We start from the raw sequence: 105,095 nt of genomic DNA, 5'->3' as shown, positions 1-105,095 counted from the left end.
CGTATTCTGCTTGTTTGGAGAAGCTGTCGGCGATTTGGTTCAGGGTGAAACCTTGTGCCATCCAGTAGGCCAGACCATTTGGGTCTGCAGGACGGTTGAAGTATGCGATGTAAAGCTTTTGGATATCAGCAGCTGTATTAGCCATTTAAGAACTCCTAATTAATTAATTTAAAAGATGCGAAGCTTGCTTTTTAGGCACTTACTCGCGTTACGGCAAGCAGATAATCGCAGAAGCACACGATCGAAGATGTGACTGAAATCACATTTTCAAAAAAAAGCAAAACTTAGCAACATTTGGCTGGTATTCCGAAATTTTTCATTTGCTCTGCAGAAACAGCTTTCAAATGAAAAGCCTAGATATGACTTTGCCAACCTACAATTATAAGGCCTGACTCGAAGTAAACCAAAATGAATATTTCGTTACATCAAATTACGAAATCATTTACAGACTTTAGTACTCGCTGTAAGTGCCAAACTAACCTGGCATGACACTGACATGACCAGATCTTTTTAGTTCAGACAGTATATATGGGCAATATTATTTATGCATTTCATCAGTTGATTTATAAATACAAAAGGGCTTCCGCAGAAGCCCTTTTGTATTTTTTTAATAATCTTAACTAAGCAGTATCAACTAATCAACATTAAGCAAACTTATTGCTTACCCCAATTCGTCACACCATACACCATACGGGTGCCATCTTCATTTAACTTGGACTGGAATATATAAGCAGCAGTACCACCTTTTTCATTGGTCACCACACCTTGTACCGACATGTTTGCAGCAGGCACATACTGATTAGCGCCATATAAGATACCTGTACTGGTGACAGAGCCCTCGCCTTTCAAGGCGAATTTCTCACTACCGGAAACAACATCAAATCCGGTAGTAAAGGTCGCCTTGGCAAAATCCAGTTGCAATTTGGCATTTTCCAGTTTTGCCGCGGACTCCAGGCTCTTGATATTATCGACGACAACGGCTTGGCTATCTTTCAAGGCAAAGCCCATGGTGCCAGTGGTAGGTACTTGCCACTCAGTATTTTTGGCTTGAAAAACAGCAAAATACGAATTAGTGCCGCGTGCCGACGCACCATTCTGATCTTGTTTGGTAATATCAAAATCGGCTTTCTTGCCAAAAAGCTCAAACCAGCGGCCCCAAATAATGGTATTCGTCAATGCTGCATTATTACCACTGCCTGCGCCAGTATTATTAGGCGTCTTATTGGTATTGGATGCCAGCGTTTGCTTCACATTACCAACCTTGTTAGGGTCGAGATTAGGATCCGTCGCAGCAGGAGCGATCAAAGCTGCACTACTATTATTAGCGGCAGTCTTACTTGCAGGCTCATCCGCCCTTGGTGGCGCAATGGCATCTGGTGTCAAACCGGGAGCCGATTGCAATAATTGCGGTTTGTTCTGACCTTTATTGATCTGCAACAAAACCCCTTGCTGACGGGCGAATAACTCGGCAGCGGCAACACCTTCACATGGACCAGCCCCTTGCGGTGAGCAAGAACCGCCGAAACCACTGACAACGATGCCACCATCCACCACGACTACCCGCGTTGTATCCTTGTCGGTGAAGACTGTGAAGTCAGTACCACGCACACCTATGGCAGCTACCGGCGTATTAAAGCGGAAATTCTGCCTTGCCTGTTTCACAGCATTACCCGACACACTCCGTGCAACGCCCGAGATCAACTCCAGCTTGACGCGGGTATTTGCGGGATTCTGTTGATCAATATGATAACTGACGATGCGCGCTTCACTATTAGGTCGCACAATCAACAAACCATCATCCACGGTTTTAAAATAAATATAACCATCAGCCCCGGTTTTGATACTGGCACCTTCTGCAACGGTGCTATCAATCATTGCCGGTTTGCCATTTATATCAACCTTACCCCAAACCTGGGACACCTTGACCGCGTCCTCTGCAAATGCCATCGCAGGAATCGCCAGCACGAATGCTAACGTCCACCGGACCAGCTGGCTGAGCACATTCTGTGTTTTATTCTTCATATTTCATCCTCGCTTGCCTTCACAACTGGCAAAGTCTTTCATCCCAGGCACACATTGCGCCGGCTGATACAGATTTACACCTGCACATATTTTTTGCATTATCCTCTGATATGCAAAAAATATTGTGATGACGGTCACAATTTACAAATTCAGGCTACTATAACAGTTTTTTGCTAAGCCATTGAAATCAGAAGGTTTATTATGGATGGGCAAAGAAATAACGGATAGGCAAGTATTCTCGCCAGGACCATCTCTTTGACTATTGCCGCCATGCAAAAAGATGTTCAAGTTTCAACACGCTTCGTTTAATCCGGCTTATGATGCTGCCAAAATCTTTTTGATTGATATGAACTTCCAGATCACCTCATTGCCCAGTGAATAATTCAACGGACCTTCTTACGCAATCATGAGGCCTGTGTCTGAGTTTTTTTTGCGTATTTCTGCCAAATCCTACTTATGGCTGCTGATAGCCATCATGGCTGTGGGCTTATGCGCGCTGAATGAATATTTGCCAGAAAATGGCAGACCGCTACCAGGTGATGAGTGGCTTAGGGATCAATTTGTGCAATTGCGCGCAAAAGACCAGGCAGAAGAGCGTCTGGCATTGATCGATATTGACGACCACAGCATTTCCGTCTTGGGAGCAGCCCCCTGGCCCAGAGAACGCATTGCCGATCTGATAGAAAAACTCATTACCGAATTTGATGTGCGTGGCGTTGCCCTGGATATTTACTTTGAAGAACATAAAGACACAGTAGGAGACCAGAGGCTGGCAGCATTGGCTGAACATGGTCCGGTGGTACTGGCACAGGCCTTTGATTTTGACAAAAACAAACAGACACCGGCGCGCAATGGCCAGTTGACGGGTGGCAAATCAATTGCGGCTTTTAGCCAACCTGAGCTTGCCAGTATGGCACGGGCGACCGGCTATATTGCCAATCACTCTGGCCTGAACAAAGCCCGCTATGTCAGTAATATTGGATTTGTACCTGATCTTGACGGAACTTTAAGGCGGATTCCGGTTCAGACTCGCTTCGAGGGAAAAGTTTATTCAGAATTGTCGCGTGCCTTACTCGAATGTTGCTCCAAATTAAACGCGAATCAATTGTTTGCGCATAAAAGCCGCTTTTCAGATGTAGATGAAAATGGATTTTCGCGCGTTGAATACAGCCGGACATTGTCTTCGTATGAAGTCGTACCCGCCTTGAGTGTATTGCAAGATACGACTCCGCTTGAGGCATTGCGCGGTAAATATATCATCATAGGCTCGTCCTCCCTGGCACTGGCAGACCGGGTACCGACTCCTTTATGGTATTCAACGAGTGGTTTCCTGGTGCATGCGCAAGCCCTGAGCACCATGCTTGATGAGCATGAAGGCAGAGCGTATGTGAAGTGGCCTGGGCGTTTGCTCGCTTTATTATTTACGGTGCTGACGGCAGGGATGGCGGTGTTCATGTTTCCTCGTTTTTCTGCCTGGTCAAATACCTTGATGCTGGGCCTGGCTTCAGCGGCCTGGGTAGCCCTGGCTTATCTGGTGGTAGATCACGACATGTGGTTCTCCCCGGCGGGCCCTCTGGCAGCAAACTTTTTTTTATTGGCAGTTGCGGTGCCTTTTGGCTGGCAAACTGCACAACGCAAGTCGAGAAGATTATTAGGAACCCTGCAACAATATGTCGCCAAAGCAGTTGTACAGGAATTATTACGTAGTGATTTAAAAGACCCGCTGGCCCCCCGGCAACTACATGTGACTACCCTGATTGCGGATATGGAAGGCTACACCAGCCAGGTAGAAAACTTGCCCATGGAAGGGGCTGCCAATCTGACGCGTGAATTTCTCGAATGCCTGACCGGCCCCGTGCTGGCCAAAGGCGGGACACTGGATAAATATACCGGCGATGGTCTGGTAGCATTTTGGGGTGCACCGCTGCCAGTCGACAACCATGCCGATCTGGCGGTTGATGCGGCAATAGAAATCGTCAGGAATGTCAGAAAATTGAGTGCCCAATACGAACAACAAGGGAGAAAAAAGATTAGAGTCAGAATCGGAATAGAAAGTGGCATTGCGATTGCAGGAGATTTTGGCAGTTCATTCCGCAGCATCTACACTGCCGTTGGCGATAGTGTCAATACAGCCTCACGTCTGGAGGACGCCGCACGTCATTACCCGCATGACATTATCATCGGCAAAGGTACGGTTGAAGGATCGACCAGACATCAATTCCAGGCGTTGGGCGAACGCCTGCTGAAAGGCAAGGAAAAGCCAACTACCATCTACACGGTAGAGGTTACTGCATGAGAATGATGCACAGAATAGCGCGTCAATTGCCATTGCTGATCCTATTGCTCATCTTTGGCAATACAGTCGCAAAAGCAGACAATGAAGCTGAAAGTGAAACCCTGTATCTGGAAGCATTAAAAGCCATCAGCGAAAAACGCAATGATGATGCTAAAACCATGCTCAATACCCTGATAGAGAAAAAGCCACTGCATGCTGGTGCCTGGCTAGACCTGGCCATGCTGCAATGCAAATTGGGCAACAAAGAGGAGGCCGATAAAGTGCTGCTCAAAATGCGGCAAAACCTGCCTTTATCAGAAGAGCAATTGTATAAACTGGAACTATGGCAACCCAAGAGCTGCATTCCTGCAGCACCAGAGAGGCGCATCGCGATTGCTGTCGAGGCCGGATATGACACCAATGTAAACCAGGGTGCGAGCAATCCCTTTTTCACTTTCGGTAGCGGCACTGAACAAATTACCTTGCAGCTTTTGCCAGAATATCAACCCAAAGCCGATCGGTTTGCCAGTTTGTCGGGCAATATATCCCAGGAAATCAGCAATAACGGCACGATAGGTTTTGCACAGGCACGCCTGCGCAGTTATGACAGTCTGAGCGCCTACAACACACTGGCACTTGCCCTTGGTGTGGAAAAACCATGGAAATGGGGAGATTACGGCATCCGGGGTACTGCACTGGTCAGCGCATTGAGCCTTGGGGGTACGCTGTATCAAAAGCAGGAAATTGTACAATTACGTTTGTCACCACCCGTCAGCCAAGGCAGTTCCTGGCGTTTCAGTACCATGGCGGGGTTCACCAATGTACAGTACCCGACCTTGGGAAATTTCGACGCACACACCTGGGAATTACGTGGTCTGCTGTCCTATGAAACCCAGAAATATCAGCTGCAAGCTGGCTTGGCAGTAATGGCAGACCGGGCTCATTCAGACAGACAGGGCGGTCACAGGACTGGCTATTACGGAAATGTGAATCTGAGACGGCAACTATTCCAGCAAATCGAACTGGAATTAGGCTGGAGCAAACAAATATGGCAAAGTGCTGAAATTTACTCGCCCAACCTGATAGACGTAGCAAGGCGCCAAGATTTACAACTTGTCAAAGCGGGGGTGAATTGGTATTTCACGGACAAACAGTCACTGCAACTGGAATTCCGTGCAATAAATAACAAGGAAAATATCTCCATCCTTCAATACAATAGCAAGTCGGTACAATTGAGCTGGCAATGGCAGAATTTTTAAAATTTGAATTTTCATGCCAGCATCACCATTTGTCATCTATGAATCAGGAAATATTGAAAACGAATGAAGGGCCATCACCATTGCAAGTCATGGGTTCTTCACAATTGGATTGACCAATGACAGTATCAAATAACGAAGTCGCTGTTATTCACAACAAGGCACCGGGCGGGGAGTCGCAAGCGCCCTTGCCTGGTCAATTGCAATTAAATATACCCATTCAGACCAAGGTACAGGTCAAAGTCAACCAGATCACCGTCAACTTGCGCAATATCCCCCTGCTAATGGGGCTGAGCGATGAAGACATGAACAAGGTCAAGGGTGACATGCGTGTTCGTCACTTCAACAAACGGGATGTGGTCTTGCAAAAAGGGGGGATCGGTGACAGCCTGTTATTTTTGCTGTCTGGTCAATTGCAAGTCGTTGATGTCACTGAAGATGGCCGCGCCATCGGCTTGCGCATGCTCAAGGAGGGTGATTTCTTTGGTGAAATCGCCATCATTAACGGCACCCCGCGTTCAGCCTCAGTAGTTGCTTTGAGCAATGTACTGGTCGGCTTTTTGCCCAGCGCCACGGCACTGCATTTGTTTTCGCACTCGCCAGCCATGGCAAACATGATGTTGCGCCATCTGGCTGAAAAAATCCAGCGCGATTCCGAATTCCGCGCCTTGCTCAGCATCGGCAATACTTCACGACGTATCTATGCCTTTATTGCGCTGTTCAAAAAAATCATGCCTGGCAATCTCGAAGTCATCGAAAACCTGCCTACCCATCAGGATATCGCCATGATGATCAACACCAGCCGCGAAACCGTTACCCGCGCGCTTTTGCATCTGGCCCAGCAAGGCATAGTCGAGAAGGACTTGCATCGCCTTATCATCCGCAAACCAGACGAACTGCAAAAACTGGCGCTGGGCGCTACCGTGTGACCACAGCCGCACACCTGATACAGTGCCAAGCTGCCCGCCATGCTATTTAATTCTTTTGGATTCTTGTTCCTCTTCCTGCCCATCACGCTGGCAGTATGGTGGCTATGCAAGCATCAATGGGGATTAAGACCCGCCCTGGGTTGGCTGGTGCTGGCCTCACTGGTATTCTATGCAGTCTGGGATGTGCGGTATCTGGCAGTACTGCTAAGCTCGATCAGCATCAATTTCTGGCTCGGTGGCCGCATCTTGAAGGCCAGACAGCACGCGCTTGAGCTGCATGCTGCAAGGTGGATGAAGACTGGTATAGTCTTCAACCTGCTGGTACTGGGCGGTTTCAAATACACCTATTTCTTGCTCGCCAATTTGTTTGCTGCATTCCATGCGGCACCGCCAATAGACCCCATCGTTCTGCCACTAGCCATTTCCTTTGTTACTTTCCAGAAAATCGCCTATCTGGTTGATTGCAGACGCGGTGACGTGCAAAGACATAATGCGCTCGACTACCTGTTTTTTGTTTCTTTTTTCCCGCAACTGATCGCTGGTCCCATCGTGCACCACAAGCCGCTGATTGCGCAAACCAGGGCAGATGACAATCCCCTGTTCGGGCAAAAAGAAGCGCTGATCACCGGTGCCTGTTTTCTGGCGCTGGGCCTGTTCAAAAAAACCATACTGGCTGACAGCATGGCGCGCTATGCCAGCCCGGTATTTGAATTGGCCAGACAGGCAACCCCCAGTGGCGAAGCGGCATGGCAAGCCATGCTGGCGTATACCCTGCAATTGTATTTTGATTTTTCTGCCTATTCCGACATGGCGATAGGCCTGGCACTGATGTTTGGCTTCAAGCTGCCCGTCAATTTTTTCTCACCATATAAAGCCACTTCCATCATCGATTTCTGGCGGCGCTGGCATATGACACTGTCCACTTTCTTGCGCGATTATCTGTACATACCCCTGGGTGGAAATCGCCACGGCCAATTCATGCGTTACCGTAATTTATGGCTGACGATGCTGCTGGCAGGCATCTGGCATGGCGCGGGCTGGAACTTCTTTTTATGGGGTGCTTTGCATGGCAGCATGTTGCTGATCAATCACTTCTGGCACCATGTACTGGAAAGCAGTTCAGCACTACGCAACCTCTGGGGCAAGCTACCGAAAATAATTGCGATTGTTGCGACGTTTATTCTGGTCGCTTTTGCCTGGGTATTGTTTCGTACGCCTGATATGACAAGTGCTGCGCACATGTATTGCGCTCTGTTGCAACCAGGCTCAGGTGTACATCTACCCGCCCTGCCCTGGCAAAATATCGCCCAGGTAGTTGAGGGCTTGTTAAGTGCAGCACCAGATGTAGGCTGGCTATGGATAAGCATAGGCATGGTTGTCGTCTGGCTCTTGCCAAGCACAACAGAATTACTGAATTACGATCCCAGCCCGAATGTCGCCGTCAAACCATTCAGCGAAACAAGACAAATCGCTATGGGTATCATTGCAGGCATCTGTTTGTGGTTTGCGCTGAAATGGATGGCAGTCCGGCCAGCCACAGAATTTTTGTATTTCAATTTTTAGCGAGCAAGGACATGAAGAAATTCTGGCTTGCTTTGACCGGCAGTTTCCTGGTTCTCAGCATCTTGTGGATAGTCGGCATCAAATACCAGCTTGGCTCACCGACAGCCAGTTCACGCTGGGTTTATGATGCTTACCAACATAAAATCCATGCAGCACAAGGGGTCAAAACGCCGCGTGTATTGATCGTGGCAGGTTCAAACGCCATGTTTGGTATAGATTCAGGCATGTTGGAGAATTACTGGCACAAACCTGTCATCAATCTTGCGGTGAATGCCGGACTGGGCCTGCCTTACATATTGGATGTATCGCGTCGTGTTGCTCGTCCCGGTGACACCGTACTCATGCCCATGGAATATGCACTTTACCTTGATGAAGGCAAAGCCAATTCGCAAATCATAGACTATGTCATGGCCAGGGATCTCGATTACTGGCGCAGCCTGTTGCGCATTACTCAACTGCAGTATGCCGCAGGTTTGGGAGCAGATCGCTGGCTGCATGGTCTGCGGCATTTGCCAGACGGACCAGTTACCATCGGCACTTATGGCGCCCATCACCTGGATGCAAGAGGCGATCAGACTCATACTAGTGCAGCAGAACGCAGCGCTGGCGATATCGCTGCAGTCAAAGCCACCAAGGCATGGGATTACGCACACAGGGCAGCCATAGAAACAGGTGGCTGGAAGCTCATGGAAAATTATGCGCAATGGGCAAAGGCCAACAACATCTGCCTGATCGCCATGCCCACGGTACTTTTGCATCATGCGAAATACGACACAGATGCAGAAGACCTGGCCTTTTACGCCGGACTGCCAGACCGTATGAATAAACTAGGCATAGAATATCTGGGGAAGCCAAAAGACTTCATGTATCCGGAGAGCTGGTTCTTTGATACTGACCACCACCTGCAAGACTGGGCCAGGCAAAAACATACGGCCAATTTGATAGCGCTATTGCAAACACGAGAACAAGCTGCTTGTGGCAAACAATAAAAAAACGGCGAATTACCTCGCCGTTTTTTTTGCCCGTTCAGATGCGACCGATATCTATATCCAATGCATTCGCAATACCATCAACTGTATTTAGAAAGCGTTGTGACAAGGCTGGCCATTGCCTGGTTGCAGTCCAGGCTTTCGCCTGTATTGTTTTCTCTTTCAGCCTTAGCCCATCATGCAAAATGGCAGTGATGCCTTCGGCAATGTCAGCAGGTTCGGTGCCAGGCAAGACATGCACGGCATCTTTCACATCATCAAAAATCGACAGCGGCGTCACTGCCACCGGACGGCCAGAAGCCAGCCCCATACGCACTGCTGCGCTCGAAGATTCCTGCGTTTGCTGATACGGATAAACAATCAGGTCTGCCTGTTGCAGCCATGACTGACTGATTTCATCAGTCAGATAATCCGATAGGAAAGTCACATGCGCATCCAGGCCAGATTCAAAAATCAAATGGCGGCATTGATGATATTCATTGTCGGACAAGCCAGATGGATAGAGTGAATTCACCAGCAACAAATGATAATTCCCATCCTGCCCGCGCAATTTTATAAATGCCTTGATCAATGCCTGCACACCTTTATGCGGCAACAAAAATCCGTAAGCAGCAATCACGGTCTTGCCTGCCAGACGCGTAGTATCTACTCTGGCTGCTGCATGTTCCAGCGTCGGCATCAGGCCTTGTGGGAAAAACACCAGATTATCGGCAACACCCAGGCCCTTGAGGCGGTTCATATCATCCAGGCCATGCACGAAGATGCGGTCAGCCAGCTTCAATTCAGCAGCAATCGTGGACAGACTGATCAAGCCTTCTTTTTTTTGTACATCGGCTGTCGAATGGAAAAATACATGGATGGCTTTGCCATCTTCTTTGACACGCCTGATCAGACGCGCCATGGCTGCCAGTGAAAAGAAACCGAAATTGTATTGGACAACAATCACATCCAGTTTCTGTTCCTGGATCATCAGCCAGGTATGTTCCAGATCCTCGTCCATACTGGCATCCCAGCTACGGATGACATTCTCAGCATCACGCGCCGTTCTTTCAGGGATATGGCTACTCAAATAAACCACCCTGTCCTGCGGCATGCCAGCAGTCAGGAAGGATGAATAAGAAGCGATACCACAACGCGCATTCCAGCTACTGATCCAGCCTATGCGCGGTTCCTTGCGTAACAAAGGCTGCTGTTCAAGCGAAGCGATCGCCTGGCGGGTCCTGCTGGCGACATCAGACCAGGCATAGTGAGTCGATATAAATGTATGGGCAGCGGTAGTTTTTTTGGCGACGACCCCTGCCGGACTGGCATGCACTTCCCGCATCAACACAGCCAGATGATTAACATCAGGATCAGCCCAGGCTGAATGCGTGGAACCGAAATGTGAGGTCGATTTGGCGAATTGATAGTCGCATAGCCAGACCCTGCTGTCGTCGCAAAAATCCATTTGCCCGCTCCATGCAGTAGCGATCACCGGCAGTTTCAGCCACATGGCTTCTGCAATCGGCAAACCATAACCTTCGCCACGGCTGGGGGCAACCAGCACATCACATGCCTCATAAAGACCACGCATTTGCGCCTGGCTATAATCATCCATAATGATCAATACATGCGGAAAATCCGGGTCAGCGGCCCGCAAGGCGGCCAATTGTGCAGCCACATCATTATGTGGATTGGGGAAGGTCTTGATGACAAGGCTGACATCATCACTTGCCCTGAAGGACTGGCCATAGGCAAGCAATAAGGCATCCGGCCCTTTGCGCGGAAAACAGGATGAAACATGCAGAAACCGGAAAGTCTTGATGCTATCCAACACAGTCTGCGGTACCGGCAGCGCGGCAACACGCATGACATGGTCAACTCCATTGCCGACAGCAGCAATCGGTACACGCACGCCATTGTCACGTAAAACCTTGCCGACAAAACGCGACACCACCAAAATCAAATCCAGCTTGCGGTTGAATTCATTGACAAACTCTTGCGGGAAACCGGTTTCTTCCCAGCCGTAAGAATTCACTACCCTGACGCGCGCCTGCATATCATCCAGCGTCGGTGGGTAACAATTACGCAGGACCAGGTCAGGCATATTTACTGCCTGTTGCGATACGGTTTGCAATTCAGCGATATCGGGATTGGCGGCCAGGAAATCTGCCGAGGCAGTGAAATCGCCATAACCTTCACGGCTGCGCAAACCCAGTTGCACAGCTTCATCCTTTTGGGACACTAAAGCACGCGCGAGCTCACGGTTGACGATAGCCAGGCTGTAGGTAGAATCGAAAGGTCCCTCTATCTGCCAAAGGGGTTTTTGCTGTTCATTGTTAGTTATTGCTTCTTGAGGAATTTTTGCACCCAGCTTTTGCAGGAATTGCTGCAAATCTGCCTGAATTTTTTGACGCGAGAAGCGCTGGATATTTTGTCGCTGGCCTGCAATGATGCGACGGCGCAAAGTCGGCTCAGTCAAGAGCATATGCACATGCGCAGCACAAGTGGCCGGAGTCACGTCAGCATCCAGCAAGATACCTGCCCCACCCATAGTGGAAGTGACGCCTTCAGTAGCACGCGCAATCACTGGCGCATCATGCAGCATAGCCTCGATCAGAGGCATGCCAAAACCTTCATGCTCGCTGAGGCTGACATAGGCATCAGCATTGCGATACAGGGCCAGCAAATCCTCATCGGGGATTTTTCCTGTCATCAGCACCTGTGCATCCAGCTTCATTTCAGCGATGCGGGCATGTACTGCCTGTTCATACGGCATGCTGGTGACACCGCCGGCCAATATCAGGCGCACTGGCTGGCGCGAGAAGTGACGCAATTCATCCAGCATGTCAAGTAATTGCAACTGATGCTTATGTTCGCACAGGCGGCCAACGAACAGGATATTGTGGGCACCACGCAAGCTGTTGACCAGCGCTGTGTTATAGCTGTGATGCTGCCATCGCGTCACATCGACCAGTAAGGGAATCGTCGTCACATCTGTATGACCAGCGGCACGCAACTCTGCACTGTTCAAATCAGAGTCACCAATCGCAGCCTGAAAATCCTGCGCCCACAAGGCCAGTTGCTGCCTGCCCAGTATACTTAATTCAGGCAGGCCATTGTCGGGTAAAAACTGCGGAGGCGTGATGTTGTGGTAGACCAGTACCTTGCGCGCTTTGATGTCTTTGAGCCAGCTGCAATTTTTATAGCCCAGGCTGTGATGCACCAGCAAAATGTCATCTTCTGCAAGCTGCAATTCGCTATAGTGCTGCACTTCATCACGCACTTCATCCTGCACCAGATCGCAATAAATGGCGGAAGTGAATCCCATCTCGCACAAGAGCTTGCGGGTAAAAAACATGCCATTGCTGACGCCGTCACCTCTTCCACAGGAAGGGCTGAATTGATGTATCTGCATCTTATTTACGACCTATGACTGCATAATCCTGGGCACCGAATAATTCCTTGTTGAGCAGTGCTTCAACCTCAGTACCGCCGTGCAGCAAGTGATCATCAGGGTAAGGATGCAAACGCAAAATTTCTGCATGGCTAAAACCACGCTGCCGCGCCATGAATTCAGCCACCTGCGGCACGATAGGATGCAAATGGGTAGGATCAAAATAAAAATTGCAGGCCCCCACCTTGAGGTTTTCTGGATTGGGCGTTTCAAAAATAATGACGCCTCCCGGGCACAGCGCATGACGTGCTGCATCAAACAGGGCAATTAATTGCTCAAACGGTAAATGCTCTATGATCTGGAAACCGGTCACTGCCCCTATGCTGCCTGCAGGCTGTTCGCGCAAATAGGCAATGGCGTCAGCATGGCGACACAGGAAGCCCTGATCCAGACAGGCGTTGACCATGGAGATATTCATATCCACGCCCATGGCAGGTATGCCCTGCTCGTCCAGCAATTCCAGCCATTCACCACGGCCACAACCAACGTCGATGACGAGCTTGCGGTCGTCTTTTGCCTGTTCGCTGATATGCGCCAGATACGGCAAATACACTTTCAATCTTTCCTTGATATCAGCGCGTGAACCACGGAACAGGGCTTCAAACTCCAGATAGAACTGATCCTGGTCAAAATCGCTGGCAACGTTAGCTACAGGCTGGCTGGTGCTGACGGAGGCAGCCTGACTTGCCTGTTCAGTCATTGCAACTCCAAGTTGATCGGCAGGCTGCGTCCCATTTTGCAAACCCGCACGCATCATCAGGTTCATGGAACGCAACTGGCGACCTATATGCAGGCGGTCCAGCTCCATTAATCTGCTGCCAATGTCAAGGGCATCGTATTTTTCAAGCCGCATGGCGAGTTTTTGCTCTTCCATGCGCAGAATTTTTTGCTCCTGGCTGCGCAATTGCAATTGCAGTCCATTAATTTGCTTTTGCACATTTGTCAGTGCAAGTTCAGTCTGGAAGCGGGTGCGCGGCAAGCGCAACAATGCCTGGCACCAGGCCAATGCATAACCCAGACCTGGTATGGAACGCAATTTCTGGCGCAAGCCTTGCGGTGGTCCCGGCATTTCAGCATTTTGTTGTGCAATATCTTGCTGATTCAACATGATTTCCCTTGCATCATCCTGCCCTGCCCCCATCTCATTCGAAGCAATGTTGACGGGTGTTGAATGCTTCCTGCTTTTCAATATCAAACTGGTCTTGTCAGCCAGTTGCTGTACTTCGCATTCAGATTTGTTCTGTGTTGCCATATTCGCCATATAATCCGGATGTTTTATTCATAATTGGCGGCAAATGATGAGTGTTTAGACCGCTAAAAGGCTAGAAAAAGGGGTAGAAGTATAAATGATGATGTAAACTGCGACGAAATTATCAGCGTCTGCAAATGTCCAGATTATTTCGGCTTCAGAATTTTGCCTGGCTATGGCTTACCCTTCAGCTCTTGCAAGTGTAGCCTATTCAGCAATTGCTCACATCTGACCCAGTCTAGCCCGAGGAAAATTGCCGTTGATTGCAGCTTATAGCAATATATTAAATATTTTATAATGATTTGCCTCAGGACATAAACCCAAAGGCATAAAGATTACGAAAGTTATCCATGTTATTACAGCCCGTCATTCTCTCCGGGGGATCTGGAACCCGGCTATGGCCGCTATCGCGTGAAAAGCATCCCAAGCAATTACTCGCCCTGATAGGCGAAGAAACCATGCTGCAGGCAACTGCAACGCGCGTCAGGGACTTTTCTGGTGCCATAGGCGTGGCCGAAAGAATGATCGTAGTCTGCAATGAGGAATACCGCTTCATTACGGCAGAACAGTTACGTGTGGCCGGTTTCAACAACTGTAGCCTGTTACTGGAACCCACTGGACGCAATACTGCCCCGGCATTAACGCTGGCAGCCCTGGCGGCCGTGGCAACAGACACTGATGCAGTCCTGCTGGTGATGCCAGCTGATCATGTCATCAATGATAAACAGGGCTTTCACCGGGCCATACAAGATGGCCTCCAACAAGCCATCGATGGTGCCATGGTGACCTTTGGTATCGTGCCTGACCGGCCGGAAACCGGTTATGGCTATATACAGACTGGTGACCTGCTGCCAGGTCAGGCCGTGCGCGAACTGCAAGCTTTTGTAGAAAAGCCGGTGCTGGAAGTGGCTCAGCAATATCTGGATGGTGGCCGCCATTTATGGAATAGCGGCATTTTCATGATGCGCGCCAGCACCTGGCTGAAGGCCATACAGCACTTCCATCCCGCCATGCATGAGGCCTGCAAACTGGCGATGGACAAAGCCAGCATCGACAGTGACTTTGTGCGCGTCGATAAAGAAGCCTTCCTGTCTTGCCCTTCTGACTCCATCGACTATGCTGTCATGGAAAAACTGGCCAAAGACCAGGATTTGCATATCCCTGGCTATGTCGTGCCTTTCAATGCAGGCTGGTCTGACGTTGGTGCCTGGGATGCAGTCTGGCAAGTGTCAGACAAGGATGAAAACGGCAACACCGTCCATGGTGATGTCTTGCTGGAAGATTCCCGCAATTGCCTGGTGATTTCTGACAGCCGCCTGGTGGCGTGCCTGGGTCTGGAAGATGTCATCGTGGTGGAAACGCCAGATGCGGTGCTGGTCACCAATAAAGCCAATACCCAAAACATCAAGCGTGTCGTAACCCGTCTGAAAGATGAAAACTATACCCAGACCGATAACCACCGCAAGGTGTATCGTCCGTGGGGACATTATGATTCTGTCGACAGTGGTGAACACTTCCAGGTGAAGCGCATCGTCGTCAAACCGGGTGGCCGCCTGTCCATGCAAATGCATCATCATCGCGCAGAACACTGGATCGTTGTCAGTGGCACGGCATTGGTCACGCGTGGCGAAGAAGTCATGACGCTGGTCGCCAATCAATCCACCTACATCCCGCTGGGTGTCAAGCACAGGTTGGAAAATCCTGGTGAAACCGATCTTGAACTGATAGAAGTGCAATCCGGTACTTACCTGGGTGAAGATGATATCGTCAGGTTCGATGATATCTATGGACGTGTTGCAGGCTAATACCTGCTAAGGAAAACCAAGCTTTGAAAGCTGTACTTATCTCATTGTGGCACTACCGCCACTTTATCCTGTCGTCCATCAAGGCCGAATTTGCAGGGCGCTTTGCGCGTAGCAAACTGGGTGCCCTGTGGATGATCTTGAATCCCCTGGCGCAAGCTACCATCTTCGCCATCGTCTTGTCTGAAGTGCTGGTTACCAAGATACCGAATATCGACAACAAATCGGCGTATGCGATTTACCTGATGGCAGGCATGTCAGCCTGGGGTCTGTTTGCGGAAATCATGACGCGCTGTACAACGGTGTTCATTGATTATTCAAACACCCTGAAAAAAATCGCCTTCCCCAGACTGTGCCTGCCCTTGATTGTGGGCGGCAGCGCCCTCATCAACCATTTGTTGTTGCTGGCAGCGATAGCCGTGGTGTTTTTATTCTTTGGCCACATGCCGACAGCAGCATGGCTGATACTGCCGCTGGGCATGCTGCTAATTATCCTATTTGCCTTTGGCCTTGGCATCATACTCGGCTTGCTGAATGTATTTTCGCGTGATGTTGGTCAGGTCATGGGCATTGTCCTTCAACTGTGGTTCTGGTTCACGCCTGTAGTCTACCTGATGGACAATATGCCCAAGCGCTTTATCTCGGTATTGAATCTGAACCCGATGACGCCGCTGGTCAAGATCTATCAGAATGCACTGTTATACGGTGCCGTACCAAACATGGCAGATTTGCTGGTTCCTGTGCTGATTTCATCGGGCATGTTTATTTTTTCATTCTGGATTTTCCGCCGTGCCAGCGCAGATCTGGTGGATGCATTATGAGTCAAATTGTATTGAGTGTCTCTGGCGTTGGAAAATGCTATTCAAAATTCAGCGGCCTGCTGTCACGCCTGATGTACTGGGCTGGCCTGCCGGTAAAACCTGCCTATGAATACTGGGCCAACCGCGATATCAGTTTCAATGTGCCTGCGGGTCAGGCGGTAGCCATCATAGGCCAGAACGGCGCGGGTAAAAGTACGCTATTGAAAATGATTACCGGTACGGTACGACCAACGACAGGCAGCATCGCTGTCAGTGGCCGCATCAGTGCCATGCTGGAACTCGGACTGGGTTTTAATCCCGAATTTTCTGGCAGGCAAAATGCCTATATGGCGGGCGGCCTGATGGGTCTGAGTGGCGAACAGTTGGACCAGCTCATGCCAGGCATAGAAAGCTTTGCTGAAATTGGAGCCTTCTTTGACCAGCCCTTGCGTGTGTATTCCAGCGGCATGCAGGCGCGCCTGGCCTTTGCCGTGGCCACTGCTGTGCGCCCTGATGTACTCATCGTCGATGAAATCCTGTCGGTCGGTGACAGCTATTTCCAGCACCGTAGTTTTGACCGCATACGTCAGTTCAAGGAACAAGGTACTTCCATCATCCTGGTCACCCATGGCATGGGTGATGTGCGCAGCCTGTGTGACCATGTCATCCTGATCGACAAAGGTTGTGTACTTAAGCAAGGTGCGGCAGACGAAGTGGTCGATTACTACAATGCCATGATCGCCCGTAAGGAAAACGAGAATTTCTCGGTCGAGCAGAACCGCAATGAACAGGGCTGGCTGCAAACACGTTCAGGCACAGGCATGGCGACAGTCAGCAAGCTCAGCCTGCGTGATCAGACCAGTGACCAGGTACTGGCTGCGGCGCATGTAGGGCAAAAAGTCAAGCTGGTGGCAGAAGTACAATTGCGCGCCGACATCCCCGAACTGGTACTGGGCCTGATGTTGCGCGACAAGCAGGGCAGCGTCATCTGGGGTAGCAATACCTGGTATTCGCGACAGGTGCAAAATGATTTGCGCAAAGGTGATTCACTGGAATTTGTGTTGCCCTTTGAATGTCCTCTGGGGCCAGGTTCTTATTCTGTCACCACCGCATTGACGAAGGCAAAAACCCATCTCGATGAAAACTATGAGTGGTCAGATAACCTATTGGTGTTTGATGTCATCAATGTGGATCACACTGAGTTCATCGGCAGCAACTGGTTGCGGGGTGACTTTGAGATCAGGAAATTGACGGCAAGCTAGGCGAGCTTACTTGTGCCTTATTTGAGCCTTATTTGTTTCTTACTTGCGCTTATGCTCGTCTATGACTTGCTGGTAAAGGCGGGCATAATTGCTCGCCATTTTATCGGCGGTGAATAAATCCAGATAACGCTGGCGCGCATTGATACCCATTTGCGCCGCCTCTTGCGGATGTGCCAGCAGATACTCCATGGCCAGCCTGAAAGCTGAAGGGTCACTCGGTGGCACCACCATGCCAGTCTGGCCCGCGACATTGATATACGTCGTCCCAGTGCCAATTTCGCTCGATATCATGGGCTTGCCATACATCGCACCTTCCAGCAATGAAATACCGAAAGCCTCCGAACGCAGATGCGAAGGAAATGCCAGCGCATAACACAGGGTCAGCAAGGCGACTTTGTCCGGTTCAGGCAAGGCACCAAGGAAATGTACGTTCTTCAATTGCAGGCTTTCTGCCTGGCGCTTGAGTTCGATTTCTTCCGGCCCATCACCAACGATGACGATGGGTATATCCGTTCCCGCCGCCGCTTCCAGCAAGATATGCAAGCCCTTGTAGTACCGCAGCATGCCAACAAACAGGAAAAAATTTTCTCCGACGATGGCACGCCATTTCGCCAGCAACTCTGTCGAGGGAACTGGGTAAATACTATTATCCAGACCATAGGTAATCACCTCGGTCTTGTCTTTATACAGCTCCAGCGTCGGGCTGGTTGCCAGGTAATTGGGCGAAGTCGCCACGATGCGGTCTACATCACGCAAGAACTGATGTTTGAGTGGCGAGTACAGCTTCAGCAAATATTTTTGCCTGACGATATCCGAGTGATAAGTGACGACACTGGGTTTCTTGATACGTCCCAGGAAATGGGCGATATCCATGAAAGGCCAGGGGAAGTGATAGTGAATCACATCGGCCTGCTTCGCCAGTTCAACAAAACGCGACAATGCCGACCAGGAAAAGCCAGTAGAAGCAATTTCAAAATTCAAATGGGCGCGGTGTACCTTGTGCCCTTCAAATTCTATCAATGGGCGGTCTGCGTCGCGTGTCAAGGTCAGCACTTCGTTGTCTACACCCAGACGTGTCGTACCCACCGCCATCTGGCGTATGACTTGCTCCACGCCACCGAAGGTGTCGGGATAATAGGTGCGGTAGAAGTGCAGGACTTTCACTGGGCGCTATCCTTAACCGGCTCTAAGCGTTTTAACTACCTGGTAGGCAGCCACTGTGTTCCGCACGCAGGCATCCCAGGTTAGCTCGGCAGCACGCTGCAAGCCACGCGCTTTGGCCGTATTGCGCCATTCTTCATCTTCCAGCGCCTGGCGCAAGCCATCGCGTATGGAATTCACATCTGCCGGATCTACCAGCATCGCAGCACCAGCAGCCACTTCTGGCATGGAAGAACAATTCGAGGTCAATACCGGCACACCACTGGCCATGGCTTCAGCGATAGGTAAGCCAAAACCTTCATACCAGGATGGATAAGTAAACAGGCGACAACCGGCATATAAAATCGGCAGCAATTGCTGATCCACGAAGCCCAGGTATTTGATCCAGCCTTCACGCTGGCCTTTTTCTATCTCATCATGAATAGCTTCACTTTGCCAGCCCTCCCCTCCCACCAGTACTAATGGCCAGCGTTGACGCATCGCATCCGGCAAGGCACGGTAGGCTGCCAGCAAATGCAACAGGTTCTTACGCGGTTCTATGGTCGAGACAAAGAAACTATAGCCATCCGGCTGCAAACCAAATTCATGCAAGATGGGTGCTGTTTCTTCTGCAGTGTATGGGTGAAACACTTCATCGACACCCAGCAAAACGGCACGTACCTGATCTGGGCCCAGGCTAAATTCCTGCATCACTTCTTCACGCGTCGCCATCGAGTCTGTCAATACCAGGCTGGCCCGCTTGACTGCCTCTGGAATAGCAATGCGCATACGGTCTATCCTGGCCTTAGGGTGCCATTGCGGATAACGGTATATCGATAAATCATGCACCGTCACCACACTGGGCAGACGGGTCTTGGGTACAAAGTAATTAGGGCCGTGAAAAATCCCGTCTGGCACACTGTTCAACTGACGGCCAGCAAGGATGGGTAGTAATTTGCCATACAGGCGTGCCACCATGGGCAACTGTCCCAGTTGACGGCGCAGGCGGCTTTTATAGCTGGTTCTGGCTGCGGCTGTCACAACAGGCGCAGACCCAAGCACTGGCCCAGTTGCATTTGCGCTTGCAGCCTGGTCTATGCGCGGCAAGTCGCGCCAGAAGCCATCTGACAAATAGCGTATCGATTCGATTTCTGCCTGCATGGGCAAGCGGGTGGCAAGTTCCCATGCGTATCTGCCTATGCCAGCCAGCGGTGGATGTATGGCTTCTATAGACAGGACAACATTCATGCTGTGTCCTTGTGTTGCAACATCCAGGCCAGCGTATCGCGCAAGCCAATGACAGGCAACTCACCTACACATGCTTGCAAGCGGTGGCCATCGCCCATGAGTTTATGCACCTCATTGGCACGCACAAATGCAGGGTTCACATGTACCTTGATTTCATAACCAGCAAGTTCACTAGCCATTTGCAATACAGAGCGCAGGGTATAGGCAGTGCCCGAACAAATATTGAAAGTCTGGCCTGCTGGTGCCTGCTCCAGCAAACGGGCATAGGCTTTGGCGACAGTACGAACATCAGAAAAGTCCCTGGCGACATCCAGATTGCCGAGTTCTATATCGCTGGCTTTGCGGCGGTAATGATGAATGATCTTGGGCAGCAGGAAATTTTCTGTCTGGCCAACACCAGTGTAATTGAAAGGACGAGTCACGATGATGGGTAGCTTGTCCATCCACAGACGTGCCACATGTTCCATCGCCAGTTTGCTGACGCCGTAATCATTGGCAGGCTGGGCTGGCTCGCTCTCGGCGATCACTTCTGTGCGGGTATTGCCATAGATATTGGCGCTGCTGGCGACCAGCACGGCTTTTGGCTTCTTATCCAGACTCGCCAGTGCTTCCAACAGATTGCGGGTACCGACCACATTGACGCGATAGATTTCTGCGGCATCGCCATGGGCAACAAATGAAATGGCGGCCAGATGGGCAACCACATCTGGCTGGATTTCTGCCACCAGTGCAGCCAGGCGCTGCTTGTCACCCAGGTCAACAGCAAAATTATCTTGCCCTGGTGCTTCTGCTCCGTGGGTAGTACCAAAAACCTGGTAGCCAGCCTCTTTCAATTCTTGCGCCAGATAACGACCCGTGAACCCCTTTATACCTGTTATCAAGGCGCGTGGCATCGCAGACATCAGAATGACGCGCCGTTCTGGTTACGGCGCAAATCTGCTTCTACCATCATCTGGCACAGCTCTTCCAATGTCGTCTTAGGTTCCCATCCCAGCACTTTTTGGGCTTTGGCAGGATCACCGATGAGCAATTCAACTTCGGCAGGACGATAGAATTTTGGATTCACGCGAACCAGCAATTTACCGCTTTTTGCGCACGTCGCTGTTTCGTGTTCGCCTTCGCCTGACCATTGCAATGGTATGTCTGCAGCCTTGAAAGCCATGGTGACAAAATCACGTACGGTTTCTGTGCGGTTAGTCGCCAATACAAAAGTATCTGGCTTGTCGGCTTGCAGCATGCGCCACATGCCTTCTACATATTCCTTGGCAAAGCCCCAGTCACGCTTGGCATCCATATTGCCGAGTTCCAGCACGTCGAGTTTGCCGAGCTTGATCTTGGCGACAGAATCAGTAATTTTGCGCGTCACGAATTCGCGGCCACGCAGCGGGGATTCATGATTGAACAGAATGCCGCTACAGCCAAAAATGCCATAGGACTCGCGATAATTGATGGTCATCCAGTGCGCATACAACTTGGCTACGCCATACGGGCTGCGCGGATAAAATGGAGTCGATTCGATTTGTGGCACGGCTTGTACCTTGCCAAACATTTCCGAAGTAGAAGCCTGATAGAAACGGATTTCAGTATTGACGATGCGAATTGCTTCAAGCAGATTTAAAGCACCGATACCGGTAATTTCTGTGGTAGTCAGTGGCTGTTCAAACGACACGCCCACAAAACTTTGCGCTGCCAGGTTATAGACTTCAGTAACGCCGGTAGTTTGCAACAGACGTATGCTGGCCGACAAATCGGTGAGATCATATTCAACCAGATGCAAGGCAGGGTGGGCATCTATGCCCAACTCTTCTATGCGCCAAAAATTGACTGAACTGGTACGGCGATAAGTGCCATAGACGGTATAGCCTTTTTCCAACAGCAACTGAGCCAGATAGGCTCCGTCCTGACCAGTAATACCAGTGATTAACGCTTTTTTACTCATTCAAGAAAACCTCTTCGCCACGGCGAACATTCAAAATTCTTCGTTCAAAATTCTTTTTGCTAAGCAGATAATGGACCGCTAGTTTGAATCCATCTGTGACAGTGATCACAATTTATCCACAGTTGCACAGTATACAATGACTGTTGCCGCACTGCGGAAAATTAATGCAAGCGCATGTAAGTGCATGTAAGTGCCACTACGCATAATGCAATCAAACCGGATAAACCCAATTATCTGAAATATTTCTATATTGTTAATACCAGTCAGCCCAGCGCGCCATAGCGTTTGCGGTAAGCAGCGACTGCTTCTTTATATTGAGACAACTGGGCGTCACCACCGGCAACCGACAGATAATCAAATAAATCATTCAGGTTAGCGATAGAAACGACTGGCATGTCATACGCCTGGCCAACTTCTTGCGCCGCAGAATGAACCGACAGGGCATCATCCTTGCCTGAACGTTCCATACGGTCCAGGGCGATCAGGACCGCACTGGGGGTCGCACCGGCATTACGGATCAGGTCTACCGATTCACGCACCGATGTACCCGCAGAAATGACGTCATCAATAATCACAACCTTGCCTGCCAGTTTGGCACCGACAATGCTACCGCCTTCACCATGGTCCTTGGCTTCTTTACGGTTATAGGCAAACGGCACGTTCCTGCCCATGCGCGCCAATGCCACTGCAGTGGCCGAGGCCAGGGTAATACCTTTATAAGCAGGGCCAAACAGCATGTCAAATTCCAGGCCGGAATCGAGCAGGGTGCGGGCATAAAAATCGGCGATGCGGCCAAGATTGGCACCATCATTGAACAAGCCGGCATTAAAAAAATAAGGTGAGGTGCGACCGGCTTTGGTGACGAATTCGCCAAAGCGTATCACACCAGCCTCGACCGAAAATTGTATAAAATCTTGTCTCAAAGTACTCAAAATAACCTCAATTCCTTTAATTTGTGCCGTTTTCTTTACGAGTCCACAGCATAACATGCGTACTTATCCGGATTTAGTCTGTTTCAGGCGGTAAAACCAGTAAAAATTCCGTCATCATTGCCTCTGCCGCTGACAAATCCACCATATTTTCCTGTATTTGAATGGAAATGGCGTGACAAGTGACGCCAAGTTGCCGTAATTGTATGGTCTGCATTTGCAAATCCTTACATCCGGATAAATCCAGATACAAATCTCCCGCACGGACCGCGACAAAATCGTCTGTTGGCGGTAAGCCAGGCAAGTGCAGTTGCTTGAAAGTCCAGGCTCTGGCATATCGGAAGTCTGGGCCGGTGTACCAGACTGGTTCAAAGCGCACATCCTGACGCTTAAGTACCAAGCTTTCCAGCGCCGCTGTCAAACCTGCAGGTACCGCCTCTTGCGAATGGCACCATGCACTGACATCCAGCATGATCATGCGTTTTCCCGGACGTGGCGTGCAATTGGCCAGATGACGTGCCAGTTCACGGACATCATCATTTGCTACTTCTGCCTGCAAGTGTGGATGTTGCGGCGACACGGGCGAGATCTCAGCGATAGCCGCCAGCGTACGGTGCATGCGCGCGGCTGGCTCGGTCCATGCAAATTCCTCTATCGCTTCGGCATACATGCGTGCAGCCAACGCAGGTGCATGATGCTCCTGCACGAATTGCCTTGCCCTTAGCCCCAAGAGCTGACGGGACGCGACGTCATCATGTAGCTGGCTGATGGCCTGCACTAATTCAGCTTGCGTAAAATTGTCCGGCATTGCCCTTACGGCATTCTCCGGCAATTCTGCCATGGCACCGTTGCGGTTCAAAATTACAGGCAAACCATACGCCATGCATTCAAGGATAGCGGCTGAGGTTTCGCCACGCGAGAGTGTACGCAACTGCACTGCGCCATCGGCAGCCTGCATGTATAAGGCAAATTCTTCTGCAGTAGTAAAACCGGTGATGCGTACACGTTCGCAATTGGCGACACGCTCTTGCAACTGCGCACCATATTCACCCGGATCATTCTTGCCAACAAACACCAGATGGCAAGCGTGGTTCTTGCTGAGTGCTGATTCCAGCCAGGCATCCAGCAAGGCATGATTGAGCTTGGTCGGCCCCAGCATGCCAAAGCTGCACAAGACAAAATCATGCTCGTCCATCCCCAGCTTATTCCGTGCGGAGTGTCTTTCAGATGCGGCAGGAATACGCCTTAACAAGGGCACTTGCTGCCACTGACAGGCTGGCCAACCTTTGACCCAGGTACTCGCCAGTTCTTGCGCATAGGCAGAATGTACGATCACGCCCTCTGCACGCTCAAGTATGCTGCTACTGCAAGGGTATTTTGCCATCACGGCAGTGTAATCAGCCGCATTGCGCCTATCCAGCAAAGCTGCATAGCCATGTGAAAGATACAGATGCTGCGCCCATATACCCGGCCTGGATGAACTCATCTCAAGATTGGCAAGCGAATCACTCAGAAAATAATCATGCAAGACCACGATGCCGGGATAGCTGGCAAATAGCGGGTACATATAAGCATGCACGGCAGAATTGCCAAAATGATAGAGAACACGGTCAAAACTGGCAGCATGCTCAACAAACCATTTACTATCATGTATGGCAAAATTGGCTGTCAGCCATGGCGCATCTAGCTGGCTTTGTTCGGCAATCAGGGTGATGTCGTAATAATCGGCCAGCTCAGGCAACAGGTCTGCGCTGTAGTTGGCGATGCCGGAAGCCACCGGAGGCAAAGGTGAAATATACGCCAGCCTTGGTTTGACAGGTGGCAGGCACACATGGACTTTGGCAGCGGCTGTTTGCTGCAAATGGGCATGGCTGACTTCAATCGCATGCAGCGCTTTTTTAGCTGAGGCATCCCAAGAAAATTTCTGGCATTGTTTCAAGCCGTGCTCGCGCAAACGGGCGGCAAATTCAGGCTGCTCAAGTGCCTGCAACATTTTGGCTGTGATCGCCTTTATGTCTCTGGGGTCAAACAAGGCGTCGGGACATTCAAGCACTTCAGGCAAGCTGCTGGTGTTGGCGGCAATCACCGGTGCGCCACAAGACATGGCTTCCAGCGCAGGAAGGCCAAAGCCCTCATGCCAGGAGGGGAAGACGAATAATTTGCAATCCTGGTACAGCAGCGGCAAGTCTTCATCCGGCACAAAACCAGTCAATATGATCTCATCATCTGCCAGTTGCAATTGTGTGACCAGAGCGGCGATACGTTCGCGATCTGCTTTTTGCACGCTGCAAACGATGGCCAGTTGGTGTTGCTGGCGGATTGCCAGCGGCAAACCAGCATATGCCTGGATCAGGCCATCGATATTCTTGCGTATATCGATACCGCCGGTATACATCACCATATCGCGGGTAATACCATAGCGCGCACGGAGAGCATGTATGACCTCATCGCTACAACTGCGCAACTGAAAATGCTCATCCACGGCAGAAGAAATGCTGACCACACGGTCTGGCGACAACTGCAACAAATCCATGCCTTCCTGCCGCGACGAATCAGAGATGGCCAGTAATAAATCAGCGCGCTTCAAACTGGCCAGCTTGCGGTAATACCAGGCCCTTTGTGCAGGGTCATCAAGGTACTGCTTGTCGTACATCAGAGGGATCAAGTCATACAGCGTTACCGCTGTCGGCAGGTGTTCACCCGATATGGCAACGCTGGACACTGCATCATCACCCGAACCTTCAAACAGGCTGGTGACATGGACAAAATCGGGGCGCAAGGCAGCCAGTGCCTGCTCCCTCAGTAATTCTGCCGCACGGCTGCGCCAATAGTTTTGAGGCACCAGTTCTGCCACCGGGCCAGCGGCGCCCCAGGTGACAATGCGCTCTTGCGGTACCATACCAGCAAAGGCGTCACGCAAAGGCTGTATGGTGTCTGGAAACAAGCTGCTCAGTAATAGCCAGATTTCATGCTGGCGAGCATTGCGTACCATGGCTTTGGCCAGTGCCAGTGAATAGCGGCCTATGCCACGGTGACGGCTACCCGTGGATTGACAGGCTTGTAAATCGATAACGATGCGCATGGTGGGTAGTCTGTTTTATTTTTGTCTGCTGCTGCGGCTGCGGTGCATGCGGCTCTGGAGCTCATTCAAAATTCGCAGGCCTTCATCATTGAGCCGGTCAGGCATGACTATTGTCGCCTCTGTCTTCTCAACTTTGGCTGGCATGAATTTTTTGAGCATAAGCTTGATATCACGCAGCAGCTTGGGCAAGCCACCGCTCTTCAACAATTCCACCGAATAACGCATAGGCGCGGTCAGTTTCCAGGAAGAACTGGCATAGACCGCCTTGAGTTCAGCACGCAATTGTTCTTCATTCATGATGGCGCAGGAGGGAAGCTACCCAGAGGGAAAAGTAGGCAAGTATAAACCATCTGCAGGCTTTTCCCTCCCAAGTACACGTATTGCTGCGCTATCTGGTATGCTTTCCATCTCATTTTTTAAGTCACTACCTACCAGCATGACTAAAATCATCTCTGCTAATCTGAATGGCATCCGTTCCGCAGCTAAAAAAGGCTTTTTTGAGTGGATGCAAAAGGAAAACCCTGACGTGGTCTGCGTGCAGGAGCTGAAAGCCCAGGAAGCGGACATGACGCCAGACTTCCTGAATCCGCACCAATTCCATGGACATTTCCACTATGCCGAGAAAAAAGGCTATTCCGGCGTTGGCGTATACAGCAAGAAAGAACCCGATGCGGTCTATATAGGCTTTGGCAGCCCGGAATTCGACGCTGAGGGCCGCTATGTGCGCTGTGATTTTGGCAAGTTATCGGTGATTTCGCTGTACTGTCCCTCTGGCTCTTCCTCGCCGGAAAGGCAGGAAGCCAAGTTCCGTTTCATGGAATTGTTTTACCCGCATCTGCAACAACTGATTGCCGAAGGCAGGGAAATCATCATCTGTGGTGACTGGAATATCGCCCACAAAGAGATTGATTTGAAAAACTGGAAGAGCAATCAAAAGAATTCCGGCTTCTTGCCAGAAGAACGTGCCTGGATGACGCGCCTGTTTGATGAACAGGGCTGGATGGACGTCTACCGTCATCTGCATCCTGAAACGACTGGTGATGCTTATACCTGGTGGAGCAACCGTGGTCAGGCATGGGCAAACAATGTGGGGTGGCGTATCGATTACCATGTTGCCACCAGCGGCATAGGTAAAAAAGCACATACAGCATCAATATACAAGGAAGCGCGTTTCTCTGATCACGCACCGCTGATCATAGAATACAAATAAGCTTTTAGCCTCTTAATAAAATATGGCCGGCAATCGAATTGACGGCCATATTTTTACTTCTGGTGCACTTGCAGATTAACCTGGCAAGCGCTTCACACGGTCACGTTTGACTTCATTCAATTTACCGCCCTGTTCACGCACGTAAGACTCGAACGCTTCCAGGTCGCGGCCTATCAACTCTTTGTCTTTCGCTTGCTTGAGAACGGCAAACCCATCACCACCATCGGCCATGAAGCTGTTCACCACCACGCTGTATTGCTGGTTCAGGTCGAGAGGTTTGCCCTTGATCTTGACATCCCTCACCCGCTCATTAATCCCGGCACGCGGGTCATAGCTGTAGCTTAGCGTGTGTGACACAAACAGTTTTTTAGGATCATTGACTTCACGGCCCAGCCATTGCTGCTGCAGCAGCGTCAGGATTTGCGTGCCTGTCAGCTTCATGCGCACCAGGTTATTGCCAAATGGCTGCACCGCATATAAATCACCATACGATACGGCCACCGGGCCAGTTGCCTTGCCTGAAGGCAGGTCACTGCGTATGCCACCGGCATTCATGAAAGCGACATCAGCACCACCTGCATGCTGCCCATAATGGAGTTGCGAGTCAGCGATGATATTGCCCAAGCTGCTGTCAAACACACCAGCTTCACTATTACGTGACAAAGGCGCACTCAAATTGACGATAGGACGCTGGCGCAAACTCGCTGTTTGTGATGCGACCTGATCGACCAGCTGTTTCGCCGCCGGGTCTGCCTGCAATGCTTGTTGGTCAATCAGATGATTGACAGCCACTGCATTGATCACTTGATTGGTCTTGCGGTCTATTGTCAGGGTTGATTCTGTCAGGAAGGAACCATAACTGCGCCCCTGCACCACCAGCCTGCCATCTATCTTGCAAGTGTAGCCCTGGTGCGAATGGCCAGAAACGACCAGGCTGATGGCCTTGTCGAGTTTTTTACTGATCTCGATAATCGGGCCTTGCAGGCCTTCACAACGGTAACTGGGGTCATTCTCTGATCCTTTATAGGTCGCTCCTTCATGTATTAACACAACGATGGCAGCAACGCCCTGTTTTTGCAGTTCTGGCACATAGCGGTTAATCGCGGTTGCTTCATCCTCAAAACTCAAATGCTTCACTGCATCGCCCGCCACCAGGTTGGGGACATCGGCTGTCACTGCACCGATGAAACCGACCTTGAAGTCACCAACCTGGCGTATCACATACGGTGTCAGCCATGGCTTGTCGCTGCCTAGTTCATGGATGTTGGCACCGAGGTAAGAAAAGCGCGCCCCTTTGAATTCTGCATAGGCGCAACCTGTTGCCGGACATTCCCCCTTGATTTTTCGCATCAGGTCGGCAGTGCCATGATCAAACTCATGATTGCCAACAGCTGTCACTGACAGATCCAGACGGTTCAGTGCTTCAATGACGGGTTCATCTTTCATCAGTGCTGAACCCATGGGGGAAGCGCCGATCAAGTCACCGGCACCGACAAATATGCTGGCACCCACAGCCTGGCGGCGTTCTTTGAGTTTGCTCGTCAGATAGGCATAGCCACCTGCAGGGATAGACATCTTTTGCCCCGGATTTGCCAGGCTATTTTTTGTGAATACATAGGGCACAGGCTGGTCGGCCTGCAAATTGCCATGAAAATCATTGATACTAAATATCGTGATATCCGTGGTTGCACCGGTTGCTGTGGCCACTTTATCGTTGCTGGCACAAGCAGCGAGCATTGCAGCAGCGATGGATATGCTGATTAATTTTAATTTTTGCATAGAAAATATTCTTAAATGAAAAGAATAAGGCCTGCAACAAATGTTCTTGTTGCAGGCCTGTATCAAGTCTGTGTGGTGAGATTTTGCTTCACCACGTCTTCCCTCAGATTAGAAATCTGCCTGGAAAGTTACCGAACTAAAGCGTGGTGCGCCCAAGTAGTAGAACACACCTTTGGCAGAAGCGCCTGGATAGGCGACTGCATTGGTGATGTTAAAACTGGATGGGTTACGATATTTTTCGTTCGTGATATTGCTGATGCTCAGACGAATTGTTGGTTTTTTGAACCAGCTGGTGTTCGGGAATTGATAACCAGCATCAAAACCCAGCAATGTGTATCCAGGTACGAATTCATCATTCGTCATGGTGGCAAACTGGCTGCCTGTATATTTCATTTTCAGACGTGTGTACCAGACTGCTGTTTCGTATTGCGCACTCAAACCAGCTTTCCATTCTGGCGTCAAGGTCATCGCCTTACCAGCTGTTGGAATGTAGACACCTTTTGCCACTTGCAGGTCGTCTTTGATTTCGCTCTTCGCATAGCCAACGGAACCATAGAAAGACCAACCATTGACTGGAGTGTTACCCATTTCAATTTCAAAGCCTTTGGTTTTTACTTTACCAACATTGGTAACCGAGCTTTGAGCAGAGACAGGATCAAAAGCAGTTGCCTGACGGTCAGTAAAGTCTACTGTGTAAACCGTTGCCGACGCTGTCAGCCTGTCACTTTGGAGACGATAACCCAAATCGAAGTTGTAAGAAGTTTCTGGTGGAACTTCTGCGAAGCCTACGCTACCATCAGGATTGATTTTCGCGTTATTTGTCGTTGAATAGACAAAGTTTGGCGGTACCTTCATGTTACGCGCCAGGCTGGCGAAGATCTGATTGTTATTATCGAGCTGATAGCGTGCACCCAACTGCGGCAAAGCTTTGGTGTAAGTACGTTCAATATTGTAAGTGACGCCTGAATTGGTGCCTTCATTCGCATAGTTAGTAAAGTCACGTTTCATGGTAGGAACGCGTACACCAATATTGATGCTCAGCTTGTCATTCAACAGGCTGATTGTATCTTGCAAGGAGAACTGGTAAGCAGTACTGATGGTTTTCCAGTCACGGCTTTGGAAAGGCGTGCCATCAGGACGAGTGATACGGCCATCCTTCAACCAGATGTCAGATGCATTGCCGTTGGCATCAACAGCAACCATAGGGCCGAACTGTTCATGCGTTGCACGTTCATACCAGACACCAGCCAGGATTTGGTGGTTGTCGATAGTGTGAACAACGGAAGCTGTTACACCAGGGCGGTTAGTGCGTGTCACGCTACTGTTGGCAACAATCACTTTATCCAATGTATCGCCATCACCGTTCAAATCGACACCAGCTGTCAACTTGCCTGTAGCAGGGTTCAGGAATGCAGATTCAGTTTGCAGACGTTGTTGTACGCCGCCCGTGCCATAACCATACCAGAAGTAAGGAATGACTTTGACATCGGTGTTTTCATTGATACGGAATTTGCCAGTGACAGAGAAAATCGCGTTTTCAAACGGATTTTTTGTCAGTTGGTAGTACGTGTCAGCATTGGCTACAGTAGGATCATTGTCAGCCTTGCCTTTGGTCGGTGTGACATGACCAGCAAATTTGGTTGAATAATCGTAGTAGTAACCATTTTTTGCCAGATCAGCCAGATTGAATGTACTGATGTTCTGGTTGATTGCACGGTTGTACAACAGAATTGCATTGATGGAATTGAATTTGTCGAAATCGATGCGATAACCAACATCTACGTGATTACGGTCAGCACCGCCTTCGCCTTTCCATTTGTCAGCTTGCGCATGGGAAGCAGAGATAAAGAAACGGGAACGGCCATCAGCCCACAAACCAGTATCGTAACGCAGGAAAGTTTTGGACAGTTTCAAACCACCCAGTGTTTGCATAACGCGGAAACGTTTTTCCTTGGTTGGATCACAAGTAACGATACCAAAGTTACCGCCTGTTGCGCCAATTTGTGGAGAGTCAACGTCAGTTGAACCTTGAGTCACGAATTGAGTACAGGTATTTTCCTGATCCACGAATTCTTGTGGGAACACAGAAAAGCTACCAGAGTCATTGACTGGTACACCATTGATCGTGGCACCGATCTGGTCACTGTTAAATCCGCGCAGTGTCAAACCGCCACCAAACAAACCAGTTGCATCATAGTTGAAACTATTGACCGCAGGCATCAGTTCCAGCGCTTCATAGGCATTGCCTGTAGGACGCTGTTTGGCCAATTCTTCTGCAGTGATCGTACTACGTGCTTTTGGTGCATTTTCTTGAACCATCAAGCCCATACCGACTTTTTTGCCGGTGATGGTGACGCGATTTGCATCAGGTTGCTCAGTGGATTCTGTCTGCTGCGCATAAGCAGTGGACATGCTCAGGCATACCAGTTGGCATGCGACTGCAACCATCGACAAGCGCGATGGAAATGCGGACGATTTGTTTGATTGTTTCATTGAAGCTCCCGAATCATTTTACAAATGGAAATAAAAAAATAGTGCAAAACCCCGTTTATCATCTCAAGCCACCGCAACTGCCTGATGACATCCCCTTCACCGCTCGTTTTTTTGCCAAATATGTTGGCTTTTTTTTGTAACTGGTTGTAATTCCACAACAAACACCTGCGATGACATGTCACATTAGAAAAAATCTCGGCCAATTTTTCCGCGCAAACGATTGCTATTTTTGAAAATTGAAAGTTTCAAATGACGCAAACGATTGCTATTTCTAAACAAAAAACAGACGGACCTTTTTACAGTGCGTCTATCTCCTAGTGACATCTTTAAACTTGAGCAATTTGCCGGGGCAAATGTCTGTCGATCAGATATTTTGATATGTGAAAATAGTCTATCACATAAAATTTTGAACTTGCAGAGTGTCCCATCCAATTATTAAAGGATGATGACAAAGTGGTCTTAGGGGCAAGTTTTTGTCACAATTGTGCGACAAATTGCCATTTGAATACTGTTTTTGTTTGAAAAATACTTACTTTCCCAAATATACGACGGGAGCAATGCCTTTGACATTGGTTTGATAGGGCGGCAAGGCGCTGATACTGACGCCTTTGGCATGCGCATATAAAGGCATGACTTCCGGGAAGTGGTTGCGGATTTCTGCAATACGGGTAGTACCTGCGGGGTGGGTAGACAGCCATTGTGGTGGAGCACCTTTACTGACCATGCCCATTTTTTGCCAGAGTGCAACACCAGCACGCGGGTCATAACCCGCCCTGGCGGCAATATCGAGGCCAACGATGTCAGCCTCCGTTTCGTCACCACGGGAAAATGCCAGCATGCCAAACTTGGCGACCCCACCAGCTACGCCGCCCGCAATGTTGGGGTCATAGCCCTTCGCACCAGCCCACAATTCGGCCAGTTTGATGCCGACATTTGCAACTGTCGCCTTGCCAGCACGTTCAGCGCCATGTTCACGCAGGGCATGGGCAATTTCATGGCCCATGACAATGGCAACTTCATCGTCAGTCAGTTTCAGGGTATCAAGGATGCCGGTGTAAAACGCGATCTTGCCGCCTGGCATGCAATACGCATTGACTTGCTTTGAGCCAATCAGATTGACTTCCCATTTCCATTGTTTCGCCCGTTCATTCCATTTCAGCGCATACGGTATCAGTTTTTGTGCAATTGCCCGCAAGCGTATCACCTGCGGGTGGCTGGCAGGTCCCAAAGCATGCTTTTGTTCAGCGACCTGCATGGTCTGCGCATACTGCGCCGCCGCCTGACTCTCCAGAGCACCAGTCGGGGCCAGTTTTCGCAAGATAGACATTTCGCCCACCTTGACGCCATCCTGCTGCGCATTGCTTTGCGTGTAACCGGGCGCAGCGAGGGCAAACAGGCTGGCAAATACGACGGCAGAGTGACTCAGTTTCATGATGGGTTGTAGAAAGAAGATACGCAAGATGATAAGCGCAAATGGGAGCTATCCGCGTTTTTTTAAAGACCTGTCCTCTTTAAAAATTTAACACAAGCCTCGTCATATCACCTGTTCATCCTTTATCCATCAGTTCACAAGAGATTGCGAACGCTCTCCAGATCGCCGATGCAAATAGCGTACATAGACATTTCTGATAAAAAAATAACTATTTCTGGAATAAAATACTTTCATATATGTTCTACTTATCATCTTTCGCCGTGGCAACGCATGCCTGAAAGCGAGAGGAATATTATAAATATGAAAAGAGCTCTATGAATACCCTAGCCAACAAGCCCCCAGGAGGGCGCTATCAGTACATCGATTTCCTGCGAGGTTTTGCAGCCCTGCTCGTGATTTACCAGCATACGATTGATTTTGCTTCGATGGCACAAGCAAATGTGCAGTTGAATGCCGTAGAAGTCGCCATCGCGCATTTTTTTTCCAAACAAATTGGCATAGGAGAAATAGGCGTCTGTATTTTTCTCATGGTTAGCGGCTTTGTCGTACCGTTCAGCTTGTCCACTTATCCAGTAGAACCAGTCAAAACCTTCGTGATACACCGTTTTTTCCGCCTGTATCCGGTCTACTGGCTATCAGTTGTCCTTGGCCTGATTTTTGTGTGGTGGCGTTTTGGCGTTAGCCAGGGGGGTAATAACATAGACTGGCTCATGTTTTTCACCAATCTGACCATGTTCCAGGCTTTTGTGGGTATCGACAACATCATCGGTTCTTACTGGACCCTGGCACTGGAACTCTTGTTTTATTTTTTCTGTATCTATCTGTTTTCGCGCGGAAAAATGACTTCTTTAAAGAACATAGTGCTCTTGATGCTGGCAGTCTTGCTGTTACCTAAATTGTTCCATCGCCTGATGACTGTATCGGCCTATTCCGCGAATGTCCTGTTTTATCTGCGTTACATAGGCTATATGTTCTTCGGGCTGTTGTACCGCGACTGGTTGCTGAACAAGGACAGTGCGTCTGGAATGAAAGCCTTGTTTGTGCTGGTCTGGACTTTTTTAATCTTTACCGGCCGGGACATCCTGCACTTCTGGACACTGGATACCGCACAATTGAGATCCCCGGCTGCACAACTGATTGCGATCACCATTTTCATTTTGACGACGACGGTATTCAAGATACAGGGAAAGCTGGGTAGCTTTTTAGGAAAAATCAGTTACTCCATGTACCTGTTTCATCCGGTGATTTTTTATCCTTTATACACCTACGTCTGGAGGAGCTTGCCTACTGACTGGCAATCGCACCCTAACCTGTTCTTTGTGATGTCTGCCTTGTTGACGATTGCCTTTTCCTACTGCACATACCGCTGGCTGGAAGAACCCTCCATCGCCCTGGGTAAAAAACTTACCCGGCAACGCCAGACAAGTTCGCTACCACCAATAAGCAACATGAAGGTTCACATGTGATTTTTAAGAATACCTGATGGAAAGGCAGCCTATTTTTTTCGCATACGGAAAACCGCCAGGCTGCCACGCAAATTCGGCAACCAGGTCACTGGCTTTCCTTCATGGAGAGCCACACATTCCAGTACGTCCAGGCCGACTTCTGTCGCGAGGTCAGAAAAATCCAGTATCGTTGCGCAGCGCACGTTCGGTGTGTCATACCACTCATACGGCAATGATGTTGAGACAGGCATCTTGCCACGCAATAAGGCAGTGCGGTGTGGCCAGTAGCCAAAATTGGGGAAAGAAACGATGGCCTCATTCCCCACCCTGGCGATGTCACGTAACAGTGGTTCTACATGCTTCATCATCTGCAATGAAGACAGGCACATGACAGTATCGAAGGCATTGTCTTCAAACATGCCCAGGCCATTTTCCATATCCTGTTGTATGACATTCACACCGCGCGTGGCGCAGGCGAGCACCTTGTCGTCAGCAATTTCTATGCCATAACCATTACATTGCTTGTCGCTTTGCAGGTAATCGAGCATGACGCCATCGCCGCAACCGACATCAAGTACTTGTGCCTGCGGTTTGATCCAGTGAGCAATAAAAGCCAGGTCTGGCCGCAAGACGTTTAACTCAGAAAAATTCATGCTGCGGCTCCCAACGATTCGGCTTGCAGTTCTGCCTGTATTTCAGCTTGCAATTCTGCATCTATGCGCTGGTAATACGCAGCGATCAGGTTCAGATAACGCGAGTCATCCAGCAGGAAGGCGTCATGGCCATGCGGTGCATCGATTTCTGCATAACTGACGGTGCGTTTGTTGCTGACCAGGGCTTTGACAATTTCACGGCTACGCTCTGGTGAAAAACGCCAGTCAGTAGTAAACGAAGCGAGCAGGAACTTGGCCCTGGTCTGCGCGAGTGCCTTGGCCAGATCACCACCGGTATGGCGGGCCGGATCAAAATAATCGAGCGCCTTGGTGATGAGCAGATACGTATTCGCATCGAAATAATCCGAGAATTTATCGCCCTGATAACGCAAATAAGATTCAATTTCAAAATCGACGCCATAACCAAACTGGTAGTCGCCACCTTTCAGGTCACGGCCAAATTTCTCGGCCATGTCGTCGTCTGACAAATAAGTAATATGCCCTATCATGCGTGCCACCCGCAAACCACGGCGAGGTACTACGCCATGTGCATAAAAGTCTCCGCCGTGAAAATCGGGATCAGTCAAAATCGCCTGGCGTGCCACATCATTAAAGGCAATGTTTTGCGCCGACAGTTTGGGCGTAGAAGCCACCACTACGCAATGACGCAGACGGTCTGGATACAAAATGCTCCAGGCCAGTGCCTGCATGCCACCGAGTGAGCCACCCATGACGGCGGCAAATTGTGTAATGCCAAGCCGGTCTGCCAGCCTGACCTGGGCATTGACCCAGTCTTCGACTGTCACTACAGGAAAATCTGCACCATACGGTTTGCCAGTCGCAGGATTGGTGTGCATGGGGCCGGTAGAACCGAAACACGAGCCCAGGTTATTAACGCCAATAACAAAAAAACGGTTGGTATCAACTGGTTTGCCAGGCCCGACCATATTGTCCCACCAGCCCACGTTCTTGGGCTCATCGGCGTACACACCGGCGACATGATGCGAAGCATTCAGGGCATGGCAAATCAGGACTGCATTGGATTTGTCGGCATTGAGCTGACCATAGGTTTCTACCATCAGGGTATAACCCGCAATTGAGGTACCGTTTTGTAAGGCCAAAGGCTCGTCGAACTGAAACGCCTGTGGCGCCACAACTCCGACTGATCCAGGTGAGGATGACATACACTCTTCCATCGGGATTGAACCCGTTATCAAAAAACTCAGGAAGGCTAAAAGGTGGGCTGAATGTGGAAAGGGGAAGCTGCATTCAAGCTCGCTTTAGCCGTATTTATCATTCGGGATATTTTCCGAAACGCGCCCGCAAGCTGATTTTCAAATCGGCGCAATAGGTGAAGGATAAACCAAGTCTGGCACCGAGGTCAAACCCCGCGCACCAGAGCATTACAATTTTAGTGCAGCCTTGTTAATGTATAGTCGGCAACTGCGCACCCATGGCCGCCAGAGTTTCCCTGATGGTGGCCGAGTCATAGCTGCGCAGGATTTTTTTAACGTGACCTTGCAGGGCATCGAGACGGGTATTCAATATCTCTTGCTTGATTTCTGGCAACAACGCTGCCGGCATCGACAATTCACGGAAACCCATGCCTGCCAGCAGACGGGTCAGGCGTATATCCCCCGCCATGCCACCACAGATGGAGACGGGAATCCCCGCTTTTTCACCTGCCGTAATGATCATTTGCAAGAGCTGCAAAATAGCCGGATGCAAATCATCATACAAATGGGCAACTTCATGGTCTGCCCTGTCGATTGCCAGCGTATATTGAATCAGGTCATTAGTACCAACTGACAGGAAGTCCAGTTTCTTGACAAACATGGGCAACGACAAGGCTGCCGCCGGGATTTCTATCATGGCACCGATGGCGATCTCTGTATCAAACTCCTTGCCTTCCTTGCGCAACTCAGTCTTGGCCTGTTCTATCATGGCCAGGCTCTGGTCTATTTCAAAACCATGGGCCATCATTGGTATCAGTATCTTGACCTTGCCAAAGGCCGACGCACGCAAGATAGCGCGCAATTGCGTCAGGAATAATTGTGGCTCTGCCAGGCAATAGCGAATCGCACGCAAGCCCAGCGCCGGATTAAGGATATTGTGCTCAGTCGTATCCAGCGGTTTGTCGGCACCGACATCCAGTGTACGTATCGTCACTGGCCTGCCTTTCATGGCTTGTACTGCCGTGCGGTAAGCGTCGAACTGTTCTTCTTCTGTCGGCAGCTTGTGTTGCTGGCCGCTGCTTTCCATGAACAAGAACTCTGAACGGAACAGGCCTACTCCACTGGCACCAGCCTCCAGCGCATGAGCGGCATCCTGCGGCAATTCTATATTCGCCAGCAAGGTGATCTCGACGCCGTCCTGAGTAATCGCCGGTGTCTTTTTAAGTTTGTGGAGTTTTTTCCTGGCTTTGGCCAGTATGGTCTGACGGTCGCGATATTGTTCGAGCACCAGAGAACTTGGGGCAACGATAACGACACCGGCATCACTATCGATGATGAGCCAGTCGTCCTGCTCTATCAGGCGTGATGCATTGCCCATGCCGACCACAGCAGGTATACCGAGGCTGCGCGAAACGATGGCGGTATGAGAATTGTGTCCGCCTTCATCCGTGACAAAACCGGTGAAAGCAACATCGCGGAACTGCATCATGTCTGCCGGAGAAATATCCCTGGCAACCACGATCATATTGGCATTGCGTTCATCAATACCTTCTGAGCGTATGGCGCTGCCAGCGGTGCCAGTCAATACCTTGAGTACCCGCTCTGCGACCTGTTGTATATCAGCCTTGCGTTCACGCAGATAGTCATCTTCAATTTCATCAAACTGGGCTGACAATTCATCGATCTGGCTAACCAGTGCCCATTCGGCATTGTAGTGTCGGGTGCGGATAATATCGAGTGGTGCTTCCGAGATCATGGGGTCAGACAGGATCAGCACATGAACGTCGATGAAAGCACCAAGTTCTGTCGGCGCATCTGCCGGTAAATCCGACCAGATAGCCTGTAATTCTTTATGTACCTGGGCAATGGCCAGTTGCAATCTCTGCACTTCGGATTCGATCTGCTCTTGCCCGACCAGGTAGTGTTGTACATCCAGCGCCGCAGGACGCAGCAAGTGGGCGCGCCCGATTGCTATACCGCGTGAAACGGGGATGCCTTGCAGTGTAAAAGATGCCATGCTGTGTCCCCCAAAATTCTTTATCTTCGGGCAGTATGCTGCTACTGCCCTGTCTTATTTCTAGTGTACAGATGTTCGCTAAGCATAAGACTTCATGCAACATTTATTGCAAGAGATTTTGCTGATTCAATCAAAGAAGGACAAGGTAAACGAATAGAGTTAAAACGACAATGAGAAATATGTTGCGATATGTTGCGATATGTTGCCGACCTGGTTGCCAACTCAGTTACCAGTTGTTTCGCTGGTGAACTGGACATGCAAAATCAGCCACACATGGTTGCTCATGCCTGGTCATTTTTCGTTTATTCACCCTCGCCAAACTTGTCATTGATCAGCGCTTGTATCGCATCAAAACAGGCTTGCTCATCAGCGCCATCGGTCTCTAACAACACTTTACTGCCCTTGCCCGCTGCCAGCATCATGACACCCATGATGGACTTGCCGTTGACACGGCGGTTATTGCGGGTCAGCCATACTTCAGCCTTGAATTTGCTGGCGGTTTGTGTAAACTTTGCCGATGCGCGGGCATGCAAACCCAGCTTGTTGATGATTTCGATTTCTTGTTGGATCATGCTTCACTTTCTTTCTTTTTTAACCGGGGGAAAGGCGGACTCTGTTGTCGAGTCTGATCGCGCCATTCTGGCCACCGGCCAGCGCCATCTCCACCACAACATCCAGTACATCACTACGATAAGTTATCGCCCGCAATAACATGGGCAGGCTGATACCGGCAATAATCGCTACCCTGTCAGGGTCACCCAGTTGCCGGCAGCAATTGGAAGGCGTGCCACCCATGACATCGGTAATCACCAGCACGCCGGAACCATCGTCCAGACGCAATACTGCTTGACGCGCCAGGCGATTGACTTCATCGATATTCTGGTCGGCAATCACGTCTATCGCCTCAAACCGCTCGGGCATGCCACGGAATACGTGTGCGGCAGCCTGCATAAAAGCAGTGCCCAGGGGTGCATGCGTCATTAAAAGTATGCCAACCATCGTTCTTTAACTCTCTTGTGGCGGCCAGCGCTGGCCGTCCTCTTTCATTTATTTAAACTACAAATTCAGTTGCAAATTAAGCTGCAATGGCGGCTTCCAGTGCATCAATGAACATGCCAGCAACATTGAAGCCTTTTTGCTGGGTGATTTCCTGGAAACAGGTGGGGCTGGTGACGTTGACTTCTGTCAAATTCGCGCCAATAACATCTAATCCTACCAGCAACAGGCCTCTTTGATAAAGTTCAGGTGCCAAAGTCTGTGCAATCTCAAGATCACGGGCAGACAAGTCTTGCGCCACACCCAGGCCACCAGCGGCCAGGTTGCCCCTGACTTCACCGTTTTGCGGAATACGCGCCAGGGAAAACGGCACGACCTTGCCACCGATGAGCAATATCCTTTTGTCACCATGGACAATTTCAGGGATATAGCGCTGCACCATGATGGTACGGCTGCCATTCACTGTCAAAGTTTCAATGACAGAACCCAGGTTCATGCCATCTTCACGGATGCGGAAAATACCGGTCCCGCCCATGCCATCGAGTGGCTTGAGAATAATGTCCTGGTGTTCTCTATGGAAAGCGCGGATGCGTTGCTCATCGCGCGTCACCAGTGTCGGTGCCGTAAACTGGCTGAACTGGGCAATGCTGAGCTTTTCATTATGATTGCGGATGGCTGCGGGTTTATTGAATACCTTAGCGCCCTGCTGCTCTGCGAGTTCCAGCAAATAAGTCGCGTAGATATATTCCATATCAAATGGCGGGTCTTTGCGCTGCAGTACCGCATCGAAAGTACTCAAGGGTAATGACGCAGGCTCAGACAACCTGAACCAGTCCTGGCTATCGCCGGTCAATGTAATACGGCTGATATTGGCTATCACTTTGCCGCTGTCCAGCGCAATATCGTCAGGACCAAAGGCGTAGATCGCGTAACCGCGCTTGTCTGCCTCCACCATCATGGCGTAAGTGGAATCTTTATACGTCTTGAATTGTGACAGCGGGTCGGTCAGGAAAGCAATTTTCATGAATGTACTCAATACTCTTGGCTAAATAATAATTTGGTTGCTGATTTGATATTCAATAAACCTCAGGATTTGGATCAGTTTTTTCCAGTTCCAGTGACGCTGCCAGCAAAGCCAGGCGCGCCACTACACCATACATGTAAAAACGATTTGGTGCTGCCGTGCCAGGTTTTGCTTTCATGTCCGGCACCGCATGTTGCTGGGCAAAAGCCAACGGCACGAAATGCATGCCAGGTGCGTTCAGGTTTTCATCCACACCTCGGTCTTCATGCACGCGGTAGAAACCACCGACGACATAACGGTCTATCATGTACACCACAGGCTCCGCCACGGATTCATTGATTTGCTCAAAGGAATATACGCCTTCCTGCACGATGACGTCCCTGACTTCCATGCCGTCCTTGATGACCGACATCTTGTTGCGTTGCTTGCGGTTGAGGTCACGCACTTCGCTGGAATCATGCACCGTCATGATGCCCATGCCATAAGTCCCAGCATCCGCCTTGACGATGACAAAAGGTTTTTCCTTGATGCCGTATTCCTTGTATTTCTTGCGTATCTTGGCGAGGATGGTATCGACTGCGGCCACCAGCGTATCTTCCCCAGTGCGGTCATGGAAATTAACATCTTTGCACTTGATAAAGAAAGGGTTCAGCATCCAGGGGTCGATGTCCACCATCTTGGCAAACTTCTTGACTACTTCATCATAGGCATGAAAGTGATTGCTCTTGCGGCGTAAAGCCCAGCCGGCATGCAGCGGGGGCAGCAAGGTTTGCTCGTTGATGTCTTCCAGTATTGCCGGTATGCCCGCTGACAAATCATTGTTCAGCAAGATCGTGCAAGGATCGAAATTCTTCAGGCCCAGGCGGCGGCCATTGGCAGAACGCTCCAATGGTTCAAGTATCAACTGGCTGCCATCTGGCAAATCTATAGGAGTTGGTTCGGTGATATCCGCTGACAGCGAACCCAGACGCACATTCAGGCCAGTCTGGCGGAAAATCTGCATCATGCGTGCAATGTTTTGTAAATAAAACACATTACGGGTATGGCTTTCAGGGATGACCAAAAGATTTTTAGCATCCGGGCAATACTTTTCTATCGCCGCCATCGCCGCTTGCACGGCCAGTGGCAACATCTCTGATGCCAGGTTATTAAAACCGCCAGGAAATAAATTGGTGTCAACCGGTGCCAGTTTGAAACCGGCATTGCGCAGATCAACTGAGCAATAAAATGGCGGCGTATGCTCCTGCCATTCAAGACGGAACCAGCGTTCTATCGCAGGTGTCGCTTCTAATATCTTTTTTTCAAGATCGAGCAGGGGGCCGTTGAGAGCGGTGACGAGATGCGGAACCATAATGACCTTTTGGAGAGCAAGCTATTGCCAAAAATGAACGCCGACCTCAGCGCCACAGGCAAATCATGACTTGATAAGCTTGGGATGAAATGCCCGTAATCAAGTCGGAATTATCCCAGGCCACACAAAAAATCACGCAGACTTGGCTAAAAGATCAAAATGTTCAACCACAGGGGCACTGGCAAAATAAGGACCGACGATAGCACGCCATTCTGCAAACGCCGCAGATTCACGAAAATCAACGGTATGATTTTCCAGCGTTGCCCAATAGATCATGAGCAGGTAACGTTCTGGCGACTCTATCCCTTTTTGTACCTTGAAACCGAGAAAACCCTGGGCATGACGTATCACTTCATCAAGACCACGTTGTATGGCGACATCAAACTCGGCTTGCTTGCCAGCTTGTATGCGTAAATCAGCTAACTCCAAAATCATATTGACCTCTTTGAAATGAAAAAATAGCTACTTTGCTTCTGCATCAACTTTTAAACCAAACCCCGGTCACTCAGCTCTTTCTTGATATAAGCATAAAACACCGGCGCCGCAACCACACCTGGGACACCGAACAAGGTTTCCATGACGAGGATGGCAGTCAGCAATTCCCAGGCCCTGGCATTCACCTGCGCGCCAATGATGCGTGCATTCAAAAAGTATTCTGCCTTATGGATCACAATCATGAATACCAGGGAGGCAATGGCCACATTCAGTGATTGCGATAAACCCACGATCACAATCACGGTATTGGAAATGATATTACCTGCGACAGGAATCAAACCTGCAAGGAAGGTAATGGCGATCATGGTCTTGGTCAGTGGCAGATGGACGCCAGCCATAGGCAGGATGGCAGCCAGGTAAATGGCCGTAAACACGGTATTGATAAGGGAAATCTGCACTTGGGCAAACACGATCTTGTGAAAGATCTGGCTCAGATTACTGATTCTGCTCAACATGGCGGCAGCAAAGGGTTTGTGGTTACTGTCACCAGTAACATCACGCAGGGCAACCATGCTGCCTATGATCATACCGAGCAACAGGTGTACGATAAGATGGCCTGCTTCCGGCACTATCTGCTTGGCCTCGCCAGCATGTTCGCGCAGCCAGTGCGTCATCATCTCTCTTAAGGATTCAACATCTTCCGGCAGGTTAGTACTTACCCACTCAGGCAGTTGATGGCGCGAAGCTTCAATGATATCTGCCAGCCTTTGCAGCAGGTTTTGCAGGTTCCCGGCATCACTGCGCAAGAAAGCATGGATGCCCCAGCCTATCAGGATCAGGCCAGTAATCAGGATAAAGGATAAAAACACCACAGCAATCATGCGCGGCTGCTTGTGCCTGAAACGCAGGGCGATGGCCGGTGCCAGCACATGGATAATGGAAAACACCAGCAAACCAGAAAACAGCGCCACCAGCAAACCTGCCTTTAATACCAGCAGCAAGGCGATACCCATCAGGATATATGAGGCATACGCGGACGGTGTGAGCGCTTGATGAGCTTGACCAGGCACATTGGCAGCACGGGCAGAACTGGAAAGAATTTTATCTTTCATTTCAACACTCCAATCAAACCAGCCACCGTGCCCAGCGACAGCGCAACTGCGGCCAGGCCAGAAATCAGAAAACCCGTGGAACGCTTGCCAGCCTCTTGCAGATAAGCCCGTGCATACATGATGCGCCCGACCAGCCATACCAGGCCCAGGGACGCTGCCAGTATGTCGCTAGCCCACATCGCGCATAACCACAGTGCCGGGAAGAAAAAAACCATTTGCTCTACCGTATTGCCCTGCACTCTTACCGCCCGCAAAAATTCTGGCGGGCCATCCATCACCGGTGCCTTGACCCCCAGCTTCATGCGCAAGCGCCCTACTGTCATCACATTCCAGACATACATGCAGAGTACTGCAAGCGTTAACCAGGATGTCCATTGCAAGTGCATAAATTCTCCAGTAGAGGGTATGTATAGGGGGAATGCAAGCAGCATAGATGAGGCCAATGGTGTAAAGTACAAGAATACAATACCAAAAGTACCTTGAAACAGACACTTACATTTTCATGTCTTCTATTTTTATGGTCAGGGCGTTATATACACACTAGCAAGAGACTATCACAGGACATACAGAGAATTACCAGAACCCAGCTGCCCGTTTTTGCCAGTTTGACAAATTCAGAGGCCAAGGCAATGTTGATCACATGATCCAAACCGAAAGAGGTAAAAAAATGACATTCACAAAATTCTCCATGGCTGCATCCATATTGGCATTTTCTGCCACTGCCCTGGTTCCTGCTGCCCATGCTGCCGACTTTGATGATTATGCCCGCGTTGTCAGCGTCACCCCGCAAGTTGAGCAAGTCAATGTGCCGCGCCAGGAATGCCGTACCGAATATGAAACCAGCCAGCGCAATTATCCACGCCAGCAACAGGCAGAACGCAGCAATGGCGGTGCCATCATCGGTGGTCTGGCCGGTGGTTTGCTGGGCAGCCAGGTAGGTGGCGGCAATGGCCGTATTGCTGCGGCTGCCGTTGGTGCAGTGACTGGTGCCATCGTCGGTGACCGTGTCGATAATAATGGCAATAACGGCAATAACTACAATAATAATCAGCCTGTCTATGAAAGCCGCCCTGTGCGCCAGTGCCGCAATATTGATAGCTGGGAAACCCGTACCAATGGCTATGCCGTGACCTATGAGTACCATAACCGTACTTATACTTCTGTCATGCCTTATGATCCAGGTTCACGCCTGCGTATCCATGTATCTTTGACGCCACGCCCTTAAAACCTGCTTACGATCTTACTGCGCGTGCGTGATCCGGGGCTCATGCGCTGCTCAAAATGCTCATGTACTCAAGTACATTCCGCTTTTTGCGCTGCGTTTTGTCACACTTACCCCGCTGACGCCCGCTCGCTACAGATCGCAAACAGGTTTAGCTCTGTCATTCTTACTGCATTAATGCCGCTAAATACCACTTTTAGCGGCATTTTTTATTTCCCGCCTGTGAATTAAATCACAACACTCCTTAAAAAACGCACACACTGCATGAAACATCATGCAATATCATCTGATTGTGCTCAAAACTACTGCAAGACACAGTCGTTTGCCTCGAAAATGACCAGAATCAGCATAGGTTTATAGTATTATCTTGCGGCAAACCTCACGCTCATGCTCCGTCTATCATTCATGCAAATAATGTTAAAAAAATACGGTCTGCTGGTATGGCTATCTCTGATCCTGATTGCAGGGTTTGTCTCCACGACCGTGGCATCTTTTGTGGTCTCCCGCGATGCCATACAACAAGGCATTTCCGAGCAAACCCTGCCCATTACTGGTGACAATGTCTATTCTGAAATCCAGAAAGATATATTACGCCCGGTTTTTGTGTCATCCCAAATGGCGCATGACACTTTTTTGCGTGACTGGATCATCAATGGTGAAGAAGACAAAGACCAGATCATCAAGTATCTGAAAGAAATCAAGCAAAAAAACCACGCGATTTCCAGCTTTCTGATATCTGACCATACCCGCAATTATTATCATGCTGACGGTGTGCTGAAAACCATCAGCGATACTGATCCGCGCGATCAGTGGTTCTTCCGGGTACGCGGCCTGAAAAGCGATTATGAAACCAATGTCGATATAGACATGGCCAATCGCGACACCATGACCATCTTCATCAATTACCGCATCCTAGATTATTCAGGCAAATTCATCGGTGTCACTGGCATAGGCATGACGCTGGACACCATGAAAAACCTGATAGACAGTTATCAGACCCGCTTTCGGAGGAATATCTTTTTCGTCGACCAGAAAGGCAATATTGCCCTGGCTGGCAATAACATGAAAAAGATACGCAGCAACCTGAGTGTCATGCCGGGCCTGGGCAACCTCGCACCGCAAATCCTGGCTAACCGCAAGAGTGAATCCCAGCATCTGGAATACAAGAGCGAGAATGAAACCATCCTCGTCAATGCCCGCTTCATCCCCGAGCTGGGCTGGTATTTGCTGGTAGAGCAGGAAATGGGTGGGGAGATCAAACCCCTGCAAAATATTTTCCTCATCAATATCGCGATCAGCGCTGGCATTACTCTGATCATTTTGGTGATCTTGCTGCTCACTGTAAGACGTTATCAAAAGCGCCTGGAAAAATCCGCTTCCACCGACACCCTGACTAATTTGCTGAACCGCCAGGCCTTTGACTTTGTCTTCCAGCAAGCCCTGCTAGATAGCGAACGCTCCCGCCAGCCTATGTGCGTGATCTTGCTGGATATCGATTTCTTCAAGAAAGTGAATGACAAACAAGGCCATCTGGTGGGCGACCATGTACTCAAGGAAATCTCTCAGATATCCAAACGCTCGCTACGCGAAAGCGACATCATCTGCCGTTGGGGTGGTGAAGAATTTTTGATCTTGCTGAAAAACTGTACGCTGGAAAAAGCTACTTCAATAGCCGAGAACCTGCGCAATACCATCGCCAACAATGACTTCTCGCGCACCACTGACCTGACACGTACCCGTCTGTCGATCACCGTCAGCATGGGTGTGGCTGAATGCAAGGATAAGGAAAGCGAAGCCAGCGTCTTTGAACGTGCAGACCTGGCGTTGTACCAAGCCAAGGAAAATGGCCGCAACAGCGTTTACTTCTCTGAATGAGAATTTCGTGCAGCCGCCAGGTCTATGGTCGGCTGCGTAAATGCCTGATACAAGTCGCCTGCCTGCTGATCCCAATTAATGAGCCTGCTTTGCTGTAAAGCGACTGTCTGCATATCACCTCGCGCAATAGGGCCAGTCAGCGCTGCCTGCGTGCCAAGGGCGAAGACGTTTTCCAGCGACTGCCTTGCCAATGGTGCCGCCATCTTTTGAGCGATCTCTGCTGGTATGCCCGCCGCCTGGTAAGTGCGCAAGGCGACGTCCATCAGTGTCACCAGATAATTGCTGGCAAACACAGAGCCTGCGTGATACAGCAATTTATTATCTGCCTGAATAATCACTGTCTCTGCACCTATGGCCTGCAAAACAGGCAGCAATACAGCCAGCGCAGCCTCGTCGCCTTCCAGGCTGCATATCGTACTGGCGAAATGTTCCGCCAGCAGATCGACATTGGCAAAACTGCGTACAGGATGGACGCTGGCGACTGCTGCACCTACCAGTCTGGCAGACTGTAACTCTGTCGATGCCTTGGCACCACTGCAATGGAAAATAACGCTACCTGCCTTTAGCAAACCGGCTTTCGCAAGTTGCTGGCAAACGCTGGCAATCTGGTCATCACTGACAGTCAGCATGGTGATATCCGCGGCTTGCAGTTGTGCGATATCATCCACAGCCTGCCCAGCACCCAACCAGCTTACTGCATTGCTGGCACTGCAAAGCGTGCGGTTCAACACCTGCTGTATGGCAAACTGTTGCTGGCGCTGGAAATTCCTGCCCAGCACCTTGCCGACTTTACCGGCACCAATGATATTCAGGGTCCTCATGCTTCATTCATCCGGGAAACGGCGCAGGCCTTCAAGATCAAGTATGGTGATGCCACCATAATCCACACTCAGCAATTTTTTCTTTTCCAGCAGTTGCAGTGCCTGGTTGGCACGCTGGCGCGAGACGCTGGAGATATAACCGATTTCTTCCTGCGATATCTGGATTTGCATACTGCTGCCATCCCTCAAACCAGGGTTAAGATAAGGGTGGAACATGGCTGCCAGGCAACGGGCGACGCGGGTGTCAGGATCAAGCATGCGGTCGTATTCAACCAGTGATATAAACAGTCCCAGACGCTCGTTCAACTGATGCAAGAGAAAACGGTTAAATGGGATGCTGTTATCCAGCAGGTGCGTAAAAGTAGTACGCGGCATATAGGCAACGCGGGTATCACGCAATGCCACCACATCATAACGGCGCAACTCAGTTTTCAATAACGAGCCTTCACCAAACCAGCCGCCCGCCAGCATGCAACTGAAAGTCACCGTCTTGCCATCCGGTGAAATGCTGCTCATCTTCAGGAAACCTTCAATCACACCCATCCAGTGCTCTACCGGATCGCCCTTGCGACAGACATAGCCGCCTGCCGGAATGAAGCGTTCAACGACTTCGTCTTCCACTTTTTGCATGTGTTCTGGCGACAGCATGCTGGCCCACAAGGACTTGGCAAACCGCTCTTTCGGGTCGCTGATTTTTTTTGTCATATTTGTGCAACGCACCACAGATAATTGGGTCAAATTTTCAGATTGTCGGTCGAATGACAACCGCCGGCGCATGAAGGGTCTACTATTCCCATCAACAAAAAGAATTACGGAGACATTGTAAGCGACTTGCCCATTACAGCGAAGACTGTAGGCATTCCAAGGCAATTCATTGCAGCATGCCACTACAATACCTACCGTAAAAAGTCCCTCTGCGCAGACATCGTAAGTAAGCAGTAAGGACGCATCAGGACACTCACAATAGAATAAGCCCCATAAATGACAGGCTAGTGGTGGAGACATGAATCAAAAAGAAGCAGCGAATTCGACTTTTCCCAGGTTGCTATTGCAGCATGGGAAAACACGGCCGCAACATCCGGCCTTCCGCGAAAAAGACCTTGGTATCTGGCAAACCTGGAACTGGCAGCAAGTCAATGCAGAAGTGCGCGCCCTGGCCTGCGGCCTGGCGGCGCAAGGCTTTAAACGTGGCATGAACCTCGCCATCATCGGTGACAACCGCCCACGCCTGTACTGGGCCATGGCTGCCGCACAATGCCTGGGTGGCATACCTGTGCCCTTGTATCAGGATGCGCCAGCTGCCGACATGGCCTATGTATTGGAAAATGCAGAAATCGTCTTCGCTATCGTCGAAGATCAGGAACAAGTTGATAAGCTGCTCGACATCAAACAACAGTATGCAGGTATACAACATATCGCCTTTGATGATGATCGTGGCATGCGCCATTATCGCCAGCCAGAGTTGACATCCTATGCTGCCCTGCAGGAGCTGGGGCGTGCTTTTGATATCACCCATCCTGATTTTTTCATGAAAGAAGTAGAGCTTGGCCAGCCAGATGACACGGCTGTCATGCTGTACACCTCAGGCACCACAGGCAAGCCCAAGGGCGTCTGCCAGTCACACCGTTCCTTCATGACTGCGGCAATGGGCGGCATGGAATTTGACCAGCTCACGGCAAAGGAAGATATCCTGTCTTACCTGCCCATGGCATGGGTGGGTGACCACCTGTTTTCCTTCGCCCAGGCGATGGCTGTGGGTTTTACAGTGAATTGCCCTGAGTCCAGCGAAACTGTCATGACGGACTTGCGCGAAGTCGGCCCCACTTATTATTTCGCCCCACCACGCGTGTTTGAAAATATGCTGACCACAGTCATGATACGCATGGAAGATGCAGGCAGCATCAAGCGCAAACTGTTTGCCCATTTCATGGACCTGGCACGTCGTGTCGGTTCTGACATTCTTGATGGCAAAACCGTCAGCGGCATGGACCGTTTGCAATATGCACTAGGCAATCTGTTGATTTATGGCCCGCTGAAAAATGTACTTGGTTTGTCACGCGTACGCGTCGCCTACACTGCCGGTGCCGCCATCGGCCCTGACCTGTTCCGTTTCTATCGTTCCATCGGTGTCAACCTCAAGCAGTTATATGGTTCTACTGAAACCTGTGCCTATGTCTGCCTGCAGCCGGACGGCAAGATCAAGTTTGATAGCGTAGGTGCCGCCGCGCCTGGTGTTGAAGTAAAACTGGCAGAGAATGGTGAAGTACTGGTCAGGTCAGATGCCATGCTGACAGGCTACTACAAACGCCCCGATGCAACAGCAGAAGTCATGGACGAACAGGGTTATTTCCACACTGGTGACGCGGGCGTCTTTGACCAGGATGGACATCTGAGAATCATCGACCGCGCAGCCGATGTAGGCAAGATGAACCAGGGCGATATCTTCGCGCCCAACTACATAGAAAACAAACTCAAGTTCTTCCCCTTCATCAAGGAAGCCGTGGCCTTTGGTCATGAACGCGATACCGTCTGTGCCTTCATCAATATCGATATGGAAGCAGTCGGCAACTGGTCAGAAAGACGCGGCATTGCTTATTCTGGCTACACCGATCTGGCAGCCAAGGCAGAGACGTACCAACTGATACTGTCGTGCATCGAAAAAGTCAATGCTGATCTCGCCAGCGAAGACTTGATGGCAGGCACACAGATACATCGCTTCCTGGTGCTGCACAAAGAACTCGATCCCGATGATGATGAGCTGACCCGTACCCGCAAGGTCAGACGCAAATTCATCGCTGAAAAATATGCCGTATTGATAGAAGCCCTGTATTCAGACAAGCGTACACAATTCATAGAAACCCTGGTCAAGTTTGAAGATGGCCGCCAGGGCAAGGTCAGTGCCGATTTGCATATCAGCGATGTCAAAACATTTTCTGCCTAAAAGCTGGCTGCATAAGAAGGACTAAGAAAAAATGGCAGATAACAGAAAAATCGGTGAAGTCATCCTGGACTTGCAAAACATCTCCTTGGCCTTTGGCGGTGTCAAGGCTTTGACGAATATTTCCTTCAACGTCAGGGAACATGAAATACGCGCCATCATAGGCCCCAACGGCGCTGGCAAAAGCTCGATGCTGAATGTCATCAATGGCGTATATCGCCCACAACAAGGTGATATCACTTATCGCGGCCAGCATCGCAAGGACATGAATACCTATGCGGCAGCAAAAAGCGGTATCGCCCGTACCTTCCAAAACATCGCTTTGTTCAAAGGCATGAGCGTGCTTGACAACATCATGACGGGCCGCAACCTGAAAATGAAAAGCAATTTCCTCATGCAGGCCTTGTACTGGGGCCCTGCGCAAAAAGAAGAAATTGCCCACCGTGAAAAGGTGGAAGAGATTATCGATTTCCTGGAAATCCAGCATATACGCAAGATACCGGTAGGCCGTCTTTCTTATGGTTTGCAAAAACGTGTGGAACTGGGGCGTGCGCTGGCAGCTGAACCAGAAATTTTGTTGCTCGATGAACCCATGGCTGGCATGAACGTAGAAGAAAAACAGGACATGAGCCGCTTCATTCTCGATGTCAATGATCAACTGGGCACCACCATCGTTTTGATCGAACATGATATGGGTGTGGTGATGGATATCTCAGACCGCGTGGTCGTACTCGATTACGGCAAGAAAATCGGTGACGGCACACCTGCGGAAGTGTTGGCTAATCAGGAAGTGATCAATGCCTATCTTGGTGTGGCGCATTGAAGATCGAAATCTTTAAAACCATTAACCACAGAGACACGGAGACACAGAGAAAAGCATTGAGAAAATCAAAGACTGAATGTGAGAGGCATTTCTCATGTTTTTCCTCTGTGTCTCTGTGCCTCTGTGTTGAGAGGTCTTCTTTGATCACCCCAGTCATTCGCGCAAGTTGATGTGAACAAGAGGTTGAAATGAATATTAGTTTTTTCTTTGAAGTGTTTATCGGTGGCTTGTTGTCCGGTGTCATGTATGCGCTGGTGGCGCTGGGTTTTGTGTTGATTTACAAAGCTTCTGGCGTCTTCAATTTCGCGCAGGGTGCAATGGTGTTTTTTGCCGCCCTGACGTGCGTAGGCCTGACCGAGAAATTTGAGATGTCACTGTGGCTGGCGATACCGCTGACTATGCTGGTGATGGTGGCACTGGGCCTGGCAATCGAACGGGTAGTATTGCGTCCATTGGTCAATCAACCTGAGATTACCCTGTTCATGGCGACCATAGGCCTAACCTTTTTTATTGAAGGCCTGGCGCAATTATTGTGGGGTTCACAACCGCACAAACTGACATTGCCTATCGACGATGTACCCATAGAATATTTTATGGAGAAGTTCAATATCCTGGTGTCGCAATTTGATGTCATTGCGGCCTTGATCTGTGCGCTGTTGGTGACTGGCCTGGCGCTGCTGTTTTCCAAAACCAAGATAGGCCGCGCCCTGCGTGCAGTGGCAGATGATCATCAGGCGGCACTGGCAGTTGGTATTCCCTTACAACAGATCTGGGGCATAGTCTGGGCGGTTGCCGGCTTTGTCGCACTGGTAGCAGGTCTGCTGTGGGGTGCGCGTAATGGTGTGCAGTTTGCACTGACCTTTGTCGCCTTGAAAGCCTTGCCGGTGTTGATACTGGGCGGCTTCACTTCTGTGCCCGGCGCAATTGTCGGTGGCCTGATTATCGGCGCATCTGAAAAACTGGCTGAAGTATATATTGGCCCGCTGGTCGGTGGTGGCATAGAGGGCTGGTTCCCTTATGTACTGGCATTGTTGTTCCTGCTGGTCAGGCCCGAAGGTTTGTTTGGTGAAAAAATCATACGCAGGATTTAATGTCCTGTAGTTCAACATAATCAAGCATCATTAGCAGCGTAGAGGAACACCATGTTCTACCGTGAAGCAGGACAATTTAAAACAAGCTATCAGGCAGATAACCAGATATTTCCGATACGGCAAGACCGTATCGGTATCGCCATTGTCCTGATAGCGGCATTCATCGCCGTACCCAATCTGGCAACGAATTACGCATTTTCCGCCATCTTCATTCCCTTCCTGATTTTCTCCCTGGCAGCACTGGGCTTGAATATCCTGACTGGCTATGCGGGGCAATTGTCACTAGGCTCTGCAGCTTTCATGGCAGTAGGTGCTTTCGCGTCTTATAACTTTGTCTTGCGCATACCCGGCATCCCGGTCTTGCTGGCTTTTGTACTGGGCGGTTTGTCAGCAGCTTTGGTGGGTATTGCCTTTGGTTTACCCTCGCTGCGCATACGGGGGTTTTACCTGGCGGCGGCGACGTTGGCAACGCAATTCTTTGTGGTCTGGTGCCTGACCAAGATACAGTGGTTTACCAATTACAGTTCCTCCGGCGTGATCACGGCACAGGAAATGGTCATACTCGGTACAGCGATCAATACCCCAGTCAAAAAATACCTGCTGACGCTGACAGTAGTCTGTGTCATGGCTATGCTGGCCAAGAATATGGTGAGATCCAACGTAGGCCGCTCATGGATGGCGGTGCGTGACATGGACGTGGCGGCAGAGGTCATAGGCTTTCGCCTCATGCGCACCAAATTGCTGGCCTTTGCAGTGTCCTCGTTTTACTGCGGCATCGCCGGTGCCCTGTATGCCTATGCCTATCTGGGTACGGTGGAACCAGAGGCCTATAACCTCGACCTGTCTTTCCGCATCCTGTTCATGATCATCATCGGTGGTGTCGGCTCCATACTTGGTTCTTTCCTGGGTTCGGCTTTCATTATCCTGCTCCCCATCGTGCTGAACCTGATTGCACACGGTTTATCTTTGCCAACCAATGTGGCATCGAATCTTGAATTGATGGTATTTGGCGCGCTGATTATTTTCTTCCTCATCGTCGAACCGCATGGTCTGGCGAGGTTGTGGCAAATCACGAAAGAAAAGCTGCGCCTCTGGCCCTTTCCGCATTGATGACAGATAAGACTAGTCAGGACAAAAAAATTAAGTTCATAATAAAGACGCTTCGCCTTCGAAGAATTTGGTAGAAAAGCGTCACGCAATACCCATCCAACCACAAGGAGACAATATGAAATTTCTGAAATCCCTGCTCATGGCCTCGGCAATTCTGGGTGCTGTCAATGCAGTCCAGGCGAATGATCAATTCATTCCCATGCTGTCGTATCGCGTCGGTCCATACGCGGCCGGCGGTTCTGGTTTTTATGGTGGTGCCATCGATTATTTCAATCTGGTCAATGCCAAAGGTGGTTTGAATGGGATCAAGATTTCCTGGGAAGAATGTGAGACTGAATACAATGCTTCGCGCGGCATCGAATGCTACGAGCGTCTGAAGAAAAACCAAGGCGGTGCATCACTGGTAGAACCACTTTCCACTGGCATCGCCTACGGCATCCTCGACCGTGTTGCAGAAGATAAAATCCCTTTGACTACGCTGGGCTATGGCCGTTCTGATGCGGCCAATGGCAAGGTCTTCCCTTACGTATTCCCGCTCATCACCAGCTACTGGAACCAGGCTGCGGCCATGACCAAATACCTGGGCGACAAGTCTGGCGGCATGGACAAACTCAAGGGCAAGAAAATCGTCCATCTGTACCATGATTCTGCTTTTGGTAAAGAACCTATCCCGGTACTGGAAGCGCAAGCCAAGCAATATGGGTTCGAGCTCATCAAGATCCCGGTTGCCCATCCCGGCAATGAACAGCAATCGCAATGGCTGCAAATCCGCCAGGCCAATCCTGATTACGTGATCCTGTGGGGCTGGGGTGTCATGAATGCAGTGGCGATCAAGACTGCGCAACGCAACGGCTATTCGCGTGAAAAGATGCTGGGCGTCTGGTGGGCGGGTTCAGAAGAAGACGCAATCCCGGCTGGTGATGCGGCAAAAGGCTATACCTCGATGACTTTCAATACACCGGGCAATTACCCAGTGCTGGATGAAATTCGCAGCAAGGTGTATGCGGCTGGCAAGGGTAATCTGGGTGACAAATCCCGCATCGGTTCTGTTTACCACATGCGCGGTGTGACTGCTGCCATCTTGTGGACAGAAGCTATCCTGAAAGCGCAGGAAAAATACGGCAAGGGCAAACTTATGACATCCGAGCAAATCCGCTGGGGCTTTGAAAACCTGAACGTGGATGAAGCACGCCAAAAAGCTTTGGGGGCGATGGGCATGTTCCCGCCGGTGAAAACTTCCTGCGAAGATCATGAAGGTTCCGGCGCTGTCAAGGTACAACAATGGACAGGTGATAAGTGGAAAGCCATCACGCCTAACTGGGTCACCGGTGACAAGGCTTTGACACGCGCCATGCTGGAAGAGTCCTCCAACAAATATGCAGCTGAGAAAAAAATTACGCCTGCCTGTTTGAAATAAAACGGAGTAAGCGAAAGTACGCCACAGCAAGCGGCGGAGGTAAAAATCCGTCGCATTGGCAATACCAATTTATTGCAAGACAAGATCATGAGCATACACAGCATTACCGCAGAAATGGCAAAAACGGAACAAGCGGCAGCTACCGATATCGCCTATCTCAGCGTCAATAATATCGAAGTTATCTACGATCATGTGATCCTGGTATTGAAAGGTATTTCCCTGCAAGTACCGCAAGGAAAAATCGTTGCCTTGCTGGGTGCCAATGGCGCAGGTAAATCAACCACGCTGAAGGCAATATCGACGCTGCTGAGAAATGAGCGTGGCGATATCACCAAGGGCGATATTACTTTCCGCGGTCAGAGGGTTGATCACCTGACGCCGAATGAACTGGTCAAGCGTGGCCTGTCGCAAGTCATGGAAGGCCGCCATTGTTTTGCGCACTTGACGGTGGAAGAAAACCTGTTGACGGGTGCCTACACGCGCAGCCTGTCACGTAGTGAACTCAAGGCCGAGCTGGAGAAGGTGTACCACTACTTTCCACGTCTGCGTGAACGCCGTCATTCCCAGGCTGGTTATACCTCGGGTGGTGAGCAGCAAATGTGTGCGATAGGACGTGCGCTGATGGCCAAGCCTTCGATGATTTTGCTCGATGAACCATCAATGGGGATCGCACCACAACTGGTGGAAGAGATTTTTGAAATCGTCAAAAGTCTGAATGTAAAAGAAAAAGTATCTTTTTTGCTGGCCGAACAAAACACCAATGTCGCCCTGCGCTATGCCGACTTTGGCTACATCCTGGAAAACGGCAGAGTCGTCATGGAAGGTGAGGCAAAAGACCTCAGCAGCAATGAAGACGTCAAGGAATTTTACCTCGGCGTCTCAGGCGCAGGCCGCAAGAGCTTCAAGGACATGAAGTTTTATAGAAGACGCAAACGCTGGCTGGCATGAGAACCTGCTTACGATCTTAAGCGCGAGCGCGGTTGTTGCTTATGTGGGGCTCATGTGCGGCTCAAAATGCTCATGTACTTAAGTACATTCCGCTTTTTGCGCTGCTCTTCACCCCGCTGACACTCGCTCGCTACAGATCGTAAACAGGTTCAAAAAAGTCTAAAAAAATGCAACAAAAAATAAATCAACCACTATAGAGCATGCTCATGAGTGACTATCTGGACGCCCTGGAAACCCGCAATCCACAAAGCCGCGAACAAGCGCTGATGAACAAGCTGCCGCAATTGATTGCCCACGCCCAGACTGCAGAAGGCTGGGGCAGGATATTGCAGGGTGTGGATGCGCACGACATCAAGAGCCGCAGCGCACTGGCGCAATTGCCGGTGACACGCAAATCGGACCTCAAGGATTTGCAAAAGGCCCTGCCGCCGTTTGGTGGCCTGAATACCACACCAGTGCGCCAGTTGGGCCATATCTTCATGTCGCCCGGCCCTATCTTTGATCCTGAAGGACGCGGCCAGGACTGGTGGCGCTTTGCCCGCCCCATGCATGCCATAGGCTTGCGGGCAGGTCATCTCTTGCAAAACTGCTTTTCCTATCATTTCACGCCTGCTGCCTTCATGGTGGAAAGTGCCGCTGCCCGCATAGGTTGCGCCGTCATCCCGGCTGGTATAGGCCAGACGGAAATGCAGGTACAGGCCATGGCTGAATTGCGGCCTGATGCCTATATAGGTACGCCCAGTTTTTTGAAGATCATCCTGGAAAAAGCGCTGGACATGGGCGCGGATATTTCCAGCGTACAGCGCGCCATTGTCGGTGCAGAAGCCCTGCCACCCTCCCTGCGCAAATGGCTGCAGGAACATGGCGTAGCCCATGTATTGCAAATCTATGCCTCTGCCGATATCGGCAATATTGCCTATGAAAGCATGACCGATGGCCAGGTTAATCCCGGCATGATACTGGATGAGGATTTGATACTCGAAATCGTGCGCCCCGGCACGGGTGATTTGGTGGCGGAAGGTGAGGTCGGTGAAGTCGTCATCACTTCCTTTAATCCTGACTACCCCCTGATACGTTTTGGTACTGGTGACATGTCGGCGATATTGCCGGACATTTCACCTTGTGGCCGTACCAACCAGCGTATCAAGGGCTGGATGGGACGAGCTGACCAGACGACCAAGGTCAAGGGCATGTTCGTCCATCCTTCGCAAGTTGCGGAGGTCGTCAAGCGTCACCAGGAAATCATCAAGGCCAGATTAGTTGTGACGGGTGAAATGGCAAACGATGTCATGCGTCTGCATTGTGAAACTGTGGCGCCTAGCCCTGTATTGCAAGCTGCGATTGTCGACAGCCTGCGTGAAGTCACCAAGTTGCGCGGCGATGTACAGTTTGTGGCGGTTGGCAGTCTGGCGAATGATGGCAAGGTCATAGACGATGCTAGAAAATATGAATAAAGCGCGCTTAGCGGGCGCTTAAGCAGACATTATTGCAAATAAAACCACGGAAAGCACCGCTTTTTCGTGGTTTTTTCGTCTCTTGCACCCAAACGCCAAAAATATTCTATAGTAGTTAAGTAAACCGAATATAGATGAACCTGCCAGCCAGATGTGCCTTCCTGTTTCCCCCGATTTTTTCCTGTTTTGACCTGCAACCACCTCACCCGATGGAGATTCGTTCCATGACTGCACTGAATATCAATAGTAAAGATCATCAGGTTGATGTTGATCCGTCCACGCCCGTGCTATGGGCCCTGCGTGACTCCCTGGGCCTGACCGGTACCAAGTTTGGCTGCGGCGCAGCATTATGCGGCGCCTGTACCGTGCACCTGAATGGCCAGGCAATACGCTCTTGCATCACGCCCATATCTTCTGTCGCTGGGCAAAAAATCACGACAATAGAAGCTATGAGCCAGGACAAGGTCGGCAAAGCCGTGCAAGCGGCCTGGATCAAGCATGATGTTGCGCAATGCGGTTACTGTCAAAGCGGCCAGATCATGAGCGCCACGGCATTGTTGAAAACCAACAAGAAACCCAGCGATGCCGACATTGACGGTGCCATGGCTGGCAATATCTGCCGATGTGGCACCTATGTACGCATCCGTGCTGCCATCCATGATGCTGCATCCACTTTGGCCTGAGGAGAATAAACATGCATTTTGAAGCCCGCCTCGATGAGATGCCACGCCATTTGCAATCCCTATTGCAATCCACGCCAGAATCAACATCTGCCGGTCTGAGCCGCCGCAGCTTTTTGAAGATGGCAACAGCCAGTGGTTTTGCCCTGGGTTGCTACCCCATGCTGGCAACAGCGCAGGATGCCGCCGCCAAAGCACCTGCGGGTCTGAAGCCGACTGAACAACCCGGTGCATTCGTACAAATAGCCAAAGATGGCACGGTTACCGTCACCTTCAACCGCCTGGAATTTGGCCAGGGTGTGCAAACCAGCCTGCCTCTGATACTGGCAGAAGAACTCGATGCCGACTGGTCCAAGGTTCAAAGCGCGAATGGTAATAATCACCCAGCCTATGTTGACCCCGCATTTGGCATGCATTTGACGGGTGGTTCAAACTCCATCGCCCACTCGTATACCCAATACCGCGAACTCGGTGCCCGCACCCGTGCGATGCTGGTGCAAGCTGCAGCCAACCAGTGGCAAGTCGATCCTGCCAGCCTGCGTACCGAAAATGGCAATGTCATCGGCCCCGGTGGCAAAAAGCTTGGCTATGGCGAGCTGGCAGACGCCGCCATGAAATTGCCAGTACCAGAAAAAGTCACACTGAAAGACCCGAAAAACTTCCGCCTCATAGGCAAACCCACAGGCCGTCTGGATGCCAAAGCCAAATCCACTGGCACCCAGGATTTTGGTATTGATACCCATTTGCCCGGCATGTTGACTGCGGTAGTAGCACGACCACCGGTATTCGGTGCCAAGATCAAGACTATTGATGACACTGCCGCCAAAGCCATCAAGGGTGTCAAGGCGGTCTTGCGCGTGCCGACAGACCGTGGTGGCGAAGGCGTGGCAATTATCGCTACCGGTTATTGGCCAGCCAAGCAGGCCCGCGATGTCCTGAAGCTGGAATGGGATACTGATGGCGTGGAAAAAGTTGACTCCATCAAAATGCTGGCTACCTATAAAGAACTGGCCAAGAAGCAAGGCGCACTGAAGTTCAATGATGATGTCTCAAAAATAGCGACAGCACCGCATAAGCTGAATGCTGAATTTGTCTTCCCCTACCTTGCCCATACACCGATGGAGCCTTTAAACTGCACGGTTGCCATGAAGGGCGACAAGGCAGATTTGTGGATGGGTACACAAATGCCTGGCCTGGATGGTTTCGCAGCAGCCAAGACCCTGGGTTTGAAACCGGAAAATATCGCAGTCCACACCCAGTATGCAGGTGGCGGTTTCGGTCGCCGCGCGATAGCCACCAGTGATTATGTGGTCGAAGCCTGCAATGTCGCCAAGGCCGCGCAAACTGCGGAGCTGGATGCCCCTATACGCACACTGTGGAGCCGTGAGGACGATGTCAAGGGTGGTTATTACCGTCCCATGCATGTGCACAAGGCAGAAATCGGTTTTGATGCGCAGGGTAATATCCTGGGTTGGGACCATGTGATCGTCGGCCAATCCATCGTCGGTGGTACGCCGTTTGAATCCATGATGGTCAAGGATGGGGTAGATATCACCGCTGTAGAAGGCATGAAAGAACCGTATGAAATGCCGATGCGTCTGTCTGTCCATCATCCCAAGATCAATGTCCCGGTTCTGTGGTGGCGCAGCGTGGGTTCTACCCATACTGCCTTTGTCATGGAAACCCTGCTCGATGAAATTGCCCAGACTACCAAGCAAGACCCAGTGGCTTACCGCCTGAAACTCATGGGTGACAAACATCCACGACATAAAGCGGCATTGCAACTGGCCGTGGAAAGGTCTGGCTATGGCAAGAAGAAATTGCCTGCTGGTCGTGCCTATGGCGTGGCTGTGCATGAATCATTCTCGTCTGTCGTCGCTTACGTGGTTGAAGCTTCCATGAAGAATGGCCAGCCCAAACTGCACAAGGTCACTGCCGGTGTTCACTGTAATCTTGCCGTCAACCCAAAAAGCGTAGAGGCGCAGGTGCAGGGTGCCGCGCTGATGGGCTTGTCCATGTGCTTGCCAGGTGCTGCCATTACGCTCAAGGATGGTGTGGTTGAGCAAAGCAACTTCAGTGATTTTGTCGTGCCACGCATTACCGATATGCCACAGATTGCCGTGCATATCGTCCCTAGTGCGGATGCACCTACCGGCATGGGTGAGCCTGGCTTGCCAGCGCTGGCTCCGGCTTTTGCGAATGCCATCGCCAGGGTCAGTGGCAAGCGTTGGCGTGAACTGCCGTACAAGCAAAGCTAACTTTTGTTACTTGTTTGCAATGCGTGTAGTAATCAGACGTAGATAGTTGTATGTTGAGGGATATCAGATTCCAGGAGTTTGATGAACTGCTGAAATTTGGTATCCCACAATAAAGGAGACTTATCATGCGTAGTTTCATTAAATTCCTGACACTGACTTTATTCAGCATTTTTGTCAGCCAAAGTGTATTCGCTGCAGACCATGGTACGGCGCAAGAAGCTGAGGCCATGGTAAAAAAAGCGATTGCCCATATCAAATCCAAGGGCGCGGATGCAGCCTACCCTGAGTTTAATAATCCCAAAGGCAGCTTCAGTGACCGTGACCTGTATATTTTTGTACTCGACATGAGTGGCAAAACCTTGGCCCATGGTGCCAATCCCAAGCTTCTGGGAAAAAATATCAGTACGCTGAGAGATGTCGATAACAAAGCCTTTATTGAAGAACTCCTGGCAACCGCGAAGAGCAAAGGCAAAGGCTGGATAGATTATAAATGGCCAAATCCGACTACCAAGGCCATAGAATTAAAATCCACCTATTTTGAGAAATATGATGATGTCGTCGTTGGCTGTGGCATTTATAAGTAAATGCTGTTCAAGCTCATCTGATTGATGTTAAGCAGTGTCTGAAAGGATGCTGCTTTTTAATTTTTGTTTACGATCAACCCGACATCTACTGGCTATTCAGGTACACCACTGACAAAAAAAACTTGGCATACAGCCTGACAGCCATGTTTGCGCCAGACATGCGCCTGAAAACTATCTGGATTGCTGTCTGACTTGCCAGGTACTGTCGTATTTGACAAGAAGACGACACCTGTGACAGATATCCTCCATTTGTTCACTGACGAAAAAGCTGTCCTCGTCAAAGAATTGCTGACCTGTAAAGAAAGCTTGAGAAGTGATGCCGCAATCTGGGTATCCTGGCCCAAGAAAGCCTCGAAAGTGCCTACCGATATCACGGAAGATACGATAAGAGAGGTGGCCCTGCCGATGGCTTACGTCGATATCAAGGTCTGTGCTGTCAGTGATATATGGTCAGGTTTAAAGCGGGTGGTTCGCAAAGAATTAAGGCCGGACTAGCCGGCCTCATCACATCATTATAGTGACAACAGCTTAATTTGATTCCTTGATCAAACGCCCTGAATTTTTTTGTATAGGCCGTGCATTCATGGGGTACAGGCGGCTGAATATCGTCAACTGGTCTGGTGAAATTTCTACCGGCTCTTTCATGACCAGCCACAACACACCTTCGCTGCAAGGTGGTGTCGTCAGCGAACCCATATAGGTATAGTAATCACGCTTGACGGGGAGGATGTCATTCATGTCCATGGTCGTCAAAGCCTGCACCGGATCATTCTTTTCCAGCGGCAAATTATTCCAGACGTGCTGCACCAGGCTATGCGACTTGCCACGTTCCAGCAAGACCGCAACTACTGCCAGTTTGCCATCGGTGTCCTTGTGCACCAGATGGGCGACCATTTCAAAGCTCTTGCCATTCACCCGTTCTTCGGATGGTTTATGGAAATGGAATTGCACCAGCTCATAATTATGGCCCAGCACATTGATATAGTTACCCGCGCCGATATTGACTTGTATGGTGTGTCCATTGTCTATGACAGAGAAACGGCTGGGTTTGTAGTCAAAGGCAATCGGGTCCAGGTCCACCTTGATACCATCGCGGATATCGATAGGCGACTGTCTTTCGCCGACATCACATTTGGCATTGGCAGTATTGAGTTTGCCCCAGTTCAAAGGGCCGCCCTCGCCCTGGTAACTCCAGTGTATGTCGGCATGGCTGGCAGCCAGGCCACCGGCGGCGGCCGCACTATTGGTGCCATGCTCACTCTTTGCTTTAGCCGTTTCAGGTCTGCGTATCGGCGGCGCATAAGAAGGCCGCATGACGGGCTTGGGTGCACTGCGCGCTGCTGCTTCATCTTTGTCCTTGCGGATGACACTCAGGCGCTCGGCTATGCGGGCGGCAAGTTCATCGGCGGCCAGTGCCTCCTTGGCGCGGATCGCTGTTTCTTTCGCGGACTCTTTGCTTTCCTTGCTCTCCTTGGAAGAAGGCTTGCGTTCTTCCTTGACCGGGGCAGAGGCTGAAGCTGAAGCTGAAGCTGAACCGGATGCTTCTTCTTTGGCTGATGCCGGTTTAATAGGTTTGGATGGCGGTGGATCGTTCGCCTGAGCGGACAAAACCAACAGCAAGGGAAGCAGCAGGGCGAGAGAGCGGCGCATAGTGGATTATGTTTGGGATGCAGTTTGCAGAGAGATACCTTAGTTACGGCAAGTCTCTTTGCAAACTTGAATCCTGCGGGCAATTTGTGGTTTTTTCGCCCTCAAGCCACAACTATCTCAGCTTACACACCTTCAACGATAAACAGGCGCCCTATGGAATTGGCCTGCCGAATTGCCTTGGCCTTGTCATATTCGACCGAGTTGTACCAAACCTGAGCCTGGGCTAGGGAAGGAAATTCGACAATCACGGTGCGCGAGCCTTCATGATGCTGATCATCTCCGCCTTCTTTTTGCAGGCGTGTACCGCCACGCACCAAAAACTGGCCGCCGTACTGGTCTACGCTGGCGGTAGACAGTACCCGATACTCAGCATAAGGTTCTGGATTGGTAACGTGGATTTCGGCAACGACATAAGCTTTACTCATGATATTCCTATGATATTTCTGATATGTAAATAATTAATGAGGTCATTGAAAATTTTTATCATGACAATAGCCGTGCCTTGGCAGCGGCGTATTCAATCTTCAAGCGTGCTACCACTTCTGCTACGGTCAGTACATCATCCATCAAGCCTACCCCCTGACCAGCTCCCCAGATATCTCGCCAGGCCTTGGCCTTGCTACCGCCACCAGAGCCAAAGTTCATCTGGCTCTTGTCAGCTACTGGCAAATTGTCTGGATCAAGGCCAGCAGCGATGATGGATTTCTTGAGGTAATTGCCATGTACACCGGTGAACAGATTGGTGTAGACGATATCAGCCGCTGCCGAATCAAGGATAGCCTGGCGATAGGCTTCATCGACATTTGATTCAACTGTGGCCAGCCAGCGCGAGCCGATGTAGGCGAAGTCCGCTCCCATGGCTTGTGCTGCCAGCACTGCATCTCCAGTCGCAATAGAGCCTGACAGGGCAATCGGGCCGTTAAAGAAGCGCCGTACTTCACCGACCAGGGCAAACGGCGACAGGCCGCCAGCATGACCGCCAGCACCGGCGGCAACCAGGATCAGGCCGTCGACCCCGGCTTCCAGCGCTTTTTGCGCATGGCGTATTGAAATCACATCATGCATGACAATACCGCCATAGCTGTGTATCGCGTCCAGCATTTCTGGTGGCGGTGCACGTAGCGAAGAAATGATGATGGGTATTTGATGCTTGACGCAGACTTCTACATCATGCGCGAGCCTGTCATTTGACTGATGAACGATCTGGTTCACGGCAATAGGTCCTATCAATGCATCTGGATGGGCTTCCTGATGCGCTGCCAGCTCAGCCTGCAATTCGGTCAGCCAGACATCCAGCAGCTCGGCCGGCCTGGCATTCAGGGCAGGGAAAGAGCCTACTATGCCAGCCTTGCATTGCGCCGCCACCAGTTTGGGGCCACTGGCAATGAACAGGGGTGAACCAATGACGGGCAGGCTAAGATGTTGCAAAGCTGATGGCAGGCGTGAAATTGAATTTGATGCGGGTGAATCGAGAGCCATAGTCAATATCCTCTAACGGTGAGCATAGAATGCTTGATGGACGTACATATCCGGTATGATTTTACCGTGCTAATAAAAATCCTGTGGAGACACCATGACTTATCAATGCTTTGACTTCAGTATCAGCAATAAAATCGCCCACCTGCGCCTGAACCGCCCTGCCGCATTGAACACCATGCAGCCCGTGTTTTTTCGTGAGCTGACAGAGCTTTTGCAAAACCTGCAAAACCAGGCGAATGCCCGCGTACTCATCATTTCTTCTACGGGCAAGCATTTCACCGCTGGCATGGCGCTGGATGTATTTGCCGGTGGCGGCATCACGCTCGATGATGCCAGCGCCGTTGGCCGCGCCAATATTGCCCTGGCATTGAAAGACATGCACCATGCCTTCAACCTTATCGAATCATTGCGCATGCCTGTCATCACTGCTATCCACGGTGGCTGCATAGGTGGAGGAGTAGACATGATCTGCGCCAGCGACATACGCCTGGCCAGCAGCGATGCCTTTTTCTGCATACAGGAAATCAACATAGGCATGACCGCCGACCTGGGTACTTTACAACGCCTGCCAAAACTGATTCCCGAAGGCATAGTCCACGAAATGGCCTATACCGGTCGCCGCCTGCCTTCACAACGCGCGCTAGCAGTTGGCCTGCTCAATGAGCTGTTCGATACCCAGGAAAACATGCTGGCAGCCGCCCTGCAAATGGCCACAGAAATCGCCGAAAAACCCCCAGTCGCCATCTGGGGCAGCAAGCAAGCCATCCACTACGCCCGCGACCACAGCACCCACGACGCTCTGCAACAAATGGGCTGGTTGCAATCAGGTATCTGGCAAAGCAGTAATTTGATGGAAGCTTTCATGGCGAAACAGCAGGGCAGGACTACGGAGTATGCGGATCTGGCACCGGTTAGTTCGTTTTCTGAGGCGGCTTATCGTTTGAAATAGGTGGCAGTTGAAGAACGCCTAAGTCACTCTATGAATTTCAATAAATATTTACGTTAATTTAAGGCTCAGTGTTGTGCTGATGAAGCGTAGCGAGGCCCGGCCCAACCTACGCGAAAGGCCGTATTGGTGTTGCTTTTGACGTTGGGGTTACTTTTGACTTTTGCAGTTCCCATGTGTAGCCGCCATTTGTGCAGAAAATGGAAACAGAAGGACCGCTGTTTGAGCGAAGCGAGTTTCGGGCCTTCCCATTTTTTGTACCGCACAAATGGACCCCTTTAGGGGCGGCTACGCGTGGGTCGCCTTTCTTTGAATTCTTTCTTTGCGTCAAAGAAAGAATTTCGGCTGCCGGGTCGAGACCCGGCTTGTGTCGACGAAGGGCAATTTATTTGGTCAAAGTACGACATGTAACAAACGACGCGGCAAACTACGAACGCCTCTGGATTCCAGCCAAAAGCACGCTGGAATGACGTGAATGAGATTAGTCACGAATCAAAGATCATTAACTCGGTTGCGTGTCGCCGACAAGCCAGCAAGTCCCTCACCCTACCCTGATCTCCCGTATCCCCTTCCCCAACTTCCTCCTCAACAAAGTCCGCAAAGTCACTCCATCCGCATACCCCACCAGCCCCGCAATCTGCTCCACACTTTGATTTGAAGTCTTCAACAAATGCACCGCTTTTTCTATACGCAAATCCTGCACATACGACACGGGCGTCTTGCCCAATACCTCATGAATACGTCGCGCCAGAGTACGCTTGCTGGTTGCTAGTGCAGCGGCTGCCTCATCCAGATTAAAACCTTGCTCCAGATGACTGCGCGCCCAGCGGTCGAAACGCTCTACCGTGGGATCAGCATGCGACAGATGATCAGAAATGATGTAGGCCGTTTGTGATGGACGGCTATCAACCACCAAGTAACTGGCCACCAGATTTGCCAGCTCAGGGCTGCTCTGGCGTATCAGCCACAGCATCATGTCCATATGGCTGAAGGCTGCACCGGCGGTCAGGAACTGGCCGGATTGCACGATCATGTGGCTGGTATTCAGGCGTACAGATGGATAACGCTGGCGGAACAGAGGATTGAGCCACCAGGTAGTCGTCGCATCCCGCTCGTCAAGGACACCGCTTTCTGCGAGTACGAAGGTGCCTATGCAGGCCGCAGCGATACGCACACCATCATCAGCCCAGTCGCGCAAGGCAACACTCGCGTCTTGCACATCAGGCCGCGCCAGTGCCTTCATCAGGGTATCCGGCATTTTGTAACCCAGCGCAGGGACGATGACCAGATCAGGCCCAGGCACTTCATCCGCCCGCGCTACCGTCACACTCATGCCTTGTGCAGTTTGTACACGCCGTCGCGTACCTACCAATGAGACCTTGAAGGGCGGTGCAGGATACTCCTGCAAAGACGATAATTCATTGGCTGTCGTCAGTGCATCAAGGACGATGGAAAGGCCTGTATCGAAAACGCCATCAAGGGCGAGGACGTTGATGTTCATGAAAGGCTCATGGCAATATTCATACCAAAGATGTCAATCGCGCCAGTATCATGCAAGTCCTTTGATCTGTAAAGTCTCCCTTCATCGCAATCCTGCGATGCAAGTATAGATTCAAGCACATGGAGATAAATCATGATCAAGCACGCCCTGTTCGCCCGTTTTGAAGCCAAACCCGGCAAAGCCGCCGATGTCGCCGCCTTTTTGGAAATGGCCCTGGCCCTGGCCAATCAGGAAAGCACGACGCCCATCTGGTTTGCCCTGCAATTATCTGAAAGCGTATTTGGTGTCTTCGATGCGTTTGAAACTGAAGCAGGCCGACAGGCGCATTTGCAAGGGCCTATTGCACAAGCATTGATGGCAAAGGCAGAAGAGTTATTTACCGGCCCGCCCAGCATAGAAAAAATCGAGGTATTGGGTTTGAAAAATAGAGGTCTTGACTAGCGGCCAAGTTGCTTGCAGAGCACACGATTTTCATGTGCCTCGCTATCCATTAGAAAACTGGTGCTGCCTCTACCCGCATAAGCCTGCCTGGCATAAAACTGCAATGCCCTGGCGTTATGCGCCCATGGTGTCAGCCACATCACGTCGGCACCATGCCGGGCAGCGCTGGTTTCCGCCGCACGTAAAAGCTGGCTGCCCTGCCCTATGCGGGTAAAAAACTCTTGCACGTAAAGTCTGTCGAGTTCGGCAGGAAATTTGGCGCTGACCAGCTCTTGGGTGCGCCCTATGGTGATCTGGGAAAATCCCAGTAATGTCCATCACGTTCGGCGACATGAAAGAAAGTAGCATGTTGATCCAGCAGACTGGAGATGGCAGATACTGAGAATGATTGCCGTACCTCTCTCTTGCTATTGCAGGCCGTATGTGTACAGTGGGCTTCATGCTCTATTCGGTGACCTTGGTCACTGCTTCTATGCGATGACCATCCGGGTCAATCAAAAAAGCAGCATAGTAATACTCTCCATAATCAGGACGCAAACCCGGTGCGCCATTATCACTGCCAGCGATGGCCAGTGCCGCCGCATGGAAATGATCAACTACCTTGCGGGTGCTGGCAGTAAACGCCAGGTGAAAACCTGGGCCCGGCGGGCTTGCATCTGGTCTCAATTTCAGACACAGGATATCTTTATCATCGTGCAGGCCATAGCCTATCGCGGTGTCGTCTTCAAATACGCGGCGGTAACCGAGGGCAGCGAGGGCGGCATCATAAAATGCGCCAGCCAGCGTCAAATCGCGGACACCCAGAGAGATGTGATGCAGCATGGTATTTCCAGTCTAGATTAATTGAATGGACTATCGTGCGCTGATCAGCATATCGCCTTCCAGCCTTGCGGCCCCTGCCCTGACCAGTTCATCAGCCATTTGCGGTATCAGCGCATGCGGCTCTATGCCCAGCAGGCTGGCAGAAGATGTTATGGTACGTGTGCCGCCGAGTTGTGTGATGGCGGTAGCGAGACTCATTTGCTGTGATTCGAGCAAGATGAAAGCCAGCATGACCTTGACTGCATTGCGGGCATTGCGGCGCGGGTCGGTACGCAGATAATCGAGCCGTGATTCTGCCCTTTGCAAGGCTGCCGTCACATTGTCAAAGACCGGGCCATGGCCGGGGATGACGATGCGTGGATTGAGTTCACGTATGACTTGCAATATCGCCGTCTGTTCGGCAAAACCGGATTCACCTTCAAGCTCGGGAAAGATCACGCCAAAGCCGTTTTCCCACAAGGCGTCGGCAGAAATCAGTATGCCTTCCTGTGCGCAGTACAGGATCATGGAATGCGGATCATGGCCGGGAGCACCCATTACCTGCCAGTCCATGCCACCTAGTTGCAATTCATCGCCATGCTGTATTGCTGCATCAAAACTGAAGCGCTCGCAGCGCTGGCCAGTAGCAGCATAAGTCAAAGCTTCTTCATCCCAGATTGCGACAGCGGGCGTATCGGCAACCGGGATCAGGGTGCGGCAGCCATAGTGACGTTGCAGGCTGGCATTACCACCACAATGATCAGAATGCAGATGGGTATTGACCAGCAAATCCAGCTTGCGGCCATTCAGGGCATGTTGTATCAGCGCCATGGTCTGAGCAGCGTGGCTGAAGTAGCCACTATCAACCAGAGCGGTCTGCTGCTCATCGATGAACAGGATATTATTCGAGGACAACCAGCCCCGTTCAAACACTTGCATACAGTCAGGCAGTTGCATCATGTTTTGCCTGCTATCTTGCGTTGCTGGCCATAAGGCATGGTTTGGGCAGCCGCCAATTCTGCCGATGCAAAGAAGGCATCGCCTTGCAGATAAGCCTGCAACATGTCTGTACCATCGAGCCCCCAGAAACAGCGGCCATCAACGATGGCGGTCGGAACGCCAAATACGCGGGCAGCAATGGCCAGCTCGCCATTGCGTTTTAAGGCGTCCTTGACGGCGGCATCATCGAGCATGGCGGGTGTTACTTGCGATTCATCCAGCAGGGCTTGCCAATGATCTGACTGCGCCGGTATATAACCATCGCGCCAGACAAAACGGAATAACCGCTGTACCACGACTTGCGTGCTGCCCAGAGCCAGGCACAGGCGCAACAAAGGCAGGGGATTAAAGGGATGTTCAGGCAACATGCGCAAAGGGATGCCATGCTTGTGTGCCAGCCAGACGCAATGCTCAAAGGTCCATTGACGCTTTGGCGCGATTTCTGCCGGGCCTTTATTGTCCCAGTGATTAAGCAAACCAGCGAATAAAACTGGCCGGTAATTGATCTGCTTCACACCTTGTAGTTGGTGCAGCATTTCACTCTGCAAATAAGCGAAAGGAGAAATAAAATCGAAATACCAGTCCAGTTGTTTCACTCGCTATCCTTTCGTGATGGCATGTGCGCTGTAAGTACGACTTAAGTACGACCCAAGTACGGCATAAGCGCGCCTTGAGCAATATTCAGGGCAGCATTCTTTGCTGCACCAAATCCCAGATTTCCAGCTTCTTGTGATTGTCTGCCTTGCTCCAGCAAATGATTTCATCGATGTTGCGATAGCAGCCTGTGCACAAGCCTGTCTTCTCATCCATGCGGCAGATATTCACACAGGGTGAAGGTACGGTCGCACCAGGCTTCATGACAAACTGGGCCGGGTCAAATTCATACAGGATATTCATGCGCGCAAAGCCACATCAGCGACAGGTGCGCCTGTCATACTTTTCAATTGCTCGGGTGTCAGTCTGAAGACTGCATGTGGATGACCAGCAGCAGCCCAGACATGCGGGTATTGCAGCAAGTCTTCATCGATGAGCATGACAGTTTTTTCTACGTGGCCGATAGGGCAGACGCCGCCTATGGCATAGCCGATTTTTTCCTTGACGAAGCGGGCATCAGCCTTGCCCAGCGGGCCAACGATGGCCGCGACCTTGTGTTCATCGACGCGGTTGATGCCGCTGGCAACAACCATCACGGCAGCGTCATCAGCGAGACGGCGGAAGACGATGGATTTGGCGATTTCTGCAACCTGGCAACCCAGGCCTGCTGCTGCCTCGGCAGAAGTCTTGCCGGTTTCCGGCAACATGACCACAGCCTGGTCATGCCCGAGGCTGTGGAGTAACTGAGCAACGCGCTGGGCGGTTTCGGGTAAAACAGTATCTTTGGACATGATGCGCAGGCAAATAAATCAAAGCCTGTTTATATCATAAGCAAAGTCAGTCTGCTCATCATGCGGGTATGTCTGGACCTCAATCAAGCCTCAGCCATGCCAGTGGGCCAGCAGAGCAGTATGCTGTTCAGGCACTTCAAAATATTTCATGGCGGCGCGATATTCATTGCCGCTCAAGATGGAATAAATGCAGGTAGCCTTGCACACGACCTGGGTGCGTTGCGAAGCGTCACCCGGTTTGGGGACTTCCATCATCATCTGGTAAGTCTGCTTTTCTTTGAGGGCAGCACTGCACTGCATTTGTATGCTGGCAGAAGTAAAGCTGACTATCTTAGCTGGTACGATCTTGCCAGGAACTACCTGTATAGCACCGCGCCACGTAACGTTGGCGCGCGCAGTGTTATGGGAATCACTCATACGGACAAATACCTGAAATGCAAATTCATGAACAGAATCAAATGATGCAGCGCGGAAACTATTATTGTACCGATTTCTGCGCTTGCCAGTAGAAACTATTTCAGGATATCAAGATTGTTTTCCAGCCAGTTGGCTGCGCCTGTTGCAGCTTGTCTGGCTGTCGCGAAGCAGGCTGTCAGCAAGTAACCGCCAGTGGGTGCTTCCCAGTCCAGCATTTCTCCGGCAAAAAACAGGCCGGGATGCAGTACCGCCATGAGGTTTTCATTGAGGGCTTCAAAGCGCAGGCCACCGGCGCTGCTGATGGCTTCATCGATGGGGCGGGTAGCCTTAAGCACGACCGGCAGGGCCTTGATGGCCTGCGCCAATAGCTGTGCCTGGCTAAACTCTGTTTTATCCAGGCATTCATGCAGCAAGGCCGTTTTTAATGCGTCAAGACCCAGGCGGCTTTTCAAATGACTGGAAAGCGAACGTGAACCACGCGGATGCTCAAGCTCTGTCAGCACTTTTCCCAGCGGCGTATCTGGCAATAAATCCAGTTCCAGCACTGCCTGGCCCTGGTTATGCAATTGCTGACGCAGCGCAGCAGAGAGCGCATAAATCAGGCTGCCTTCTACGCCCGTAGAAGTGATGACGAATTGCCCCTTGCGCATGGGTTGAGTACTGTCTTTTACTCTGGCTGCCACTGTCAACAGGGGCTGGCCGGCAAACCTGTCCTTGAAAAATGTTGTCCAGTCCAGATCAAAGCCACAGTTGGCGGGCTGCAAATCTGCGACATCCATGCCACGGTGCCTGAGCAGGCTTACCCAGGCACCGTCCGATCCCAGCCTGGCCCAGCTGCCACCACCAAGTGCAAATACCTGTGACCTTGCAGGCAGGCAGATTTCCCCATCCGGAGTGACAAAGCGTAATTGGCCTTGCGCATTCCAGCCCAGCCAGCGATGCCGCATATGAAAACGCACACCTTGCTGACGCAGGCGGTGCAGCCAGGCACGCAACAGCGGTGCCGCCTTCATATCCACCGGGAACACCCGGCCAGAACTGCCTACATAAGTTTCTATGCCCAGGTCCTTGACCCAGGCACGCAGGGCTGCTGCATCGAACTGGCCTATCATGGGGGCCAGTTGTGCCTCCCGTTCAGCATACCGTGTCATGAAAGAGACAGAATTTTCAGAATGTGTGAGATTCATGCCCCCTTTACCTGCCATTAAAAACTTGCGTCCTGCTGAAGGCATGGCATCATAGACATCGACAGCGATGCCCCGCAGGGCCAGAGTCTCGGCAGCCATCAGTCCCGCTGGCCCGGCACCGATAACGGCAACGCTGCTGGCTTGCGGATGATGATAATTACTCACTTTTGTTTGCATAAGTTTGCGTCATAATATGGTTTTGCAGGTCCTGCTTTCCGGCACCAGTTCCTGCAAGCAAAGCTGATGTGTATCTGCCTGAATTCACCAGAAGTTACAACCAGGTCTCCCTATGGTCAATCTGGATCGTGCTACGCTAGATTTAGTAGTTGCCTGCATCAGCGTGATTTCCATGCTGGTCATGCTGGCGGTTTGGCATATCAACCGCGACATACCCGGCACCGGCGTCTGGGCTGCAGCGGCATCGATGGTCGCACCGGCTTTTTTGCTGATACGTCTGATCCCCCTCATCGACATCCCCATGTCTTTGATCGTTGCCTTTAACAATTCCCTGACCCTGACCACTACCCTGCTGATGCTGGAAGGCACACTGCGTTTTCGCGGCTATCCATCCCACATACGCTGGCGCTGGGGTCTGGTACTGATACCGGCATTTGTCCTGCTGGCCTTCATCAACCGGGACGATATGATACGCCGTTATTTGTTCCATGACGTCATCGCTGCCAGCCTGATGCTGAGTACGGCATTTATTCTGATCTGGAAAACCCGCGACCTTGACTTGCTGGCAGCCTGCATAGGCGCGATTTCTTTAAGCATCATGGCGATAGGTTTTATCATGCGCTGGCATCTGGCATTCATTTCCAACAACAATGCTGAACTGGCCAAACATCCCCTATTGAATTTTATCTATCTTATCGTGGTGCTGTGTCTGCTGGGCTGGACTTATGGCGTCAGCGTCTGCTGCAATCTGCGGGCACAGAAAAGCATACTGGAAATGGCCAGGGAAGATGCACTCACTGGCTTGCCTAACCGCCGTCATGTGGATGAAGTGCTGGACAAGGCGATTGCCCAGAGCGGGCGCAACCAGCAAGGCTTTGGCTTTATCCTGATAGACCTGAATCATTTCAAATCAGTCAATGACCGCTTTGGCCATCAGGCCGGGGATTTACTACTCAAGGAAGTGGCCAAGCGCCTCAAAAGCTTTTGCCGCCACGCCGACTTCGTAGGCCGCATAGGCGGCGATGAATTCGTCGCCCTGACCTTTGGTGTCAACCAGGAATCCCAGCTAGACAGCACCCTGCTACGCCTCAAAAAAATACTCGAAGGCCCTTGCACCATACAGGGACACACCATAGAAATCGAAGCCGCCCTCGGCAGCGCCCTGTTCCCCACCGACGGTCACAGCGCCGACAAACTCATGCAAACCGCCGACCAACGCATGTACATCGACAAATCAGTGCCAGAAAACATCCTCGCTGCAGTAACCCAAAGAGCATAAAAAAACAAAAGCCGGCAATCCGGCATTTACATTCAGCAGCAGTCAAAGAGGCTTGAGTAAGCGTAGCGAGCGGCCTTAATTTGAGTTAAGAAGCGCAGTCGTACTTTAGTACGTCGAGCATCGCAGGCTCAAAATAAGGTCGCGCAGTAGCTTAATCAGGCCTATTTGGACCAGAACTTTTGATAGTGAGTCCGGAAATCATTAGCCGGCTCAAACATATTCTTTTGTCCGCCATCATACGCAATATTCTGCGCTGTCACCAAATGCAGGGCACTCACATAATTACTATGCTCGGCATTTGAAAAAGCACGGTTCAGTTCATCCACGATTTGCCAGGCATGCATGCCCAGAGGTTCAGGCACGGTCGCGGTTTGCAGGCTGTTGGCACGTATGCGTTTGTAGGCTGTGGGCGAGCCATCGCCGGCAGCGACAGCGACTAGCTTGTTGCTGGCAACCAGGCTGGCTGTGGTTGGCACTTCCAGCAAGTCAAAATAGAAATCATTGACGCCAATGACATGGGTCCACTTCGCGCCATGGCGTTTGACCAGGCTTTCAACGACCGCCTTCATCTTGATATGCGACTCTGCCAGCGGCACGTCTTCCAGGCTCAGCAATTTGCAGCCCTCGCATTGACGTATGGTTTCTACGATGGCAGTGGATTTGGCCAACAGATAGGGATTGGTGGAGTCAGTGAAGACCACGATGCCAGCCTTGTTATTCGAATCGACCACGGTATACAAGGCAGCCAGTTGCCCAACCTCTTTGGGATTGGTGGCGATATTAGTGAACAAGCCGTCAGTCGGACCACTTTTCACCGAGGCATGCCAGCCAACCACGGGGATCTTGGCCTTGACTGCTGCGGCCATGCCCTTGCTTTGGCTGGTAACGTCCACCCCTGCCAGGACAATACCATCGGCTTTCATGTCCAGCGCCTGGCTGATGATGGATGCGCCCTGGTTGCAACGGCCACGGCAGTTGATGGGCAAAACTTCCCAACCTGCAGCGGTGCTGGCTTCGCGCACGCCATTAAACACACTGCTGATGCCCGCATCACCCAAGTCTGCTGCGATGAAAACGATTTTCTTTTTCTTGTGTAGTGCAGGTCCATCAACCGGGCCTTCCCAGCGGTTTTTTAAAGACGCGGCTCTGGCCACTTTGGCATTGGCACGACTTAGAAACTGCATGGGATTTTCTTGTGCAGCGGCAGCACTAATAAAGCTGAACACAACAAATAACGCGGTCAGGCACTTACTTTTGGTAGCAGTCATGATTCTTGGCAGGTCAGGTTGGTCAGAAAAATTTGCATATGCACATAGCACACACACAAACTTTAATTTTTTCGATTGAAACAAATACTTACAACTGCGCAATGATTATTGCAGAAAAAAGCATCAAGTAAATAGAGTTTCCGTACCAGGGACTCAGCGTCGAATATTAAGCATAAAAATGAATGATATAAAGAATAAAATTCTCCACAAGTAAAAATTTCCTGTAGAAAATTTCATTCTTTTTAACAACACCTACTAAGGCGAACCAATTAACAACAGTTCAAACTGCACCAATTTGGGTTTATCCGGTATTAAAACACCTGATAATCATGTGATTGACGTGCGATAAGCTGCTTACTCCCAATGCACATCTGCTGAACCATGGCGCTCTACACTACGTTTTGCCGGGTTGCCAGACACATGCACATCACCACTGCCAGTGACTTTGAGCTTGATTTCCTGGCTGGCAAATACTTTGCTGCTGGATGAGCCCATGGAATTCAGGTTGACCACAGCACTCTTCAATGTAGATGCTTTCAAATCGCCGGAACCTGACAATCTGGCATTGAAGCTTTTGACCTGTCCTTTGAGGATACTGTCACCAGAGCCGTTGGAAGTAAGCTCCAGCAACTCACTGTTACCCAGACCAAGATTCATGTCGCCGCTGCCATTCAGGCTGGCAAATACCTGCTGGTAGTCGCCATCAAGATTGATATTGCCTGAGCCCTGCAGGCTTACTTCGAGCTTGTTTCCCTTGAATCCTTTGATGACGGCGTCACCGCTACCAGAAGTTTGCAGTTTTTCCAGGCCGGGCAAACTCAGTTCTATCCTGGTTTGTTCAGTCTTGCCAACGGAGATATAGATCCCGCGGGTACCGACAAACAGGGTATTGCCCTCCAGCCTCGTGGTCACCCGCGACACCAGTTTGGCATCGCCCTTGACCAGCAATTCCGGCGTTGCAGCTTGTTTCAGCGCCAGGTCTATAGGGCCGCTGAGTACAATATTGACGATGGATGCCGTCACGGGACGGACTTCACTGGCTGCCGAGCCGCTACTGACGACATTGCTGGCATGCGCCCTCATGAATACCACGCTGGATGCGGTCAACACGACGGCCAGACCCAACATGCCTATGCCTGTGCGTATGATATTTTTCATTTTTTCCTCCTGAAGCTAAATGAAACTACAAAACCAAGTAAAACTAAAAATCGAAAACTGCGAACTCATCAGGCTGCATGACCCAGCTGTAATTGCGACAAGTTCCAGCGTAAATAATGCTTGAAGCCGATGAAGGTGTATTTGGTCATGAACATGCTCAACATCATCAGGGCAATCGAAGCCAGCAGCAAACCCAGGCCTGAGAATAACTTGGTGCCGGAAAAGTGATTACCAAGCTCTACATGCAGTTTTTCTGTCTGGCTTTCTGTGCTGACTGTGCGTGTGACCACCGTTGCGGAGGCGGCTGAGGCTGTTGCTGTTGCAGCCGATGCAACTGAGGCAGCTGATGTAGCCGAAGCGGCTACCGGTGCGGCAGGTACTGAAGCTGCCGCCTGGCCATGTTCATCCTGTTTTTCACCATCAATGAGGATACCTGTTTCTGTCACATCCACCCTGACATTGTGATTGCGGATACGATGATTATCGTTGTGATTATGCACATGGTGCCTGCCAACGGGGATATCAAAGTTGAACTGTTCAACACCAGAGATACTGGCAGCAGTGATGCCTATGCCCGCCACATACATCACCATGGCCACTATATAGGCTGAGCACAGCAGACTGAAGTAGGCCACAGCCGGGACCAGCATGAACAGATTGAAAATCATCAGACCTATCAGGGCAACCAGCAAACCTGCCACATTGCCGATGCTGAAATTTGTTTTTAATGCCTGATAACGTATGCTGGTTTTCTTTTGTGCCGCCAGCAGTTCAGGCTTGGGCAGGCCCGCAGCGATTTCTTCTTCAGACTTGCCAGCCACCATGGCATCGACGAACTTGCGCTCATATTCCCACATGGTGTCTTCAATGACGCTGGCGGGCAAGCCATCCAGCGCCTGACGCAGCGCGTTCATATATGCAGTCTTGTTCATGGCCATCTCCCGTTTTTTGATTTGGTATGATCAGAATAAGCAAAGCCGGGAAAGCTAGCCACAGACTTGCGACAGTGCGCAAATTTCTGGGGATAAACTGCGAAACTCGGGGATAGTCAGCAGCCGTATGCGGCACCAGGAAACGAGGATGATAGTAGTTTGCTATGACATCGGCATGTCAGGCTGAATGTCAGGCTGATGCGGGCTAGAGAGCGGGTAACTGGATTGGTGCAGTATGGAGGTCCAGCCATTCCTGCAGATGGATAGTGTCTTCACCCAGCAAATGCAGGCCCAGGCGGCTGCGGCGCCAGAGTACGTCATCAACCGTGCGTGCCCACTCATGCTTGACCAGATAGGCGGCTTCAGCTGCATATAGACCCGGCACCAGCATCTCGCCCATGTCGGCCAGTGAATATTTATCTTTAAGCAAGACGTGGATGCGGCTGCCGTAGGCATGGGCATAGCGTTCTGCCAGATGCGGTGGCAGCCATGCATATTGCTGCTGGCATTGTTGTATGAATAAATGAAATTCACTGACGGCGCGGTTTTCTGGCGATTCGCCATAAATATCACCGCCGGGCAGGCAGGCATGTTCCGTCCAGGCAGAGTTGGCATTATTCAGCAAGGGTGCCAGCATGGCCAGTGCCTCCTCGGCCAGTTTGCGGTAAGTGGTGATCTTGCCACCAAATACGTTCAGCACTGGTGCACCAGCAGTATCAAGTTCGAGCCGGTAATCGCGGGTCAGGGCGGCTGCTTTTTCCTTACCCGCTTCCACGGTTTCTTCCACCAGCGGGCGTACACCTGAATATGACCACAACACATCAGCGGGGCTGATGGCCTGGGTGAAGTAATGGCTGGCCAGCTCACACAGATAGGCGACTTCCGCTTCACTGATCGCTACTTCATCAAGCGAGCCCTGGTAATCCAGGTCCGTGGTACCTATCAGGGTAAAATCTTGCTCATAGGGAATGGCAAACACGATACGGCCATCGGGATGCTGGAAGATATACGCATAAGGGTGATGGAAAAGGCGCTGCACGACGATATGGCTGCCCTTGATGAGACGCAAATGCTGGACCGCCCCCTGATGCAGGACCTGCTGCAAGGTGTTGATGGCCCAGGGGCCGCTGGCATTCACCAGGCTGCGGCTTTGCACCATCATCATGCTGCCATCGGTCTGTTGCAATTGCACCAGCCAGTGTTCCGCCTGCCTTCTGGCCGAGATGCAACGGGTGCGCGTCATGATGGTGGCGCCTTTTTCTGCCGCCTGTATGGCATTCAAGACAACCAGACGAGCATCATTGACCCAGCCATCGGAATAGGCAAAACCACGGCGAAAGTCTGCCAGCAGGGGTTGACCGGCGATATGTTTTTGCAGATTGATGGATTCTGCACCGGGCAGCAATTCACGCTTTGCCAGATGATCGTACAAGAACAAACCCGCCCGTATCATCCAGGCCGGACGCTGCCCTTTGTCGTGCGGCATGACAAAGCGTAAAGGGCTGATGATATGCGGCGCAGAACGCATGAGCACTTCACGTTCTTGCAAGGCCTTGCGCACCAGGCCAAATTCATAATATTCAAGGTAACGCAAACCACCATGAATGAGCTTGGTGGATGCCGATGAAGTATGCGAGGCCAGATCATCTTTCTCACATAACAGCACACTCAAGCCACGCCCGGCTGCATCGCGGGCGATGCCAGTGCCATTGATACCGCCACCGATGACGAGTACATCGACCTCAGGAATGGCGGGCATGCTTTTCATTTCTTGACCAGGTGGTTCGGTAACCAGCCTATGCCATGCGCATGCAGGCTCTGGATATACAGGCGGTCTTCGGTCTCGGTGACACCGGTAGTTTCTGGATAATGCCCGGTCGGGTCTTGCAAATCAGCGACGATTTTGCCTGCTTCATTAAATGCCAGCACATGACCATAAGCGGGTGGCACTGGCCACAATACGCGCGGCAGACGCAGGGTAATACTGCGCAGCCAGGGTTTCTCTGCCATGTTATCAATTGCCGCACCGCGTGGCTTGGCCAGCCCCAGCCAGATGCGGCCATCACGGCCACGCATGAGATTGTCGGGGTAACCGGGCAAATCACGCAGCAGGATAGTGGCCAGTTTTTTATCCGGCTTGTTTTTGATATGCAGGGAGTCGGCAGCGACCGCTATTTTCCAGATACGGTATTCACCGGTTTCGGCGACGATGAGGCTTTGTTCATCAGCGCTGAGTGCCAGACCATTGGCAAAGCACAGCCCATCTGCAATCAGGCGCGTCTGTCTGGTGGCGGGATCATATTCCAATACCCGCCCGGTCGCTGAATGTTCGAGGATATCGAGTACGCTGGCGTGGAAAGTGCCGCCAGATTCCTTGGCACCAAAGCGCTGACTGGCATCCGTGAAATAAATCTTGCCCGATTTGGCAACGACGACGGCATCGGCATACAGGATAGGGCTGTCGCCTATCTTGTCGACGAGTATAGTAATTTGCCTGTCAGGCGCAATCGAGAGTATGCCGCGAAACGCATCTGCCGCAATCATATTGCCTGACGCATCAAACATGAAGCCCAGCACCCTGCCCTCAGTATTGACCCAGACTTCACGCTGGCTGCCATCTGGCTGCATGCGCAAAATCGCACCGGAGGTGACAGCGGCATACAGTTTGCCATCCGGGCCCATGGCGATATGCTCAGGGCCGGTTTCTTCACCTATGTCTATGGTTTTCAGCGCAGCCAGTTTTTCATTACGTGCATGTGGCGGTGAATAACCGGCAAAAGGCGTCGCCTGCCAGGCAACCGGATTGATAGGCACAGGTGCCAGCAAAAGATAGGCGACCAGGATCGCGATCAGGGCAATGACCAACAATAACAGGCGTATGATCCATTTTTTCAACACTCATCTCCTCGCATTTCCTGACAACGCAACAGGATTTCCGGCAGGAAAATCCAAGCAAGCGTGTATTTTGCACTGCCTGAATATTATTTTGATATTTATTTTAAGGAATGTTGCGAGAAGACAAACAAAGGTAGATCAAGTTTCTCAGCCGTGACAGCGCACGGCATCATAGGTACGCAACCAGGTCATCTGTAAAATCCGTGCGTCATTGCTGGCCCGGTGCCGCGAAATATTCAAGTCTTCCTGCACCTGGTCCTTGGTTGCATGCCACAGGCTTTCCTGCTGCGGACTGATGATCTCGCGCAAATCGGCCAGGCGAAAATTCGGCACCCTGTCGGCAGCATCATATAAGAGTGCCATCCAGACATAATCCTGGGTCCAGCCATCGGTATACACCGTCATGCCAGCCAGTTCGGTATTCAGTTGCTCGGTCACCAGACTGGCTGATTTGCCTCTTTCCACCAGGATTTCGCGGGGAATGCAGTGTATGCGGGCGGCATGGATATCCCAATGCTGCCAGTCCGATTCTGGCCTGATGAGGGTACACCAGCCTTCACCATGACGGCGCGAGTAACCTACCTCGATAGGGTAGCTACCTTTGCCAAAGCCTGAGGCTTCGAAGTCAATCACGATGGGCACGGTCATCATTGCAGATGTTCCAAAGTCTGGGCTAATCTGGGCTAAAGCGGTGATTGCTGCTGGGCTAATATCTCTTCCGTAACTCCGGTCAGGAGCGGGGAATACGGTTTCATTTTTCTACGAATACCGGCGTCATGCAAGTTTTTGCGCAAGATTTTGGCAGTTTGTACTGCTATTTAAAGATATTTCATGAATATGTCGCAATTTATAGTCTCTCTGTATTAATACTCCCTGCATATTCGTGTTCAATATCCGTGAACAATTCGGCCAACTGCATGTCCAACAGCAGACCTTAACCATTGATGTGCTGAAACGCTGCCAAATTATCAAAATACTGGTAAGCTCAGCGCCTTGTTTTGCTACCTGATTTTTGCTACCTGATTAAAGGAAATCCATGCGCTTCTTACGCTTATTACTTGTCACCCTGGGCTTTGTCTCTGCGACAGCGCTCGCCTCGCCTGCTACACCAAAAGAAGGCGCCGATTTCATTACCCTGAAAAACCCGCAAACCACCCAGGCTACGGGAAAGAAAATTGAAATCATAGAATTCTTCATGTATCACTGCCCGGCTTGTAATGCGCTGGAGCCGACCATTAATGCATGGGTGAAAAAACAGGGCGATAGTATTGTTTTCCGCCGTATTCATTTACCGCTGACAGGTGCCAAAGACCCGGAAGCACATCTGTTCCTGACACTCGAAGCAATGAATCTGGAAGCCAACCTGCATGCTAAGGTACTGGCTAGCTGGCATGTGGAAAGAAACCGCTTGTCCAGCGATGATGACAATATTGCATGGGCAGTCAAGAATGGTATAGACAAGGCCAAGTTCGTGAGCTTTTATAATTCTTTCTCTGTCCTTGGCAAACTGCAAGGGCTGGGCAAGCTGGTTTCCAACTACCAGGTCGATAGCACCCCAACCTTTGTTGTCGATGGCCGTTTCCTGACCAATCCTTCAATGATAGGTGGGGCCAATGCCAATATCTCACGGGACCAGTTGGGCGAGGCAACCATGCAGGTGCTGGAAGGCCTGATGGCGAAGAGCAAGAAATAATCAGCTGCACCAAAACAAAAAAAGCTCAGGACTAAAAATCCTGAGCTTTTTTTTCGCAATTTTTTTATCTGCTGGTTTTATTTATCTACCACCATCTTGCCTATGGGTGCGACAGCAATTGCTGCCAGCTTCAGATGTTGTAGGCCAAAAGGTATGCCTATGATGGTGATAAAGCAAAACAGGGCAGACATCAGATGGGCCAGCGCCAGCCAGATACCGGCAACGATGAACCAGATGATATTACCTATCATGCCCAGTGCCCCGGTACCTATATCTTCCTGCCCGCTGACATCGGCACGGTTGACGACTTCTTTACCAAAAGGCATAAAACTCAACTGACCTATGACAAAACAGGCTCTGCCCCAGGGTATGCCTATGATGCTGATAAACGCAATCAAGCCTGCAAACCACCAAGCCAGGCCAGTGAAAAATCCACCCAGTATCAGCCACAGAATATTTCCTAATAAACTCATCGCTCTCGACTCCTTATTTTTTTCTCATTTGCTGGTGGTGGATATGTGAATCAGGAACCGGCTCTTACATCACTCATAGCGCAAACAATCAACGGGTAATAAACGTGAAGCGCGCCGTGCCGGATAAAAGCCAAAAAAGATGCCGACAAAACTGGCAAAGCCACAGGCTACCACCATGGCTTGCAAACCTATAACGACTTCGAGTTTGCCGGTAGAAGTAATCGCCGCCGCACCCGCCATCGCCAGCAAGATACCTATGATGCCACCGACCAGGCAGATCACCACAGCCTCGGTCAGGAACTGCAACAACACATCACGCGGCTTGGCACCTATCGCCATGCGTATGCCTATCTCGCGGGTACGTTCAGTAACTGACACCAACATGATATTCATGATACCTATGCCACCCACGATGAGTGAGATGGCACCAATGGCACCCAGCATTGCGGCCAGACCGGCACTGATCTTGGCACCAGTCTCGGCTATCGAGGCCAGATTGTCGATGCGGAAATCGTCTTCCTGCCCGGCCTTGATATGGTGGCGGTCACGCAGCATGTCCTTGATGTCTTCTTCTGCTTCCTTCAATTGTTTGTCGCTCTTGCCCTGCACCACGACATAATGCACATTGCGCGGGAAAGGGCTGCGCATCAGGGTCGCGCGGGCAGAAGTAATCGGGATCAGCACCATCTCACCGAGGTCACCACCATCAAACATGCGGCCCTCCCCCTGCAAGACACCAACCACCTGGAAGGGCACATTGTCGATGCGCACAAATTGCCCTATCGGGTTGTCCTTGTAAAAGAACTGGTCCGCCAGCTTCTTGCCTATGATGACCATGCGGGCCGCACCACGGATGTCGGAATCACTGAATTCATTGCCCTGATCAACTTTCCAGTTACGCACCTTGAACATTTCTGGCGTGACACCAAGCACGGCATTATTAGAATTATCATTACCCACCGTCAACTGGAAGAAGCCCTGCAAGGCAGGTGCAGCGCCATTCAAGCTGCTTAAATCATTCAATGCCAATGCGTCTTCTACCGACAATGAAGGTGCAGTACCAGTACGTGCGCGCACGCCCTGGGTGCGGTTGGCACCTGGTGAAATAATCATCAGATTGCTGCCCAATACTTCCAGCTCTTTGGAGATGAATTTTTTCGCACTTTCACCAACGGCCAGCATCATGACGACCGAGGTAATGCCGATGATAATGCCCAACATAGTCAAGGCAGTACGCAAGCGGTTGGCATTCATGGAACGGAATGCCTCTATAAAAACCTGGAGGAAATTCATTTTGCCTCCTCTTGTGCTTCTGAGTATTCGGCATGTGATGCTGCCAACTGGCGCAAACCTTCTGCCGCCGGGCCATCATATAAAACATGGCCATCCTTGAGCCGTACCAGGCGTTTGCTATAGGCCGCAATATCCGGCTCATGCGTGACCAGCAAGATCGTGATGCCACGGTCGGCATTCAATTGCTGTAGCGAGCGCATGATGTCTTCACTGGTCTGGGTATCCAGGTTGCCAGTGGGTTCATCTGCCAAAATCAGGGGCGGATCAGCCACCAGGGCACGGGCGATGGCAACACGCTGTTGCTGGCCACCAGACAATTGATTTGGCAGACGTTTGGCATACTCCTTGAGACCCACTCTTTCGAGCTCCACCAGCGCTTTCTTGTGTGCCTTGTCGCGCCCCGCACCTGCATAGATCAATGGCAAGGCGACGTTCTCTGCCACACTCATGCGCTTGATAAGGTTGAAACTCTGAAATACAAAACCAATGGTGCGGTTGCGTATTGTGGCCAGTTCAGCACGCGACAGACTCAGGGTATCGACACCATTGAGCAGGTAAGAACCGCTGGTCGCCTGATCGAGGCAACCAAGTATATTCATGAGCGTCGATTTACCGGAGCCAGACTGGCCCATGACGGCCAGAAAATCGCCGCGCGGCACCTGCACATCTATGCCATGCAAGACCTTGGTTTCTACGCCACCCGAGAAATAACTCTTGCTGACCTGGCGTATCGCTATCAGGGTATCGATCATCAGCGTGCTCCGGCTTTATCCAGTGCGCGGGTAATGACTTTGTCACCAGGTTTCAAATCACCGGAAATGACTTCTGTATATTTGAAATTCGACAAACCAATTTTGACATCCACGGTCTTGGCCTGGTTCTTGTCATCGAGTTTATAAAGTTTGAAAGTGCGGGTCAGATCTTTTTTGGTACGGAAGGCCACGTCATCATCAACGTCAGGCGCTGGCAGATTGGCACTGGCGGCAGCTGAGGCTGTGGCTGATCCACTGGAATTTTTTTCCTTGTCCTTGAGTGCCTTGGCCTCTTTGGCCTGCTCTTCTTCGCTGGGCTTGTAACGCAGCGCAGCGGTAGGAATGCGCACGACGTTTTCACGGCTGCCAACGACCAGGCGTACTTGTGCTGTCATGCCGGGCTTCAGCAATTCATCTTTGTTATCGACATCCAGCACCACGTTATAGGTCACCACATTCTGCTGCACATTCGCCGCGAGGCGGAACTGGCGCAACTTGGCTTCAAATTCACGGTCAGGATAGGCATCGACGACAAAACGCGCTGGCAGGCCATCTTTAAGCAAGCCGACATCGGCTTCCGAGACGCTGGTATCGATCTGCATCTTGGTCAGGTCACGCGCAATCTGGAACAGGTTAGGCGTCTGGAAAGAGGCTGCCACAGTCTGCCCCATGTCGATGGTGCGCTTGATGATGACGCCATCTATGGGTGAACGTATCACGCTGTTGTTGAGGTCAGCATTGACACGGTCAAGTTGCGCACGCGCCAGTTTGATATTGGCATCTGCCACTTCGACTTCGCGTTTGGCCTGGTCCATGGCAGTGCCAGAGATATAGTTTTGCGAAACCAGTTTCTGGTTACGTTCCAGCGTGGCTTGCGCCAGACGCTTTGATGCCTCGGCAGATGCCAGGCTGGCTTCACTCTGCTTGATCTGGGCATTGAAGATGGTAGGGTCTAGCTTGAGCAAGACCTGGCCTTGCTTGACGCGGTCATTGAAGTCGGCCTTTAATTCCACCACGGTGCCAGATACCTGCGAGCCGACATTGATCAGTGCCACCGGATTGAGCGTGCCGCTGGCCGTGACAGTCTGGGTAATATTGCCCTTGTCAGCGGCAGCAGTTTTGTACTTGGGTTCTTCTTCCTTGGCCTTGCTGTTTTCCTTTTGATAGTACATGGCGGCAGCACCGCCGGCCAGCAATACGGCGATTGCTACAAAAACGCGTTTCTTGGTCAACAGAAGCATGGCTATCACTATCCCGGGTGGTTGTAGTTCAATGCATCAATAGGGGCAATACTCAAATAAATTTACGGCAAATAGGCAAATAAACCACGCAGATAGACCTGCCCTCAACGATTTCGTTCAATTCTAAAAAACCAGGCTATTACCAGAGCCAGCATGGCGGCCGCGACAGACACCAATACCCACCAGCCATATAATTTGCCGACATACACACAGGAAGCCCAGGCGAAACTGCTCAAGGTCTCCAGCAAACCCGCCATTATTTGCGTATGTCCACGCTTCCTGAACTGGTCCCGGCTAGCTGGCTTGGATTGCCACAGGTGTATCAATGCTGAACTCAACATGGCAGCCAGGACGCAAAGTACAACCGCAAAACCCAGCACAAATTGCTGCATGAGCAACCACAGCAATACAGGTGCAATCAGGATCAGTATGGGTAAAATCGCTGCCAGCAATTTGCTGGTCAGGATGATATGGCCTTTGACCGGCGCGGCGCGCAGCAAGTCGGGCGCATCTTCGGCAGCAATAATGACCCAGATCAGTGAACCAGCCAGCGAAGCTGCCAGAAAAACCAGGCCCGAGGCTACACCAGGGACAAGGGACTTGGACTTGAAGATCAAAAAGAACAGAGGGGCGATATACAGTAACTGCAGTAGTACCTGCGATATCAGATTAGGGTCACGGGCAATCAAACGCCATTCTTTGAAAATAATGGTGGCACGCAAGCTGCGGCCAAAGTGGGCAGCATGCTGTGCGCTGCCCTGGTTTGCCAGCGTCGTCTTGCGCACCTGGCCAACTGCTTGCTGCACACCCGTGATAAAAAAGCGATGCGTGGATTGCGCCGTCAACCAGTAGATCACGCCGCTAAAAATCAGGAAGCCGCTGATTGCCGCGGGAGATCCAAACACGGCCCTGGCTGGTACCCATGCGAGGCTATCGGCATCGAGCATGCCGCCAGGCTGGAACCAAGGCAAGATATGTTGCAGCACACCCTCGCGCATTTCCTTGCCGAGATTGCCAAATAGCTGAGTAATGATAAACATGCTGGCACCCGTAAGTGCGCCAAGGATTTGCGCCACGGTCTTGGTCTTGCGTACACCCACGCTTTTAACCAGGGTCAGCGTCAATAACATGGACAGGGCCGCGGCCAGTACAGCCATGGCAAACAAGGCAGGATAAATACCCAGCCAGCGCCATTGGCCCAGTAGAAGACCTACATTTGCCACCGGTGTCAGCAAGGCGAAAAACCAGAAGCCGACAGAAAAAATAATGCCCGTCAACCTGACTTGGAAAATAGTTTTCGATGACAAGGGTGAAGACAGCAGCAAATCCAGATCGCCACGCTCAAACAGGGCCCGCACACTGCGCGTCAAACCCAGCGATAGCATGAAGCTCATTAACACCAGCATGGCCATGCCAGCGCCCATCAGCAAAGGGCCAGGTATCGCATCTTGCAGAGGCGGCATCTTGCGCATGAGCAGCCAGACGCCGACATGGGAAAAAATATACATCAGGCTGATCACCCACATGCCAAACGCTGACATGCCACGCGCCGCCTTGCGGCCAGGCTTGTTCTCGCCCATGTCGTAGTAAGCCAGACGACACTCGTGCGCCAGCAACCAGGCGGCACTGCCTGGTTTGAATTGCAAAACACGCGCCATTATGCGGGCTCCGTCAATTGTAGGAAAACTTCTTCCAGCGTGCCCGCAGTCTGGCTGGTCTGGTTGCGCAATTCTTCCAGCGTGCCTTCCGCAATAAGCTTGCCGTTTTGTATGATGCCTATGCGTTCTGCCAGGCGCTCGGCCACGTCGAGAATATGAGTGGTCAGGATAACGGTGCCGCCCTGTTTGACATGGTTCAACAAGACATCTTTGACCTGTCTGGCAGCGGCAGCGTCCAGACCCGTTAGTGGTTCATCAAGGATGATCAGTTCAGGCTGGTGTATGAGGGCACCGGCCAGCGCGAGCTTTTGCTTCATGCCGCGCGAGAAACCTTCGGTCAACTCGTCTGCATGCTTCAATAAATCCAGCCAGTCCAGCAATTCACGCGCCTTGGGTTCGGCGACTTCTGCTGCGACACCCCACAGGCCTGCGACAAATTCCAGATACTCAAAAGGTTTGAGTTTGTTATATAACATGGGGTCATCGGGCAAATAAGCCAGCCTGCTCTTGGCCAGTGCGGGGTCGGCCGCCAGTTCATGCCCCAGTATGCGTATGCTGCCACTGTCTGCAGAGATCAGCCCTGCCACCATTCGCAATGTCGTGGTCTTGCCTGCCCCGTTAGGCCCCAGCAAGGCATATAGTTCACCACGGCGCACGGTGAGGTTCAGGTTCTCAACGGCGGGGCGGCCAAAATTCTTGCAAAGCGCGTGCAACTCCAGGGCAGTGGCGGTCATGTTCGGCAATGTTGTCTAAAAACCAGTCATTGTATGCCGAATTGGCGCTTATGCAAGCAAGTCGTTTTGGAGAAATAATGATGCCGCACCCTGGCCGTTGATGACGAAGTGCGGACAAGGTGCGCGCATGCAGAAAGCTTCAGTTAACTGAACACCGGCACATGTGGATCAACCCCACCAAAGCGGATTTCAGGGTGGCGATTACTGACGAGCTGCTGAATTTCTGTTATCCGCTTGAAGGGTACATCTACCATCAGCAAGACTTTGCCGCTTTCTATGTCGTCCATGAAAGGCTGGAGGCTGGAACTGGGTATGGACCTGGCTGCCTTGCCAGATGCCCAGGAGCCAAACAGCGAGCCACCTATCGCAGAGACCAGTACCGCCAGTATGCGCATTTCCATGCCTTCAGGCGGGAAGATCATCCATAGTCCACCTGCCAGCAAGCCTGCGATACCGCCAATGAGCATGCCAACCTCAGCACCATGTATGAGATCCGTTTTCTGGAAGGAATTGGCTTCCGGCATATCGGCTGGCAGCATGCCTTCCCTGGCACAAAAATGCATATGTCGCTCATCTATGCGTGCAAGTAAAAGTTCATCCAACATGGCCCTCGCGCTGGCCAAATCAGGCAACATGAAATACACTCTGCGTCTCATGACTATCTCCATCAAGGTAAGAAAGTACTGAGGCAGTTGCGAGAATATCGCGGTGACCACCATGGTCAGGGGACGAGACAGCAAGCATCGTATGCTCTGCCGGGTTGCTTGCAAGATCAGCCTGGCCCGTTGTTCAAGCTTGTCTGGCCATCTTGGTTTTGCAACAATCTCCAGCAGAAAAAACGACAGGATGTGCAACTGCCTTAATCATTGTTATAGACAATTCCAGGCAAAATAAAAATGGCAAATTACTCTCGTTCTGAACACTTATTTGGCAGAAAAATCAGACTACGTGATAAAAATTCGCTTGACCTGACCGGCCATAGCCTGAATACTGGAATTTCTCTGGGAACATGATTTTTACCCAGACTTGCACGCTTGGTAAAACGACCAAAAAATGGCTACATCAAGCTATATTGGGCTACATTTTGGCTACATTTGCAGTATGGGACTAAGATGAGAAAATTCATTTTCCTGCTTGCTTTGCTATTCAACCTGCCCAGTCAGGCGCAACCCGCTGCCGATGGGCAAATCAAATGGGTCTCTGCCGAACTCCCCCCTTATCTATGGCTGCAGAATAATACTCCGCAAGGCTATGTGCATGAATTGATTACGGCCATGTCAGCACAATTGGGGCGCAAACCCGACCTGAGTGTTTATCCCTGGGCCAGGGCAGTCAAGATGACCAAAGACGGCCAGACCTATGGCGTTTTCCCTCTGGACAGAACGGCAGAGCGGGAAGCCAGCTTCAAGTGGCTGATCCATTTGACCTCGACACCCAACCGTTTTTTTGGCAAACGTACGAGAGCCACTGGCAGTGTCAATATTGAAATTGCCTCGCTGGAGCAATTGCGCGGTTTGCGCGTGGGCATCGTGCGCGGCTCTTCGCTGGAACAAGAACTACACGCGCAAAATTTTCGTAATATTCGCTTTGAAAAAGATTATCAAAGCCTGCTGAAGTTATTGCAACTGGGCGGGCTTGATGCGATTTATTCAGGCTATCCGGTGATGGTCTCTGCAATAGAAGAATTTGGTTATCGTCTTGAGGACTTTGCAACCGGGCTGACCATGGGTGGTGCCGAGCTGTATATGGCGAGTTCTTTAGGCGTTAGCGAAGACGAAGAGCGTGCCTGGCGCAGGGCTTATGAAAACTTGCAAAAAGATGGCACTGTACAAAAACTGCAAAAGAAATATTTTTCATGGGAATAAAAATCCCGCTGATGAGCTTCGGCTCATTATCAAGCGGGATTTTCTCATCATCGTTTTGAATTGTACTAGCCACCCATGGACGTGCACAATTCCACCAGGCTGCCATCAGGGCAACGCAAATAAGATACTACCTGGCCCCAGGGTTTTTCAGCCGGGGCAGACAATTCCTGGGCACCCGCAGCAATCGCCTGCGCATGGGCGGCAGCTACATCGGCGGTGGTAAACGCGACTTCCATTCCCAATGGTTTTTCTGAACTGTGTGCAGCCACATGGCCACAGGAATAATTCATATCGCCCATCGCATGCGCAGCAAAAGCCAGCGTCGTGGCACCGGTATCGAGTTCACCATACATGCCTGATTCATGCAAAAAACGGGTAGCAAATCCAAAGGCTTTCTCAAAGAAAGCCAGCGATGCGGCAACGTCAGGGACGTAGATAATGGTGTAAGCGAAGTTCATGTCTCATGCCTTATTTTTTCAACAGAATGAAGCTGGTCTCATCATGAAGGACGAGACCAGTTTAATAACAAACCAATTATTCCTTGATACCCCATTGCGACAGCATCCAGGCCATATTGAATGCATTTTCGCGCAGGGCATCGTAACGACCTGATGCACCACCATGCCCTGCCGCCATATTGGTTTTCAACAGCAGAGGATTTTTATCGGTTTTAAAATCACGCAATTTAGCCACGTATTTGGCTGGCTCCCAGTACATGACCTGGCTGTCATTCAAACCCGTGGTCACCAGCATGGCGGGATAAGCCTTGCGCGCGATATTGTCGTAGGGTGAATAGCTGCGCATATAGTCGTACGCCGGTTTTTCATTCGGGTTACCCCACTCCAGGTATTCACCCGTGGTCAAAGGCAGGCTGGCATCCATCATGGTATTCATGACATCGACAAAAGGCACGGCAGCATGCACGGCATGGAACAAGTCAGGACGCATGTTCACGACTGCACCCATCAGCAAACCACCTGCACTGCCGCCCTGTATGATCAGCCTGTCTGCACTGGTCCATTTCTGTTTGATGAGGTAGTCAGCACTGTCGATGAAATCATAGAAAGTGTTTTTCTTTTTCATCAGCATACCATCTTCATGCCAGTGTTCACCCATGTCACGGCCACCGCGTATATGTGCCTGCACATAAATAACGCCACGGTCCAGCAGGCTAAGGCGGCTGGAGGTAAAGGTCGCTTCGGTGGAATACCCATAGCTGCCATACGAATACAACAGCAAAGGTGCAGAACCATCGAGTTTCACACCCTTTTTATACACCGCCCACAAGGGTACCTTGACACCATCCCTGGCCGTCATCCACAGGCGGCGGCTCTCATATTTGCTGGCATCGTAGCCGCCGACGACTTCCTGCTGCTTGAGTACATAGCGCTGACCTGTTGCCATGTCCACATCCAGCGTGGTCACTGGTGTTACCGGTGACTGATACGACATGCGGAAGCGGGTGGCAGAAAACTCAGGAGTACCTGCGCCGGTGGCGAGATACACAGGGTCATCAAACTTCACTGTCTTCCATTGCTTGTTATTGAAGTCATAGATGCGCACCCGGTTCAGGGCCTGGGTCTTTTCAGTGACAACCATATAATCCTTGAACAGGTCGGCACCAAAGACCAGTACCTCAGAATCATGCTTGACCACTTCCTGCCAGTGCTTGCTGTCAGGCGTTGCCAGCGGTGCGCGCACAACCCGGAAATTCTTGGCGTCTTTATTGGTGACAATATACAAATCGCCATTGCGATGTTCCAGAAGATAACGATGGCCTTTCTCACGACCCAGTACGCTGTGGAATTTTTCTTGCGGTTTATCTGCCGCCAATAGCATGACTTCACTGGTATCAGTGGCGTGGATATTGACAACGATGAACTTCCTGTCGCGGGTAGTGCTGACCTGCAGGTCAAACTGCTCAACGGCTTCATGCAGGACTTCTACTGGAGGCTTGCCTATCTCCATGCGGAACAGGCGGTCAGAGCGTTTAGTGGTGGCATCTTCCTGCACATAGAACAGGGTCTTGTTGTCAGCGGCCCAGGCCATTGAGGTGATACGCGGCTGGCTGTCGCTGAGTATGTCGCCGGTACGCAGATTCTTGATTTGCAACTGGTACTGACGATAACCCACCGTGTCTGTGGTATAAGCCAGGAATTGCTCATCCGGACTGATGGAGCTGCCGCCAACGGCAAAGAACTTTTGCCCCTTGGCCATTTCGTTCTGGTCCAGCAGGATTTCTTCTGCGACCTTGTCGTCATATGCCATGTCAGAGCCTGCGCGGCGACGGCAATACAGTTGATATTGCTTGCCCGCCTCGGTACGCGAGTAATAATAGTAATTGCCACGGCGCACAGGTACAGACAAATCCACCTCTTTCATCCTGCCCTTGATTTCTGCATACAGTTTTTCCGACAGAGGCTTGATGTCTGCGGTCAGTGCTTCGGTATAAGCATTTTCTGCATTCAGATAGGCGATGACTTCAGGACTTTCTTTTTTTTGCAGCCAGCGATAATCATCCGTGACAACTTCGCCATGCCGGGTTTCCTGCCATTTGACCTTTGCTGCCACGGGTGGCACGGGAGAAGAGCCCGGGGTGGGCTCAGCGGCCAGCACCAGACCGGAAGTTGCCAGACCAAGTACACTGGCTGACACGAGTACAGACATCTTTTTGATAGACACTTCAACTCCTGTATGAAATTAATTAGGACATTCTAAAGCGATGCCAACAAAACAAGGAAACTTTTCTCGCATTGCTGCGATGCGGGATTGATTGGACTTCATTGACCTTGAAACCGGCTAGTCATGAGACTGTTATAAACTAAAAAAGTTTTCATATTTGAAATTTGAGCGCTGTCGTATGCCATTTTCATTTTTCGGCTATGCTTGCTCGATATTTTTTGCAAATCTGATTGCAAAGACAACAAAATCTTGAAGGAAGACACCGTGAGCACTCTGTTAAACCGACGCCTGGCGCTACTAGATAGTGATGCAAACCGTCCTTTGCTTGCTGGTGGCCTGCGTGGCATAGAACGCGAAACCTTGCGCGTGCATGCGGATGGCAAGCTGGCTTTGACGCCACATTCACCGGCTCTGGGTTCGGCCTTGACCAATCCACAGATCACGACGGATTATTCTGAATCCCTGCTGGAGTTTATCACCCCGGCTGAGCCTGATATCGCCACCGCGTTGGAGGAACTCGACAATATCCACCGCTTTACCTATACCGTCATGGGCAATGAAATGCTGTGGCATCAATCCATGCCTTGCAGCCTGCCGGAAGAAAAAGATATCCCTATCGCCTGGTACGGCAATTCACATATAGGCATGATCAAGCATGTGTATCGCCGCGGCCTGGCGCTGCGCTATGGCAAGAGCATGCAATGCATTGCTGGCATCCATTACAATTATTCGCTGTCTGAAGATTTATGGAAAGTCTTGCAGCAGGCAGAACATAGCAGCGGCAGTGCCATGCATGTGCAGTCTGAAAGTTACATCGCCTTGATACGCAATTTCAATCGCTATAGCTGGCTGCTGATGTACCTGTTCGGTGCCTCGCCTGCACTATCGACGCCTTTCCTGCGTGGCCGCCCGCATCAACTGGAAACTTTGTCAGACGATACCCTGTACCTGCCGTATGCGACCAGCCTGCGCATGAGTGACCTGGGTTACCAGAACAATGCCCAGTCTGGCCTGGTGCCACCATATAACACCCTGCTGGAATACATGCGCAGCCTGTCGCTGGCAGTGCGCCAGCCCTATCCTGAGTATGAAAAGATAGGCACGCGGCAAAACGGTGAATGGGTGCAGATCAATACCAATGTACTGCAGATAGAAAACGAATTTTATGCCACGATAAGGCCAAAGCGCGTCATCAAAACTGGCGAGCGCCCGGTAGAAGCACTGTGCGCGCGTGGCGTGCAATACATAGAAGTGCGCTGCATGGATGTCAATCCTTTCGACCCGCTGGGTATCAGCCTGGAGACTTCACGTTTCCTCGATGCCTTCCTGCTGTTTTGTGCTCTCGAAGAAAGTGCACCGACCAATCAGGCTGAAGGTGATGAAAATGCAGAGAATTTTTCCCTGACCGTCAAACAGGGCCGTCGTCCAGGACTGATGTTGTCCCGCCATGGCGAGCCCATTTCATTGCAAGACTGGGGCAAGGAATTACTGGAACGTATCGCCCCGGTAGCAGCCCTGCTTGATGCCCAGCGTGGCGACAACTGTCACGCGCAGGCAATGCAGGTACAGACCGAAAAACTGCATCACCCTGAACTGACACCATCAGCCAAGGTAATGGATGCGATACGCGCAGCAAATAATTCGTTCACACAATTTGCCCTGCAACAAAGTACGCTGCTGGCAAATGAATTCCGCGCCCGCCCGCTGGCCCCTGAACAACTGGCTTTGTATACCAACATGGCAGAAAAATCGCGGGTAGAACAAGCTGAAATGGAAAGCACACAAAGCGGTAGCTTTGATGAGTTTATTTCGCATTACGGCTCGCGCACTTCCAGCGAAATATGCTGCGATTCCTTTAATGAGGCATCCTTGCTGCAAAATATCGAAACGCAAGCTGCAAATTAACTTCAGCTTCTTTTTCTACTGATTTCTACTGATTTCTACTCATTTCCACTCATTTCCTCTCTATTATCAGGGGCTGGTGCGCACCTTGCCAGTTGCCACCAGCCCCTGCCTCATTTCTTTTCAGTCCCCTTGTTGCGCAAGTCTTCGCGCTGTTTTTCATATTGCTCGTAAGTCGTCTTGTTTTGTTGCAGGCAAGTCTTGCGCTCATTCCAGTCCTGGAGTTTTTCACATTGACGCTGGTTGGAATCCTGCCCAATGTCATAGACAACGGCACAGCCTGTCATGGCTAGTTGGCTGGAAAGTATAAAGGACAGGGCGAGTAATTTTTTAAACATGGTAACTTGGGTAAATTTGCTGAATCAAAGTAGTAATCCGCTATAAGCTCGAAGATAGACAGGAGTAAGCCGAATTTAGTTCCGGCAAAGATTCTTTATCCAGTCAAAAAATAAAAGCCCGCTTATGCAGAACATAAGCGGGCTGGTCTCACAAAGAAAACGGTTTATTCTTTTTCAAACAAATTGCCAAGACCACCGAGTACCGAGCCTTGCTCACCGCCATGGCTGCCGCCGACTTTTGATGCACCAACAATACGGTTAGCCAGACGTGCCAAAGGCAGAGATTGCAGCCAGACTTTGCCAGGGCCGCGCAGGTGGGCAAAGAATATGCCTTCACCGCCGAACAAGGCTGTTTTAACGCCGCCGACAAACTTGATGTCGAAATCCACTTCCTGGGTAAAAGCCACGACGCAGCCACTATCAACGCGCAGGGTCTGGCCGGGATGCAGGGTCTTTTCTATGATGGCGCCACCTGCGTGCACAAATGCCAGGCCATCGCCTTCGAGTTTTTGCAGGATAAAGCCTTCGCCGCCAAAGAAGCCGGCGCCCAGGCGTTTTTGAAAGGCGATGCCCAGTGACACGCCTTTGGCGGCACAAAGGAAGGCATCTTTCTGGCACAGCAGGGTGCCACCGAGTTGATCCAGATGCATGGGGATGATCTTGCCAGGATATGCTGCACCGAAGGCGACTTTTCTCTTACCTGCGCCACCGTTCATGAAGACCGTGGTGAACAGGGATTCACCCGTCACGAGGCGTTTGCCAGCACCCAGCAATTTGCCGAAGATGCCTGTCTGACCAGCAGAACCATCACCAAAGATGGTTTCCATCTGTATGTCGTCTTCCATGTAGAACATGGTCCCGGCTTCACCTATGGCGGCTTCGCCTGGGTCAAGTTCAACTTCGACGAATTGCATATCGTCGCCAAAAATTTCGTAATCTATGACATCCATCGCCATGATAGTTCCCATACTGTAAATTAATCCGCAGACCCATGCGGCAGTGCTGGGCATTTTATGAAATTTTTAGCTACAGGGGTAGAGCTAAGCAGCGGTAATCTTTGATGGAAATTACCGCTGCAAATACCGAAGATAGCAAGATCGTATTTAGTGCAGCAACTCAGCAGTATCAAGCACGGTGGCATATTCCCCCTGCAAATTGCTCAGTGCATTGATGTGCACTTCTTCTGCCGTCTGCGGCTTGCCACGCAAATCCAATCGGTCAAAACTGAAGCAGGCATCGGCCACTACCGTGGTGTTAAACCCGAGGTTACCAGCACTGCGGGCTGTTGCCTCGACTGAATTATTGGTGCTGACACCGACGATGACCAGGTCTTTGATGGCACGCACATGCAGCCAGCGCTCTAGCCCTGTATGAGCGAAGGCATCTGTCACATTTTTTTCGACTACATGTTCACTGGCAAGTGGCAGCAAATTCTCTTGAAACTCATTACCTGGCTGACCCGGCCAGAATAATGAACCTGGTGAACGCGACATGTGTCTGACAAATACCACGGACCTGCCAGCTTCACGCCAGGCCAGCAGCAACTGACGTATATTTTCTTCAGCGCCGGGGTTATTTCTAGGGCCAGCTTCTGGGGTAGCCATGCCACGCTGCATGTCGATGATGATGAGTGCCGTATTTTGATTTTTCATAAGTATTTTTGAGACTGACCTACTGGATGACTGAGTGACTGACTTGATTCACGTAACCACTTTGCAAGGCACTGACCCAGTCTTCACGCCCACGCAAGGCCGCAAGTTCTGCCATGTGTTGCCAGGCATACGGAACATTGATCAGGCTTTCTGTCCAGCCATGCTGCCTCTTTTCCAGGATGGCATAACGCGCATCGGGTGAGCCTGACTCTATCTTGTGCGGGTAAGGGTAATCATATTCATAGGCAGGGTGACCAACGCTGCCAGGATTGACAATAAGCTGACCAGTGGCTGTACGCACACTGCGGGCGACGTGGCTATGGCCACAGGCGATGACAGTTGAGGTCTGCTGTCCAAGCCTGTCTTCAATTTCTTGCGCAGTGGCGTTCCTGTCTGCCACCTGCAGCAAGGTCGTGGTGTCACTGGCTGGTGTGCCATGACAGAGCAAGACTTCTGCATTCAATTGCAGTACTGGCTTCAAACCCGCCATCCATGCTTTTTGTTCTGTCGTGGTTTGCTGGTGCGCATACTTATCGCCAGAGCCCGAATGCTCATTCAATTCCAGTATCTGGCGTTCATGATTTCCAGCCAGATGTACCCAACCATCTTGCGCCATCAGGAAATCCGCTGTCTCTTTTGGCAGCAAGGGGCCGGACAGGCTATCGCCCAGATTGACGACCTGATCAGCACCACGCAAGCGCAGATCAACAGCTACTGCCTCAAGTGCGGCCAGATTACCGTGTATATCTGAAATCACTGCGATGCGCATTTGCTTTACTCCGCTCTATCTGCTGAATCTGCTAAATCTGCTTGTGAAAAAAAGTCGTCCCGCAAAATTCGCCATCCGGCATCAGGGCATAATTGGGTACCACGCCTACCTTTTGCCAGCCTGCACGTTCATACAGGCGTTCGGCATCACCGCCAGTGACTGTATCAAGCACCAACACGGTCTTGCCTTCTGTTTTGGCAGCTTGCTCAACTGCCGCCATGAGTGCCTGTGCAATGCCCTTGCGACGCGCCCTCCTGTGTACCAGCATCTTGGCGACATCGGCGCGGTGCGGCTGGTTGTCTGGCATGGCGGTAATTAATTGTACCGTGCCCAAGATATCACCACTGTCATCCCTGGCAACCAGCAAGACCCGCTCCTTGCACGCCACGCCTTCAGCCACGCCCTGCCAGAATTGCAGCGCACGTTCGCGTGGCAAAGGCCACATGAAACTGACAGATGCACCACCGGCTACACAGTCCGTCAATACCTCGGTCAATGCAGCTATATTCGCCTGCGCTGCTGCGGCATCGAGAATCTGGATGTGGACTTGCTCGGACATGATGTACTCCATGAGTTGAAAACTGAAAGAGGCCGCTACTTGCACAGCGCCACGAGATAACGGGCCGTAATTTTTCCAGGATTATGGAAGGTGATAGGTTTATCCAGGCCCATGGAAAGACAATCGCCAGTCTGCAAGTCCCAGACCTGCTCTCCAACGGAGAGACGCATCTGGCCCGCCATTATCCAGACTTGCTGCTGTATATCGACATCACGGTGGAAACTGTCATAGCGCACGGTTTGCTCCGCCGGGAATTCAACTTCGACCAGTTGCAGGGGCGAAGGCACGCCAGGGGAGAGATTGCGACGCCTGTAGCCGGAATCAGGATCAGTCCAACATACCTGCTCGGCCAGACGCGAGACTGGCAAAGCTGCGGCAGCAGGCGTGCTGTCCTCAAAAAGGGACGCCAGCGTCACCCCCAGGCCCACAGCCAGCTTGTCTAACGCGGCAGCAGTGGGGCTACTCTCGCCCCTCTCTATGAGCGAAATATTCGAACGGCTGACGCCGCTGCGCTTGGCCAGCGCATCGAGCGAGAGTTTTTGCTGATCGCGCAAGTTTCGCACCCTGCGGGCAATAATCGTATTGATATCCATAATTTCCATTATATAGGATAATTAAATCCTGTAAAATGGAAATTATTTCGTTACTCCCTTGCGACTACATCCAGCCGTGATCAGGCTTGCGTCAGCTGTTTGATCGCTACCACCAGCTTGTCGAGGTCTTCCAGACTAGTATACAGATGCGGCGTCACCCTGACGATGTCATGCCCATCCAGATCGCGCGTGACAGTGAATATCTTGTGCTCGCGCATGAGGTAATCGACAATCGCATGTCCAGAATTGCCAGCGATACCAAACCCTGCAATCGCGCAAGAGCGTTGCGGGTCCGTCGGTGTCATGATGCGCACATCGGGCAAGCCACGTACCTGATTGACCCAGTATTGCGTCAGGTAGCGCAGGCGCGCCTCCTTGTTGGCCGAACCTATGGATGCATGAAATTGCAGCGCATCCAGCACCGTCAGGATATTTGCTGGCGGCACCGTACCAACTTGCGTGAATTTGAAAATTTCATTGTCGGCAAATTTGGCATTGCCAAACAACGGCGCAATATCCACGACCCGGTTCTTGCGTATATACAGCATGCCCACGCCCAGCGGCACACCCAGCCATTTGTGCAAATTCACGGCGACAAAATCAGCCCCCAACTCAGTCATGCGATAGTTCAGATGAGCAAAGGAATGCGCCGCATCAACCATGACATCAACACCGTGACGTTTCGCCATGGCAGTGATTTTGGCAACTGGCATGATCTGCCCTGTCCTGTGCACGATATGGGTGACCAGCATCAGCTTGGTTTTGGGTGTAATTGCCTGCTCATACTGGGCCACGATTCCTTCATCACTGACAGGGTCGAAAGGTAATTGCAAATGCCGCAGTTGTATCTGCTTGCGCTGTTCCAGCATCAGCAAAGTATCAATGACGAGATCGTAATCATGGGTAGCGAGGATGACTTCATCCCCCGCCTGCAAGGGATAACCTTGCAACAGAATATTCATGCCCTCAATCAGATTGCGGGTCAGTACCAGCTCGCCCTCATCCACGCCACAAAAATCCTTGAGAGCCTGCATGACTTGCACAAACATCGGCGCATAACGCACCCGCAAGAAATACGAAGTCTCGGCATTCACCTGCGCCTGGTAACGCTGGAAAGCTTCAAATACAGGCTGCGCCTGCACGCCGAAATAGCCGTTTTCCAAGTTAATAAAATCTGGTGAGACTGTGTACTGGTCACGGATATCTGACCAGTAGGCCTCATCATCAGCAGCGATAGTTTTCAATTGACTCGACAAAAGCAACTCCTTCAATTCGTTTGATTTGTGTAAATCCTGTGCGCCATTCTATATGCAGAAGCCGGGATGCATGAAAAGTTCCCCCGTGCGCCTAAATGCTGTCATGTGTTGGTCATAATTGCCGAGTTTGATGTCTACGGCGCTTGTTTCTTGCATTCTGTCTATAGCTCCTCTAGCATGGCGTGGTTAACTTTTAAGCGCGCGCCATGTCTGCATTGCCTGAACTGAATGAACTGGAACGCATTATCGCCCTTGGCCGCGGACAACTGGAGGTGGATGTCTTGTGCGAGGTCGCCGTCAAGAGCAGGCAATTCCCGGTCTATAAACTGGCGCTCGGCAATCCTGATCCCAGCTTGCCCGCCATCGGTTTTTTTGGTGGTATCCATGGGCTGGAACGCATAGGCACGCAAGTCTTGCTGACTTTCCTGCGCGGCCTGCTGACACGGTTGTCCTGGGACAAGAGCCTGCAACACATGTTGCAGGATGTGCGCCTGGTGTTCATGCCGCTGATTAATCCGGGTGGCATGTGGCAGGCGACGCGTTGCAACCCCAGCGGCGTCGATCTGATGCGCAATGCGCCGGTCGAAGCGCAAGACAAGGTGCCTTTCCTGCTCGGTGGACATCGCTATAGCCCGCGCCTGCCCTGGTACCGCGGTGCCGCCGGTGCAGAGATGGAAGCAGAGAACCTTGCGCTATGTCGCACTGTGCAACAGGAATTGCTGGCCCGCCCTTTCAGCATGGCGATAGATTGCCACTCTGGCTTTGGCTTGCGTGACCGCGTCTGGTTCCCGCATGCACACAGCGTGCATCCCATCGACCATCTGGCCGACATCCTGGCGCTGGAAGAATTATTTGAACAAACCCATCCCAATCATTCTTATCTGTTCGAGCCGCAAAGCCTGCAATACCGCACCCATGGGGATGTCTGGGATTACCTGTATTTACAGGCTCAGCAGGACAGCAGTAAAACCTTTTTACCACTGACGCTGGAAATGGGGTCATGGCTATGGGTCAAGAAAAACCCGCGCCAGTTATTTTCGCGGCATGGCATGTTCAACCCGGTAGCACAGCACAGGCTGAGCCGCGTGTTGCGCAGGCATAGTTCCTGGCTGGATTTCCTGATGCGGGCAACTTGCGGCCATGCGCAATGGCTGGCGCAAGGTCCTACCCGCTTGCGTTTGCAAGAGCGCGCCGTGGCTCGCTGGTACAGGCCATGACAACCTGGATATTATTGCGTGGCCTGATGCGCGAAAGCCGGCATTGGGGAGATTTTCCTGCGCGCTTCCAGCAGGCGGTGGAAGCTGAACGTTTGCTGTGCCTGGATTTTCCTGGCAACGGGCAATTACATGCGGAGCATAGTCTGACCATGGTAGACGCAATGGCAGATCATTGCCACCTGCAATTGCAGGTAGAAGGGATAGCAGAACCTGTGCATGTACTGGCAGTTTCACTAGGGGCGATGGTAGCACTGGCCTGGGCCGATAAATACCCGAATGATATGCAGCGCATGGTGCTGATCAATACCAGCGTGGCACCGCATAATCCTTTTTACCATAGGCTGAGGCCGTCAAATTATCCTGCGCTGATTACGACCATGTTATTTGGTTCGAACATGCAACGCGAAAATCTGATTCTGCATATCACCAGCAATTTACAAACTGCAGAGCAGGCCAAAGAGATCATCACGCGCTGGACAGCATATGCGCAGGAAATGCCTATTAGCGTTGGCAACATCCTGCGACAATTGCTGGCCGCCATGCGCTTTCGTGCGCCACCCTATTCGGGCAAAGTTCCGCTGCTCTTGCTGGCGGGAGAGCAGGACAAACTCGTCAATGCAGCTTGCTCACGCAAACTGGCAAGTTTATGGCATTGCCCTCTGTACTTGCATCCCACGGCAGGCCATGACTTGCCGCTCGATGATGCGGACTGGGTCATGCAACAAGTTTTGAACTGGCAGGTGGATGTCAATTTTGCGCCAGCTCTGCCACCAGAAAATCAATGAACACCCTGACGCGCAAGGGCAGGTGCCGGTCACGCGGATAGAGTAACGAAAATGGTCGGGTGCGCCCTTCGAATTCTTGCAGCACTTCGACCATGCGACCCGTACGCAAATCATCTTCGACCATGAAGCGGGAAGCCTGCAACAGGCCAGCGCCATTTTTTGCGAGGGTGATGATGCCCAGCAAATCTTCTGAACAGGTCAGGCCACCTTTGGTCGGCCAATCGACATCCTGATCATCGCGCCTGAATATCCAGACGATGTTTTGCCCGGCACTGGGCAAGACAAATTGCAGGCATTCATGCCTGTCCAGGTCTTCCAGCCTGGTCGGTACACCAAAACGCTGCAGGTATTCTGGCGTGGCACAGACGACAATTTCAGTATCTTCAAGGCGGCGCGCAATCATGCCTGAATCCGGCGGGTTACGGCCTCGTATGACCAGATCAAAGCCATCGGCGGTCAGATCGACATTGCGGTTGCTGAGTTGCAAATCCAGTTTGACCAGCGGGTATAGTTGGCGAAACTTTGCCAGCAGAGGCAGCACCCGGTAATGTCCATAAGGTGTGGGCATGCTGATGCGCACCAGGCCAGCGGGTTGCATCTGCTGACCAGACACCTCGCGCTCGGCCTCCACCAACTGGTTCAGCGCCTGCCGGCACTGTACAAAATAGGCACGCCCGGCCTCGGTCAACCGCAATTGCCGCGTGGTGCGCACAAACAGGCGGACACCTATACGCTCTTCCAGCCGGGCGATCGAACGGCTGACCGCCGCTGGCGTCAGGCCTGCCGCATTAGCCGCATCCTTGAAGCTTTCCAGCTCTGCTGCCAGGCAAAACAATTCTATGCTGCCTAGCAATACATCCGCAAAATGTCGATTCACATTACACCATGTAATTTATAAAGTAACTTTCGCCTAGTTTATCAACTATTTCGTTTGGCATAGTATGCCGTCACGCCTTGTTGATCAAGGCAGTGCCGCCAGTCAAACCCCTTTATCGAAAGCCCAAACCATGAAACTCTATTTCTCCCCCGGTGCCTGCTCTTTGTCTCCACATATCATCCTGCGTGAAGCTGGCCTGGATTTCACTTTGCAAAAAGTTGATACCTATGTTCACAAAACTGCCGATGGAGTGGATTTCTACACCATCAATCCCAAAGGCCAGGTGCCCACGGTAGAACTTGATAATGACGAAATACTGACTGAAGGTTCCATCATTGCCCAGTACATTGCTGAAAACGCAGAAAACCGCGATCTGTTGCCAGCATCCGGCCTCGCACGTTACCGCGTGCTTGAGTGGCAAAACTACATCAGCTCAGAATTGCACAAGTCCTTCGCACCACTGTTTGATGCTGACATGCCTGCCGAAGGCAAGACGCGTGTCGCAGAACTTTTGCGCAAAAAATTCGCCTGGATCGACAGCCGCCTCGAAGGCCGCACTTACCTGACCGGTGACACCTTTACCGTCGCCGACGCTTATCTGTTCACCGTCAGCGGCTGGAGCAAACATGTGAACCTTGATATCAGTGACTTTACCCACCTGCAAAAATTTCTCGCCAGCGTCAAGGCCAGGCCGCATGTACAAGCTGCACTGAAAGCAGAAGGCTTGCCTGCCTGAATCTGAAACGAAAGCCACATCGGCAAAAAATCCCGAAACAGCAGACAATACGGTAGCTCATGGATGACGCTACCGTATTCACATTGAGAAAGGCAACAATGGAAACTGCATACCCCGACATTATCGCCATGCTGAACCGCTACTTCGATGGTCTGTACCACAGCGACACCAGCATACTCGCCCAGGTATTCCACCCCGAAGCCCATTACTACTGCGCCACCGAAGGCCACCTACTGCACCTGGACATGCAGCAATACTTCCCCGTCGTCGATAAACGCCCCGCCCCCGCCAGCAAAAATGAAACCCGCCGCGACCGCATCGTCTCCCTGGAAATGGCAGGCCCGGTCACCGCCTTCGCCCGCGTCGAATGCGCAATTGCCAACAAGTTTTTTACTGATTTTTTAACGCTGGTAAAACTGGATGGCAGGTGGCAGATTGTGAGTAAGGTGTTTCATTTTGAGTTGATGGATGCCTGAATAAAATCAATTGGTTTTCAAAAATATGGACTCAGGTCGTGTTGACGTTGCTTTTGGCCTTGGTGTTGCTTTTGACCTTGACGTTGTTTTTGACATTGCCTTTGATTTTTTGCAGTTCCCATGTGTAGCCGCCGTTTGTGCAGTACAGAAAATGGATCAAGAAGAGCCGCTGTCTGAGGTGTAGCAGGGGTTTCGTGGTGCATGCACCACGCCTGCGTAACGGCAATCGCTTGCAAGCGATTGTGCGCCCTGCAAGGGAAGCGAGTTTCGGATCTTCCCATTTTTTGTACTGCACAAACGGAAACCCCTTTAGGGGCGGCTATGCCTGGGTCGCCTTTTTGGCACACCTTTTTGGCGAAGTAAAAAGGTGTGTAGCTGCCGGTCTACCACCGGCCTGCACTCGCAAATAACTTGTGAAGGTATTTGATAGCGAAGACTTGAGCAATACGAATCTGATATTAAAAGCTGCACCAGTATGCAAGAACGTCGCTGGATTCCAGCCAAAAACACGCTGGAATGACGCTAACTGAGGTTTCACTAATCTAAGGGCTCGCAGCCAGGTCAGATTCTAGCTCAATCTGCATTACGAGCTACTCTGGCAAACTGCTGAAAGGCATACGCATAAACTACGTTATTGAGATTACCCCACTTTGTAGGAAAATCACCCGAAAAAACACCGTCCCAAGATTTTTCAAACAATAAGTTGTACACTGTGCCACACCAGAGTCCACAACAAGACTCACAGGCAAGCTCCGCATAATGCGGGCCGAAAGCAAGGCCGTATTAAGTATCAAGCACAGACCAAAACCTGTTGGCCTGCCGATTGAATTTCTTAGCCCCAACACCATGCCCGAATCCAATAGCCTGGCTAACACGGCCAACAGCTTCTCTAGTGCACGCACCACAGCACCCCATATTATCCGCGAGCTGGAAAACGGCCTGCTTGCAGACGCCGCCCATACCTCACCCAAGTATTTTTATGATGCGGTAGGCTCAGTCCTTTTTGAAGCCATTTGCGTATTGCCGGAATATTATCCCACCCGCACTGAAGCAGAAATTTTTACGCAACACATGGGCGATATGGCACGGGTCATTGGTCTGGGTGGCAGCCTGATTGATCTGGGTGCAGGTAATTGCGCCAAGGCAGCGCGGCTGTTCCAAGTGCTGCATCCTGACCAATATGTGCCGATTGATATTTCTGTCCATCATTTGCAGGATGCGGTGCGCCGCCTGCAACAGCGCTTCCCGCATATTGAGATGACGGCGCTGGGGCTGGATCTGGCACAGGACTGGAAACTGCCTGCAGAAGTAAGGCGTGACAAACGCCTGTTCTTTTATCCCGGGTCATCCATAGGTAATTTTGAACCGGAAGAGGCACTGGCATTTCTGTGCCATTTGCGTGCGGCGTGTGACAATGATGCGGGCATACTGATAGGTGTAGATCTGATCAAGGACAAAGCCCTGCTGGATGCCGCCTATGCCGACAGCCTGGGTGTTACCTCGGCCTTTAACCTGAATTTGTTACGCCACATCAATCATTTGCTGCATTCTGATTTTGATGTCAATCAATGGCAGCATGAGGCTTTTTTCAATACAGAAAAATCCCGCATAGAAATGCATTTGCGCGCCAGGGAAAATATCCAGGTCAACTGGCCGGGTGGGCAAAGAAATTTTATCAAGGGTGAACACATACACACGGAAAACAGCTATAAATACAGCATACAGGGCTTTAATGCCTTGCTGGCCGATGCTGGTTTTTCCCATAGCTGTCACTGGACGGACAAAAATGAATGGTTCGCCGTTATCCATGCCAAAGCTGCTTGATCCTCTCACAGACCTTGGGCAAAACCTGCAACAGGCAGGTACAGTTGAACGCTGGCAAGCAATCCGCCTGCGCTCAGTCGCGATTGCTGCGCCTCTTTCTGCCGAGGATTGCATTGCGCAATCCATGCCCGACGCCAGCCCCATTAAATGGCATCTGGCGCATACGACATGGTTTTTCGAGACCTTTATCCTTGAACAGTTTGAAGACGACTTCCAGGCTTTTCACACTGACTTCCGGGTACTCTTTAATTCCTATTACAACGGTGTCGGTGACAAACACCCGCGTGCGCAACGTGGCTTGCTGACACGGCCATCGCTGGACACTGTGCTGGCCTACAGGCGCAATGTCGATGAACGCATGCTGCGTTGCCAGGACAAGCTCAACGATGCCCGCTTTGCCTCGCTGCTGGAGCTGGGCATGCAACATGAACAGCAGCACCAGGAACTGATGCTGACGGACATCAAGCATCTGCTGTCATGCAATCCTTTATTCCCGGCTTTGTATCCAGCAGCAGACATGCGCAAACCCATGCCCGCCTCCAGCACCCTGAGCTGGCAAGACTATGATGCCTGCCTGTGCGAAATTGGGCATGAGGGCAAGGGCTTTTCCTTTGATAATGAAGGGCCGCGCCATCGTCAGTTTCTGGAGCCTTTCCAGCTCGCGACGCGCTTGACCAGCAATGCTGAATACCTGGAGTTCATAGAAGATGGCGGCTACCAGAATCCCGCCCTGTGGCTGGCAGAAGGTTGGGACTGGGTGCAGCAACAGGACCTGCGTCACCCACTGTACTGGCGTTATGATTTCCAGCAAAACTGGCAGGAATTTGGCCTGCATGGCTTGCTACCGCTGAATCCACAGCAGGCGCTGGGCCACATCTCTTATTTCGAAGCCAGCGCCTTTGCGACCTGGGCAGGAGCACGCCTGCCTACCGAAGCAGAGT

At 51.1% G+C, this 105,095-nt stretch carries 96 protein-coding genes (1 of these 96 only partly in view); 36 read left to right on the top strand and 60 right to left on the bottom strand.

What is annotated here, in order from left to right:
- Window positions 1–654 precede the first annotated feature (654 nt).
- Entirely contained in the window at window positions 655–2,022 is a 1,368-nt protein-coding gene (locus ACO0LG_RS25815; RefSeq protein ID WP_423030853.1) for a FecR family protein, read from the bottom strand.
- 415 nt (window positions 2,023–2,437) lie between these two features.
- Between ACO0LG_RS25815 and ACO0LG_RS25810 the strand changes: the two genes are divergently transcribed.
- From ACO0LG_RS25810 to ACO0LG_RS25790, 5 genes are all read left to right on the top strand, one after another.
- Entirely contained in the window at window positions 2,438–4,318 is a 1,881-nt protein-coding gene (locus ACO0LG_RS25810) for a CHASE2 domain-containing protein (RefSeq protein ID WP_423030851.1), read from the top strand.
- Entirely contained in the window at window positions 4,315–5,556 is a 1,242-nt protein-coding gene (locus tag ACO0LG_RS25805; protein WP_423030849.1) for a tetratricopeptide repeat protein, read from the top strand. The genes ACO0LG_RS25810 and ACO0LG_RS25805 overlap by 4 nt, the downstream gene beginning before the upstream one ends.
- A 116-nt stretch (window positions 5,557–5,672) precedes the next feature.
- On the top strand, window positions 5,673–6,482 hold the full coding sequence (locus tag ACO0LG_RS25800) for a Crp/Fnr family transcriptional regulator (RefSeq protein ID WP_423030847.1): 810 nt from the start codon (window positions 5,673–5,675) through the stop codon (window positions 6,480–6,482).
- 39 nt (window positions 6,483–6,521) lie between these two features.
- On the top strand, window positions 6,522–8,045 hold the full coding sequence (locus ACO0LG_RS25795) for an MBOAT family O-acyltransferase (protein WP_423030845.1): 1,524 nt from the start codon (window positions 6,522–6,524) through the stop codon (window positions 8,043–8,045).
- A gap of 11 nt (window positions 8,046–8,056) precedes the next feature.
- Window positions 8,057–9,034, top strand: coding sequence for a hypothetical protein (locus ACO0LG_RS25790; protein WP_423030843.1), 978 nt, complete (start codon window positions 8,057–8,059; stop codon window positions 9,032–9,034).
- A gap of 37 nt (window positions 9,035–9,071) precedes the next feature.
- Here the strand turns inward: ACO0LG_RS25790 and ACO0LG_RS25785 are convergent, their stop codons facing one another.
- Together ACO0LG_RS25785 and ACO0LG_RS25780 are read right to left on the bottom strand one after the other, a co-directional pair.
- Complete coding sequence (locus ACO0LG_RS25785) at window positions 9,072–12,431, bottom strand: glycosyltransferase (protein ID WP_423030841.1); 3,360 nt, start codon at window positions 12,429–12,431, stop codon at window positions 9,072–9,074.
- Window position 12,432: 1 nt separating this feature from the next.
- Window positions 12,433–13,722 (bottom strand): class I SAM-dependent methyltransferase, encoded by a 1,290-nt coding sequence (locus ACO0LG_RS25780; protein ID WP_423030839.1) that lies wholly within the window; start codon window positions 13,720–13,722, stop codon window positions 12,433–12,435.
- Between the two features lie 347 nt (window positions 13,723–14,069).
- Between ACO0LG_RS25780 and ACO0LG_RS25775 the strand changes: the two genes are divergently transcribed.
- From ACO0LG_RS25775 to ACO0LG_RS25765, 3 genes are read left to right on the top strand one after another with little or no spacing between them, the layout of a single operon-like run.
- Window positions 14,070–15,524 carry a mannose-1-phosphate guanylyltransferase/mannose-6-phosphate isomerase gene (locus ACO0LG_RS25775; RefSeq protein WP_423030837.1) on the top strand — a complete coding sequence of 485 codons (1,455 nt, stop codon included), beginning with the start codon at window positions 14,070–14,072 and terminating at the stop codon, window positions 15,522–15,524.
- A 23-nt stretch (window positions 15,525–15,547) separates the two neighbouring features.
- On the top strand, window positions 15,548–16,342 hold the full coding sequence (locus tag ACO0LG_RS25770; RefSeq protein ID WP_423030835.1) for an ABC transporter permease: 795 nt from the start codon (window positions 15,548–15,550) through the stop codon (window positions 16,340–16,342).
- The gene (locus ACO0LG_RS25765; RefSeq protein ID WP_423030833.1) at window positions 16,339–17,583 is read left to right on the top strand and encodes an ABC transporter ATP-binding protein; all 1,245 of its coding nucleotides are present in this window, start codon (window positions 16,339–16,341) and stop codon (window positions 17,581–17,583) included. Before ACO0LG_RS25770 ends, ACO0LG_RS25765 begins: the two co-directional genes overlap by 4 nt.
- A gap of 39 nt (window positions 17,584–17,622) precedes the next feature.
- Here ACO0LG_RS25765 and ACO0LG_RS25760 read toward each other — a convergent pair whose 3' ends face one another.
- From ACO0LG_RS25760 to ACO0LG_RS25730, 7 genes are all read right to left on the bottom strand, one after another.
- Window positions 17,623–18,747, bottom strand: a complete 1,125-nt coding sequence (locus ACO0LG_RS25760) for a glycosyltransferase family 4 protein (RefSeq protein ID WP_423030831.1) — start codon at window positions 18,745–18,747, stop codon at window positions 17,623–17,625.
- 12 nt (window positions 18,748–18,759) lie between these two features.
- The gene (locus ACO0LG_RS25755; RefSeq protein WP_423030829.1) at window positions 18,760–19,971 is read right to left on the bottom strand and encodes a glycosyltransferase family 4 protein; all 1,212 of its coding nucleotides are present in this window, start codon (window positions 19,969–19,971) and stop codon (window positions 18,760–18,762) included.
- The gene (locus ACO0LG_RS25750; RefSeq protein ID WP_423030861.1) at window positions 19,968–20,864 is read right to left on the bottom strand and encodes a GDP-mannose 4,6-dehydratase; all 897 of its coding nucleotides are present in this window, start codon (window positions 20,862–20,864) and stop codon (window positions 19,968–19,970) included. The genes ACO0LG_RS25755 and ACO0LG_RS25750 overlap by 4 nt, the downstream gene beginning before the upstream one ends.
- An 8-nt stretch (window positions 20,865–20,872) precedes the next feature.
- Window positions 20,873–21,910 (bottom strand): GDP-mannose 4,6-dehydratase, encoded by a 1,038-nt coding sequence (gene gmd / locus ACO0LG_RS25745; protein ID WP_423030827.1) that lies wholly within the window; start codon window positions 21,908–21,910, stop codon window positions 20,873–20,875.
- 263 nt (window positions 21,911–22,173) lie between these two features.
- A complete protein-coding gene (pyrE, locus tag ACO0LG_RS25740; RefSeq protein WP_423030825.1) occupies window positions 22,174–22,842 on the bottom strand; it encodes an orotate phosphoribosyltransferase in 669 nt (222 codons plus the stop codon).
- 73 nt (window positions 22,843–22,915) lie between these two features.
- Complete coding sequence (locus ACO0LG_RS25735; RefSeq protein ID WP_423030823.1) at window positions 22,916–25,921, bottom strand: glycosyltransferase; 3,006 nt, start codon at window positions 25,919–25,921, stop codon at window positions 22,916–22,918.
- A 15-nt stretch (window positions 25,922–25,936) separates the two neighbouring features.
- The gene (locus ACO0LG_RS25730) at window positions 25,937–26,218 is read right to left on the bottom strand and encodes a hypothetical protein (protein WP_423030821.1); all 282 of its coding nucleotides are present in this window, start codon (window positions 26,216–26,218) and stop codon (window positions 25,937–25,939) included.
- Between the two features lie 139 nt (window positions 26,219–26,357).
- Here ACO0LG_RS25730 and ACO0LG_RS25725 point away from each other — a divergent pair, with 139 nt between their 5' ends.
- Window positions 26,358–27,131, top strand: a complete 774-nt coding sequence (locus ACO0LG_RS25725) for an exodeoxyribonuclease III (protein ID WP_423030819.1) — start codon at window positions 26,358–26,360, stop codon at window positions 27,129–27,131.
- Window positions 27,132–27,206: 75 nt separating this feature from the next.
- Here ACO0LG_RS25725 and ACO0LG_RS25720 read toward each other — a convergent pair whose 3' ends face one another.
- From ACO0LG_RS25720 to ACO0LG_RS25710, 3 genes are all read right to left on the bottom strand, one after another.
- Entirely contained in the window at window positions 27,207–28,910 is a 1,704-nt protein-coding gene (locus ACO0LG_RS25720) for a bifunctional metallophosphatase/5'-nucleotidase (protein ID WP_423030817.1), read from the bottom strand.
- A gap of 108 nt (window positions 28,911–29,018) precedes the next feature.
- Window positions 29,019–31,403 (bottom strand): TonB-dependent receptor, encoded by a 2,385-nt coding sequence (locus ACO0LG_RS25715; protein WP_423030815.1) that lies wholly within the window; start codon window positions 31,401–31,403, stop codon window positions 29,019–29,021.
- A 529-nt stretch (window positions 31,404–31,932) separates the two neighbouring features.
- Window positions 31,933–32,835, bottom strand: coding sequence for a M48 family metallopeptidase (locus tag ACO0LG_RS25710; RefSeq protein WP_423030813.1), 903 nt, complete (start codon window positions 32,833–32,835; stop codon window positions 31,933–31,935).
- Between the two features lie 314 nt (window positions 32,836–33,149).
- On the opposite strand from ACO0LG_RS25710, the gene ACO0LG_RS25705 reads away from it, so the two are divergent.
- Window positions 33,150–34,301: an acyltransferase family protein gene (locus ACO0LG_RS25705; protein ID WP_423030811.1), complete on the top strand. Its 1,152-nt coding sequence runs from the start codon at window positions 33,150–33,152 to the stop codon at window positions 34,299–34,301.
- Between the two features lie 29 nt (window positions 34,302–34,330).
- Here the strand turns inward: ACO0LG_RS25705 and metW are convergent, their stop codons facing one another.
- The 10 genes from metW to ACO0LG_RS25655 all read right to left on the bottom strand — a co-directional run bounded on the left by metW (window position 34,331) and on the right by ACO0LG_RS25655 (window position 43,429).
- Window positions 34,331–34,933, bottom strand: a complete 603-nt coding sequence (metW, locus tag ACO0LG_RS25700) for a methionine biosynthesis protein MetW (RefSeq protein ID WP_423030809.1) — start codon at window positions 34,931–34,933, stop codon at window positions 34,331–34,333.
- Complete coding sequence (gene metX / locus ACO0LG_RS25695; protein WP_423030807.1) at window positions 34,930–36,117, bottom strand: homoserine O-succinyltransferase MetX; 1,188 nt, start codon at window positions 36,115–36,117, stop codon at window positions 34,930–34,932. Before metX ends, metW begins: the two co-directional genes overlap by 4 nt.
- A gap of 241 nt (window positions 36,118–36,358) precedes the next feature.
- Entirely contained in the window at window positions 36,359–38,125 is a 1,767-nt protein-coding gene (gene ptsP, locus ACO0LG_RS25690; protein WP_423030805.1) for a phosphoenolpyruvate--protein phosphotransferase, read from the bottom strand.
- Window positions 38,126–38,427: 302 nt separating this feature from the next.
- On the bottom strand, window positions 38,428–38,697 hold the full coding sequence (locus ACO0LG_RS25685; RefSeq protein ID WP_423030803.1) for an HPr family phosphocarrier protein: 270 nt from the start codon (window positions 38,695–38,697) through the stop codon (window positions 38,428–38,430).
- A 19-nt stretch (window positions 38,698–38,716) separates the two neighbouring features.
- On the bottom strand, window positions 38,717–39,124 hold the full coding sequence (locus ACO0LG_RS25680) for a PTS sugar transporter subunit IIA (protein ID WP_423030801.1): 408 nt from the start codon (window positions 39,122–39,124) through the stop codon (window positions 38,717–38,719).
- 76 nt (window positions 39,125–39,200) lie between these two features.
- A complete protein-coding gene (gene gshB / locus ACO0LG_RS25675; protein WP_423030799.1) occupies window positions 39,201–40,145 on the bottom strand; it encodes a glutathione synthase in 945 nt (314 codons plus the stop codon).
- Window positions 40,146–40,197: 52 nt separating this feature from the next.
- Window positions 40,198–41,496 (bottom strand): glutamate--cysteine ligase, encoded by a 1,299-nt coding sequence (gene gshA, locus ACO0LG_RS25670; protein WP_423030797.1) that lies wholly within the window; start codon window positions 41,494–41,496, stop codon window positions 40,198–40,200.
- A gap of 132 nt (window positions 41,497–41,628) precedes the next feature.
- The gene (locus ACO0LG_RS25665; protein WP_423030795.1) at window positions 41,629–41,931 is read right to left on the bottom strand and encodes an antibiotic biosynthesis monooxygenase family protein; all 303 of its coding nucleotides are present in this window, start codon (window positions 41,929–41,931) and stop codon (window positions 41,629–41,631) included.
- A gap of 50 nt (window positions 41,932–41,981) precedes the next feature.
- Window positions 41,982–43,043: an AI-2E family transporter gene (locus ACO0LG_RS25660; RefSeq protein ID WP_423030793.1), complete on the bottom strand. Its 1,062-nt coding sequence runs from the start codon at window positions 43,041–43,043 to the stop codon at window positions 41,982–41,984.
- Window positions 43,040–43,429 carry an MAPEG family protein gene (locus tag ACO0LG_RS25655; RefSeq protein ID WP_423030791.1) on the bottom strand — a complete coding sequence of 130 codons (390 nt, stop codon included), beginning with the start codon at window positions 43,427–43,429 and terminating at the stop codon, window positions 43,040–43,042. The genes ACO0LG_RS25660 and ACO0LG_RS25655 overlap by 4 nt, the downstream gene beginning before the upstream one ends.
- Before the next feature lie 281 nt (window positions 43,430–43,710).
- Here ACO0LG_RS25655 and ACO0LG_RS25650 point away from each other — a divergent pair, with 281 nt between their 5' ends.
- Both ACO0LG_RS25650 and ACO0LG_RS25645 read left to right on the top strand, forming a co-directional pair.
- Window positions 43,711–44,268 (top strand): glycine zipper 2TM domain-containing protein, encoded by a 558-nt coding sequence (locus tag ACO0LG_RS25650; RefSeq protein WP_423030789.1) that lies wholly within the window; start codon window positions 43,711–43,713, stop codon window positions 44,266–44,268.
- Between the two features lie 411 nt (window positions 44,269–44,679).
- Window positions 44,680–46,140 carry a sensor domain-containing diguanylate cyclase gene (locus ACO0LG_RS25645; protein ID WP_423030787.1) on the top strand — a complete coding sequence of 487 codons (1,461 nt, stop codon included), beginning with the start codon at window positions 44,680–44,682 and terminating at the stop codon, window positions 46,138–46,140.
- Here ACO0LG_RS25645 and ACO0LG_RS25640 read toward each other — a convergent pair.
- Window positions 46,125–46,961, bottom strand: a complete 837-nt coding sequence (locus tag ACO0LG_RS25640) for a Rossmann-like and DUF2520 domain-containing protein (RefSeq protein WP_423030785.1) — start codon at window positions 46,959–46,961, stop codon at window positions 46,125–46,127. The two genes, ACO0LG_RS25645 and ACO0LG_RS25640, sit on opposite strands and share 16 nt — an antisense overlap.
- Before the next feature lie 3 nt (window positions 46,962–46,964).
- Window positions 46,965–47,666 carry a Crp/Fnr family transcriptional regulator gene (locus ACO0LG_RS25635; RefSeq protein ID WP_423030783.1) on the bottom strand — a complete coding sequence of 234 codons (702 nt, stop codon included), beginning with the start codon at window positions 47,664–47,666 and terminating at the stop codon, window positions 46,965–46,967.
- Between the two features lie 298 nt (window positions 47,667–47,964).
- Between ACO0LG_RS25635 and ACO0LG_RS25630 the strand changes: the two genes are divergently transcribed.
- The 11 genes from ACO0LG_RS25630 to ACO0LG_RS25580 all read left to right on the top strand — a co-directional run bounded on the left by ACO0LG_RS25630 (window position 47,965) and on the right by ACO0LG_RS25580 (window position 60,759).
- Window positions 47,965–49,902 carry an AMP-dependent synthetase/ligase gene (locus tag ACO0LG_RS25630; RefSeq protein ID WP_423030781.1) on the top strand — a complete coding sequence of 646 codons (1,938 nt, stop codon included), beginning with the start codon at window positions 47,965–47,967 and terminating at the stop codon, window positions 49,900–49,902.
- Between the two features lie 31 nt (window positions 49,903–49,933).
- Window positions 49,934–50,722 (top strand): ABC transporter ATP-binding protein, encoded by a 789-nt coding sequence (locus ACO0LG_RS25625; protein WP_186955877.1) that lies wholly within the window; start codon window positions 49,934–49,936, stop codon window positions 50,720–50,722.
- A gap of 194 nt (window positions 50,723–50,916) precedes the next feature.
- Window positions 50,917–51,813: a branched-chain amino acid ABC transporter permease gene (locus ACO0LG_RS25620; protein WP_211324411.1), complete on the top strand. Its 897-nt coding sequence runs from the start codon at window positions 50,917–50,919 to the stop codon at window positions 51,811–51,813.
- Between the two features lie 51 nt (window positions 51,814–51,864).
- Window positions 51,865–52,923: a branched-chain amino acid ABC transporter permease gene (locus ACO0LG_RS25615; RefSeq protein ID WP_423030778.1), complete on the top strand. Its 1,059-nt coding sequence runs from the start codon at window positions 51,865–51,867 to the stop codon at window positions 52,921–52,923.
- A gap of 115 nt (window positions 52,924–53,038) precedes the next feature.
- Window positions 53,039–54,340, top strand: a complete 1,302-nt coding sequence (locus ACO0LG_RS25610) for an ABC transporter substrate-binding protein (protein ID WP_423030776.1) — start codon at window positions 53,039–53,041, stop codon at window positions 54,338–54,340.
- Window positions 54,341–54,454: 114 nt separating this feature from the next.
- On the top strand, window positions 54,455–55,288 hold the full coding sequence (locus ACO0LG_RS25605; protein WP_423030859.1) for an ABC transporter ATP-binding protein: 834 nt from the start codon (window positions 54,455–54,457) through the stop codon (window positions 55,286–55,288).
- A gap of 206 nt (window positions 55,289–55,494) precedes the next feature.
- Window positions 55,495–56,742, top strand: coding sequence for a phenylacetate--CoA ligase family protein (locus tag ACO0LG_RS25600; RefSeq protein WP_423030774.1), 1,248 nt, complete (start codon window positions 55,495–55,497; stop codon window positions 56,740–56,742).
- A 224-nt stretch (window positions 56,743–56,966) separates the two neighbouring features.
- On the top strand, window positions 56,967–57,425 hold the full coding sequence (locus ACO0LG_RS25595) for a (2Fe-2S)-binding protein (RefSeq protein ID WP_423030772.1): 459 nt from the start codon (window positions 56,967–56,969) through the stop codon (window positions 57,423–57,425).
- A gap of 11 nt (window positions 57,426–57,436) precedes the next feature.
- Window positions 57,437–59,680, top strand: a complete 2,244-nt coding sequence (locus tag ACO0LG_RS25590) for a molybdopterin cofactor-binding domain-containing protein (protein WP_423030770.1) — start codon at window positions 57,437–57,439, stop codon at window positions 59,678–59,680.
- A 125-nt stretch (window positions 59,681–59,805) separates the two neighbouring features.
- Window positions 59,806–60,264: a cache domain-containing protein gene (locus ACO0LG_RS25585; RefSeq protein WP_423030768.1), complete on the top strand. Its 459-nt coding sequence runs from the start codon at window positions 59,806–59,808 to the stop codon at window positions 60,262–60,264.
- A 192-nt stretch (window positions 60,265–60,456) separates the two neighbouring features.
- The gene (locus tag ACO0LG_RS25580; RefSeq protein WP_423030766.1) at window positions 60,457–60,759 is read left to right on the top strand and encodes a DUF3052 family protein; all 303 of its coding nucleotides are present in this window, start codon (window positions 60,457–60,459) and stop codon (window positions 60,757–60,759) included.
- A gap of 33 nt (window positions 60,760–60,792) precedes the next feature.
- Here the strand turns inward: ACO0LG_RS25580 and ACO0LG_RS25575 are convergent, their stop codons facing one another.
- From ACO0LG_RS25575 to ACO0LG_RS25565, 3 genes are all read right to left on the bottom strand, one after another.
- The gene (locus ACO0LG_RS25575) at window positions 60,793–61,914 is read right to left on the bottom strand and encodes a carbonic anhydrase (protein WP_423030764.1); all 1,122 of its coding nucleotides are present in this window, start codon (window positions 61,912–61,914) and stop codon (window positions 60,793–60,795) included.
- A gap of 122 nt (window positions 61,915–62,036) precedes the next feature.
- A complete protein-coding gene (locus tag ACO0LG_RS25570) occupies window positions 62,037–62,339 on the bottom strand; it encodes a DUF1330 domain-containing protein (RefSeq protein WP_423030762.1) in 303 nt (100 codons plus the stop codon).
- A 58-nt stretch (window positions 62,340–62,397) separates the two neighbouring features.
- Window positions 62,398–63,393, bottom strand: coding sequence for an NAD(P)H-dependent flavin oxidoreductase (locus tag ACO0LG_RS25565; protein ID WP_423030760.1), 996 nt, complete (start codon window positions 63,391–63,393; stop codon window positions 62,398–62,400).
- A 94-nt stretch (window positions 63,394–63,487) separates the two neighbouring features.
- Here ACO0LG_RS25565 and ACO0LG_RS25560 point away from each other — a divergent pair, with 94 nt between their 5' ends.
- A complete protein-coding gene (locus ACO0LG_RS25560) occupies window positions 63,488–64,342 on the top strand; it encodes an enoyl-CoA hydratase-related protein (protein WP_423030758.1) in 855 nt (284 codons plus the stop codon).
- Window positions 64,343–64,880: 538 nt separating this feature from the next.
- Here the strand turns inward: ACO0LG_RS25560 and ACO0LG_RS25555 are convergent.
- Window positions 64,881–65,840, bottom strand: a complete 960-nt coding sequence (locus ACO0LG_RS25555) for a GlxA family transcriptional regulator (protein WP_423030756.1) — start codon at window positions 65,838–65,840, stop codon at window positions 64,881–64,883.
- Window positions 65,841–65,972: 132 nt separating this feature from the next.
- Here ACO0LG_RS25555 and ACO0LG_RS25550 point away from each other — a divergent pair, with 132 nt between their 5' ends.
- Window positions 65,973–66,281 carry a putative quinol monooxygenase gene (locus tag ACO0LG_RS25550; protein WP_423030754.1) on the top strand — a complete coding sequence of 103 codons (309 nt, stop codon included), beginning with the start codon at window positions 65,973–65,975 and terminating at the stop codon, window positions 66,279–66,281.
- Here the strand turns inward: ACO0LG_RS25550 and ACO0LG_RS25545 are convergent.
- From ACO0LG_RS25545 to ACO0LG_RS25510, 8 genes are all read right to left on the bottom strand, one after another.
- Window positions 66,278–66,589: a GNAT family N-acetyltransferase gene (locus ACO0LG_RS25545; RefSeq protein WP_423030857.1), complete on the bottom strand. Its 312-nt coding sequence runs from the start codon at window positions 66,587–66,589 to the stop codon at window positions 66,278–66,280. The genes ACO0LG_RS25550 and ACO0LG_RS25545 overlap by 4 nt on opposite strands.
- A 136-nt stretch (window positions 66,590–66,725) precedes the next feature.
- Window positions 66,726–67,103, bottom strand: a complete 378-nt coding sequence (locus ACO0LG_RS25540; protein WP_423030752.1) for a VOC family protein — start codon at window positions 67,101–67,103, stop codon at window positions 66,726–66,728.
- A 30-nt stretch (window positions 67,104–67,133) separates the two neighbouring features.
- Window positions 67,134–68,042: an MBL fold metallo-hydrolase gene (locus ACO0LG_RS25535; protein ID WP_423030750.1), complete on the bottom strand. Its 909-nt coding sequence runs from the start codon at window positions 68,040–68,042 to the stop codon at window positions 67,134–67,136.
- On the bottom strand, window positions 68,039–68,677 hold the full coding sequence (locus ACO0LG_RS25530; protein WP_423030748.1) for a 2-hydroxychromene-2-carboxylate isomerase: 639 nt from the start codon (window positions 68,675–68,677) through the stop codon (window positions 68,039–68,041). Before ACO0LG_RS25530 ends, ACO0LG_RS25535 begins: the two co-directional genes overlap by 4 nt.
- An 85-nt stretch (window positions 68,678–68,762) precedes the next feature.
- Window positions 68,763–68,978, bottom strand: coding sequence for a DUF1289 domain-containing protein (locus ACO0LG_RS25525; protein ID WP_232063134.1), 216 nt, complete (start codon window positions 68,976–68,978; stop codon window positions 68,763–68,765).
- Window positions 68,975–69,466 carry a YbaK/EbsC family protein gene (locus ACO0LG_RS25520; protein ID WP_423030745.1) on the bottom strand — a complete coding sequence of 164 codons (492 nt, stop codon included), beginning with the start codon at window positions 69,464–69,466 and terminating at the stop codon, window positions 68,975–68,977. Before ACO0LG_RS25520 ends, ACO0LG_RS25525 begins: the two co-directional genes overlap by 4 nt.
- Window positions 69,467–69,556: 90 nt before the next feature.
- Window positions 69,557–69,883: a hypothetical protein gene (locus ACO0LG_RS25515; protein ID WP_423030743.1), complete on the bottom strand. Its 327-nt coding sequence runs from the start codon at window positions 69,881–69,883 to the stop codon at window positions 69,557–69,559.
- Between the two features lie 95 nt (window positions 69,884–69,978).
- Window positions 69,979–71,235, bottom strand: a complete 1,257-nt coding sequence (locus ACO0LG_RS25510) for a TIGR03862 family flavoprotein (RefSeq protein WP_423030741.1) — start codon at window positions 71,233–71,235, stop codon at window positions 69,979–69,981.
- A gap of 124 nt (window positions 71,236–71,359) precedes the next feature.
- On the opposite strand from ACO0LG_RS25510, the gene ACO0LG_RS25505 reads away from it, so the two are divergent.
- Window positions 71,360–72,526: a diguanylate cyclase domain-containing protein gene (locus tag ACO0LG_RS25505; RefSeq protein ID WP_423030739.1), complete on the top strand. Its 1,167-nt coding sequence runs from the start codon at window positions 71,360–71,362 to the stop codon at window positions 72,524–72,526.
- A 161-nt stretch (window positions 72,527–72,687) separates the two neighbouring features.
- On the opposite strand, the gene ACO0LG_RS25500 is transcribed toward ACO0LG_RS25505, so the two are convergent.
- From ACO0LG_RS25500 to ACO0LG_RS25475, 6 genes are all read right to left on the bottom strand, one after another.
- A complete protein-coding gene (locus ACO0LG_RS25500) occupies window positions 72,688–73,710 on the bottom strand; it encodes a substrate-binding domain-containing protein (protein WP_423030737.1) in 1,023 nt (340 codons plus the stop codon).
- A gap of 438 nt (window positions 73,711–74,148) precedes the next feature.
- Window positions 74,149–74,952: a head GIN domain-containing protein gene (locus tag ACO0LG_RS25495; protein ID WP_423030735.1), complete on the bottom strand. Its 804-nt coding sequence runs from the start codon at window positions 74,950–74,952 to the stop codon at window positions 74,149–74,151.
- A 68-nt stretch (window positions 74,953–75,020) separates the two neighbouring features.
- On the bottom strand, window positions 75,021–75,884 hold the full coding sequence (locus tag ACO0LG_RS25490; protein ID WP_423030733.1) for a DUF1700 domain-containing protein: 864 nt from the start codon (window positions 75,882–75,884) through the stop codon (window positions 75,021–75,023).
- Window positions 75,885–76,089: 205 nt separating this feature from the next.
- Window positions 76,090–77,652 (bottom strand): glycerol-3-phosphate dehydrogenase, encoded by a 1,563-nt coding sequence (glpD, locus tag ACO0LG_RS25485; protein ID WP_423030731.1) that lies wholly within the window; start codon window positions 77,650–77,652, stop codon window positions 76,090–76,092.
- Window positions 77,649–78,782: an SMP-30/gluconolactonase/LRE family protein gene (locus ACO0LG_RS25480; RefSeq protein WP_423030729.1), complete on the bottom strand. Its 1,134-nt coding sequence runs from the start codon at window positions 78,780–78,782 to the stop codon at window positions 77,649–77,651. Before ACO0LG_RS25480 ends, glpD begins: the two co-directional genes overlap by 4 nt.
- 144 nt (window positions 78,783–78,926) lie before the next feature.
- Window positions 78,927–79,430, bottom strand: a complete 504-nt coding sequence (locus ACO0LG_RS25475) for a hypothetical protein (RefSeq protein WP_423030727.1) — start codon at window positions 79,428–79,430, stop codon at window positions 78,927–78,929.
- A 385-nt stretch (window positions 79,431–79,815) separates the two neighbouring features.
- Between ACO0LG_RS25475 and ACO0LG_RS25470 the strand changes: the two genes are divergently transcribed.
- On the top strand, window positions 79,816–80,472 hold the full coding sequence (locus ACO0LG_RS25470; RefSeq protein ID WP_423030725.1) for a thiol:disulfide interchange protein DsbA/DsbL: 657 nt from the start codon (window positions 79,816–79,818) through the stop codon (window positions 80,470–80,472).
- Between the two features lie 77 nt (window positions 80,473–80,549).
- Here ACO0LG_RS25470 and ACO0LG_RS25465 read toward each other — a convergent pair whose 3' ends face one another.
- The 7 genes from ACO0LG_RS25465 to ACO0LG_RS25435 all read right to left on the bottom strand — a co-directional run bounded on the left by ACO0LG_RS25465 (window position 80,550) and on the right by ACO0LG_RS25435 (window position 87,279).
- Window positions 80,550–80,945, bottom strand: coding sequence for a YccF domain-containing protein (locus ACO0LG_RS25465; protein ID WP_423030723.1), 396 nt, complete (start codon window positions 80,943–80,945; stop codon window positions 80,550–80,552).
- 69 nt (window positions 80,946–81,014) lie between these two features.
- Complete coding sequence (locus tag ACO0LG_RS25460) at window positions 81,015–82,238, bottom strand: ABC transporter permease (protein WP_423030721.1); 1,224 nt, start codon at window positions 82,236–82,238, stop codon at window positions 81,015–81,017.
- Window positions 82,235–82,990 carry an ABC transporter ATP-binding protein gene (locus tag ACO0LG_RS25455; RefSeq protein ID WP_423030719.1) on the bottom strand — a complete coding sequence of 252 codons (756 nt, stop codon included), beginning with the start codon at window positions 82,988–82,990 and terminating at the stop codon, window positions 82,235–82,237. The genes ACO0LG_RS25460 and ACO0LG_RS25455 overlap by 4 nt, the downstream gene beginning before the upstream one ends.
- Complete coding sequence (locus ACO0LG_RS25450; RefSeq protein WP_423030717.1) at window positions 82,990–84,231, bottom strand: efflux RND transporter periplasmic adaptor subunit; 1,242 nt, start codon at window positions 84,229–84,231, stop codon at window positions 82,990–82,992. The genes ACO0LG_RS25455 and ACO0LG_RS25450 overlap by 1 nt, the downstream gene beginning before the upstream one ends.
- A 104-nt stretch (window positions 84,232–84,335) precedes the next feature.
- Entirely contained in the window at window positions 84,336–85,889 is a 1,554-nt protein-coding gene (locus tag ACO0LG_RS25445; RefSeq protein ID WP_423030715.1) for a hypothetical protein, read from the bottom strand.
- Entirely contained in the window at window positions 85,889–86,623 is a 735-nt protein-coding gene (locus ACO0LG_RS25440; RefSeq protein WP_423030713.1) for an ABC transporter ATP-binding protein, read from the bottom strand. The genes ACO0LG_RS25445 and ACO0LG_RS25440 overlap by 1 nt, the downstream gene beginning before the upstream one ends.
- A gap of 143 nt (window positions 86,624–86,766) precedes the next feature.
- Entirely contained in the window at window positions 86,767–87,279 is a 513-nt protein-coding gene (locus tag ACO0LG_RS25435) for a DUF1269 domain-containing protein (protein ID WP_423030711.1), read from the bottom strand.
- A gap of 456 nt (window positions 87,280–87,735) precedes the next feature.
- Between ACO0LG_RS25435 and ACO0LG_RS25430 the strand changes: the two genes are divergently transcribed.
- A complete protein-coding gene (locus tag ACO0LG_RS25430; protein ID WP_423030709.1) occupies window positions 87,736–88,488 on the top strand; it encodes a substrate-binding periplasmic protein in 753 nt (250 codons plus the stop codon).
- A gap of 65 nt (window positions 88,489–88,553) precedes the next feature.
- On the opposite strand, the gene ACO0LG_RS25425 is transcribed toward ACO0LG_RS25430, so the two are convergent.
- Both ACO0LG_RS25425 and ACO0LG_RS25420 read right to left on the bottom strand, forming a co-directional pair.
- A complete protein-coding gene (locus ACO0LG_RS25425; protein WP_423030707.1) occupies window positions 88,554–88,946 on the bottom strand; it encodes a VOC family protein in 393 nt (130 codons plus the stop codon).
- Window positions 88,947–89,022: 76 nt separating this feature from the next.
- Window positions 89,023–91,170, bottom strand: coding sequence for a S9 family peptidase (locus tag ACO0LG_RS25420; protein ID WP_423030705.1), 2,148 nt, complete (start codon window positions 91,168–91,170; stop codon window positions 89,023–89,025).
- Between the two features lie 264 nt (window positions 91,171–91,434).
- Between ACO0LG_RS25420 and gshA (ACO0LG_RS25415) the strand changes: the two genes are divergently transcribed.
- The gene (gene gshA / locus ACO0LG_RS25415; RefSeq protein ID WP_423030703.1) at window positions 91,435–93,075 is read left to right on the top strand and encodes a glutamate--cysteine ligase; all 1,641 of its coding nucleotides are present in this window, start codon (window positions 91,435–91,437) and stop codon (window positions 93,073–93,075) included.
- A 110-nt stretch (window positions 93,076–93,185) separates the two neighbouring features.
- Here gshA (ACO0LG_RS25415) and ACO0LG_RS25410 read toward each other — a convergent pair whose 3' ends face one another.
- From ACO0LG_RS25410 to ACO0LG_RS25380, 7 genes are all read right to left on the bottom strand, one after another.
- Window positions 93,186–93,410, bottom strand: a complete 225-nt coding sequence (locus ACO0LG_RS25410) for a hypothetical protein (protein ID WP_423030701.1) — start codon at window positions 93,408–93,410, stop codon at window positions 93,186–93,188.
- 164 nt (window positions 93,411–93,574) lie between these two features.
- On the bottom strand, window positions 93,575–94,366 hold the full coding sequence (locus tag ACO0LG_RS25405; RefSeq protein WP_423030855.1) for a TIGR00266 family protein: 792 nt from the start codon (window positions 94,364–94,366) through the stop codon (window positions 93,575–93,577).
- 147 nt (window positions 94,367–94,513) lie between these two features.
- A complete protein-coding gene (locus tag ACO0LG_RS25400) occupies window positions 94,514–95,062 on the bottom strand; it encodes a cysteine hydrolase family protein (protein ID WP_423030699.1) in 549 nt (182 codons plus the stop codon).
- A gap of 19 nt (window positions 95,063–95,081) precedes the next feature.
- Window positions 95,082–95,831 carry a metallophosphoesterase family protein gene (locus ACO0LG_RS25395; protein ID WP_423030697.1) on the bottom strand — a complete coding sequence of 250 codons (750 nt, stop codon included), beginning with the start codon at window positions 95,829–95,831 and terminating at the stop codon, window positions 95,082–95,084.
- 31 nt (window positions 95,832–95,862) lie between these two features.
- Window positions 95,863–96,390, bottom strand: coding sequence for a GNAT family N-acetyltransferase (locus ACO0LG_RS25390; protein WP_423030695.1), 528 nt, complete (start codon window positions 96,388–96,390; stop codon window positions 95,863–95,865).
- 35 nt (window positions 96,391–96,425) lie between these two features.
- Entirely contained in the window at window positions 96,426–96,983 is a 558-nt protein-coding gene (locus ACO0LG_RS25385) for a helix-turn-helix domain-containing protein (RefSeq protein WP_423030693.1), read from the bottom strand.
- Window positions 96,984–97,063: 80 nt separating this feature from the next.
- Window positions 97,064–98,239, bottom strand: coding sequence for an aminotransferase class V-fold PLP-dependent enzyme (locus tag ACO0LG_RS25380; protein ID WP_423030691.1), 1,176 nt, complete (start codon window positions 98,237–98,239; stop codon window positions 97,064–97,066).
- A gap of 206 nt (window positions 98,240–98,445) precedes the next feature.
- Between ACO0LG_RS25380 and ACO0LG_RS25375 the strand changes: the two genes are divergently transcribed.
- Window positions 98,446–99,456, top strand: a complete 1,011-nt coding sequence (locus ACO0LG_RS25375) for a M14 family zinc carboxypeptidase (RefSeq protein WP_423030689.1) — start codon at window positions 98,446–98,448, stop codon at window positions 99,454–99,456.
- Entirely contained in the window at window positions 99,453–100,241 is a 789-nt protein-coding gene (locus ACO0LG_RS25370) for an alpha/beta fold hydrolase (protein WP_423030687.1), read from the top strand. Before ACO0LG_RS25375 ends, ACO0LG_RS25370 begins: the two co-directional genes overlap by 4 nt.
- On the opposite strand, the gene ACO0LG_RS25365 is transcribed toward ACO0LG_RS25370, so the two are convergent.
- Window positions 100,204–101,118, bottom strand: a complete 915-nt coding sequence (locus ACO0LG_RS25365) for a LysR family transcriptional regulator (RefSeq protein WP_423030685.1) — start codon at window positions 101,116–101,118, stop codon at window positions 100,204–100,206. The two genes, ACO0LG_RS25370 and ACO0LG_RS25365, sit on opposite strands and share 38 nt — an antisense overlap.
- 130 nt (window positions 101,119–101,248) lie before the next feature.
- On the opposite strand from ACO0LG_RS25365, the gene gstA reads away from it, so the two are divergent.
- The 5 genes from gstA to egtB all read left to right on the top strand — a co-directional run.
- The gene (gstA, locus tag ACO0LG_RS25360) at window positions 101,249–101,854 is read left to right on the top strand and encodes a glutathione transferase GstA (protein WP_423030683.1); all 606 of its coding nucleotides are present in this window, start codon (window positions 101,249–101,251) and stop codon (window positions 101,852–101,854) included.
- A gap of 98 nt (window positions 101,855–101,952) precedes the next feature.
- The gene (locus ACO0LG_RS25355; RefSeq protein WP_423030681.1) at window positions 101,953–102,330 is read left to right on the top strand and encodes a nuclear transport factor 2 family protein; all 378 of its coding nucleotides are present in this window, start codon (window positions 101,953–101,955) and stop codon (window positions 102,328–102,330) included.
- Window positions 102,331–102,340: 10 nt separating this feature from the next.
- The gene (locus tag ACO0LG_RS25350; RefSeq protein WP_423030679.1) at window positions 102,341–102,514 is read left to right on the top strand and encodes a hypothetical protein; all 174 of its coding nucleotides are present in this window, start codon (window positions 102,341–102,343) and stop codon (window positions 102,512–102,514) included.
- A 662-nt stretch (window positions 102,515–103,176) separates the two neighbouring features.
- Window positions 103,177–104,154, top strand: coding sequence for an L-histidine N(alpha)-methyltransferase (gene egtD, locus ACO0LG_RS25345; protein WP_423030677.1), 978 nt, complete (start codon window positions 103,177–103,179; stop codon window positions 104,152–104,154).
- A protein-coding gene (gene egtB, locus ACO0LG_RS25340) for an ergothioneine biosynthesis protein EgtB (protein WP_423030675.1) crosses the window boundary here: on the top strand, window positions 104,117–105,095 show its 5' portion. The gene runs 290 nt beyond the window's last position; the window shows 979 of its 1,269 coding nt (coding positions 1–979); the start codon lies at window positions 104,117–104,119; its stop codon lies beyond the right edge, outside the window. Before egtD ends, egtB begins: the two co-directional genes overlap by 38 nt.

This window comes from Undibacterium sp. Ji42W, assembly GCF_049340405.1.
In the GTDB taxonomy this organism is placed as follows: Bacteria; Pseudomonadota; Gammaproteobacteria; order Burkholderiales; family Burkholderiaceae_D; genus Undibacterium.
The sequence above is the reverse complement of the archived record's forward strand: the minus strand, read 5'-3'. Positions and strand labels throughout refer to the sequence as shown.

What these genes read in the sequence shown, in the direction of transcription:
- ACO0LG_RS25540 (WP_423030752.1), bottom strand. Translation starts at nt 67,103, where the DNA reads ATGCTGCATCACATCTCTCTGGGTGTCCGCGATTTGACGCTGGCTGGC.
- ACO0LG_RS25425 (WP_423030707.1), bottom strand. Translation starts at nt 88,946, where the DNA reads ATGAACTTCGCTTACACCATTATCTACGTCCCTGACGTTGCCGCATCG.
- ACO0LG_RS25730 (WP_423030821.1), bottom strand. Translation starts at nt 26,218, where the DNA reads ATGAATGAAGAACAATTGCGTGCTGAACTCAAGGCGGTCTATGCCAGT.
- ACO0LG_RS25395 (WP_423030697.1), bottom strand. Translation starts at nt 95,831, where the DNA reads ATGCGCATCGCAGTGATTTCAGATATACACGGTAATCTGGCCGCACTT.
- ptsP (WP_423030805.1), bottom strand. Translation starts at nt 38,125, where the DNA reads ATGGCATCTTTTACACTGCAAGGCATCCCCGTTTCACGCGGTATAGCA.
- ACO0LG_RS25630 (WP_423030781.1), top strand. Translation starts at nt 47,965, where the DNA reads ATGAATCAAAAAGAAGCAGCGAATTCGACTTTTCCCAGGTTGCTATTG.
- ACO0LG_RS25355 (WP_423030681.1), top strand. Translation starts at nt 101,953, where the DNA reads ATGGAAACTGCATACCCCGACATTATCGCCATGCTGAACCGCTACTTC.
- ACO0LG_RS25470 (WP_423030725.1), top strand. Translation starts at nt 79,816, where the DNA reads ATGCGCTTCTTACGCTTATTACTTGTCACCCTGGGCTTTGTCTCTGCG.
- ACO0LG_RS25565 (WP_423030760.1), bottom strand. Translation starts at nt 63,393, where the DNA reads ATGGCTCTCGATTCACCCGCATCAAATTCAATTTCACGCCTGCCATCA.
- ACO0LG_RS25615 (WP_423030778.1), top strand. Translation starts at nt 51,865, where the DNA reads ATGTTCTACCGTGAAGCAGGACAATTTAAAACAAGCTATCAGGCAGAT.
- ACO0LG_RS25685 (WP_423030803.1), bottom strand. Translation starts at nt 38,697, where the DNA reads ATGATCCAACAAGAAATCGAAATCATCAACAAGCTGGGTTTGCATGCC.
- ACO0LG_RS25495 (WP_423030735.1), bottom strand. Translation starts at nt 74,952, where the DNA reads ATGAAAAATATCATACGCACAGGCATAGGCATGTTGGGTCTGGCCGTC.
- ACO0LG_RS25610 (WP_423030776.1), top strand. Translation starts at nt 53,039, where the DNA reads ATGAAATTTCTGAAATCCCTGCTCATGGCCTCGGCAATTCTGGGTGCT.
- metX (WP_423030807.1), bottom strand. Translation starts at nt 36,117, where the DNA reads ATGTCATCCTCACCTGGATCAGTCGGAGTTGTGGCGCCACAGGCGTTT.
- ACO0LG_RS25715 (WP_423030815.1), bottom strand. Translation starts at nt 31,403, where the DNA reads ATGAAACAATCAAACAAATCGTCCGCATTTCCATCGCGCTTGTCGATG.
- ACO0LG_RS25555 (WP_423030756.1), bottom strand. Translation starts at nt 65,840, where the DNA reads ATGAACATCAACGTCCTCGCCCTTGATGGCGTTTTCGATACAGGCCTT.
- glpD (WP_423030731.1), bottom strand. Translation starts at nt 77,652, where the DNA reads ATGAAAAGCATGCCCGCCATTCCTGAGGTCGATGTACTCGTCATCGGT.
- ACO0LG_RS25775 (WP_423030837.1), top strand. Translation starts at nt 14,070, where the DNA reads ATGTTATTACAGCCCGTCATTCTCTCCGGGGGATCTGGAACCCGGCTA.
- gshB (WP_423030799.1), bottom strand. Translation starts at nt 40,145, where the DNA reads ATGAAAATTGCTTTCCTGACCGACCCGCTGTCACAATTCAAGACGTAT.
- ACO0LG_RS25445 (WP_423030715.1), bottom strand. Translation starts at nt 85,889, where the DNA reads ATGGCGCGTGTTTTGCAATTCAAACCAGGCAGTGCCGCCTGGTTGCTG.
- ACO0LG_RS25435 (WP_423030711.1), bottom strand. Translation starts at nt 87,279, where the DNA reads ATGAGACGCAGAGTGTATTTCATGTTGCCTGATTTGGCCAGCGCGAGG.
- ACO0LG_RS25520 (WP_423030745.1), bottom strand. Translation starts at nt 69,466, where the DNA reads ATGTCCAAAGATACTGTTTTACCCGAAACCGCCCAGCGCGTTGCTCAG.
- ACO0LG_RS25440 (WP_423030713.1), bottom strand. Translation starts at nt 86,623, where the DNA reads ATGACCGCCACTGCCCTGGAGTTGCACGCGCTTTGCAAGAATTTTGGC.
- ACO0LG_RS25460 (WP_423030721.1), bottom strand. Translation starts at nt 82,238, where the DNA reads ATGAATTTCCTCCAGGTTTTTATAGAGGCATTCCGTTCCATGAATGCC.
- ACO0LG_RS25765 (WP_423030833.1), top strand. Translation starts at nt 16,339, where the DNA reads ATGAGTCAAATTGTATTGAGTGTCTCTGGCGTTGGAAAATGCTATTCA.
- ACO0LG_RS25390 (WP_423030695.1), bottom strand. Translation starts at nt 96,390, where the DNA reads ATGTCCGAGCAAGTCCACATCCAGATTCTCGATGCCGCAGCAGCGCAG.
- ACO0LG_RS25575 (WP_423030764.1), bottom strand. Translation starts at nt 61,914, where the DNA reads ATGCGCCGCTCTCTCGCCCTGCTGCTTCCCTTGCTGTTGGTTTTGTCC.
- gstA (WP_423030683.1), top strand. Translation starts at nt 101,249, where the DNA reads ATGAAACTCTATTTCTCCCCCGGTGCCTGCTCTTTGTCTCCACATATC.
- ACO0LG_RS25585 (WP_423030768.1), top strand. Translation starts at nt 59,806, where the DNA reads ATGCGTAGTTTCATTAAATTCCTGACACTGACTTTATTCAGCATTTTT.
- ACO0LG_RS25645 (WP_423030787.1), top strand. Translation starts at nt 44,680, where the DNA reads ATGTTAAAAAAATACGGTCTGCTGGTATGGCTATCTCTGATCCTGATT.
- ACO0LG_RS25755 (WP_423030829.1), bottom strand. Translation starts at nt 19,971, where the DNA reads ATGAATGTTGTCCTGTCTATAGAAGCCATACATCCACCGCTGGCTGGC.
- metW (WP_423030809.1), bottom strand. Translation starts at nt 34,933, where the DNA reads ATGAATTTTTCTGAGTTAAACGTCTTGCGGCCAGACCTGGCTTTTATT.
- ACO0LG_RS25500 (WP_423030737.1), bottom strand. Translation starts at nt 73,710, where the DNA reads ATGCAGTTTCTAAGTCGTGCCAATGCCAAAGTGGCCAGAGCCGCGTCT.
- ACO0LG_RS25720 (WP_423030817.1), bottom strand. Translation starts at nt 28,910, where the DNA reads ATGCAAAAATTAAAATTAATCAGCATATCCATCGCTGCTGCAATGCTC.
- egtD (WP_423030677.1), top strand. Translation starts at nt 103,177, where the DNA reads ATGCCCGAATCCAATAGCCTGGCTAACACGGCCAACAGCTTCTCTAGT.
- ACO0LG_RS25635 (WP_423030783.1), bottom strand. Translation starts at nt 47,666, where the DNA reads ATGACAAAAAAAATCAGCGACCCGAAAGAGCGGTTTGCCAAGTCCTTG.
- ACO0LG_RS25595 (WP_423030772.1), top strand. Translation starts at nt 56,967, where the DNA reads ATGACTGCACTGAATATCAATAGTAAAGATCATCAGGTTGATGTTGAT.
- ACO0LG_RS25385 (WP_423030693.1), bottom strand. Translation starts at nt 96,983, where the DNA reads ATGGATATCAATACGATTATTGCCCGCAGGGTGCGAAACTTGCGCGAT.
- ACO0LG_RS25430 (WP_423030709.1), top strand. Translation starts at nt 87,736, where the DNA reads ATGAGAAAATTCATTTTCCTGCTTGCTTTGCTATTCAACCTGCCCAGT.
- gshA (WP_423030797.1), bottom strand. Translation starts at nt 41,496, where the DNA reads ATGGTTCCGCATCTCGTCACCGCTCTCAACGGCCCCCTGCTCGATCTT.
- ACO0LG_RS25570 (WP_423030762.1), bottom strand. Translation starts at nt 62,339, where the DNA reads ATGAGTAAAGCTTATGTCGTTGCCGAAATCCACGTTACCAATCCAGAA.
- ACO0LG_RS25410 (WP_423030701.1), bottom strand. Translation starts at nt 93,410, where the DNA reads ATGTTTAAAAAATTACTCGCCCTGTCCTTTATACTTTCCAGCCAACTA.
- ACO0LG_RS25535 (WP_423030750.1), bottom strand. Translation starts at nt 68,042, where the DNA reads ATGATGCAACTGCCTGACTGTATGCAAGTGTTTGAACGGGGCTGGTTG.
- ACO0LG_RS25805 (WP_423030849.1), top strand. Translation starts at nt 4,315, where the DNA reads ATGAGAATGATGCACAGAATAGCGCGTCAATTGCCATTGCTGATCCTA.
- ACO0LG_RS25795 (WP_423030845.1), top strand. Translation starts at nt 6,522, where the DNA reads ATGCTATTTAATTCTTTTGGATTCTTGTTCCTCTTCCTGCCCATCACG.
- ACO0LG_RS25560 (WP_423030758.1), top strand. Translation starts at nt 63,488, where the DNA reads ATGACTTATCAATGCTTTGACTTCAGTATCAGCAATAAAATCGCCCAC.
- ACO0LG_RS25735 (WP_423030823.1), bottom strand. Translation starts at nt 25,921, where the DNA reads ATGCGCATCGTTATCGATTTACAAGCCTGTCAATCCACGGGTAGCCGT.
- ACO0LG_RS25475 (WP_423030727.1), bottom strand. Translation starts at nt 79,430, where the DNA reads ATGATGACCGTGCCCATCGTGATTGACTTCGAAGCCTCAGGCTTTGGC.
- ACO0LG_RS25655 (WP_423030791.1), bottom strand. Translation starts at nt 43,429, where the DNA reads ATGCACTTGCAATGGACATCCTGGTTAACGCTTGCAGTACTCTGCATG.
- ACO0LG_RS25515 (WP_423030743.1), bottom strand. Translation starts at nt 69,883, where the DNA reads ATGAGTGATTCCCATAACACTGCGCGCGCCAACGTTACGTGGCGCGGT.
- ACO0LG_RS25750 (WP_423030861.1), bottom strand. Translation starts at nt 20,864, where the DNA reads ATGCCACGCGCCTTGATAACAGGTATAAAGGGGTTCACGGGTCGTTAT.
- ACO0LG_RS25490 (WP_423030733.1), bottom strand. Translation starts at nt 75,884, where the DNA reads ATGAACAAGACTGCATATATGAACGCGCTGCGTCAGGCGCTGGATGGC.
- ACO0LG_RS25710 (WP_423030813.1), bottom strand. Translation starts at nt 32,835, where the DNA reads ATGAAACTGAGTCACTCTGCCGTCGTATTTGCCAGCCTGTTTGCCCTC.
- ACO0LG_RS25705 (WP_423030811.1), top strand. Translation starts at nt 33,150, where the DNA reads ATGAATACCCTAGCCAACAAGCCCCCAGGAGGGCGCTATCAGTACATC.
- ACO0LG_RS25505 (WP_423030739.1), top strand. Translation starts at nt 71,360, where the DNA reads ATGGTCAATCTGGATCGTGCTACGCTAGATTTAGTAGTTGCCTGCATC.
- ACO0LG_RS25800 (WP_423030847.1), top strand. Translation starts at nt 5,673, where the DNA reads ATGACAGTATCAAATAACGAAGTCGCTGTTATTCACAACAAGGCACCG.
- ACO0LG_RS25680 (WP_423030801.1), bottom strand. Translation starts at nt 39,124, where the DNA reads ATGGTTGGCATACTTTTAATGACGCATGCACCCCTGGGCACTGCTTTT.
- ACO0LG_RS25605 (WP_423030859.1), top strand. Translation starts at nt 54,455, where the DNA reads ATGGCAAAAACGGAACAAGCGGCAGCTACCGATATCGCCTATCTCAGC.
- ACO0LG_RS25650 (WP_423030789.1), top strand. Translation starts at nt 43,711, where the DNA reads ATGACATTCACAAAATTCTCCATGGCTGCATCCATATTGGCATTTTCT.
- ACO0LG_RS25640 (WP_423030785.1), bottom strand. Translation starts at nt 46,961, where the DNA reads ATGAGGACCCTGAATATCATTGGTGCCGGTAAAGTCGGCAAGGTGCTG.
- gmd (WP_423030827.1), bottom strand. Translation starts at nt 21,910, where the DNA reads ATGAGTAAAAAAGCGTTAATCACTGGTATTACTGGTCAGGACGGAGCC.
- ACO0LG_RS25785 (WP_423030841.1), bottom strand. Translation starts at nt 12,431, where the DNA reads ATGCAGATACATCAATTCAGCCCTTCCTGTGGAAGAGGTGACGGCGTC.
- ACO0LG_RS25590 (WP_423030770.1), top strand. Translation starts at nt 57,437, where the DNA reads ATGCATTTTGAAGCCCGCCTCGATGAGATGCCACGCCATTTGCAATCC.
- ACO0LG_RS25600 (WP_423030774.1), top strand. Translation starts at nt 55,495, where the DNA reads ATGAGTGACTATCTGGACGCCCTGGAAACCCGCAATCCACAAAGCCGC.
- ACO0LG_RS25465 (WP_423030723.1), bottom strand. Translation starts at nt 80,945, where the DNA reads ATGAGTTTATTAGGAAATATTCTGTGGCTGATACTGGGTGGATTTTTC.
- ACO0LG_RS25375 (WP_423030689.1), top strand. Translation starts at nt 98,446, where the DNA reads ATGTCTGCATTGCCTGAACTGAATGAACTGGAACGCATTATCGCCCTT.
- ACO0LG_RS25790 (WP_423030843.1), top strand. Translation starts at nt 8,057, where the DNA reads ATGAAGAAATTCTGGCTTGCTTTGACCGGCAGTTTCCTGGTTCTCAGC.
- ACO0LG_RS25725 (WP_423030819.1), top strand. Translation starts at nt 26,358, where the DNA reads ATGACTAAAATCATCTCTGCTAATCTGAATGGCATCCGTTCCGCAGCT.
- ACO0LG_RS25780 (WP_423030839.1), bottom strand. Translation starts at nt 13,722, where the DNA reads ATGGCAACACAGAACAAATCTGAATGCGAAGTACAGCAACTGGCTGAC.
- ACO0LG_RS25660 (WP_423030793.1), bottom strand. Translation starts at nt 43,043, where the DNA reads ATGAAAGATAAAATTCTTTCCAGTTCTGCCCGTGCTGCCAATGTGCCT.
- ACO0LG_RS25370 (WP_423030687.1), top strand. Translation starts at nt 99,453, where the DNA reads ATGACAACCTGGATATTATTGCGTGGCCTGATGCGCGAAAGCCGGCAT.
- ACO0LG_RS25405 (WP_423030855.1), bottom strand. Translation starts at nt 94,366, where the DNA reads ATGGCGATGGATGTCATAGATTACGAAATTTTTGGCGACGATATGCAA.
- ACO0LG_RS25550 (WP_423030754.1), top strand. Translation starts at nt 65,973, where the DNA reads ATGATCAAGCACGCCCTGTTCGCCCGTTTTGAAGCCAAACCCGGCAAA.
- ACO0LG_RS25815 (WP_423030853.1), bottom strand. Translation starts at nt 2,022, where the DNA reads ATGAAGAATAAAACACAGAATGTGCTCAGCCAGCTGGTCCGGTGGACG.
- ACO0LG_RS25400 (WP_423030699.1), bottom strand. Translation starts at nt 95,062, where the DNA reads ATGAAAAATCAAAATACGGCACTCATCATCATCGACATGCAGCGTGGC.
- ACO0LG_RS25455 (WP_423030719.1), bottom strand. Translation starts at nt 82,990, where the DNA reads ATGATCGATACCCTGATAGCGATACGCCAGGTCAGCAAGAGTTATTTC.
- ACO0LG_RS25665 (WP_423030795.1), bottom strand. Translation starts at nt 41,931, where the DNA reads ATGATTTTGGAGTTAGCTGATTTACGCATACAAGCTGGCAAGCAAGCC.
- ACO0LG_RS25525 (WP_232063134.1), bottom strand. Translation starts at nt 68,978, where the DNA reads ATGAATATCCTGTATGAATTTGACCCGGCCCAGTTTGTCATGAAGCCT.
- ACO0LG_RS25450 (WP_423030717.1), bottom strand. Translation starts at nt 84,231, where the DNA reads ATGCTTCTGTTGACCAAGAAACGCGTTTTTGTAGCAATCGCCGTATTG.
- ACO0LG_RS25625 (WP_186955877.1), top strand. Translation starts at nt 49,934, where the DNA reads ATGGCAGATAACAGAAAAATCGGTGAAGTCATCCTGGACTTGCAAAAC.